Source organism: Croceibacterium salegens, from assembly GCF_009827435.1.
Classification (GTDB): domain Bacteria; phylum Pseudomonadota; class Alphaproteobacteria; order Sphingomonadales; family Sphingomonadaceae; genus Croceibacterium_B; species Croceibacterium_B salegens.
The window spans coordinates 1-99,090 of the sequence record NZ_WTYM01000041.1 but is presented as its reverse complement, the minus strand read 5'-3'; the positions used below and the strand labels follow the sequence as shown (position 1 = coordinate 99,090).

Annotated in this window: 95 protein-coding genes, 1 tRNA gene and 1 pseudogene; 43 read left to right on the top strand and 54 right to left on the bottom strand. The window is 66.6% G+C overall.

Annotation, left to right across the window (positions count from 1 at the left end):
• The 3 genes from GRI89_RS10335 to GRI89_RS10325 form a co-directional block, all read left to right on the top strand.
• Nucleotides 1-1,332 (top strand): aldehyde dehydrogenase (locus GRI89_RS10335; RefSeq protein ID WP_159794834.1); only part of this gene is annotated, 1,332 nt, incomplete at its 5' end.
• Nucleotides 1,333-1,601: 269 nt separating this feature from the next.
• The gene (locus tag GRI89_RS10330; protein ID WP_235913170.1) at nt 1,602-2,624 is read left to right on the top strand and encodes a helix-turn-helix domain-containing protein; all 1,023 of its coding nucleotides are present in this window, start codon (nt 1,602-1,604) and stop codon (nt 2,622-2,624) included.
• Between the two features lie 122 nt (nt 2,625-2,746).
• Nucleotides 2,747-4,171: a DUF1254 domain-containing protein gene (locus tag GRI89_RS10325; protein WP_159794830.1), complete on the top strand. Its 1,425-nt coding sequence runs from the start codon at nt 2,747-2,749 to the stop codon at nt 4,169-4,171.
• 287 nt (nt 4,172-4,458) lie between these two features.
• Here GRI89_RS10325 and GRI89_RS10320 read toward each other — a convergent pair.
• From GRI89_RS10320 to GRI89_RS10295, 6 genes are all read right to left on the bottom strand, one after another.
• Nucleotides 4,459-4,543: transfer RNA gene (locus GRI89_RS10320), tRNA-Leu, on the bottom strand.
• A 53-nt stretch (nt 4,544-4,596) separates the two neighbouring features.
• Complete coding sequence (locus GRI89_RS10315) at nt 4,597-5,217, bottom strand: hypothetical protein (protein WP_159794828.1); 621 nt, start codon at nt 5,215-5,217, stop codon at nt 4,597-4,599.
• A gap of 81 nt (nt 5,218-5,298) precedes the next feature.
• Nucleotides 5,299-6,420, bottom strand: a complete 1,122-nt coding sequence (locus GRI89_RS10310; protein ID WP_328598205.1) for a cobalamin-independent methionine synthase II family protein — start codon at nt 6,418-6,420, stop codon at nt 5,299-5,301.
• A 1-nt stretch (nt 6,421) separates the two neighbouring features.
• Entirely contained in the window at nt 6,422-7,459 is a 1,038-nt protein-coding gene (locus GRI89_RS10305; protein ID WP_159794826.1) for a 5-methyltetrahydropteroyltriglutamate--homocysteine methyltransferase, read from the bottom strand.
• Nucleotides 7,459-8,007 (bottom strand): VOC family protein, encoded by a 549-nt coding sequence (locus GRI89_RS10300; RefSeq protein ID WP_159794824.1) that lies wholly within the window; start codon nt 8,005-8,007, stop codon nt 7,459-7,461. Before GRI89_RS10300 ends, GRI89_RS10305 begins: the two co-directional genes overlap by 1 nt.
• Nucleotides 8,008-8,132: 125 nt before the next feature.
• Nucleotides 8,133-9,251: a CaiB/BaiF CoA transferase family protein gene (locus GRI89_RS10295; protein ID WP_328598204.1), complete on the bottom strand. Its 1,119-nt coding sequence runs from the start codon at nt 9,249-9,251 to the stop codon at nt 8,133-8,135.
• Between the two features lie 137 nt (nt 9,252-9,388).
• Between GRI89_RS10295 and GRI89_RS10290 the strand changes: the two genes are divergently transcribed.
• Nucleotides 9,389-10,171, top strand: coding sequence for a citryl-CoA lyase (locus GRI89_RS10290; protein ID WP_159794822.1), 783 nt, complete (start codon nt 9,389-9,391; stop codon nt 10,169-10,171).
• Between the two features lie 76 nt (nt 10,172-10,247).
• Here the strand turns inward: GRI89_RS10290 and GRI89_RS10285 are convergent, their stop codons facing one another.
• Both GRI89_RS10285 and GRI89_RS18170 read right to left on the bottom strand, forming a co-directional pair.
• Nucleotides 10,248-10,829 carry an OsmC family protein gene (locus GRI89_RS10285; RefSeq protein WP_201290908.1) on the bottom strand — a complete coding sequence of 194 codons (582 nt, stop codon included), beginning with the start codon at nt 10,827-10,829 and terminating at the stop codon, nt 10,248-10,250.
• A 31-nt stretch (nt 10,830-10,860) separates the two neighbouring features.
• Complete coding sequence (locus GRI89_RS18170) at nt 10,861-10,986, bottom strand: hypothetical protein (RefSeq protein ID WP_268891752.1); 126 nt, start codon at nt 10,984-10,986, stop codon at nt 10,861-10,863.
• Nucleotides 10,987-11,115: 129 nt separating this feature from the next.
• Here GRI89_RS18170 and GRI89_RS10280 point away from each other — a divergent pair, with 129 nt between their 5' ends.
• From GRI89_RS10280 to GRI89_RS10235, 10 genes are all read left to right on the top strand, one after another.
• Nucleotides 11,116-12,138: a GlxA family transcriptional regulator gene (locus GRI89_RS10280; protein ID WP_159794820.1), complete on the top strand. Its 1,023-nt coding sequence runs from the start codon at nt 11,116-11,118 to the stop codon at nt 12,136-12,138.
• 138 nt (nt 12,139-12,276) lie between these two features.
• Nucleotides 12,277-12,651, top strand: a complete 375-nt coding sequence (locus GRI89_RS10275) for a hypothetical protein (RefSeq protein ID WP_159794818.1) — start codon at nt 12,277-12,279, stop codon at nt 12,649-12,651.
• A 138-nt stretch (nt 12,652-12,789) separates the two neighbouring features.
• On the top strand, nt 12,790-13,596 hold the full coding sequence (locus GRI89_RS10270) for a hypothetical protein (protein WP_159794816.1): 807 nt from the start codon (nt 12,790-12,792) through the stop codon (nt 13,594-13,596).
• 93 nt (nt 13,597-13,689) lie between these two features.
• Nucleotides 13,690-15,357 carry a GMC family oxidoreductase gene (locus GRI89_RS10265; RefSeq protein ID WP_159794814.1) on the top strand — a complete coding sequence of 556 codons (1,668 nt, stop codon included), beginning with the start codon at nt 13,690-13,692 and terminating at the stop codon, nt 15,355-15,357.
• Nucleotides 15,357-16,250 (top strand): MBL fold metallo-hydrolase, encoded by an 894-nt coding sequence (locus tag GRI89_RS10260; RefSeq protein WP_159794812.1) that lies wholly within the window; start codon nt 15,357-15,359, stop codon nt 16,248-16,250. Before GRI89_RS10265 ends, GRI89_RS10260 begins: the two co-directional genes overlap by 1 nt.
• A complete protein-coding gene (locus tag GRI89_RS10255) occupies nt 16,247-17,422 on the top strand; it encodes a cytochrome P450 (RefSeq protein WP_159794810.1) in 1,176 nt (391 codons plus the stop codon). Before GRI89_RS10260 ends, GRI89_RS10255 begins: the two co-directional genes overlap by 4 nt.
• Before the next feature lie 205 nt (nt 17,423-17,627).
• The gene (locus GRI89_RS10250; RefSeq protein ID WP_159794808.1) at nt 17,628-18,437 is read left to right on the top strand and encodes an N-acyl homoserine lactonase family protein; all 810 of its coding nucleotides are present in this window, start codon (nt 17,628-17,630) and stop codon (nt 18,435-18,437) included.
• The gene (locus GRI89_RS10245) at nt 18,434-19,318 is read left to right on the top strand and encodes an NAD(P)-dependent oxidoreductase (RefSeq protein WP_159794806.1); all 885 of its coding nucleotides are present in this window, start codon (nt 18,434-18,436) and stop codon (nt 19,316-19,318) included. The genes GRI89_RS10250 and GRI89_RS10245 overlap by 4 nt, the downstream gene beginning before the upstream one ends.
• The gene (locus tag GRI89_RS10240) at nt 19,315-20,571 is read left to right on the top strand and encodes an MFS transporter (RefSeq protein WP_328598203.1); all 1,257 of its coding nucleotides are present in this window, start codon (nt 19,315-19,317) and stop codon (nt 20,569-20,571) included. The genes GRI89_RS10245 and GRI89_RS10240 overlap by 4 nt, the downstream gene beginning before the upstream one ends.
• A gap of 13 nt (nt 20,572-20,584) precedes the next feature.
• Nucleotides 20,585-21,040: a nuclear transport factor 2 family protein gene (locus GRI89_RS10235; RefSeq protein ID WP_159794804.1), complete on the top strand. Its 456-nt coding sequence runs from the start codon at nt 20,585-20,587 to the stop codon at nt 21,038-21,040.
• Nucleotides 21,041-21,052: 12 nt separating this feature from the next.
• On the opposite strand, the gene GRI89_RS10230 is transcribed toward GRI89_RS10235, so the two are convergent.
• Nucleotides 21,053-21,301 (bottom strand): hypothetical protein, encoded by a 249-nt coding sequence (locus tag GRI89_RS10230; protein WP_159794802.1) that lies wholly within the window; start codon nt 21,299-21,301, stop codon nt 21,053-21,055.
• Between the two features lie 127 nt (nt 21,302-21,428).
• On the opposite strand from GRI89_RS10230, the gene GRI89_RS10225 reads away from it, so the two are divergent.
• On the top strand, nt 21,429-21,812 hold the full coding sequence (locus tag GRI89_RS10225; RefSeq protein WP_159794800.1) for a hypothetical protein: 384 nt from the start codon (nt 21,429-21,431) through the stop codon (nt 21,810-21,812).
• On the opposite strand, the gene GRI89_RS10220 is transcribed toward GRI89_RS10225, so the two are convergent.
• The 9 genes from GRI89_RS10220 to GRI89_RS10180 form a co-directional block, all read right to left on the bottom strand.
• On the bottom strand, nt 21,809-22,597 hold the full coding sequence (locus GRI89_RS10220) for an SDR family NAD(P)-dependent oxidoreductase (protein WP_159794798.1): 789 nt from the start codon (nt 22,595-22,597) through the stop codon (nt 21,809-21,811). The two genes, GRI89_RS10225 and GRI89_RS10220, sit on opposite strands and share 4 nt — an antisense overlap.
• Nucleotides 22,594-22,809, bottom strand: coding sequence for a hypothetical protein (locus GRI89_RS10215; protein WP_159794796.1), 216 nt, complete (start codon nt 22,807-22,809; stop codon nt 22,594-22,596). Before GRI89_RS10215 ends, GRI89_RS10220 begins: the two co-directional genes overlap by 4 nt.
• On the bottom strand, nt 22,806-24,368 hold the full coding sequence (locus GRI89_RS10210) for a phytoene desaturase family protein (RefSeq protein ID WP_159794794.1): 1,563 nt from the start codon (nt 24,366-24,368) through the stop codon (nt 22,806-22,808). Before GRI89_RS10210 ends, GRI89_RS10215 begins: the two co-directional genes overlap by 4 nt.
• Before the next feature lie 124 nt (nt 24,369-24,492).
• Nucleotides 24,493-25,638 carry a serine hydrolase domain-containing protein gene (locus GRI89_RS10205; RefSeq protein WP_159794792.1) on the bottom strand — a complete coding sequence of 382 codons (1,146 nt, stop codon included), beginning with the start codon at nt 25,636-25,638 and terminating at the stop codon, nt 24,493-24,495.
• Between the two features lie 145 nt (nt 25,639-25,783).
• Complete coding sequence (locus tag GRI89_RS10200) at nt 25,784-26,536, bottom strand: SDR family NAD(P)-dependent oxidoreductase (RefSeq protein ID WP_159794790.1); 753 nt, start codon at nt 26,534-26,536, stop codon at nt 25,784-25,786.
• 5 nt (nt 26,537-26,541) lie between these two features.
• Entirely contained in the window at nt 26,542-26,955 is a 414-nt protein-coding gene (locus tag GRI89_RS10195) for a nuclear transport factor 2 family protein (RefSeq protein WP_159794788.1), read from the bottom strand.
• 10 nt (nt 26,956-26,965) lie between these two features.
• Complete coding sequence (locus GRI89_RS10190; protein WP_159794786.1) at nt 26,966-27,442, bottom strand: nuclear transport factor 2 family protein; 477 nt, start codon at nt 27,440-27,442, stop codon at nt 26,966-26,968.
• Nucleotides 27,442-27,831, bottom strand: coding sequence for a carboxymuconolactone decarboxylase family protein (locus tag GRI89_RS10185; protein WP_159794784.1), 390 nt, complete (start codon nt 27,829-27,831; stop codon nt 27,442-27,444). Before GRI89_RS10185 ends, GRI89_RS10190 begins: the two co-directional genes overlap by 1 nt.
• Before the next feature lie 130 nt (nt 27,832-27,961).
• Complete coding sequence (locus tag GRI89_RS10180) at nt 27,962-29,191, bottom strand: serine hydrolase domain-containing protein (protein ID WP_159794782.1); 1,230 nt, start codon at nt 29,189-29,191, stop codon at nt 27,962-27,964.
• 114 nt (nt 29,192-29,305) lie between these two features.
• Here GRI89_RS10180 and GRI89_RS10175 point away from each other — a divergent pair, with 114 nt between their 5' ends.
• Nucleotides 29,306-30,499: an FAD-dependent oxidoreductase gene (locus GRI89_RS10175; protein WP_159794780.1), complete on the top strand. Its 1,194-nt coding sequence runs from the start codon at nt 29,306-29,308 to the stop codon at nt 30,497-30,499.
• On the opposite strand, the gene GRI89_RS10170 is transcribed toward GRI89_RS10175, so the two are convergent.
• Together GRI89_RS10170 and GRI89_RS10165 are read right to left on the bottom strand one after the other, a co-directional pair.
• Nucleotides 30,496-31,299 carry a CmcJ/NvfI family oxidoreductase gene (locus tag GRI89_RS10170; protein WP_159794778.1) on the bottom strand — a complete coding sequence of 268 codons (804 nt, stop codon included), beginning with the start codon at nt 31,297-31,299 and terminating at the stop codon, nt 30,496-30,498. The genes GRI89_RS10175 and GRI89_RS10170 overlap by 4 nt on opposite strands.
• A gap of 9 nt (nt 31,300-31,308) precedes the next feature.
• The gene (locus GRI89_RS10165; protein ID WP_159794776.1) at nt 31,309-32,571 is read right to left on the bottom strand and encodes an MFS transporter; all 1,263 of its coding nucleotides are present in this window, start codon (nt 32,569-32,571) and stop codon (nt 31,309-31,311) included.
• Between the two features lie 329 nt (nt 32,572-32,900).
• Here GRI89_RS10165 and GRI89_RS10160 point away from each other — a divergent pair, with 329 nt between their 5' ends.
• The gene (locus GRI89_RS10160) at nt 32,901-35,435 is read left to right on the top strand and encodes a TonB-dependent receptor (RefSeq protein WP_159794774.1); all 2,535 of its coding nucleotides are present in this window, start codon (nt 32,901-32,903) and stop codon (nt 35,433-35,435) included.
• A gap of 139 nt (nt 35,436-35,574) precedes the next feature.
• On the opposite strand, the gene GRI89_RS10155 is transcribed toward GRI89_RS10160, so the two are convergent.
• Both GRI89_RS10155 and GRI89_RS10150 read right to left on the bottom strand, forming a co-directional pair.
• Complete coding sequence (locus GRI89_RS10155; protein ID WP_159794772.1) at nt 35,575-35,856, bottom strand: integration host factor subunit beta; 282 nt, start codon at nt 35,854-35,856, stop codon at nt 35,575-35,577.
• A 169-nt stretch (nt 35,857-36,025) separates the two neighbouring features.
• Entirely contained in the window at nt 36,026-36,367 is a 342-nt protein-coding gene (locus GRI89_RS10150; protein WP_159794770.1) for a GntR family transcriptional regulator, read from the bottom strand.
• A gap of 143 nt (nt 36,368-36,510) precedes the next feature.
• Between GRI89_RS10150 and GRI89_RS10145 the strand changes: the two genes are divergently transcribed.
• From GRI89_RS10145 to GRI89_RS10135, 3 genes are all read left to right on the top strand, one after another.
• Entirely contained in the window at nt 36,511-38,148 is a 1,638-nt protein-coding gene (locus tag GRI89_RS10145) for a peptide MFS transporter (protein ID WP_159794768.1), read from the top strand.
• 5 nt (nt 38,149-38,153) lie between these two features.
• The gene (locus GRI89_RS10140; RefSeq protein WP_159794766.1) at nt 38,154-38,636 is read left to right on the top strand and encodes an FKBP-type peptidyl-prolyl cis-trans isomerase; all 483 of its coding nucleotides are present in this window, start codon (nt 38,154-38,156) and stop codon (nt 38,634-38,636) included.
• Between the two features lie 181 nt (nt 38,637-38,817).
• The gene (locus GRI89_RS10135; RefSeq protein WP_159794764.1) at nt 38,818-40,629 is read left to right on the top strand and encodes a DEAD/DEAH box helicase; all 1,812 of its coding nucleotides are present in this window, start codon (nt 38,818-38,820) and stop codon (nt 40,627-40,629) included.
• Nucleotides 40,630-40,654: 25 nt separating this feature from the next.
• On the opposite strand, the gene GRI89_RS10130 is transcribed toward GRI89_RS10135, so the two are convergent.
• From GRI89_RS10130 to rpe, 8 genes are all read right to left on the bottom strand, one after another.
• Entirely contained in the window at nt 40,655-41,080 is a 426-nt protein-coding gene (locus GRI89_RS10130) for a diacylglycerol kinase family protein (protein WP_201290907.1), read from the bottom strand.
• Nucleotides 41,081-41,229: 149 nt separating this feature from the next.
• Nucleotides 41,230-41,832 (bottom strand): hypothetical protein, encoded by a 603-nt coding sequence (locus GRI89_RS10125; protein WP_159794762.1) that lies wholly within the window; start codon nt 41,830-41,832, stop codon nt 41,230-41,232.
• 3 nt (nt 41,833-41,835) lie between these two features.
• A complete protein-coding gene (dxs, locus tag GRI89_RS10120) occupies nt 41,836-43,758 on the bottom strand; it encodes a 1-deoxy-D-xylulose-5-phosphate synthase (RefSeq protein ID WP_159794760.1) in 1,923 nt (640 codons plus the stop codon).
• Nucleotides 43,759-43,846: 88 nt separating this feature from the next.
• The gene (locus tag GRI89_RS10115) at nt 43,847-44,314 is read right to left on the bottom strand and encodes a Fur family transcriptional regulator (protein ID WP_159794758.1); all 468 of its coding nucleotides are present in this window, start codon (nt 44,312-44,314) and stop codon (nt 43,847-43,849) included.
• A gap of 35 nt (nt 44,315-44,349) precedes the next feature.
• Nucleotides 44,350-45,021 (bottom strand): peptide-methionine (S)-S-oxide reductase MsrA, encoded by a 672-nt coding sequence (gene msrA, locus GRI89_RS10110; protein ID WP_159794756.1) that lies wholly within the window; start codon nt 45,019-45,021, stop codon nt 44,350-44,352.
• 251 nt (nt 45,022-45,272) lie between these two features.
• The gene (gene purH / locus GRI89_RS10105; RefSeq protein ID WP_159794754.1) at nt 45,273-46,862 is read right to left on the bottom strand and encodes a bifunctional phosphoribosylaminoimidazolecarboxamide formyltransferase/IMP cyclohydrolase; all 1,590 of its coding nucleotides are present in this window, start codon (nt 46,860-46,862) and stop codon (nt 45,273-45,275) included.
• A 4-nt stretch (nt 46,863-46,866) separates the two neighbouring features.
• Nucleotides 46,867-48,666 (bottom strand): heparinase II/III family protein, encoded by a 1,800-nt coding sequence (locus GRI89_RS10100; protein ID WP_407924976.1) that lies wholly within the window; start codon nt 48,664-48,666, stop codon nt 46,867-46,869.
• Between the two features lie 77 nt (nt 48,667-48,743).
• On the bottom strand, nt 48,744-49,409 hold the full coding sequence (rpe, locus tag GRI89_RS10095) for a ribulose-phosphate 3-epimerase (protein ID WP_159794752.1): 666 nt from the start codon (nt 49,407-49,409) through the stop codon (nt 48,744-48,746).
• A gap of 215 nt (nt 49,410-49,624) precedes the next feature.
• Between rpe and GRI89_RS10090 the strand changes: the two genes are divergently transcribed.
• The gene (locus GRI89_RS10090; protein ID WP_159794750.1) at nt 49,625-50,128 is read left to right on the top strand and encodes a DUF2141 domain-containing protein; all 504 of its coding nucleotides are present in this window, start codon (nt 49,625-49,627) and stop codon (nt 50,126-50,128) included.
• On the opposite strand, the gene GRI89_RS10085 is transcribed toward GRI89_RS10090, so the two are convergent.
• The 3 genes from GRI89_RS10085 to GRI89_RS10075 are packed head-to-tail and all read right to left on the bottom strand — an operon-like array spanning nt 50,122 to nt 52,798.
• Nucleotides 50,122-50,874: a nucleotidyltransferase family protein gene (locus tag GRI89_RS10085; protein ID WP_328598202.1), complete on the bottom strand. Its 753-nt coding sequence runs from the start codon at nt 50,872-50,874 to the stop codon at nt 50,122-50,124. The genes GRI89_RS10090 and GRI89_RS10085 overlap by 7 nt on opposite strands.
• A complete protein-coding gene (locus GRI89_RS10080; RefSeq protein WP_328598201.1) occupies nt 50,871-51,773 on the bottom strand; it encodes a hypothetical protein in 903 nt (300 codons plus the stop codon). The genes GRI89_RS10085 and GRI89_RS10080 overlap by 4 nt, the downstream gene beginning before the upstream one ends.
• Entirely contained in the window at nt 51,770-52,798 is a 1,029-nt protein-coding gene (locus GRI89_RS10075; RefSeq protein WP_159794748.1) for a diacylglycerol/lipid kinase family protein, read from the bottom strand. Before GRI89_RS10075 ends, GRI89_RS10080 begins: the two co-directional genes overlap by 4 nt.
• Nucleotides 52,799-52,861: 63 nt before the next feature.
• Here GRI89_RS10075 and GRI89_RS10070 point away from each other — a divergent pair, with 63 nt between their 5' ends.
• The gene (locus GRI89_RS10070; protein WP_159794746.1) at nt 52,862-53,980 is read left to right on the top strand and encodes a CDP-alcohol phosphatidyltransferase family protein; all 1,119 of its coding nucleotides are present in this window, start codon (nt 52,862-52,864) and stop codon (nt 53,978-53,980) included.
• Between the two features lie 4 nt (nt 53,981-53,984).
• Nucleotides 53,985-54,410 carry an HIT family protein gene (locus tag GRI89_RS10065; RefSeq protein ID WP_159794745.1) on the top strand — a complete coding sequence of 142 codons (426 nt, stop codon included), beginning with the start codon at nt 53,985-53,987 and terminating at the stop codon, nt 54,408-54,410.
• On the opposite strand, the gene GRI89_RS10060 is transcribed toward GRI89_RS10065, so the two are convergent.
• The gene (locus GRI89_RS10060) at nt 54,407-55,147 is read right to left on the bottom strand and encodes a phosphocholine cytidylyltransferase family protein (RefSeq protein WP_159794743.1); all 741 of its coding nucleotides are present in this window, start codon (nt 55,145-55,147) and stop codon (nt 54,407-54,409) included. The two genes, GRI89_RS10065 and GRI89_RS10060, sit on opposite strands and share 4 nt — an antisense overlap.
• A 93-nt stretch (nt 55,148-55,240) precedes the next feature.
• Here GRI89_RS10060 and GRI89_RS10055 point away from each other — a divergent pair, with 93 nt between their 5' ends.
• The 6 genes from GRI89_RS10055 (at nt 55,241) to GRI89_RS10030 (ending at nt 62,414) form a co-directional block, all read left to right on the top strand.
• Entirely contained in the window at nt 55,241-56,578 is a 1,338-nt protein-coding gene (locus GRI89_RS10055; RefSeq protein ID WP_159794741.1) for a lipopolysaccharide biosynthesis protein, read from the top strand.
• Nucleotides 56,579-56,597: 19 nt separating this feature from the next.
• Nucleotides 56,598-57,821: a M20 metallopeptidase family protein gene (locus GRI89_RS10050; RefSeq protein ID WP_159794740.1), complete on the top strand. Its 1,224-nt coding sequence runs from the start codon at nt 56,598-56,600 to the stop codon at nt 57,819-57,821.
• Between the two features lie 130 nt (nt 57,822-57,951).
• Complete coding sequence (locus GRI89_RS10045; RefSeq protein ID WP_159794738.1) at nt 57,952-58,593, top strand: PilZ domain-containing protein; 642 nt, start codon at nt 57,952-57,954, stop codon at nt 58,591-58,593.
• 85 nt (nt 58,594-58,678) lie between these two features.
• The gene (locus GRI89_RS10040; RefSeq protein WP_159794736.1) at nt 58,679-60,247 is read left to right on the top strand and encodes an NAD(P)/FAD-dependent oxidoreductase; all 1,569 of its coding nucleotides are present in this window, start codon (nt 58,679-58,681) and stop codon (nt 60,245-60,247) included.
• Nucleotides 60,247-60,657, top strand: coding sequence for a GtrA family protein (locus GRI89_RS10035; protein WP_159794734.1), 411 nt, complete (start codon nt 60,247-60,249; stop codon nt 60,655-60,657). Before GRI89_RS10040 ends, GRI89_RS10035 begins: the two co-directional genes overlap by 1 nt.
• Nucleotides 60,645-62,414, top strand: coding sequence for a hypothetical protein (locus tag GRI89_RS10030; protein ID WP_235913154.1), 1,770 nt, complete (start codon nt 60,645-60,647; stop codon nt 62,412-62,414). Before GRI89_RS10035 ends, GRI89_RS10030 begins: the two co-directional genes overlap by 13 nt.
• Nucleotides 62,415-62,540: 126 nt before the next feature.
• On the opposite strand, the gene msrB is transcribed toward GRI89_RS10030, so the two are convergent.
• From msrB to GRI89_RS10015, 3 genes are read right to left on the bottom strand one after another with little or no spacing between them, the layout of a single operon-like run.
• The gene (gene msrB, locus GRI89_RS10025; protein ID WP_159794730.1) at nt 62,541-63,035 is read right to left on the bottom strand and encodes a peptide-methionine (R)-S-oxide reductase MsrB; all 495 of its coding nucleotides are present in this window, start codon (nt 63,033-63,035) and stop codon (nt 62,541-62,543) included.
• Nucleotides 63,036-63,046: 11 nt separating this feature from the next.
• Nucleotides 63,047-64,315 carry an ABC transporter permease gene (locus GRI89_RS10020; RefSeq protein WP_328598200.1) on the bottom strand — a complete coding sequence of 423 codons (1,269 nt, stop codon included), beginning with the start codon at nt 64,313-64,315 and terminating at the stop codon, nt 63,047-63,049.
• Nucleotides 64,312-65,289, bottom strand: a complete 978-nt coding sequence (locus GRI89_RS10015) for an ABC transporter ATP-binding protein (RefSeq protein ID WP_159794728.1) — start codon at nt 65,287-65,289, stop codon at nt 64,312-64,314. The genes GRI89_RS10020 and GRI89_RS10015 overlap by 4 nt, the downstream gene beginning before the upstream one ends.
• 47 nt (nt 65,290-65,336) lie before the next feature.
• Here GRI89_RS10015 and queG point away from each other — a divergent pair, with 47 nt between their 5' ends.
• Nucleotides 65,337-66,386: a tRNA epoxyqueuosine(34) reductase QueG gene (gene queG / locus GRI89_RS10010; protein ID WP_159794726.1), complete on the top strand. Its 1,050-nt coding sequence runs from the start codon at nt 65,337-65,339 to the stop codon at nt 66,384-66,386.
• Here queG and GRI89_RS10005 read toward each other — a convergent pair.
• From GRI89_RS10005 to GRI89_RS09955, 11 genes and pseudogenes are all read right to left on the bottom strand, one after another.
• Entirely contained in the window at nt 66,370-67,596 is a 1,227-nt protein-coding gene (locus tag GRI89_RS10005; RefSeq protein WP_159794724.1) for an NAD(P)/FAD-dependent oxidoreductase, read from the bottom strand. The genes queG and GRI89_RS10005 overlap by 17 nt on opposite strands.
• Before the next feature lie 64 nt (nt 67,597-67,660).
• Nucleotides 67,661-68,080: a sulfotransferase family protein gene (locus GRI89_RS10000; RefSeq protein ID WP_159794722.1), complete on the bottom strand. Its 420-nt coding sequence runs from the start codon at nt 68,078-68,080 to the stop codon at nt 67,661-67,663.
• 78 nt (nt 68,081-68,158) lie between these two features.
• A complete protein-coding gene (locus tag GRI89_RS09995) occupies nt 68,159-72,907 on the bottom strand; it encodes an NAD-glutamate dehydrogenase (protein WP_159794720.1) in 4,749 nt (1,582 codons plus the stop codon).
• A gap of 143 nt (nt 72,908-73,050) precedes the next feature.
• On the bottom strand, nt 73,051-74,034 hold the full coding sequence (locus GRI89_RS09990) for an LLM class flavin-dependent oxidoreductase (protein WP_159794718.1): 984 nt from the start codon (nt 74,032-74,034) through the stop codon (nt 73,051-73,053).
• Nucleotides 74,031-74,801 carry a tetratricopeptide repeat protein gene (locus GRI89_RS09985; RefSeq protein WP_159794716.1) on the bottom strand — a complete coding sequence of 257 codons (771 nt, stop codon included), beginning with the start codon at nt 74,799-74,801 and terminating at the stop codon, nt 74,031-74,033. Before GRI89_RS09985 ends, GRI89_RS09990 begins: the two co-directional genes overlap by 4 nt.
• Nucleotides 74,802-74,814: 13 nt before the next feature.
• The gene (locus GRI89_RS09980; RefSeq protein WP_328598199.1) at nt 74,815-75,543 is read right to left on the bottom strand and encodes an alpha/beta fold hydrolase; all 729 of its coding nucleotides are present in this window, start codon (nt 75,541-75,543) and stop codon (nt 74,815-74,817) included.
• Nucleotides 75,544-75,590: 47 nt separating this feature from the next.
• Nucleotides 75,591-75,797: pseudogene (locus GRI89_RS09975) on the bottom strand (sugar transferase); the annotation flags it as partial.
• A gap of 81 nt (nt 75,798-75,878) precedes the next feature.
• Nucleotides 75,879-76,955 carry a DNA polymerase III subunit delta gene (gene holA / locus GRI89_RS09970; protein WP_159794714.1) on the bottom strand — a complete coding sequence of 359 codons (1,077 nt, stop codon included), beginning with the start codon at nt 76,953-76,955 and terminating at the stop codon, nt 75,879-75,881.
• The gene (lptE, locus tag GRI89_RS09965; RefSeq protein ID WP_328598198.1) at nt 76,952-77,449 is read right to left on the bottom strand and encodes an LPS assembly lipoprotein LptE; all 498 of its coding nucleotides are present in this window, start codon (nt 77,447-77,449) and stop codon (nt 76,952-76,954) included. Before lptE ends, holA begins: the two co-directional genes overlap by 4 nt.
• On the bottom strand, nt 77,446-79,962 hold the full coding sequence (leuS, locus tag GRI89_RS09960; RefSeq protein ID WP_159794712.1) for a leucine--tRNA ligase: 2,517 nt from the start codon (nt 79,960-79,962) through the stop codon (nt 77,446-77,448). Before leuS ends, lptE begins: the two co-directional genes overlap by 4 nt.
• A gap of 19 nt (nt 79,963-79,981) precedes the next feature.
• Nucleotides 79,982-80,446, bottom strand: coding sequence for a DUF3576 domain-containing protein (locus GRI89_RS09955; RefSeq protein ID WP_159794710.1), 465 nt, complete (start codon nt 80,444-80,446; stop codon nt 79,982-79,984).
• 346 nt (nt 80,447-80,792) lie between these two features.
• On the opposite strand from GRI89_RS09955, the gene GRI89_RS09950 reads away from it, so the two are divergent.
• The 4 genes from GRI89_RS09950 (at nt 80,793) to GRI89_RS09935 (ending at nt 84,101) form a co-directional block, all read left to right on the top strand.
• Nucleotides 80,793-81,551 (top strand): hypothetical protein, encoded by a 759-nt coding sequence (locus GRI89_RS09950; RefSeq protein ID WP_328598197.1) that lies wholly within the window; start codon nt 80,793-80,795, stop codon nt 81,549-81,551.
• Nucleotides 81,552-81,663: 112 nt separating this feature from the next.
• Entirely contained in the window at nt 81,664-82,386 is a 723-nt protein-coding gene (gene phbB / locus GRI89_RS09945; protein WP_159794706.1) for an acetoacetyl-CoA reductase, read from the top strand.
• Between the two features lie 87 nt (nt 82,387-82,473).
• Complete coding sequence (gene fumC / locus GRI89_RS09940; RefSeq protein ID WP_159794704.1) at nt 82,474-83,868, top strand: class II fumarate hydratase; 1,395 nt, start codon at nt 82,474-82,476, stop codon at nt 83,866-83,868.
• Nucleotides 83,865-84,101, top strand: coding sequence for a ribbon-helix-helix domain-containing protein (locus GRI89_RS09935; protein ID WP_328598196.1), 237 nt, complete (start codon nt 83,865-83,867; stop codon nt 84,099-84,101). The genes fumC and GRI89_RS09935 overlap by 4 nt, the downstream gene beginning before the upstream one ends.
• A gap of 1 nt (nt 84,102) precedes the next feature.
• On the opposite strand, the gene GRI89_RS09930 is transcribed toward GRI89_RS09935, so the two are convergent.
• Nucleotides 84,103-84,345, bottom strand: a complete 243-nt coding sequence (locus GRI89_RS09930; RefSeq protein WP_159794702.1) for a hypothetical protein — start codon at nt 84,343-84,345, stop codon at nt 84,103-84,105.
• Nucleotides 84,346-84,459: 114 nt separating this feature from the next.
• Between GRI89_RS09930 and galU the strand changes: the two genes are divergently transcribed.
• Nucleotides 84,460-85,329 (top strand): UTP--glucose-1-phosphate uridylyltransferase GalU, encoded by an 870-nt coding sequence (gene galU / locus GRI89_RS09925; protein WP_159794700.1) that lies wholly within the window; start codon nt 84,460-84,462, stop codon nt 85,327-85,329.
• Between the two features lie 66 nt (nt 85,330-85,395).
• On the opposite strand, the gene GRI89_RS09920 is transcribed toward galU, so the two are convergent.
• The 4 genes from GRI89_RS09920 to GRI89_RS09905 all read right to left on the bottom strand — a co-directional run bounded on the left by GRI89_RS09920 (nt 85,396) and on the right by GRI89_RS09905 (nt 90,177).
• Nucleotides 85,396-86,040 carry a M23 family metallopeptidase gene (locus tag GRI89_RS09920; protein WP_328598195.1) on the bottom strand — a complete coding sequence of 215 codons (645 nt, stop codon included), beginning with the start codon at nt 86,038-86,040 and terminating at the stop codon, nt 85,396-85,398.
• A gap of 197 nt (nt 86,041-86,237) precedes the next feature.
• Nucleotides 86,238-87,029, bottom strand: coding sequence for a ferritin-like domain-containing protein (locus GRI89_RS09915; protein ID WP_328598194.1), 792 nt, complete (start codon nt 87,027-87,029; stop codon nt 86,238-86,240).
• Nucleotides 87,030-87,040: 11 nt separating this feature from the next.
• Nucleotides 87,041-87,514, bottom strand: a complete 474-nt coding sequence (locus GRI89_RS09910) for a peroxiredoxin (protein ID WP_159794696.1) — start codon at nt 87,512-87,514, stop codon at nt 87,041-87,043.
• Complete coding sequence (locus GRI89_RS09905; protein ID WP_159794694.1) at nt 87,511-90,177, bottom strand: [protein-PII] uridylyltransferase family protein; 2,667 nt, start codon at nt 90,175-90,177, stop codon at nt 87,511-87,513. The genes GRI89_RS09910 and GRI89_RS09905 overlap by 4 nt, the downstream gene beginning before the upstream one ends.
• A gap of 88 nt (nt 90,178-90,265) precedes the next feature.
• Between GRI89_RS09905 and GRI89_RS09900 the strand changes: the two genes are divergently transcribed.
• The 4 genes from GRI89_RS09900 to GRI89_RS18165 are packed head-to-tail and all read left to right on the top strand — an operon-like array spanning nt 90,266 to nt 94,184.
• Nucleotides 90,266-91,948: a M28 family metallopeptidase gene (locus GRI89_RS09900; RefSeq protein ID WP_159794692.1), complete on the top strand. Its 1,683-nt coding sequence runs from the start codon at nt 90,266-90,268 to the stop codon at nt 91,946-91,948.
• A gap of 4 nt (nt 91,949-91,952) precedes the next feature.
• Nucleotides 91,953-92,951, top strand: coding sequence for an agmatine deiminase family protein (locus GRI89_RS09895; protein ID WP_235913122.1), 999 nt, complete (start codon nt 91,953-91,955; stop codon nt 92,949-92,951).
• Between the two features lie 48 nt (nt 92,952-92,999).
• Nucleotides 93,000-94,004: a UDP-glucose 4-epimerase GalE gene (gene galE / locus GRI89_RS09890; RefSeq protein ID WP_159794690.1), complete on the top strand. Its 1,005-nt coding sequence runs from the start codon at nt 93,000-93,002 to the stop codon at nt 94,002-94,004.
• A gap of 57 nt (nt 94,005-94,061) precedes the next feature.
• Nucleotides 94,062-94,184: a hypothetical protein gene (locus tag GRI89_RS18165; protein ID WP_268891748.1), complete on the top strand. Its 123-nt coding sequence runs from the start codon at nt 94,062-94,064 to the stop codon at nt 94,182-94,184.
• 7 nt (nt 94,185-94,191) lie between these two features.
• Here GRI89_RS18165 and thrS read toward each other — a convergent pair whose 3' ends face one another.
• On the bottom strand, nt 94,192-96,192 hold the full coding sequence (gene thrS, locus GRI89_RS09885; protein ID WP_159794688.1) for a threonine--tRNA ligase: 2,001 nt from the start codon (nt 96,190-96,192) through the stop codon (nt 94,192-94,194).
• Between the two features lie 550 nt (nt 96,193-96,742).
• Here thrS and GRI89_RS09880 point away from each other — a divergent pair.
• The 4 genes from GRI89_RS09880 to GRI89_RS09865 all read left to right on the top strand — a co-directional run.
• Nucleotides 96,743-96,907 carry a hypothetical protein gene (locus GRI89_RS09880; protein WP_159794686.1) on the top strand — a complete coding sequence of 55 codons (165 nt, stop codon included), beginning with the start codon at nt 96,743-96,745 and terminating at the stop codon, nt 96,905-96,907.
• A 200-nt stretch (nt 96,908-97,107) separates the two neighbouring features.
• On the top strand, nt 97,108-97,497 hold the full coding sequence (locus tag GRI89_RS09875) for a hypothetical protein (RefSeq protein WP_159794685.1): 390 nt from the start codon (nt 97,108-97,110) through the stop codon (nt 97,495-97,497).
• Nucleotides 97,494-97,685 (top strand): helix-turn-helix transcriptional regulator, encoded by a 192-nt coding sequence (locus tag GRI89_RS09870; protein WP_159794683.1) that lies wholly within the window; start codon nt 97,494-97,496, stop codon nt 97,683-97,685. Before GRI89_RS09875 ends, GRI89_RS09870 begins: the two co-directional genes overlap by 4 nt.
• Before the next feature lie 440 nt (nt 97,686-98,125).
• On the top strand, nt 98,126-99,090 hold a 965-nt coding region (locus GRI89_RS09865), incomplete at its 3' end, for a hypothetical protein (RefSeq protein WP_159794681.1).

Here is a 99,090-nt window from a genome sequence, read left to right as displayed (position 1 = left end):
GACATCCCGGCGATCGCCGCGAAGGCGCAGGCCGGGTTCGCCCAGTGGTCGAAGATGGGCCCCAACGCGCGGCGCGCGGTGCTCAGCAAGGCGGCCGATGCGCTGATGGCCAAGAAGGACGAATTCGTCGCCGCGATGATGGGCGAGATCGGGGCCACGGCAGGCTGGGCGATGTTCAACCTCGCGCTCGCCGCCGGAATGGTGCGCGAGGCGGCTGCGCTGACCACGCAGATTGCCGGCGAGGTCATCCCTTCGGACCATGAAGGCACCATCGCCATGGCGCTGCGCGAGCCGGTCGGCGTGATGCTCGGCATCGCCCCGTGGAACGCCCCGATCATCCTCGGCGTGCGCGCCATCGCCGTGCCGCTCGCCTGCGGCAACGCCGTGATCCTCAAGGCCAGCGAGACCTGCCCGCGCACCCACGAGCTGATCATCGAGGCCTTCGCCGAGGCCGGCTTCCCCGAAGGCGTGGTCAACTCCGTCACCAACGCCCCCGAGGATGCCGCCGAAGTCGTCGGCGCGCTGATCGACGCGCCCGAGGTTCGGCGCATCAACTTCACCGGCTCGACCGCGGTCGGCAAGATCATCGCCAAACGGGCCGCCGAGCACCTCAAGCCGGTGCTGCTCGAACTCGGCGGCAAGGCGCCGATGGTGGTGCTCGAGGACGCCGATCTCGACGAGGCGGTCAAGGCCGCCGCGTTCGGCGCCTACATGAACCAGGGCCAGATCTGCATGTCGACCGAGCGCATCATCGTGGTCGAGAGCGTGGCCGACGCCTTCGCGGAAAAGTTCGCCGCCAAGGTGAAATCGATGCCGGTCGGCAACCCGGTGGCGGGCAACACCCCGCTCGGCGCGGTGGTCGACACTAAGACGGTCGACAAGTGCTACGCGCTGATCGACGACGCGCTGGCCAAGGGCGCGGTGCTGCTGACCGGCGGCGAGACGACCGAGAACGTGCTCATGCCCGCGCACCTCGTCGACAAGGTCACGCCCGATATGAAGCTGTTCCGCGACGAGAGCTTCGGCCCGGTCGTCGGCATCGCCCGCGCCCGCGACGAGGCGCACGCGATCGAGCTCGCCAACGACACCGAATACGGCCTCTCCGCCGCGGTCTTCACCACCGACACCGCGCGCGGCATCAAGGTCGCCCGCCAGATCCAGTCGGGCATCTGCCACGTCAACGCCAGCACGGTGTCGGACGAACCGCAGATGCCGTTCGGCGGCATGAAAGCCTCGGGCTACGGCCGCTTCGGCGGCAAGGCCGGCATCGACGCCTTCACCGAACTGCGCTGGATCACCTTCGAAACCGAGCCGGGGCACTATCCGATCTGAGGGTGGCGCCGGGTCGCAGGCCTAGGTGCGTACCATTCCGTCACGATCGTAGACTCTTTAGCGAAACGTCCGGTCGCAAACCGGACTTTCCGCTAACGACCCATTTGCTGAAGTAGGAAATTTCAACCCCGTGTTTTCCGAACCAGCGTACGAAGCATTGGGCGGCCCGAACTCGTAAATTCCCGCCCAACCGTACGGTGCTCAATCGAGTCCGCACCTCGACCCCTCGGGAATTCCCCCGATATTCCTCAGATGTCTCCCAGCTAGGCTTGGCCAAAGGGAAGAAGATGGCGACTGCGGCGCTGTCTGCTACAAGTCCCACCTGGGGCCGGATAGAAATCGGCAACATCGAAGACCTCCATGATGCGGTCCTCGGTGCGGGTCTCGACGTCGTGCAGCTTTCACGTGCGCCGATTACGGGTTCTCTGGCTTTCGCGCAGCTCGACGGCATCACCTACAGTTCGGGGTCGATCGACGGCCATGTCGGATTGTCCGGCCCGTTATCCGAAACGATGATCACGATTGGCGTGTTGCTGAGCGCAGCACCTGGCACGCGCCACTGGCTGAACGAGGTCGGCAGCTTCGCTGTCGGCGTGTTCGGGGCGGGAGACACTCACGAAGCCTTCTACCGGCCCGGAACGCTTTACGGCACCGCGACGCTGTCCGGGGAACATCTCGAAGCGATCGCGGGCGAGATGGGCCTGGTGCTGGATACCCGGCAGCTCGGCGGCACAGGCATCAGCGGCAACCGAATGGCGAGCAGGAGGGCCGAGACGCTCCGCGGCGGGTTCGCGGCGATCCATCATCAGGGAGCGCTGGGAGGCGGACGGGGCAAGGCGCTGGCGAACAAACTGCTCGAAAGCCTGATCGTCCACCTCGCTCGCGAGCCGCGCCTGCCGATCGGCATTTCGACAGCGCGCAGGCATGGCCAGATCGTGCGGCGTGCGCGCGATTTCATCGACGGCAATCTTGAAGAACCGCTGACAGTCAGTGCCATGGCGCGAGCCGCCTTCACCTCGCACCGCACACTCCAGCGCGCCTTTGTCGACGTGCTCGACGAGAGTCCCCAGTCCTACGTCCGCAAATTGCGGCTCAACCGCATCCGGCACGATCTCGCGACCGAAGCTGAAGCCCGCTGCACGATCACGCTGATTTCCAATCGCTGGGGCATGAGCGAGCTGGGCAGGATGTCGGGATGGTACAAGGAATTGTTCGGCGAATTGCCTTCACAGACTCTGGCGCGATCGCGTTCGATTACGCGGGATCCCGAGGGTTTGACGCATTTCGCATAAGAAATTGACGCAGGCCGCACAGTACCCGCGCTGTCCGGTGCGCATCATCCAACCGCCAACCGAAAGCGCGTGAAGCAGCATCGGGTCGCTCGGCGCAGTCAATACTGACAAGGAGAGCACCCATGGCCAAGCAACTGGAAAACGCAGCCCTCATAGGGGACGAGGTCGTCGAGACGCCCTATGGCCCGGTCACGATCGAGCACAACTTCACCACCGACGACAGCATCGACATGCTGTACGACATCCTGGATTTCCAACGCGCCTGCCAGGCCTACATCTGGGCCACGCCCGCGGTCTCGTTCAAGCAGTGGGGCGTGGCGCAGGCCGAAGCCTTCGATGCGCGCAATCTCGGCGATTTCGTGGTCTACACCTCGCTCAACGAGAAGCGTGGCATCCTGACCGCCAACCTCACCACGCCTTACGTGATCAACTTCTGCAGCCTGCAGGACGGGCCGGTCATCGTGCAGACGCCGAAGGCCGAAATGGCGGGCATGCTGATGGATTTGTGGCAGCGTCCGTTGGCCGACATCGGCCAGACGGGGCCCGACCAGGGCCAGGGCGGCACCTACATCGTCATCGGTCCCGACCATGACGAAGCCGACTACCAGGGCATGGCGGATTTCACGCTCAAGTCGGAAACCAACAACTTCTTCACCGGCATCCGCATCCTCAACCCCTCGCCCGAGGTGGTGGACACCATCAAGAGGGACTTCAAGGTCGGGCATGCCGGCGGAGAACTGCAGCCGATCCGCGTGATCCAGGGCGTCGACCCCGAGTGGGCAGCTACCGCTCCGCGCGGCCTCGGCTTCTGGAAGCTGCTCAGCGACCTCTACCAGGAGGAACCGACGCGCGAGCAGGACAAGGGCCTGGCTGCGATGGTCGAGCCGCTCGGCATCGCCAAGGGCAAGCCGTTCGATCCCGACGCACGCCAGCAGAGGATCCTCAAGCAGGGTGCCGCGCTGGGCGAGCTGATGCTGCGCAACATGCAGATCAACCCGCGCTTCGCCGAGCCTTATTGGCCGGGCACGAGCTGGTACAAGAGCTTCGACTTCACGGTGCCGCAGATCACCGCCGAGAAGATCGAGCTAGATGAGCGCGGCATCTGGTTCTACGAAGCCGTCACCTCGTCGCAGGGCATGGTCAATCCCGTGGTCGGTAAGGGCCAGGTCTACATGACCACCAAGCGCGACAGCGACGGCGCGTTATTGCGGGCGGACAAGAGCTACAAGCTCCACGTCCCGGCAGGCGTCCCGGTCGGGCAGTTCTGGTCGCTGACGCTGTACAGCGAGGCCACGCGCCTGCCGTACAACAACGGCGGTACGGATATCCCTTCGGCCAGCCTCGACAGCCGGATGGACCAGCTCAAGTACAACGACGACGGTAGTGTCGACCTCTACATCGGTGCGAGTGCGCCCGAGGGGTTCGAGAGCAACCATATGAAGACCGTCGGGACCGACGGGTGGTTCGTATACTTCCGCCTGTATGCGCCGCTCGAAGCCTTCTTCGACAAGAGCTTCACCATCGGAGATTTCGAAAAGATCGATTGACCCCGCTGACGTCGGCCTCCGCAGGGCAGACGAAAGGATCGGCCGCCATCTTGGATTTCCAATGGCGGCCGATTTACCAAGCATTCAGGAATCGTTGCGGAACTCCCGCCGCCCTGTGGCGCCGAGCAGGTTGGTTGCTCAAATGCCTACGCGGAAGTTCCGCTTTCCACCCATTAGCTGGCGCTGGGTGAGGGTCAGATTCCCGTCGCGATTGCACCAAGATTACACGCGGTCACCGGCGCATCCAGCGACCGCCCGGATCCCGCCGGCCAAACCATTGAAATACGTGGTGCGGGCGGTGGGACTCGAACCCACACGAGCAAGGCTCAGGGGATTTTAAGTCCCCGGCGTCTACCATTCCGCCACACCCGCCACGCGGGCAGGCCTAGCCGCTTCGGCGGCGGCTTGCCAGCGGTGCGCGCGGGTTACTTGCCGCGATAGAAGCAGGCGAGGAACACCGGGTCGGCATCGCTCAGGTTGTAGTCGGCGTTGACCATGGCGAGCTTGGGGCCCTTGGCGCTGCGGCCGACGTCGATTTCCCCCGAGCCGATTTCGGCCCCGGTGAAGGGCTGGTCGGCCTTGTAGATCACCCCGCAGGTGCTTTGCGTCGCCTTGGCGCAATCGGCCCCCTTGAACTCCTTGTCGAAGGCCTTGAGCAGCTCGGAATCGTGCGGCGTGCCGACCTTGCGCTGCATTCCCTGCAGCCGGTAGTCGAGTTCGTCGATCTTGCCGCCATCGCCGCCGTGCTTGACCAGTACATAGGCGACAGGGTGGCCGAGAATCTCCACACCGCTCGGCGTGTACATTTCGACGCCGTCGTCGGGCCAGGCGGTGACTTCGCCGAACGAGTAGATGAGCTCGTCGGACACCTTCTCCATGCAGGGCTTGTCCTGCTTGAAGGCCGTCGTTGCCTCGGGCGGTGGCGGGGCTTCGGCCGGGACGGCGCCGTCAGCCGCCGGTTCGGGCGGCGGTGGTGCGTCCTGCGCCGTTGCCGCGAGCGGCAGCAGCAGCGAAACGCTTGCAGCGACTAAATGCGAGAACCGCATGGTTTCCTCTCCCTCGGAAATTGCGCTCAGGACTCGGTATTGGTCGCAGAATACACGCAATTCGTCGCGGACGGAAAGGGGTTAGGTGTAGCGCTTGCCCGCAATTTCTGCGCCTTGCACCAAAGCGGCGAGCTTGGCCCAGACGACTTCGGCATCGACGGTGTTGCTGCCGGCGTGGACCGAGAAGCCGCAGTCGACCCCGGCCATGACCCGCTCGCGCCCGAGCAGGTCGGCGTAGCGGCCGATGCGCTGGGCTATGAGGTCGGGATGCTCGATGTACGGGCTCTGCGGCTCGATCATGCCGGGGCAGAGGATCTTGCCCTCGGGCAGCGGGTGCTCCTCGAAGAATGCGAACTCGTGCGCGTGGCGCGGGTTGGCGCCTTCGAGCAGCACGGTCTGCGGGCGGGCCGACCAGACGATGTCGGCGATCTCGGCGAGGTCCACGTCGCAGTGGTGCGGGCCGGGGTAGTTGCCCCAGCACAGGTGCATGCGCAGCTGCTCGGGCGCAATGTTGCGCAGCGCGTGGTTGAGCGCGGCGATGTTCATGCCGATCCGCTTGCGGAAATCCTCGAGGCTGAGGTGAGTGAACTGCACGTGGCGGCCCATGGCGAGGTCCGGGCAGTCGACCTGCAGCGTGATGCCCGCCGCGGCGATGGTCTCGTATTCGTGGCGCAGCCCTTCGGCGAGGGCGAAGACGTATTCCTCGTCGCTGGCGTAGTACTGGTTGGGGAAGAACAGCGCGGTCACCCCCGGGCTGGCGGCGGACATGAAGGTTTCGTGGTCCCCGGCGATGCGATTGAGCCGCTCGGCATCCTCGCGCGGGGCGTCCATGTCGATGACCTCGATCGGCGCGGTGCAGGCCGGGGCCGAGCGCTTGGCGCGGCCCCTGTTGCCGAAGACCTGGGCCTTGGCGCCGGGAAATTCCTCGAGGTCCTGGAACTCGTACTGCCCGGCCTCCCCGCCGAAGCCCGACAGGCGATGCTTGATGTAGGTGGCATAGCTCGGCTTCGACATCTCGCCGTCGCCCACGACGGTGATCCCGGCCTGCTTCTGCCGCGCCACGACGTGTTCGGCGGCGCGTTCGATAGCCTCATCAAGCGCTTCATCCGCAACCGTTTCGCCGGCCTCGCGGGCGAACATGAGGTCGAGCAGGTAGTCCGGCCGCGGCAGGCTGCCGGTGTGGGTGGTCCGGAAACTGCCCACCTTACGCCAGCTCGGCGCGGACGATCGCGGCCCCGTCGGCCATTGCCTTCATCTTGCCGAAGGCGACCTCGCGCGGGAGGTACTTGAGGCCGCAGTCGGGCGCGACGATGATCTTCTCCGCCGGCACGTGCGCCAGCCCCTTGCGGATCCGCGCGGCGACGGTCTCGGGCTCCTCGACCGCGTGGGTCGAGAGGTCGAGCACGCCGAGGATGATCGTTTTGCCGGGCAGCGTTTCGAGCACTGCAGTGTCGAGGTTCGACTGCGCGGTCTCGATCGAGATCTGCTGGACGTCGCTGGCCGAAAGCTCGGGCAGGAAGCTGTACCCTTCGGGCCGCTCGTGGATCAGGTGGGCATAGCCGAAGCAGATGTGCAGCGCGGTCGTGCCGGTCACGCCTTCGAGCGCGCGTTCGAGCGCCTGCAGGCCATAGGCCCGCGCCTTGTCGGGCCGCGCCTGCATGTAGGGTTCGTCAAGCTGGACCACGTCGGCGCCGGCGGCGAACAGGTCCTTGATCTCCTCGTTGACCGCGCCGGCATAGGCCAGCGCGAGCGCCGCCGGATCGTCATAGTAGTCGTCCTGCGCCTGCTGGCTCATGGTGAAGGGGCCGGGCACGGTAATCTTGATCGCCTTGCCGGGGCTGGTGTGCTCGCGCATGAACTGCACGTCGCGCACCTGCACGGCGTGGCGGCGGCTGATCGGCCCGACCACGCGAGGCACCGGAACCGGCTCGCCCGAACGGTCGAGCGCGGTGCCGTTGTTGTCCATGTCCACGCCGTCGAGCGCGGTGGCGAAGCGGTTCGAATAGCTCTCGCGGCGCATCTCGCCGTCGGTGATGATGTCGAGCCCGGCGCGCTCCTGTTCGGCGATGGCGTAGATCGTCGCATCGTCCCACGCTTCCTCGAGGAACTCCTCGGGGATGCGCCACAACTCCTTCATCCGCGTGCGCGGCGGGAAGCGGCCGGCGAGCTTGGCGCGGTCGATCAGCCACTCGGGCTGGGCGTACGAGCCGACCAGCGAGGTCGGCAGCAGGGGCAGCGACATCAGTTCGCGGCTTCGAGAACCGAGGGACGCACGTCGTTGTTGGGGGTGTGATCGCCCGCCAGCCAACGCTTGAGTTCGCTATGCGCATCCTTGGCCCGGATCGCGTTGATCTGATCGGCGTGCTCGGCGTCGCAGGTGAACTCGACGATCATGCCGTCGGGATCCACGACGTAGACCGAGCGGCAATAGCCGTGCTCGAGCACGTAGGTCGCCTTGAGGTCCGCGTCCTTGATGCGCTTTTCCAGCTCGTCCTGCGTCGCCTTGTCGACGTTGAGCGCGATGTGGATGAACGGCGAGGACGGGATTTCCGGGCCAAACTGGGCCTGGTCGTCGGCATGGGCGAACTGGAAGAAGGCCAGCGCGCTGCCATCCTTAAGTCCGAAGAAGCAGTGGCAATACGTCCGCTCCTTTCCGAACAGCTCTTCCTGCTCGCACCAGGTGGCGACCAGTGGGAAACCGAGAATATCCTCGTAGAAATGGCGCGTCGCCTCGAGGTCCTTCGCCACGTAGGCGGTGTGGTGCAGGCGGCTTGGAACGCTGTTGGTCATTTCGGTTCTCCCAATGCGGGCGAATCTCGCGCTCCGCAGTTTCGGACATAGTCTAGCAAACGCGCGGCGCGGCGCAATTCGTTAGCCTGCGAGGTATTCGTTTCGCCGCGGGCGGATTTTCGGACTCAGCCGAGGAATTCCGCGTTGTCCGCGCCGAGTTCGGGCGGCGCCACGACCTCGCTCTCGCGCTCGCCGTCGAAGCGCAGGGGATTGCGGATCGTGCGCCATTTGCCGCGCGGACTGTCGGTTTCGGCGACGATGCCGTGGTGCTGCCCCAGCGGCCCTTCGACCACTTCCTTCGAATTGAACACCGGCGAATGCGGCACTTCGAGCGTGGCGAGCCGCTCTTCCCAGTAAGCGCGCGGCTGCGACTTGAAGATCGGCGCGAGGAAGGCGAGCACTTTCTCGTAGTTGGCGATGCGCGCCGGGCGGCTCTCGAACTCGGGCCGCTGCAGCATGTCGGGCTGGCCGACCGCCTCGGCGAGGTTCTCCCAGAACTTGGGCGGCGACGACATGTGCAGCGCAATCCATCCGCCGTCGGCGCATTCGAAGACGTAGGACTGGCTGACGTGCGGCCGCGAATAGGGCCCCATCACCTCGCCTTCGGAGAGGTAGTGGGTGAAATCGTCGAGGTTGAAATGGCACATCGCCTCGAACATCGAGGTCTCGACGCGCCGCCCCTTGCCGGTCTTTTCGCGCTCGTAGAGCGCGGCGAGCACGCCGTAGCTGGCGTAGAAACCGGTCACTGCATCGCCGATCGCCGGGCCGACCACGCGCGGGTTCTCGGGGTTGACCAGCAGGCGCAAAAAGCCGGTGCTGGCCTGTGAAACCGTGTCGAATGCCGGGCGGTCGCGCCACGGCCCGTCGTTGCCGAAGCCGGAGATGTCGGCATAGACCAACCGCGGGTTGATGCCCTGCAGCCGTTCGGCATCGACGTTTAGCCGCTTGGCCACGCCGGGGCGGAAGTTCTGGATGAAGACGTCGGCGGTCTTCACCAGCGCGTCGAATTTCGCGAGGTCGCCCTCGTCCTTGGTGTTGACCTCGATCGACTTCTTGTTGCGGTTGTAGGTCTGGAAGTGCGGCGAATAGAGGTCGCCCTTGAAGGCGCGGAAAGGGTCGCCGGTGCCGGGCTGCTCGACCTTGATGACCTCGGCCCCCATGTCGGCCAGCAGCATCCCGCAAGCCGGACCGGTAATGAAGGTGCCCATGTCGAGCACGCGAATGCCTGCGAGGGGTTTGGCCACTGAAGTCTCCCGATCTGCTTTGGCGTTCCCCTAGCCGTTCGTGTCGAGCGAAGTCGAGACACGTTGCGCTCGCGTGTCTCGACTTCGCTCGACACGAACGGGGTTGGGTGCTTCAAGGCACGCGAAAAGGAGAGCCCATGCGCATCGGCAAACAGGACCAGCCCTACACCGCGATCTGCACCTCGGACGCGGAATCGATCACCGTGCGCGGGCACGACCTGGTGAACGGGCTAATCGGGCAGATCGACTTCACCAGCTACTTCTGGCTGCTGGTCACCGGGCAGATGCCGAACGAGGACCAGGTGTTCTTCGCAAATGCCGTTCTGGTGGCGCTGGCCGAGCATGGCCTCGTGCCGAGCGTGGTCGCCGCGCGCATGACGCTCGCCGCCGCGCCCGAGGCGGTGCAGGGCGCGGTTGCCGCCGGGCTGCTCGGCTGCGGTTCGGTGGTGCTCGGCAGCGCCGAGATCGCCGGCAAGTTCTACGCCTCCTGCGTCGAGGACCTGCGCGCCAGCGGCGATCCGATCGAGGAGGTCGCCAAGCGCAACATCCTCAAGTGGCGCGAGCACACCAAGGCCGTCCCCGGCTTCGGCCACCCGCAACACTCGGGCGGCGACCCGCGTGCGGGCAAGCTGCTAGCATTGGCCGACGAGCGCGGCGTTTCGGGCGAGTACGTTGCGATGATGCGCGCGCTCAAGGCCGCGCTGCCCGAGACGATCGGCCGCGACCTGCCGATGAACGTCAACGCCGCAATCCCTTCGATCATGCTCGATGTCGGCTTCCCGCTGGCTGCGCTGAAAGGCATCGGCCTGCTCTGCCGCACGGCGGGCCTGATCGGCCACCTGACCGAAGAGGCCGAACGGCCGATCGGCTTCATCATGAGCGGAGCGGCGGCAAAGGCGATCGAGTACGACGGCGAATAGCCCGCAAACGCCGATGCGGCCCCCGGCAAAGACAGTGCCGGAGGCCGCTCGCGCGGGGGGCATTGCGCGCGGTGGGTTAGCGAACGCGTTCGACCTTGACGGGGACAGGGCGGCACACGGTGGTGCAGACCGGCGAGTGCGCCGGGGTGAAGGCGAGCAGCTCGTCGAGATCCTCGTCGCTGCAATCGGCCTCGATATGCATCTTGATGCGGATCTCGCGGTAACCGGGCGAGACGGAATCATCGAGGCCGAGCAGGCCCTGAACGTCGATCTCGCCTTCGAGCTCGGTCGAGAGCTCGAAGATCGTAATCCCGCGCGCCGCGGCATGCAGCACGGTGGTGGTGGTGACGCATCCGGCCAGCGCGTGGAGCAGGAACTCGACAGGGTTGGCTCCTTCGTTGTTGCCCAGCAGCACAGGCGGTTCGCCGTTGGTAAAGGTGAAATCGGTCGCGCGGCTGTCGTCTTCGCGGCCGGCGCCGTAGAAATCGCGGATGGTCGAGATGTTCACGCCGCCGTCGATCCACTTGTTGCGGGCGCGGAACTGGAACTGCGCCAGCTCCGGGTTGGCCTTGAGCGCAGCGATCGTTGCCGTCGCCGCCTGCATGTCGAGGCCGTTCACCGTCGGGGCGGCGCGCATCGTCTTGTCGTGCATGGTCATGGTCTGGTTTCCTTTCTGGATCCGGCTCCGCTCAGGCGAGCGCGCCGGTGATGACGAACAGCTCGAGTGTCGAGCCGAGCGTCAGGGTGCTGCAAAGCAGCGCTAGGCCGAACGCGGTCAGCGCGTCGCGGCGGGTCAGGGTGGTCTTGCAGGTCATCGTTTCAGTCCTTGTCGAAGTGGCGGGCCTTTTCCGCCGATGACCCCGGACTAGGCCCCGATTTGCCGCTTGCTCAGGTCGATTTTGGACGATAACAGTCCATTTGTGCCACAAAATGCAGGAGCAGCTATGGAAAATGCGTCCACCAGGCCGCTCGTCGCCGGGCTTGTCGCGTTGCCCGAAACCGCCGGATCGGCGCTCTACGGGATGGTCGACGTGCTGGGCTCGGCCGGGAGTCTTTGGAACGAGCTGGTCGGCGAGGAGGCCGGCCGCCAACTGATCGAACCTCACGTGGTTTCGCCCACGACCGAGCCGTTCCGATGCGGCAACGGCATTCCCGTCAGCCCCGACCTTTCGGTTGCCGACGATCCGCACTGCGATATCGTCATCGTTCCGGAGATCTGGCTCGCGCCGAGCGATGCGTTGGATGGCCGGCACGACGACGTCAAACGCTGGGTGCGGTCGCGCTACGAGGCGGGCGCGGCAGTCTACTCGGCGTGTTCAGGCGCCATCCTGCTGGCTTCGACCGGCCTGCTCGACGGGCGCGAGGCAACTTCGCACTGGGGCTATATCGACCTGTTCCGCGAGCGGTTCCCGGCGGTGCGGTTTCGCCCCGAACCCAACCTGGTGATTGCTGACGGCGAAGGGCGACTGGTCACTGCGGGAGGGACCACCTCGTGGCACGACCTCGCCCTCCACATTGTCGCACGCCACTGCGGTCCCGGTGAGGCGATGCGGATCGCCAAGGTGTACCTGCTCAAGTGGCACGGCGAGGGCCAGCTCCCGTTCGCCGCGCTCGTCCGCCGCCAGCCGCATGCCGATGCCGCCATTCGCCGGGTCGAGGAATGGCTGACGAATCACTTCGCACAATCGGCAGCGGTCGGAGGTGCGGTCGAGGCCTCGGGGCTGGCCGAACGTACGCTGAAGCGGCGCTTCAAGGCGGCGACGGGCGTAGCGCTGATCGACTACGTCCAGAACCTGCGGATAGAGGAGGCGAAGCGCCTGCTGGAGGAGGATGCGGCGGCAGTCGACGAGATCGCCGCCGAGGTCGGATACGACAACGCCGCCTTCTTCCGCCGCCTCTTCAAACGCCTGACCGGGCTCAACCCGGGCGAATATCGCCGCATGTTCCGGCCGATCGCCAGCGCCTGAAATGACGCTAGCGTGCTCGCTCCAAATACAGTCATTGCCGAGACGAGGTGGATTTGCGCTCAGTCAATGACGTAAGTAGTCTCGGTGTCCCAAGAGGCCCTCATGATCTGAAAAAGTTTCGAGGTGGGGAATACGACCATGAAAACGTCGAGATTCGGATACCTGCCCGCTTGGGCAGCACCGAGCGGCCTCCTCCTCGCCCTCGCCGCCTGCTCCACGGTCGGCGAGCCCCCCGAGGCGAGTGCCTCGATGGGGCTGATCATTGCGCGCGACAAGTGCGGCGGATGCCACCAGACCGGCGGGGGAGGTGAGTCCACCAACGAGCGGGCGCCGACCTTTGCCGAGATCGTCGACCGGCCCGGCATGACGCCCGAAGCTTTGGGCGCCTTCCTCAGGGACAGCCACAATTACCCGATCGAGATGGGCTTCCGGCTCGAACCGCACGAGGTCGATTCGCTGGTCGCCTACATGATCCGCTGGCGCTCGGAACATTCCCCGCTGCCCAATTCCTGAGCGTCCTTCCAGGAGTGGTTCGGAGGCCGTCCTCTTTCCGCGCCGCATAGGGGTTAGTTCCGATGGAACCCCGCCCTCTCCGCACTAGGCTCATGCGGCTGGCTACCGCCAAGGGCGTTGCCGTGATCGGAGAACCTCGTGAAAAGCTACCTTGCCAGCCGTTTGCCAAGGCTCTCGGCGATTATGGCGGTCGGCCTGGCGCTCGCGCCTTGCGCGGTCCTTGCCCAGTCCGACGACGCCGGCGGCGAAGCGCAACCGGCAGCCGAAAACAACGGCACCGACCCCACCAAGCCCGTTTCACTGGCGCAGGTCTATTGGGAGCATTTCGACCTGCGTGGCGATCTGAACCAGGACACGTTGATGCTCCGCTACGAGCAGCCGCTGGGCGATCGTTCGGCGCTCCGCGCCTCCGTTCCTTTCGTCAGCAACAACGGGGCGGGACGCGACGGCATGGTGCTGGGCGATGTCGCCGTGCGCTTCCTCCACATCCCGGTGGTGACGAAGACCCACGGTATCGTCCTGCAGGGCGAAGTCGCCTTCGATACCGCCTCGCGGGCCGAGGCAGGTACCGGCCAGACCGTGCTCAACGGCACTTTCATCTACGCCATGTTCCTCAAGAACGGGTCGATATTCGCGCCTGCCTGGAAGCAGAGTCACGGCGTGGGAGTGGATGCCGGACGTTCGCGGGTGAGCGCCACGACACTCGATTTCTACTACGTCCCCAAGCTCAAGGACAAAGCGAACTTCGTCACCGTCGATCCCTATTTCGTCTACAACTGGAAAGGCGACACGGCCTACGCCGGCCTTGCGGTGACGGGCGGGCGGACGGTCGGCAAGGTGTTCGGCGGGGCACTGCAGATCTACGTCAAACCCTCGCTCGTCTTCGGCAAGAACCGGCCGGGGAACTGGGCGATCGAAACGGGCGTGAAGCTGCTCAATTTCTGATCGCGGCCTTGTCACACGCCATCCTAACGGCCGTGACGATTGAGTCCTTGCCAAGCTAACGACCCCCGCGCAAACTGCGTGCGGGAGAGATTCATGGACGCTGCGGAATTCGATTTTGTCGTCGTCGGGGCCGGCTCGTCGGGGGCCTGCGTGGCGGCGCGGCTGGGCGAGAATCCCGGCACCACGACCTGCGTGATCGAGGCCGGCGGGCCGGACAGCCACCCGTTCATCCACATCCCGAGCTTCGTAGCCGCGGCGATCGGCCGCAAGGAGACCAACTGGCGGTTCGCCACCGTTCCGCAGCCGGGCATGGCCGGGCGCAGCATCCCGGTGCCGCGCGGGCGCGTGGTCGGCGGTTCGGGCTCGATCAACGGCATGGTCTATTTCCGCGGTCACCCGACCGATTACGACGACTGGGCCGACGCAGGTTGCAGAGGCTGGTCCTATGCCGAGGTGCTGCCCTACTTCACCCGCACCGAGAACAACGAGGAATTCCCCGCCAGCGTGTTCCACGGTCGCGGCGGACCGGTGAACGTCAAGATCGTCGCCAACCCCAACCGCCTGAACTACGCCTTCATGGACGCGCTGGGCGAGCTGCAATTTCCCGCGTGCGAAGACTTCAACGGCGCCAACTCCGAAGGCTACGGGCGCCGTCAGGGCCTGCTGCGCGACGGGCAGCGCGAAAGCACCGCCAAGGCCATGCTCTGGCCGATGGTCCGGGCGGGTAAGGTCCACCTGCAGACCGGCGCGATGGTCGCGCGGGTGCTGGTCGAAAACGGCCGGGCGGTCGGTGTCGAGCTCGCCGACGGACGCGTGATCCGGGCGAGGCGCGAGGTGATCCTGTCGGGCGGCGCGGTGCAGACGCCGCAGCTGCTCATGCTCTCCGGCATCGGTCCGGCGGCGCACCTCAGGGAGATGGGCATCGAGGTCGTGAAGGACGTGCCCGGCGTGGGCGCCAACTATCACGACCACCCGGCCAGCCCGATCCACATGGAGACGCAGGATCCGACCAGCTACGGCATCTCGTGGCGGGTCATGCCGCGCGACATCTGGCACTTCCTGCAATACCTCGCCACGCGCACCGGGCCGCTCGCCGGCAACGTGTTCGAATCTGTCGCCTTCCTGCGCACCGCGCCCGGGCTCGACAAGCCCGACGTGCAGTTTGTGTTCCAGCCGGCAAGGCGGCTGACCAACCTCAAGATTCCGTTCCCGCTCGGCCACGGCTATGCCATCAGTCCGGTCTGCCTCTATCCCAAGAGCCGCGGCACGGTGCGGCTCGGCTCGCCCGATCCCGCCGCCGCGCCGGTGATCGACCCGCACCTGCTCGAACATCCCGACGACATCCTGCCCCTGATCCGCGCGCTGAAAATCGCGCGCCGCGCCTTCGCCACCGAACCGTTCGCGCAGTACGAAGGCGTCGAGGTTGCGCCCGGGCCGGACTGCCAGAGCGACGAGCAGTGGGACGCCTATATCCGCGAGACCGGCTATACCGTGCATCACCCGGTCGGCACCTGCCGCATGGGCTCTGACGCGGGCGCGGTGGTCGATATCGAGCTACGTTTCAACGGGATCGAGGGACTGCGCGTGGCCGACGCCTCGGTCATGCCCTCGATCATCGGCGGAAACACCAACGCGCCCTGCGTGATGATCGGCGAACGCTGCGCCGACTTCGTGCTCGGCAAGCCCGCGCTGCCCGCCGCCGAACTGCCGCCGGAGAGCGTGGCGCGCTACAAACCCAAGTCGAAGAGGAAGGCTGCCTGATGGCCCGAGAACACATGAAAAGCTGGCAGATCGGCGACGTCACCGTGACGCGCATCGTCGAGCTGTGGGACTTCCAGGACGACATCCGCATGACCATGCCCGAGGCGACCGAGGAGGAAGTCCTCGCGCTCGAATGGCTGCATCCGCACTACGCCACGCCCGACGGGCGGCAGCGGATGAACTTCCAGGGTTTCGTGGTGCAGGCGCCGGGGCGTGTAATTGTCGTCGACTCGTGCATCGGCGCCGGCCGGCAGCGCGATTTCGACGTGTTCTGCGACCTGCCCGAAGGGTTTCTCGAGGACCTCGAAAGCCTCGGCGTGACGCGGCATGACGTCGACACGGTTATGTGCACCCACCTGCACTTCGACCACGTCGGCTGGAACACCTACAAGGACCCGGAAACCGGCGAATACAAGCCGACCTTCCCCAACGCCCGCTACCTGTTCGGGCGCAAGGAATACGAGGCCTGGCAGGAGACGATCCGCCACGACGGGCATCACACCGACACCCACCTCGTCGAGTGCGTCGACCCGATCGTCGCCGCCGGGATGGCCGACTTTATCGAAGCAAATCATGTAATTGCCGACGGCATCTACTGCGAGCCGAGCCACGGCCACACACCCGGCCACGTACACGTCCGCATCAGCTCTATGGGCAAAGATGCTATAATTACCGGCGACCTGATGCACCACCCGATGCAGTGCGCCATGCCGCACCGCGCGGCGACCTTCGACATGGACAAGGAAGCCGGCCGCCAGACCCGCATGGGCTTCGTCGAGAAATACCGCGACAGCGGCGTGATAGTGATCGGCGCGCACTTCTTCGAACCGACCGCCGGCCACCTCGAAACCGGCGCCGACGGTGAAACCTGGTTCCACGGGCTGGGGCTATGAGTCGCGAGGTCCCTGCCTACGATCTCGACATCTTCACCCCCGAAGCGGTGCGCAATGCCCGCGAGGTCGACGATGCGCTGCGCGAATTCGCCCCGGCGGTGCGGCTACACGACGGGACGGTGATGATTGCCAGGCACGAACACGTCACCAAGGGCCTGCTCGACTGGAAGACCTTTTCATCTGCCAGCCGCCCCTGGCACGATCCGACCAGCCCGCGCCCCGAGATCCTCCTCACCGACGATCCGCCGCGCCATACCCAGACCCGCAAGGTCATCGCCGATGCGCTCAGCCCGCGTGCGCTAGAGCGCGTGAAGGGCATCTTCGAGGAGCGCGCCAAGGCGCTGCTCGGGCGGCTGCGCGAGCGCGGCACCGTCGATGCCGTCGGCGACGTGACGCAGGCCTATGTCTTCCAGGTCCTGCCCGACATTCTCGGCCTGCCCGAGGAAGGGCGCGAGCACATGCATGGCTTTTCCGAGATGGTCTGGGCGACGATGGGGCCGCCGGGCGAGCTGTTCGACCAGGCCATGCAGCACGACTATTCGGCGGTCATCACCTGGCTCGAAACGCAATGCGAGCGCTCGGCGCTCGACCCCGCCGGCATCGGCGAGACGATCTATGCCGCTTCCGACACCGGACAGGTCACGCCCGACGAGGCCAAGCTGCTGCTGCAGACCGTGCTCAGCGCCGGGGCCGACACGACCTTCATTACCATGGCCAACGCCCTGCGCGCCTGGGCCATGTTCCCGGGCGAGTACGAGAAGCTGCGCGCCGATCCGAAAAAGGTGCGCGCGGCGTTCGACGAATCGCTGCGCTGGGACAGCCCGAGTCGAATGGCGGGGCGCATCGCCACCACCGATGTCGAAATCGACGACATTCTGGTGCCCGCGGGCACTCGTTGCGGGCTGATGTTCGCCGCCGCCAATCGCGATCCGCGCTACTGGGACGCGCCCGACGAGTACCGGCTAGACCGCGACAACAAGCACTCGCTCGGCTGGGGCTACGGCGTGCACGGCTGCGTCGGCAGGGTGCTGGCGCAGATGGAAGCGAGCGCGCTGCTCGGCGAAATCGTTGGGCAGGTGGAGTCGATCGAGCTTGCCGGACCCTACGAGCCGTGGATGACGACCGTCGGGCACGGGCCGATCCGGCAACCCGTCAAGCTCAAGTTTGCTTGAGTTAACCATGGCAAAAGGCGCGGAAATGCAGGGTTCCGAGGCTTCAGGAGCGGCGAAGTTAACGATTGCAGCGCAGCCCTACCCATCGTCATTGCGAGGCCCTGAAAGGGCTGCGGCAATCCAGGGCGGCGCGCAGGATCGCCATGGAATGCCGCGTCGCCTGCGGCTCCTCGCAATGACGATGGCGGTGGGATAAACTCTTCACATGACCGCCCCCGTCACCCGCATCGATGCCATCCGCTACGCCCGGCACGAGCGCAATGCAGCAGCAAACTTCACCACGCCGGTCGACGATCACGACTTGCCGATGCCGCTCGACTATTTCGTCTGGGCGATCCACCGCGAGGGGTTTCCGCCGGTAATCGTCGACACCGGTTTCGGCGAAGCTGCTGCGGCGGCGAGGGGGCGAACGCTCATCCGGCCGGTGAACGAGGGGCTGCGCGCGGCTGGCATCGACCATCTCTCGGTGCAGGACGTGATCCTGACTCACCTGCATTACGACCATGCCGGCTCGCTCGGCCTGTTCCCCAACGCCAGGTTCCACGTGCAGGATGCCGAACTTGCCTTTGCTACCAGCCGCCATGTCTGCGACCAGCCGACCCGTGCTCCGTTCGACGGCGAGCCGGTCGCGCAGCTGGTGCGCAAGCTCTACGCCGACCACGTGGTGTTCCACGACGGCGACGAGGACTTCGCTCCCGGCATCCGCCTGCACCTCGCGCCGGGCCACACCGCAGGGCTGATGCTCGTGGCGTGCCAGACCGAGCGGGGGACCGTCGTTCTGGCGAGCGACGCCGCGCATCTTTACGCCAACCTGACCCGCAAGCTGCCCTTCCCGATCTTCGTCGACGAGGAGGAATACCGGGCGGCGCAAGAGCGCGCGCTCGAACTGGCCGGCGGCTCGCTCGACCACCTGATTCCGGGGCACGACCCGCTGGTGCTTGCTTGCTTTCACAGCGAAAACGACATCGCCCGGGTCGACCTCGCCCCGCACACCCCGATTTCGGAGACACAATGACGACTGTGGGATTCTTGGGCTTAGGCCGCATGGGCGCGCCGATGGCTGCCAACCTTCTCGGCCACGTCGATCGGCTCTTGGTGCACGACATCTCGCCCGATGCCGTGGCAGCGCTGGTCGCCAAGGGGGCTGAAGCCGCCGGCTCCGCCGCCGCCCTCGGCGCGCAGTGCGATATCGTGCTGATGAGCCTGCCGACGCCGCCGATCGTCCGCGCGGCAGCAGCGGAAATCCTCTCAGGCGGGCATCTTCGCATTCTATGCGACCTTTCGACTTCGGGACCGAAGCTGGCGCAGGAACTCCACGACATGGCATCGGCCCAGGGCGTGGCGAGTTTCGATGCCCCGGTCTCGGGCGGCATCCGCGGCGCGGAGTTGGGGACGCTGGCGATCATGTGCGGCGGGCCCGAGGTCTTGTGGGGCGAGATTGAACCAATTGTGCAGCGGCTTGGAAAGCCGTTCTACATGGGCGAGACGCCCGGCGCGGGGCAGGTGACCAAGCTCGCCAACAACCTCCTCAGCCTTGCCGCCATTGCCACCACCGCCGAGGCGATGACGCTCGGCATCAAGGCGGGGCTCGACCCCGCGCGGATGATCGAGGTGCTCAACGCCGGGACCGGGGCCAACTCGGCGACGCGCGACAAGTGGCCGCGCAGCGTCCTGCCGCGGACCTTCGACTTCGGTTTTTCCGCCCAGCTCAGCCTCAAGGACACCCGCCTCGCGCTCGATGAAGCCGCGGCGATGGGCGTACCGCTGCCGACCGGCGAACGGCTTGCCGCCCTGCTCGACCGCACTCTTGCGACTTACGGCGACGACGCCGACTTCACCGCCATGGCCAAGGTGGTGGAGGGAGACGCCGGCCTCGATCCCGAGCGCGCCGCGTGAGCGAAGATGTGCATCTGCCCGGCAGCGCTCCGGCGCGCTACCAGGTGCTCTTGGTCGTGCTGCTGTGCGTGAACTTCGGCATCCTGTTCTTCGACCGCAACGCGTTGAATTTCCTCATGCCCTACGTCCAGCCGGACCTCGGGTTGAACTACACGCAGGTCGGCATGCTCGGCTCGGCGCTGTCGCTGACCTGGGCACTTGCGGCGATCTTCGTAAGCTGGCTGAGCGACAAGGCGGGCAAGCGTAAGATACTGATCGTCGCCTGCACTGTACTGTTTGCGCTGTGCTCGGTGCTCTCTGGCCTCGCCACCAGCTTCCTGATGTTGCTCGCCGCACGGTTGGTCATGGGACTGAGCGAGGGCGGTGTCATGCCGCTCAGCCACGCAATGGTCGCCAATGAGGTGACGCCGAAGAACCGCGGCGTCGCCATGGGCATTACCCAGAACCTCGGTTCGAGCCTGATGGGTTCGACGCTCGCGCCGCTTATGCTCGTCCCGATCGCGCTGGCCTGGGGCTGGCGCAACGCCTTTTTCCTCGCCGCCTTGCCGGGCATCGTCTCGGCGCTGCTGATCTGGCTGCTGGTGATCGAGCGCAAGCTGCCGCCGCCTGCGCCGCGCGCTGCCGGATCGCGCGCGCCGGTGATGGAGGTGCTGGGCAATCGCAACGTGCTGGTGTGCAGCTTCATGGCCGTCGTGCTGGTTGCCTACCTCGTCGTCACCTGGGCCTTCATGCCGCTGGTGCTGGTGCAAATGCGCGGGATCGAGGACACGACCGCCGCGGGCTTGATGGCGGTGCTCGGAGTGTCGAGCGCGCTGTGCAGCTTCCTCATCCCGTGGCTGTCAGACCTATTCGGGCGTCGGCCCGTGATGTCGCTGTTCACGTTCGGCGGCGTGATCCTGCCGCTCGCCGCGCTTTGGTACGACGGGCCGGCGATAACGCTCGGTCTGCTGTTCTTCGTCGGCTGGATGTTCAACGGCATCTTCCCGATGTTCATGGCTACCGTGCCGCACGAGAGCGTCGCACCGCAGCAGGCGGCGACCGCGATGGGCATCGTCATGGGCCTCGGCGAAGTGCTCGGCGGTGTGCTTGCCCCTTCGCTCGCGGGAGGCCTGTCGGACAGTTACGGACTGCAGGCCGTGTGCTGGCTGCTCGTCGCGCTGGCGCTGCTTGGCGGCACGGCGGCGCTGTTCCTGCGCGAGACGGCGCCGCGCATCCTTGCCCGCAAGGGCGCAACTGCCCCACTCGCCGTCTGAAGGAGAATCCACGATGCCCCGTCCCACGGTCGAAGACGAACTGGCGATCCAGGAGCTGATGGCGCGCTACTATCGCGCCCTCGATACCGGCGACACAGAAGGATATCTCGACTGCTACACCGCCGACGGCGAGGCGACCGAAGAGACATCAGAGGGAACGCTTGAAATCCGCAAGGGGCGCGAGGACATCCGCAAGCTCATCCGCAAGTTCCACGAACGGCCCGACTTTCCCGGCCACCAGCACCTGTTCTCCAACGTGATCTTCGAGCCCGATCCTGAAGGGCGGGCCGATCACTGGCAGGTTCTGAGCTATGCCTGGGCGACGATCAACCGGCCGCCGGCCAAGCCCTATCTCCACTGGTGCGGGCACATCCGCGACATCGTCGCCAGGGAAGGCGGCGAGTGGAAGATCGCCCGCAAGGACATCATGGGCTGGGCAGGCGAAGTTCTGTCGCGCTTCGAGCAATAGGGTGGCTGTGCTTCAAGCCGCCGACGGTTGCACCGGCGGGGTTTCGAAGCTCTTGCGCTTGGCGGTCTCGCGGTCGCGTCGGTCCTTGTACTTCTTGAGCGCATAGCCGCCTGCGGCGAGCCCGATCAGGGCCGGAAGGCTGGCGCGCCGCAAGACGGTGCCGGACACGGCGCCGAGGATTGCGCCAGTCGGCCCGCTGATCGATGCCGAATGGTCCGCCACCTGCTTGCCGAGTATTGCACCGATAATCTTGCCAATCATTTCAGGTCTCCTTTGCCTTTGCTGGGAGAACCATCGGTGGCCCCCACCGGTTCCGACATGGTAAACCACTGTAGAATCATGGTTAATCCGCTGGCGGAGGGTGAGCGGGCTGCGGTAGACAGGCGAAATGAGCCTGCTTGCGATCCTTGCGCTGGCCGAGGCCGCCGTCTCCGGCGCGCCCGCCACCTATGACGGGCGGTGCATGTATCCAGCGGTACTGGGCGACCCCCGACCCGGCGAGGTCCGGCTCAGTTGCAGCCAGGTCGACACCGATGACGAGGGGATCGATTTCGTCGACCGCGAATGGAACAGCAGGATGATGCGCTTCGCCGGTATCTGGGACGGCGACTTGCTCAAGGTCCGCTCGGTCACCCCGCGCACCGGCGCGACGCTCGAGGCCAGGGGCGTGTGCCGGGTCGATCACACCAACGGCGCGGTCTCGGTGATCGCCTGCACCGCGGTTGCCGGCGGGCTGTCGTGGATAGGCAACTTCCGGGTGTCGAAGATCTAGATATCGTTGCGGATTGTCGCCAGCGCGCCGCCGTCGATCTCCCACTTCGCGCCGTTGACGTAGCTCGCCTCGTCGCTGAGCAGGAAGCTGACCACCTCGCCGACTTCGCTCGGTTGCCCGACGCGGTTGAGCGTGGCGACTTCGCCGAGCTTCTGCATGCCCGCCTCGACGCTGTCGAACATCTGTTCGAGCATTCCGACGAGCAGCGGGGTCTCGATTACCCCGGGCATGACGCAGTTCACGCGGACGCCCTTCTGCGCAACTTCGCTGGCGGCGGTGCGGGTCAGCCCGACAGCGCCGTGCTTGGCTGCGTTGTAGGCGCAGGCCCCGGCGAGCCCGCGCTCCGAGCCGATCGAGGCGGTGTTGACCACTGCGCCCGAGCCGCGCCGCACCATGTCGGGAAGGACGTGGCGCAGGCCAAGGAACATGCCGCGCAGGTTGACTGTCAGGACGCGGTCGAATTCATCGACCGGGTACTCGTGTGTCGGGGCCAGCGTCCCCTCGATTCCGGCGTTGTTGAAGAACCCGTCGACATGGCCGAATGCATCAATCGCCGCCTTGGCGTAAGCCTTCACTTGCTCCTCGTCGGCGCAGTCGGCGAGGTAGGCGTGGACGTCGTAGCCCTTGTCGTGGAGTTCGGCGGTGCGTGCTTGCAGTCGGTCCTCGGCGATATCGACCAGCATGACGCGCGCGCCTTCCCGGGCGAGGATTTCGCATGTGGCGAAGCCGATCGCCCCGGCGGCGCCGGTCACCAGCATCGACTTGCCTTCATGGCGCGGCTTCATTTCGTATCTCCCTTGCGGAACGGCAGCGTTACGAGGAACCACATCAGTTTCGGCGTCAGCAGCTTGCGGAAAGCACGCGCCTCGGCCGGGGTCAGCGTGGCGGCCATCGGCATGGTGCCGAAGACCTTGCCCTTGAGCACGAGGTTGTCGCCCTGGCGCTCGACCTTGGTGACCTGCATCAGCTCGCTCTTGTCGGCGGCGTAGATCTTCATGGCACTGAAATCCGGTCGAATTCGATGCCGACGTCCTCGGCCATGACCATCGCGGTCGCGCGGCCTGCGCCGAAGACGCCGCCGCCGGGATGCTGGAAGGGGCCGACGAGGTAGAGCCGCTCGATTCCCGGCACGCGGTACTGGCCGAGCTCCGGCGTCGGGCGGTGACTGCCCGACTGGTAGGTGGTGGTGGCGATGCCGTGGAGGTCGCCGCGGAAGAAGCTTGGGGAGGTGCGCTCCATGTCGACCGGGCTATCGCAATGATATTCCAGTACAATATCCGGCACGTTCTCGATGTAGTTGGACATCTGCGCGATCATCTTGTCGGCGAATTCGCCCTTGGCCTCGTCCCAGCTGCGCCCGTCGGGGCGCTCGTAGGGGACGTAGTCCCAGGCGTGGAAGATCGCCTTGCCCTCGGGGCAGCGGCTCGGATCGTGCTGGGTGAGCTGGCCGACGCCGATCAGCGGGGTGGGGCTCATCCCGCCATAGCGCAGCTCGTCGAAGGCGCGGCGCATGTCTTCGTAGCTGGCGGGCATGAGCTCGTACATGACCGCCGAAAGGTCGCCGGCCTTGAATTTCAGCGGTGAATGAAGCGCTGCATGGACCGTGAAACAGGCTGCGAGCGTGATGTGTGTTCGGCGGGCGTTTTTCGCCACGCTGGCCGAGACGGAGGGCACCATGTCGGGCAGCACATGCGGGTGGATCGCGCCGATCACGCCATCGGCGCAGGACAGGCGCTCGCCGCTGTCGAGCACGACGCCAGTGGCGCGGCTGCCGTCGGTCACGACCTCGCGCACCGTGCAGTTCGCCCGCACTGCGCCGCCGTGGTCCTCGATGCAGGCGATCAACGCGTTGGTCAGGCTGCCCGAGCCGCCGACCGGCACGCCGAAGCCGAACTTCTCGAGGAAACCGAGGAACACGTAGGCGCCTATCCCGGTCGCCTTCTCGTCCGGGCTGACGAGGTTCTCGCCCGCCACCCGGCCGAAGTGCGCCTTGACCTTCTCGTGTTCGAACAGCTCTTCCATCAGGTCGAAGGTGCTGACCTGCGTGGTGCGCCAGATCTCGCGGCCCTCGGCGCTCTGGTCCATCATCGCCGTTTGCGCGCCAAGCGGCATCGGCGGCGAATAGAGTCCGGCCTGGATCATCGGCAGCCATTCGGCCGCCTGCCTGCTCATGGCGAGGAAGGTCTCGGCATCCCTGGTGCTGAACTTTGCGATCGCCTCGGCCGATTTCGCCGGATCGCGGTGCAGCGGAAGCGTCGTGCCGTCCTCCCACACGCTCATCATCGGCACGTCGGGGAAGACGTACCGCAGGCCGTACTTGCGCTTGAGTCCGAGCTCGTCGTTCAGGAGCAGCGGATTGCCCTGGATGAAGATGTGGCTCATCGAGTGCTGGTCGTGCGTGAAGCCGGGCCGGGTCAGCTCGCGGCTGACCACGCCGCCGCCGAACCACTCGTTGCGCTCCAGCACCAGCACGCGCCTGCCCGCCACCGCGAGGTAGGCCGCGGCGACGAGCCCGTTGTGGCCCGATCCGATGACGATGATGTCGGCGTCACTCACCTGGTCTCTCCTGCTCTCGTCATTGCGAGGAGGCGAAGCCGACGAAGCAATCCAGGGCAGTGCAGAGCCCCCCCGGATTGCTTCGCTTCGCTCGCAATGACGAGATCTCCTGTCATTTTCGGTTTCAAATCATCGCACTCAGCGCAATGTCGGACAGCTTCCCGCAGCGCTCGATATTGGCCGCCTGCGTCATCACGCCCGCACTGCACAGCGCGAAGCTGACATCGGCTTCGGGATCGACCCAGAACATCGTGCTGCCCGCGCCGTAGTTGCCGAAGGTCTCCGGGCTGGCGAGGCTGCCGAACAGGTGGTGGAACACCCCCGTACCGCGCACCTGGAAGCCGATGCCCTGGTTGGCGGGCGGAACTTGCCACCCGGCATTCTCGGCCACCCGCTTGTAGAGCTGGTTGGGCATGTCGCCGGTGTGGACTTTGCGGGCGAGGCGGATCATCGCCGGCGAGAGGATGCGCACCTCGTCGAGCTCGCCGCCCCGGCGGAGCATTTCGGAGAAGCGGTAGAGGTCCTCGCTGGTCGAGGCGCAGCCGACGTGCGGGGCCTCGACTGCGGGGTCTTCGAACAGCGCGTGGTCGCCCTCGATGTTGCGCGAAAGGTGCTGGATCGGGACCGTCCCGCGCATGTCGGGCTTCACGTGCCGGTCCCTGAGGTCAGGACGCAGTCCCATGCTGGTGCTGTTCATCCCGAGCGGGGCGAACAGGTCCTGATGCAGCAAGGTCTGGTAATCGCGGCCCTGCGGGTCGGTGCGTACCAGCGCGGTGCCCATCAGCACGTGGTTGACCAGCGGCGAGTAGTCGCAGCGCGTACCCGGCGGCACTTCGCCCGCAACGTTTTCGATCGAGGCTTCGTACAGTTCCTGCAGCCGGTCGAGGAACATCCCCGGCTTGGGCGTCCACACGCCGGGCATGCCCGCGGTGTGGGTCAGCAGGTGGTAGAAGGTCGCGTCCTCTCGCGGCGCACCGGTGAACTCGGGCAGGACGTCCTTCACCTTGGTGGTCAGCGCGAAGCGGCCTTCCTCGATCGCCTTCATGATGAGGACGTTGGTGAAGGCCTTGGTGACCGAGAAGATCGAAAAGACGCTTTGGTACCTGAGCGGTCGCTCGCCTTCGCCGTCCTCGGCCCCGAAGGCACCGGCAAAGACGACTTCTCCGCCGCGTCCGACAGTCAGCACCGCACCGAAATAATCTCCGCGCGCGATATCGGCGAGGATGACCTCGTGAAGGGTTTCGAGCCGTTCGTGCCAGACGTTTGCCATCAAACCCCCTTGTTCGTCATTGCGAGCCCGGCCTTGCGCCGGGAGAAGCAATCCAGGGCGGCTGTGCGCGACGCTCTGGATTGCCGCGTCGCCCCGGAACAAGTCCGGGCCTCCTCGCAATGACGAAAGAAATGCAGCATTGCCGTCACCCCGCGGCGATGATGCCGCCGTCGATGGCGAGCATGGCCCCGTTGATGAATTCGGCTTCATCCGAGAGCAGAAACGCCACCGCCGCCGCGACGTCTTGCGGCGTGCCATTGCGCCTGAGCGGAATGTTCTTCGCCCGCTGTTCGTATTGCTCCGGCGTCACGAAGCCTTCGGTCGCCGGGGTCGGTACACTGCCCGGGGCGATGGCGTTGACGCGGATGCCGCGCGGGCCGAGTTCGCCGGCGAGCACCTTGGTCAGCCCGGCGATGCCGGCCTTGATCGTGGTGTAGGCGCCGGTGTTGGGCCGGCCGCGGTAGGCCACGGGCGAGGAGTAGTTGAGGATGTTGCCCCCGACGCTCTCGTCGCGGTGGGCGAGGAACGCCTGCACCCCCCAGAACACGCTCTTGAGCCCCGCCGAAAGCATCCGATCGAGCGTCTCCTCGGTCACCGCCTCGATCGGCTCGTAGACCAGCACGCTGGCGTTGTTGATCACCGCTCGAAGCGGTCCGGCGTCGCGCGCGAATGCCTCCGCGACGTCGAAAAACGCCTGGCGTCGCCCGAGATCGGCTTCGTAGGCGAAGGCCTTGCCGCCGGATGCCGCGATGGCTGCCGTGACGTCACGCGCGGTATTGCCGTTGACGTCGGCGACGCCGACGATCGCGCCCTCGCTGGCGAGGTGCTTGGCGATCCCTTCGCCCAGCCCGCGCCCGGCGCCGGAAATCAGGATCGGCCGTCCGTCGAACTTCGCCATTGGCGTCATTCCATCCCGAACAGCTTGGCGGTGTAATGGCTGTCCATGTACTCGCGCATGGCGTCGATCTTGCCGTTCGAGACTTCGAACACCCAGCAATAGTCGTTCTCGTAGATGAGGCCGTCGAGCGTCTTGCCGGTCGAATAGCTCTCGACGCAAACCCACGGCCCGGCACTGAACATGTTCTGGACGTGGACCTTGGGGTCGCCCGGCTCGAACATCCCGCGCACCGGGGCGAGGAACTTGTCGATGATGTCCATGCCGATGTGCTTGCCGGCCCCGGCGATGTCCTTGACCTTGGGCTCCCACACCGAGTGCTCGTGATAGAATGCGCGCAGCTTCTCGAGGTCGCCCGAGGACAGGACCTCGAAGAAGTCGAGCACGAGCTGCTCGTTGGCGTTCTGGGCAGTGACCGTCATTGCTTGGTCCTCATTTCAGGCCTCTCGCTTCATCGCTCGGAGGCGGGATATTGGGCATGTCGCCGCCCTGGTGCAGGGCGACGTGGCCGTAGCGGCTCTTGAACTGCCAGCGGCCCTCGACCTTGACGTAGTGGTCCTCGAACCCGCCGACATAGAGCCCGCCCGCGGGCTGCGGCGGCTCGGTGGCAGAGTGGCATGAAAGCATGGCGAGGTAGTTGGTCCCGCGCGCCTCGGTCTCGCTGATCGCATCGACCAGCACGTTGCTGACGATGTGGCGGACGAGGATCGGCGGACGGTCGCGGAAGATCGCCTGCACCCGGGCGCGGCCGAAGAACGGGAAATCCGGCTGGAACGGCCGGGCGAACTCGCAGTCCTCGGTGAACAACGCGGCGAGCGCGGCATGGTCGCCGTTGTCGGCATACTTGGCGAAGAGCAGCGGCAGCCGCCCGCAGGCGGCCTCGATCTGCAGGCGGGTGAGGGCGTCCATCACTCGGTCTCCGCGTCGATTTCGGCGAAGGCCTCGTTGACGATGCGGAAGCTGTCGACCGCCGCCGGGATGCCGGCATATATGCCGACCTGCAGCAGAACTTCGCGGATTTCCTCGCGCGTCAGGCCGTTGTTGAGCGCGCCGCGGGTGTGAATCTTGAGCTCGTGGCTGCGTCCCAGGACCGCGATCATGGCCAGGTTGATCAGGCTGCGGTCGCGCCGCGGCAGTTGGTCCTCGCGCCCCCAGTTCCATCCCCAGCAATAGGTTGCGACCAGCTCCTGCAGCGGCGCGTTGAACGGGTTCGGGTTGGCCGTCGCGCGGTCGACATAGGCGTCGCCCAGCACCTCGCGGCGGATCTTCATGCCCTTGTCGTAGAGTTCCTTGTCCATTTTCTCTTTCCTGAAACTTACCTCGTCACCCCCGCGAAGGCGGGGGTCCAGCTGACCTTGCGGCAAGCGGAGGGGATGGATGGATTCCCGCCTGCGCGGGAATGACGAAGGCGGGCGTACAAGGCGGCCATCAGAGCGCGCCGTAAACCGCGTCGATCAGCCGCCGCGCACGCGGGCCGTTGTCGCCGACGGCGTGCATCTGGTTGCAGCAATAGGAGAAGCCGAGCTTCGCATCCGGATCGCCGAAGCCGATCGAGCCGCCGAGGCCGTGGTGGCCGAAGCTGCGCATGTTGGGGCCCATGTAGACCGCCTCGGGCGTGTTGAGCAGCACTCCGTTGGCCTGGTGGTAGGGCCGGTCCTGCAGCAGCTCGACCTGGTTGTGCTGCTCGGTGATCATGCGTTCGAGCTGGTCCTTCGACATCAGCGAGACACCGTCGACCTCGCCCACCGTCGCGCCGTAGATGCGCGCCACGCTGCGGGCATTGCCGTGGCCCGATCCGCTGGCGATTTCGCAGGTGCGCCAGATCGGCGAGTTCATCGTCGTGTGCCACGGCTCGGCCGGGTTCTGCAGAAAAGCGAAGCTGCGCAGCACCGCGCCGTCCTGCCATCCTTCGGGCGTGGACGGCTTGGGCGGGATCTCGACGTCCTTGGCGGCAAATAGCCGCGCCTTGGTGTTGGGCAGCACTTCGGCGACGTGCGCCTGCTGCTGCTCGTCCATGCCGCCGATGTAGTATTCGGCGCGCAGGTGCTCGGTGACGTTCTCCTTGAGGAACGGACCGACCGTCATGCCGGTAACCCGGCGCATGATCTCGCCGAGCAGGAAGCCCTGGTTGTGCACGTGGTAGGCGGCGCGGGTGCCCGGCTGCCACAGCGGATGCTGCGCCTCCAGCGCCTTGATGTAGGCTGGGTAGTCGAAGAACCCGCCGGGATACATAACGTCGTCGGTCAAGACCGGGATCGCCGCGGTGTGGTCGAGGACCATCCGGACGGTGATATCCTGCTTCCCGTTCTGCGCGAACTCGGGCCAGTAGTGCGCGATCCGAAGGTCGGGATCGATCAGGCCCCGATCGACGCACATGTTGAAACATACGCCGGTCACGCCCTTGGCGACGCTCATCATGCAGACCGTCGAGTGCTCGTCCCATTCTTCGGAAAGGTCCGCACGGGCCCAGCCGCCCCACAGGTCGACAACCGTTTCGCCGTCGATCACCACCGAACAGGCGGCGCCGAGTTCCTCTTCCTGCCGGAAGTTCTCGTAGAACGCCTCCACGGCCGGGGCGAATTTCTCGTCGTAGCGTCCACGCAACGGGTATTCCCCGCCGCGCGCAGATATGGTTTCGTGGAATTCGGCGAGTGCCAAGTCTCTCTCCCAAATGCCGAGCCGTTGCGACTCTAACGCGCGTTAGCGTAGGCCAGCGCACTGGCCAGCGAAAGGCCCTTTGCACGCTAACGATCATTGCGCCATGAGTGGCGCATGGGAGATTGCGATGTGCTGGTCGTCGGCGGCGGGCCGACCGGGTTCGTAACCGCGCTGGGGCTGGCGCAGGCGGGCGTTTCGGTCTGCCTGATCGAAGCCGGCCCGGCGATCATCAGCAGCCCGCGTGCCTGCGTCTATCACTGGTCGATGCTCGACGGGCTCGAGCGGCTCGGCATTCGCGAAGAGGCCGAGCGGATCGGCTACACAAAGGACGACTACCTCTGGCTGCGCAAGGCGACCGGCGAGGAGATGCCCTACGACCTCAAGGTCCTCGATCGGGTCACGCGCTTCAACTACAACATTCAGCTCGGGCAGGACATGCTGGCCGATATCTGCCTGCGCCGGCTGCAGGCGATGCGCAAGGCCGAGATTCGCTGGAACACCGCCTTCACCGGACTGGTGCAGGATGCCGATGGCGTGACCGTTGGTGCCGACGGTCCGGATGGCCCGGTCGAACTGCGCGCGAAGTGGGTCGTCGGGGCGGACGGGGCGAGCAGCTCGGTCAGGCAGGCGTCAGGCCTCTCCTTCGACGGCATGACCTGGCCCGAACGCTTCGTCGCTACCAACGTCCGCCACGACTTCGAGAGCGGCGGCTACTGGCAATCGACCATGGTTATCGACGAGAAGTGGGGCGCGGTGATCGTCAAGATTACCCGAGACGGGCTGTGGCGTTGCACCTTCATGGAAGACATGGCCCTGCCCGAGGAAAGCTATCTCGACCGCATACCCGACGCCTATGCCAACCTGCTGCCGGGTGAGGGCGGCTACGAACTGGTCCAGTCCTCGCCCTACAAGATGCACCAGCGTTGCGCCTCGACTTTCCGGCTGGGCCGAACGGTGCTGGCGGGCGATGCCGCCCATGTCACCAACCCGACAGGCGGCTTCGGCCTGACGACCGGGCTGTTCGACGCCTATTCGCTGTGGCCGACGCTGGCGGCGATCGTGCTCGACGGCGCCGATCCGGCATTGCTCGATACCTGGGCTGAGGAGCGCCGGGCGATCTTCCTCGACAAGACCAGCCCGCAGGCCTGCGCCTACAAGGACTTCGTCTTCCACGCCTGCGGCGGCAGCGGTGAGCGACTCGACGCGGCGCTGGACGGCATGCGCCGCATGGTACGCGATCCCGACTACCGGCTCGAACGGCTGATGTTCACCAAGGGGCTTGAGACGACGAGCCCGGCCGAACGCTAGAAGTAGGCGATTGTCCTGACTTCGATCGACTGGCGCGGCGCAGCGTCGGGCGGGGTGTTGGGATCATCGAACGCGCTGTGGGCGGTGAACTGGATGGCTTCGGGGTCGCTGTCGAACAGCTTGAAGACCAGTGCCTCCCACGGCTGCATGTGCGGCACCCAGTACCAGCGGTGGCCCGGGTGGTAGGCGAGGTTGAATCCCCATAGCGAGCGGCGATTGAAGTCGCCGAGCCCGCCGACGACTTCGCTGTCGAACAGGTCCTCGCACCATACCGTGCGGGCGTCGCAGACGGCGAGCGGTGCACTTTCGACCATGACTATGGGACGCCAGACATTGATCAGCATGTGCCGCCGCTCAAGCCGTCGCTCGGCCTCGTCCGGGGGGAGCAGCTCGCGAGTGAAATCGGCCACAGATTCTTCGCCGTAATCGACGTGGGCGCCGAAAGCTGGCTGGTTGTGATCGGTGGCGTCCGTCGCGTTTGACCGCAGCATCGGCCCGAAACTGACAACCTTGTCTGCGCCCGTCAGACGACGGACTACGCCTTCGGCCTGGCGGCAGTAACGCTTCAGTTCGGCCGCGTCAGTGAAATCGGTTACGCAGGTCGGTTCGTCGACGACTACGAAGCCGTTGCGTTCGATCGAGAGTTCGCGGATTTTCGGTCGTACATCGCGAATTTTCACGCGGTGCTCGTCGACCGGCCAGTAGCTCTTGGAGCGGTCCCCGGGATGGAACGTGGCCTTCTCGCCGCGCACCACATATTTCATTACCGACTCGACGTCGCAGATTATTGCCTCACCCATGGCGCCTCCCTACCCCGTTTCAGTTAACGACGCGAGAGATTCGCTCCTGGCAAGAATCCGGGGGTTGGTTTCGGCAACAAGAAATGCCGTCAAACCGGCAAGTATCGCCAGCCCCATCTGGACATAGAGTGGCACCGCCAGGCCGTACTGGTCGCCGAGCCAGCCGGCGATCGGCGGTCCGAACACGCCGCCAGAAAGCTCGCCGATCGCGACCACCAGCCCCATCGCCGTGGCGGCGCGGGCCCGCCCTAGCGTCTCCGCCGGGATCACTCCCATGAACAGCGGGAAGGTGCCGAGGCCCATCCAGCTGACGAACAGCATCGCCGTGAGCAGCTGCACCGGCCCGTCGAACCACAGCAGGGCGGCCGGCGCCAGCGCCATGAGGAACGCAAACAGGATCAGCAGCGGGCGGCGTCCGAAACGGTCGGACAGCCAGGTCACGACCACTCCTCCCACGGCCGGGCAAATGCCGACCACCGCCATCACGTTCGACCAGGTCTTCGGCTCCATGCCCTTGGGTCCGTCCATGTAGAGCGGCATGAAGATCGATCCGACGACCACGGTCCCGACAGCGAAACAGCTCACGACCGAACAGACCCAGATGTTCCGTTCGGCCAGCATGGCCCAGGGCGACAGTGCGGGGGCAGCCACCCTTGTTGCGGCCGGCGCCGGTCTGGGCTCGCGAATCAGCCACCAGATGAGCACCGCCAGCAGCAGGCCCGGAACGCCCGAGATGTAGAACGCCCAGCGCCAGTCGAGCGCCTCGGCGACACGCACGAGGATGATCGGCGCGATGGCGGTGCCGAGGATCGAGCCGAACGCGTTCTGCACAATCCCGGCGTTGAGCCCGCGGCGGCTCTCCGCCGAGGCGGCGACCATGATGGCGAGGCAGATCGGCAAGAAGGGCCCTTCCGCCGCGCCCATCACGACGCGGGCAGCGAACAGCGTCCCGAAACTCCACGACAGCCCCGAGAACACCGAGCACAGCGAGAACAGCACAAGAGCGCCGAGCAGGAACGGTTTGCGCCGCCCGATCGAATCCGACCAGCGGCCGACGAAATAGGCGCCCAGCGCCCAGGTGGCCGAGAGCGCCGAGCCGAGCCAGCCGATTTGCGCGTTGGTGAGATCGAGGTCCTTCTGCACGAACGGCGCGAGGAACGTCATCGCCATCCGGTCGAAGTAGGCGAAGCCGTAGGCCAGGCCGAGCAGCACGAGGACTCGGAGCTCGTATCCCCGCGGGGAGGATTCGCCCGCAATTCCAGCAGTTTGCATGAACAATCCCTCTCCACCCGAAGGGCAGATAAGTGCCGCGTGGGTTTGACCTTGGCAAGATCGCCAGCGCAACAATCGTATTGCCGGGCCGCTCGCCGGTGTTGCTTGTTTGCGACAACTTGCGACAATGTGGCTAATTCGTGCCCGAATGTTTGCCTTGGCTGTTTTCCCCCGCCGTAACACTTGTTAATGTTGTTAACGGAGAGGAGTGCCGGCGGGACGTCCCGCCCAATCACCTTTTATCAATGGATATGGTGCCGGTGTGACTGGCGCTGGCCGTTGATCGTCAGGGAGCGCGGGTGAAGCCACTCGCTTTGGGAGGATTTTTGATGAACTTGAAGAGTTTCGCACTCGTTTCGTCGATTGCGGTCATGGCGGCCCTTGCCAGTCCGGCCTATGCGCAGGATGATGGTCAGAGCACGGCTGCCGGCCAGGAGGATTCCGATAGTCGTCCGAACGAAATCATCGTCACCGCAGAATTCCGCGAAGCCAACCTGCAAGACACCCCGATCGCGATCACCGCGGTCAACTCGGAAATGCTGGAGGCTCGCGGGCAAACCGACATTTCCCAGGTCGCCGCGCAGGCGCCGAACGTCTCGCTCCGTCCACAGCCTCAGAACGGCGGTTCGGGCCTGATCGCGTTCATCCGCGGCGTCGGCCAGGTTGACTTCAACTACGCGCTCGATCCGGGCGTCGGCGTCTACGTAGACGACGTCTACATCCCGACGCTGTCAAGCTCGCTGCTCGAACTGATCGACCTTGACCGCGTCGAAATCCTCCGCGGTCCTCAGGGCACTCTGGCGGGCAAGAACTCGATCGGCGGCGCCATAAAGCTTTTCTCGCAGAAGCCGAAGGGCGACAACTCCGGCTCGCTCAGGGTCGAGTACGGTTCGTACAACATGATCCAGGTCCGCGGCATGGCCGATTTCGCGATCAGCGAAGACCTGGCGATGCGCATCTCGGGAGTCAGCCGCAGCAAGGATGGCTACGTCGCCATGCTCGACTATGGCACGACCCACCCGAACTCGAACGTACCGGGCAACAATGCTCGTGGCCGTGGTAACGGGGACTACTCGACAATGGGCGGTGAAAGCCTGGTCGCGGCCCGCGCTGCGTTGCGATATCAGCATGACGCGCTCGAGATCAACATTTCCGGCGACTACACCCGCCAGCATGACGAGGCGATCCCGACCGTGCTGATCGCGGCAGGCGCGCCTTCGCCGGCAGGCGTTCCGTCGGACATCGGTTTCGATCCGACCGTCCCGAATCCTTCGACCTCGCTCACCAATACCTTCACTCCGATCCCCTGGCTGGTTGGCAAGAACGGTAATGCAGTTCGGCTCAGCTGCGCATTCGTTCCGGCCGGTCCGTACAGCTGCGATACCGGTGGTGACCTGCTGGGTTGGGATCCGCGTTTCGTCAGCTATTCCAGCTTCATGGATGCGATGCAGCCCAATCCGCAGGCGCCGTACAAGCCGTACTTCGCGTTGCCGATCACCCAGTTCACAGGCTGGGGTATTCACGGCAATCTGACCTACGACATCAACGACGACATGCAGCTGGTCTACATCGGTTCGTACCGCACCTACGAATCGAAGTGGGGCCAGGACCAGGACGCCACCCCGATCCCCGTCGCCCAGCTCGACAACCAGCTCAACCACAAGGCATGGAGTTCGGAAGTCCGCTTCAACTTCGGCACGTCCGACGGGCTGCTCGAAGGCACCGTCGGCGGGTTCTACCTGCACCAGAACGGGCGCTACACCGCGCGCGTCGACCTCAACTACGTCAACCCGACCATCGACTTCATCCATGGCCCGGACACCACGCCGAGCACCACGAAGGCGCTGTTCGGCACCGTGACGCTACACCCGATCGAAGCGATGAGCATCACCGGCGGTGTGCGCTACACGAAGGACAAGAAGGTCTACACCTACTACCGCTCCAACCCGGACACCACGATCCCGAATGGCTTCAATTGCTTTGTCGCCAACGGCGTGTTCTCCGAACCGAACTGCATCCTTTCCGGCCTGTTCGGAATTCCGGGCAAGTTCAAGGGCGACCGTTGGGACTGGCGTATCGTCGGCGATTTCCGCTGGTCCGACAACTTCCTGACGTATGCGTCGGTATCGACCGGGTTCAAGGGCGGTGGCGTGAACCCGCGTCCGTTCGTGGCCGACCAGGCCCTGCCGTTCCGGCCGGAAACCCTGACGACCTACGAAGTCGGCTTCAAGTCGGACTTCCTCGATCGACGGGTCCGACTGAATGGTGCGGCGTTCCTGAACAAGTACAACGACATCATCCTGGGCAAGCTGATCTGTCCGGAATCGAGCCTGCCTTCGCCGTGTTTGCGTCCGGAGAACATCGGTTCGGCCGACGTAAAGGGCTTCGAACTCGAAACCCAGATCTACCCGGTCGACGGCCTGTCGCTGGACGGCTCAATCGCCGTGCTCGACTTCAAGTACACCAGCCCGTCGACCGGCGGCCTGCTGGACGGAACCGTCATCCCTGCCGGCGGCATCACGCCGTACACGCCGGAGCTGACCTATTCGTTTGGTGTCCAGTACGACTACGAGATGGACGCCGGTACGGTTAGCGCACGTTTCGACGGTTCCTACCAGGACAGCGTGTACGTCAACTCGGAGAACACCAACTGGGGCAAGGTTCCCAGCCGCTTCCTGGGTAACGCTCGCCTGACCTACGCGACCGCCGAGAGTGACTGGAAGTTCTCGGTCGAGGTCCAAAACGTGTTCGACAAGTACTACTTCATGTCGAAGAGCGATGCGACGGCCAACTCGCTTGGCGTCGTGACCGGTGTGCCCGGCCTGCCGCGCACCTGGTCTGTCTCGGTCGAGAAGAAGTTCTGATCGGACCTTGCCCCGGCTTCGGCCGGGGCGGCGCCTGAATTGCTGGGGCGCGGATCTTCGGATCCGCGCCCTTTCCTTTTGGACAAAGAAAAGGCCCGCGCACGGCGGGCCTTCCATGTCGGCAATGACGCGGCCGCAATCAGTCGGTGTTGAGCCGTTCGCGCATTTCCTTGCCAGGCTTGAAGTACGGCACCCGCTTGGGAGGGACATCGACCGGCTCGCCCGTACGCGGGTTGCGCCCGGTGCGGGCGTCGCGTCCGCGAGTGGAGAATGCGCCAAAGCCGCGCAGTTCGACCCGGCCGCGGTCGGCCAAGCGCTTGCCGATCTCGTCGAAGAATATCGACACGACCTGCTCGACCTCGTCGGGACGCAGTTCGGGGTTCTCTGCTGAAATGGCTTGGAGAAGCTCAGAACGGATCATGCGGTACCTCCTCCGGCGACCGTGCTAACACAACGTGTCTGGCTGTCCTTGAGCGCAAGCCATGTCACAGTACCAGTGAGCGACCCGATATGTGCTAAATTGGCAGACAAACGCAGCAAGCGCAATCGCTTGGCGACATTCCTGATACATTTTGTCGAGAAGGCGAGAGTCAGGCGCGCTCGATGAGATTTTCGAGCACGATGCCGAGGCGATCCATGCGCTCACGCACGGCAGGCCATTCCTCGTCGAGGAAGCGGCGGCGCTCGCGCTCACGCAGTTGCTCGGCAGCGCCCTTGGCTACGAACATTCCGACCCCACGCTGGACCCTAATCAGCCCATCGGCCTGGAACTGTTGGTAGGCCTTGGCAACCGTCAGCGGGTTGGCGCCCTGCTCGGTGGCGAAAGCCCGCACCGAGGGGAGCATTTCGCCTTCCTCGTAGCGGCCCTCGATAATTGCCGCGGCAATCAGGTCGCGTAGCTTGAGGTAGACCGGGCGCGTATCGTCACTCATCAGTGCATCAGTGCCATAATACAGCGTAGCGGGTCAAGCCGCGATGCCGGTTTCGCGTGAAACGAAACACGCTTCACATGGGCGAATAGGACGCTAGGGTGCGCGCCTTCCCCACATGTGGCGGCAACAAGGACGAGGGTCGGATGAAAGATATTGCGGCGTGGAATGAAGGTGACTGGATCGCGGCGATCGCCGCCGTATCGCTGTTCGCCATCCTGGCGATCGGCGGAATCATCGCCACCCGCAAGAGCGAAGAGGTGGTCGGCCACCCGCGCGGCCTGTTCGTGCTGTTCTACGCCGAGATGTGGGAGCGCTTCTCCTACTACGGCATGCGCGCACTGCTGATCCTCTACCTGACCAAGTTCTGGCTGTTCAACGACGGCAAGGCCAACCTGATCTACGGCGCCTATACCAGCCTCGTCTACATCACCCCGGTACTCGGCGGCTATCTCGCTGACCGCTGGCTCGGCCAGCGCAAGGCGGTGCTGTTCGGCGGCATCGTGCTCGCCTTCGGCCACCTGTTCATGGCCTACGAAGGTATGCAAGGCGTAACCGACCCGGCCGCCAAGCAGGCGGATTTCGCTATCAACGTGTTCTGGCTGGCGCTGTCGCTGATCATCGTCGGCTCGGGTTTCCTCAAGGCCAACATCTCGGTCATCGTCGGCCAGCTCTACCGCATGACCGACGGCCGCCGCGATTCGGCCTACACGATCTTCTACATGGGCGTGAATGTCGGCGCGGCGTTCGGCACGATCCTCGTCGGCTATCTCGGCGAGACGGTCGGCTGGTCCTACGGCTTCGGGCTTGCCGGCATCGGCATGGTGCTCGGCCTGATCATCTTCGCACTCGGCCGTCCGGCCCTGAAGGGCAATGGCGAACCGCCTGCGCCGCTGGCGAAGAGCAACGAGATGAAGCTCTACGCCACCGGCATCGCCGCGGTCGGGGTGATCTGGTTCCTCATCCAGTACCAGAACGTGATCGGCGGCATCCTCGCCTTCTTCGGTTTCGCAATGCTTGCCTACACGCTCTACGAAGCGTTCAAGCTGCCCAGGGAACCGCGCCAGCGGATGTTCGCGATCCTGTTCCTGATCGCGCTCAACCCGGTGTTCTGGGGACTTTTCGAACAGGCTGGCGGATCGCTGTCTCTCTACACTGACAAGTTCGTCGACCGCGGCGGCGTGCCGACCTCGCTGTTCCAGTCGATCAACGCCATCTACATCGTCCTGCTCGGGCCGGTGTTCGCTGCGCTGTGGCAATACCTCGGCAAGCGTGGCATCGAGCCTTCAGCGCCGGCCAAGTTCGGCCTGGCCCTATTCCAGGTCGGGCTCGGCTTCCTCGTCTTCGTATGGGGCGCCGGAACAGGGGATCCGGCGGTCATGACCGGCGTCGTCTTCGTGTTCCTGATCTACCTGCTGCACACCACCGGCGAGCTGTGCCTTTCGCCCGTGGGTCTCTCGGCCATGACGAGGCTAGCCCCGTTGCACCTCGGCAGCTTCATCATGGGTGCCTGGTTCTACATGACCGCGGTCGGCAACTTCGTCGCCGGCAAGATCGGTGAGGCGACCGGCGGCGAAAGCGGAACGATGTCGAAGAGCCTGACGCTCGACATCTATTCCAAGATCGGCTGGATCACCATCGGCGTCTCCGTGGTCGTGCTGGCGGTCAGCCCCTGGGTGAAGCGCCTGATGCACCTCGACACGCTCAAGGACCGCGCCGAGCTTGCCGGCAGCGACGAACTGGCCGAGCCAGAAGCGGCCGGCGCCCACCCGGCACAGGGCTGACCCGGATGCGCCACCTCCGCTTAGCCGCGCTCGCCGCGCTCGCCCTCCCTGCCGCTGCACTGGCGCAGGACGAGGCCGCTCCCGACCGCTCGCAGGACATGGCCTGGCACATGGCCCAGCAGCAGGCGCTGGCCAGCCGGACCATGGCCGAAGGCTGGTCGTGGTTGCCCGGCGGCGTCCTGTGGCGCCGGACCAAGGGCAACGGCGGCGGCGCGCATCCCACAGTCGATGACACGGTCACCGTCCACTACGTCGGCACCTTCGTCGACGGCGAGACCTTCGACAGCTCGCGCCAGCGCGGGCAGCCGGCGACCTTCCCGCTAGGCGGCCTGATCAAGGCCTGGCAGGAAGCGATCCCGATGGCCGGGGTGGGCGACACGATCGAGCTCGCGATACCGGCGGCCATGGCCTACGGCCCGGTCGGCAGGGGCCCGATCCCGGGCGACGCAACGCTGCTGTTCGAGATCGAGCTGCTCGGCATCGAATAAACCCGCCGTCGAGGTGGGGTGAAATCAGGGGAAGCCAAGCGCGGCAAAAGCGGCTAGGGGCGCGTCAAACGCCGCTGCCCTTGGGGCGATTCACGCCCGGCCAGCCGCACTCGACCGTTTCAGCGATGGAACCGATTTCCCCCAAAGGCCGCGTCTGTGCGGCCGCTTGCGATTGACCCTCATGCCCTTCTCCTCCCTCCCCCCATTCCTTGCCGACGCCCTGACCGAGCGCGGCTATTCCGCCCCGACGCCCGTGCAGGCTGCCGTGCTCGAAGCCGAAGCCGCGGGGCGCGACCTGATCGTCTCGGCGCAAACCGGCTCGGGCAAGACCGTGGCCTTCGGCCTTGCCATGGCCGCCGACCTGCTCGGCGAAGCCGGCACGCTCGAACCCGCCGAAGTCCCGCTTGCGCTCGTCATCGCGCCGACGCGCGAGCTGGCGCTGCAGGTCAGCCGCGAACTGGCCTGGCTCTACGCCAAGGCCGGTGTGCGCATCGCCAGCTGCGTCGGCGGGATGGACCCGTCGAAGGAACGCCGCGCCCTGTCGCGCGGCGCGCACATCGTGGTCGGCACGCCGGGCCGCCTGCGCGACCACCTCGAGCGCGGCGCGCTTGTGCTCTCCGAGCTCAAGGTCGCCGTGCTCGACGAGGCCGACGAGATGCTCGACATGGGGTTTCGCGAGGACCTCGAGGAACTGCTCGACGCCACCGGCGAAACGCGCCGCACCCTGCTGTTCTCGGCCACCATGCCCAAGCCGATTGTCGCGCTGGCGAAGCGTTACCAGCAGGATGCCCTGCGCATCTCGACCATCGGCGAGGAGCGTGGCCACGGCGATATCGCCTACCAGGCGGTGACCGTCTCGCCCTCCGATACCGAGAACGCGGTGGTCAACCTGCTGCGCTTCCACGAGGCGGAAACCGCGATCCTGTTCTGCGCCACCCGCGACAATGTCCGGCACCTCCACGCCACCTTGCAGGAGCGCGGGTTCGGCGTCGTCGCCCTATCGGGCGAGCACTCGCAGTCGGAACGCAACCAGGCGCTGCAGGCGCTGCGCGACCGCCGCGCCCGGGTCTGCGTGGCGACCGACGTTGCCGCCCGCGGGCTCGACCTGCCGAGCGTCAGCCTCGTCATCCACGTCGAGATTCCGCGCGACGCCGAGGCGCTGCAGCACCGCTCGGGCCGCACCGGGCGCGCGGGCAAGAAGGGCACCGCCGTCCTCGTCGTCCCCTATCCGCGTCGCCGCCGGGTCGAAGGCATGCTTCACGGAGCGGGGATCAAGGCCGAATGGATTTCGGCGCCAACGCCCGAGGCGATCCGCAAGCAGGACCGCGAGCGGCTGCTCGCCGACCTGCTCGCTCCGGTCGAACTCGAGGATGAGGACCGCGAGCTGGCCAAGGAACTCATGGTGCAGCGCAGCCCCGAGGATATCGCCGCGGCGCTGGTCCACGCCCAGCGCGCCAAGCTGCCGCAGCCCGAAGAGATGATCCCCAACACACCCGAGGCGCGCGAGGCCGACCGCGAAAAGCGCAAGCGACCCGGTTTCGAGGACACGGTGTGGTATCACCTCTCCGTCGGACGCCGGCAGAACGCCGACCCGCGCTGGATCCTGCCGCTGCTGTGCCGCCGCGGCCACATCACCCGCAACGAGATCGGTGCGATCCGCATCACCGCCGACGAGACTTTCGTCGAGATTCCGCGCACGCTGCAGGCCAAGTTCGACGCCGCGCTGGCCCGCACTGCCGAATCCGAGGACCCGGACGACACCGTCCACATCGTCCCCACCGAGGCCCCGCGCCACCAGGCCCGCGACAACCGCCGTGCCGACGGCAAGCCCCCGCGCAACTACGGCCCCAAGCCGGGCGGGAAGGGCGGCAAGTTCCACCGCAAGGGCGGCAAGCCCAACGATTGGTCGAGGCCGGCAGGCGAGGATGGCGGCAAGCCGTTCAAGGGCAAGCCGTTCAAGAAGAAGTTCAAGGGCGAGCCGAAGCGGGATTGAGCGCGTCGGGTCTGCGCAGACAATCCTATTGGGTTCCGAGAGGCAGCAGATGCGGCACGAAAACCAGGCATCCGATTAGCGCCGCGCCGATGGAACTCGAAAGCACGGCGCCGGCTGCAACATCCTTGATCACTTTGATCTGTTCGTCCTCGTCCCGGGTAATTCTGTCAGCGAGGCGTTCCAGCGCGGTGTTGATCGCTTCGGCCGTCCAGACCCATCCGATGGCCACAACGATTAAGAGCCAATCGTTCCTGCCAATCTGAAGAAGGAGTCCGCTGGCGATTGTTGCAACGGTTGCAGCGCCATGGACCCGCGCATTCGCTTCGGTCGCCAACATGTACCGCAGACCCGCGCTTGCGTAGCAAAAGCTATCCCACCGCTCGCGAGCCCCTGACTGCCAGTTTCGTTCCATTGCAGCTCCGGTCATCGGGTTGCCCTTGTCTTCGCTCATCTTCGATCCCCTGCCGCCTCGGTCACAAGGCGCCATTGGCGTAGAGTTCAGGCAAGGTCATGAGACCGGGATGAGGAATGCCTGATGAACTGTGTCAAATCGGACTACGACACCGGTTGACGGATAGGCCCAAGCGGAAACTGCCACGGCTATTCGGCCACCTTCTCGTTGCCGATAATGTAGATTTCGAAGTCCTCGACCGCACCCGAAGCCAACAGGCATAAGCCCGCTTCTGCGGTGCGAGAAAAATCCTCGAAGTTTGCACCTGCTGTTGATGGAGCAATCGAATGAGGCCCGAATTCGGATGAAAGGAGGCCCTTCGCATCAGGACCACAATGGGCTTCAAGCACTTTGGCAAATTGCTGGTCGGTCATCGAGGGATCGCGAACGGGCAAACCTTCGAGTTTCCCTTGCTCCTCAAGCCATTCGCGCGCCAGATCGACCGTCCACGGTCGAGAAATCTCCTGACTTGATCGGTAGTATGCGGCGAGGTTCGATTCAGGCAATTCTACCTCGTACCCGGTATCGAATGCGACCTGCGCAATGCAGGTGAGTTGTACGCCATTCAGGGCTTCGTCCGAAGGAAACGCTAGCACATCTTCCTGAAGCAGGTCGTTGAACCTTGCGTTCGGACGGGTGACGTCGCAGCGTGCCATGCGGGACGCGGCATCTTCAGCCGATGGCTGCTTTCCGTCTTTTATCCACTGCGGCGCATTCGCCGAAACTGCAGCCGCGACGAGCAGCGCCAGCATTTCCTAAGCCCGTGCTTCCTCCACGCCCGCGCTGTTGTGGCGCAGGGCGCTGAGCACCATTTCGACGATGTGCGGGGCGTTGAGGCCAGCCTCGTCGTACTGCTTCGTCGGGTCCTCGTGATCCTGGAACAAGTCGGGCAGGCGCATGGTGCGGATCTTGAGGCCGGCATCGAGCAGGCCTTCGTCGCTGGCGAGCGTGAGGACGTGCGCGCCGAGGCCGCCGATGGCGGCTTCCTCGACCGTGACGACGACCTCGTGGGTGGTCATCAGCTTGCGGATCAACGCAGTGTCGAGCGGCTTGGCGAAGCGCAGGTCGGCGACAGTGGTCGACAGGCCCTTTGCCTCGAGCTGGTCGGCGGCTTTGAGCGCCTCCGCTAGACGCGTGCCAAGCGACAGTATGGCGACCTTGCTGCCTTCGCGGACCACGCGGCCCTTGCCGATCTCCAGCTTCTGCGGCGTCTCCGGCAATTCGACACCGATGCCGCCGCCGCGCGGGTAGCGGAAGGCGATCGGGCCGTTGTCGTACTCGGCGGCGGTGTAGGTCATGTGGACCAGCTCGGCTTCATCCGACGGGGCCATGACCACCATGTTCGGCAGCGTAGCGAGGTAGGTCACGTCGAAGCTGCCCGCATGGGTCGCGCCGTCGGCCCCCACCAGCCCGGCGCGGTCGATCGCGAAGCGCACGGGCAGGTTCTGGATCGCCACGTCGTGCACCACCTGGTCGAAGGCGCGTTGCAGGAATGTCGAATAGATCGCGCAGAACGGCCGCATCCCCTGCGCCGCAAGCCCCGCCGCAAAGGTCACTGCGTGCTGTTCGGCAATGCCGACATCGAAGGCGCGCTCGGGATGCGCCTTGGCGAACTTGTCGACGCCGGTGCCGCTCGGCATGGCGGCGGTGATGGCGCAGATGCGGCTGTCGGTCTCGGCCAGCTTGGCCAGTGTTTCGCCGAACACGTTCTGGTAGGCCGGCGGACCGCCCGCGCTTTTCTTCTGTTCGCCTGTGATGACGTCGAACTTCTGCACCCCGTGGTACTTGTCGGCGCTGTTTTCGGCCGGGGCGTAGCCCTTGCCCTTCTGCGTCACGACGTGGACCAGGATCGGCCCGAGCTCGCTGTCGCGCACGTTCTCCAGCACCGGCAGCAGGTGGTCGAGGTTGTGGCCGTCGATCGGGCCGACGTAATAGAAGCCCAGCTCCTCGAACAGCGTGCCGCCTGTGGCCATGCCGCGGGCGTATTCCTCTGCCTTTTCGAGGCCGTGATAGACCCGGCGCGATATCTTCCGGGCGACCTTCGAGGCGAGGCTGCGCAGCCCGAGGTACTCGCTTGAGGAGACCATCCGCGCGAGGTAGGCGCTGAGGCCGCCGACCGGCGGGGCGATCGACATGTCGTTGTCGTTGAGGATGACGATCAGCCGGTTGCCCGCCTGCTCGGCGTTGTTCATCGCCTCGTAGGCCATGCCCGCGCTGAGCGCGCCGTCGCCGATAACAGCGATACCTCGGCCCGGCTTGTCGTTGAGCTTGTTGGCCACCGCGAAGCCGAGCGCGGCGGAGATCGAGGTGCTCGAGTGCGCCGCGCCGAACGGGTCGTATTCGCTTTCGCTCCGCTTGGTGAAGCCGCTGAGGCCCCCGCCCTGGCGCAAGGTGCGAATGCGGTCGCGCCGTCCCGTGATGATCTTGTGCGGATAGGCCTGGTGGCCGACGTCCCACACCAGCCGGTCTTCGGGCGTGTTGAAGACGTAGTGGATGGCGACGGTCAGTTCGACCACCCCGAGGCCAGAGCCGAGGTGCCCGCCGGTCGAACCGACGGCATCGATCATTTCGGCGCGCAGTTCGTCGGACAACTGGCGGAGCTGGCCCGCATCGAGCTTGCGCAGGTCTTCGGGGGTGTCGACCGTGTCGAGCAACGGCGTTTCGGGACGCGATGTCATTCGATGGGCTTAGCCGAGCAAATCCGCCCTGTCGATGAAGCGTGCATGAGCAATACCTGAGCAATTGCCTCGGCTGGCAGCATGCCGCTCAGCTGGCGCACTCGTCGCACAGGCCGCGCAGTTCGACCACAGGACGCACGTTGGCGAAGCCGTGGCGGTTGCCCGACTGGCGCAGTGCGTCGGTCAGCTTGTCGTCGTCGATGTGCGTGGCCTTCCCGCAGTCGTCGCAGATCAGGAAGATGCAGTCGTGCCGGCAGCCGGGGTGGCTGTTCGCGAGGTAGGCGTTGGCGCTCTCTATGCGGTTGGCGAGGTTGGTGCGCACGAACAGGTCGAGGATGCGGTAGACGCTGTTGGCGGCGACGCGCTTGCCGCGGCGCCGGCCCAGTTCCTCGGCGATGTCGTAGGCCGAGACCGGCTTGTCCTGGTCGGCAAGCGCTTCGAACACATCGGCGCGCAGGCCGGTCCACTGTTCGCCCGCGGCGGTCAGGACCTCTTCGGCCTCGGTTACGAGTTTCGCCCCCGAGTGCTCGTGGTGATGGTGTGCATGGCTGGCCATGGCCCGGATATAGGCCCTGCGGCCCGCAGGGGCAATCAGCCGGTCTGGAACTTCGCGCTGTAGAGCGAAGGGTACATTTCCTTGAACGCCGCGACCTTGGGCAGGTCCCATGCGCGGATGTAGCCCTGGTTGGGGTTCTTGAGCGCGAAGTCCTGATGGTAGTCCTCGGCCGGGTAGAAAGTCCCCGCGGAGGCGATCCCGGTCACGATCGGGCGCTTCCACTTGCCGCTGGCCTGCATCTGCTTGAGGTAGGCGGCGGCGACTTCGCGCTGCTCCTTGCTCAGCGGGACGAGCGCGGCGTTGTACTGCGGGCCGCGGTCGGGGCCCTGCTGGTCCTTCAGCGTGGGATCCGCGACGACCGAGAAGAACACCTGCAGCAACTGGTCATAGCGCACGACCTTGGGATCGTAGACGACCTTGACCGATTCACGATGCCCGGTGCGGCCGGAGGAGACGGTTTCGTAGTCGGCGTCGGCCTTGGTGCCGCCCTCGTAGCCCGAAACGGCGCTCTTCACCCCCTTCACGTGGCTGAACACTGCCTCGACGCCCCAGAAGCAGCCGCCCGCGAAGATCGCGGTCTTCAGGCCGGGGATTTCCTTGGCGACGCGCGTCGCTGCGGGAGCGGCGACGACGTTCTCTGCGGCGATGGCGGGGGAGCAGGCGCTGGCGACGAGCGCGGCGGATGCGAGCAGTATCTTGAGCTTCATCCGACCCTTATACCAGTTGCGGAACGATTTGTGCAGCCAGCACCAGAGCCGTGATCCCGAAGCCCAGGAAGAAGGAGCGATAGAGGTCGGGGGTGAACAGGCCCATGGGGTAACTTTCGTGTCTCGTTGCGTCTGGTGAGGTCGGGATAGGGGCCGATGGGTTACCCAAGATTGAACGCAAAGTCGGCTGGCGTTCATAATCGCCCAGTTCAAGATGAACCGTTTTGAACGTGCGACGAGTTGCGCGAAAATCAGTGCCGGAAATGGCGCATCCCGGTGAAGACCATCGCCAGGCCGGCCGCGTCGGCCGCCGCGATGACCTCGTCGTCACGCATCGAGCCGCCGGGCTGGATGACCGCGGTGGCCCCGGCCTCGGCCGCGGCGAGCAGGCCGTCGGCGAAGGGGAAGAAGGCGTCGGAGGCGACGGCGCTGCCCACCGTCCTGGCTGCGCTCCAGCCATAGGTCTCGGCCGCCTCGCTCGCCTTGATCGCGGCGATGCGCGCCGAATCGCGTCGGTTCATCTGCCCCGCCCCGATTCCTGCCGTGGCGCCGTCCTTCGCATAGACGATGGCGTTCGACTTCACGTGCCGGGCGACGGTCCAGGCGAACAGGCAGTCCCTGAGCTCCTGTTCGGTCGGCTCGCGCTTGGTCACCACCTTGAGGTCGACAGCGGAGATCGCCCCGTTGTCGCGGCCCTGCACCAGCAGCCCGCCGGCGATCGGCTTGAGCAGGAGCCCGCCGCGGCGCGGATCGGGCAGTTCGTCGATCAGCAACAGGCGCAGGTTCTTCTTCTTGGCGAAGGCGGCCTTCGCGGCATCGTCCGCGCCGGGCGCGACGACGACTTCTGTGAAGATTTCACAAATTGCCTCGGCAGTCGGCCCGTCGAGCGGGCGGTTGACCGCGACGATGCCGCCGAACGCGGAGACGGAATCGCACTGCAGCGCGTCGGTCCACGCCTGCAGCAGGCTCGGCCCCTGCGCCACGCCGCACGGGTTGGCGTGCTTGACGATCACCACCGCCGGTTCGCCGCCCTTGAATTCGGCACAGAGTTCGAGCGCGGCATCGGCGTCGTTGTAGTTGTTGTAGCTGAGCTCCTTGCCCTGCACCTGCTCGGCTTGCGGCAGGCCCGATACGTGCGGACCGACGGGCTCATAGACCGCCGCCTGCTGGTGCGGGTTCTCGCCATAGCGCAGCTCGGCGAGCTTGCGCCCGTTGACCGCGATCATGTCGGGGAACATCTGCCGCTGGTCGGCGAAGGCGAACCACTGGCTGATCATCGCGTCGTAGGCGGCGGTGGCGGCGAAGGCCTTGGCCGCCATGTGCTTGCGGAACCCCAGCGTGGTTGCGCCGTCGTTGTCGGCCAGCTCGGCGTAGAGCAGGTCGTAGTCGGCCGGATCGGTGACGATGGTCACGTAATGGTGGTTCTTCGCCGCCGAGCGGACCATGCTCGGCCCACCGATGTCGATGTTCTCGATGATCGTGTCGCGGTCCGCGCCGCGCATCACGGTTTCCTCGAACGGGTAGAGGTTGACCACCACGAGGTCGATCGCGCCGATATCGTGGGCGTCCATCGCAGCGGCGTGCTCGGGATCGTCGCGCACCGCCAGCAGACCGCCGTGGATCAGTGGGTGGAGCGTCTTTACCCGTCCGTCCATCATCTCCGGAAAGCCAGTCACGTCCGAGACGTCGCGCACTTCGAGCCCGGCCTCGCGCAGCGCCCGGGCCGTACCGCCGGTCGAAACCAGTTCGACTCCTGCCTTGGCGAGCCTGCTGCCGAGATCGGCCAATCCGCTCTTGTCGGACACCGAGAGAAGTGCCCGCTTGATGCTCACATTGCTCATTGAACTAACCTATTTTCTTGAACAGCCAGGCGAAACTCGCCCCGCTGCGCGATTCCATGCCTTCGATGACTAGCTGCTGCACCGGGTGCGGGCGGCCATCGCCGTCGATCCACAGGCTCTCGTCTATCGTCACCTCGCTACGCGGGGCAAGGAATTGCCAGTATGTCCCGTCACGCATGGCCAGGTGGGCGCCGCGCTTGTTGTCGGTCAGGCTCGCCTCGACCGCCGGGCCGAGGTGGAAGCGGATGGCGTAGCCGATCTTGCCGCGCTTGCCCTTCTTGCCGGCCGGAACGAGCAGGTCCTCGCCGCGAAGTTCGGTACCGTCGTCGCGCAGGATCAGGATGCGGCGATGCACCAGGCCGTGGCGCGAGACGTAGCCGTCATGGCTCGCCTCGATTCGCGTCGCCTGCGACTTGCCCGCTTCGGCCAGCCGCCGGTCGACCTCGACCTCGCTGACCCCGCTGCCGAGCTTGCCGTTGATCAGCACCGCGGTGGAATTGGAATCGCCGAGCACCAGCGTCGAATGCGCGGCGGTGGCGCGCAGGCCCTGCTCGATGCGCACCGGGACGAGCCCGCCGGCGGTGCCCGCACCGCCGCAGTTGACGACGATGCGGCTCGGCCCGTGCGAGAATTCGAAGGCCAGCGTCGAGGCGCAGCCATGGCGGCTGTGCCGGGCGAGCGGCGGCGGAGCGGCGTCGAGCACCAGAGTCGAGCGCCCGGCGGAGACGCGCTGGTAGCCCCATTGCCGGGCATCCTTGAGCGGGCGGGTACGGACCCCGCTCGCTTCGATGAGCGTGCGCAGCTTGTTCTCGCTCACCGCACTAGAGCCCTGCCACGAGGCGAGAGCGTTGTCCGAATGGATCATCGCCAGCAGCGGCGGCACCAGCATGCGCTGCATGGCGTCGACCGCCTGCGGCGGGTCGCGCCGGGTCGCGCGGTAGCAGGCGCCGAGCCGGGTGAGCAGGGCGATCGCCTCGATCTGGTCGAACGGACTGCGCGACAGCACGCCGCCATCGTCGCCGACGAGTTCGCCGAGGGCGCGGACCAGACCGGCCTCGCCGAACAGCCGCCGCGGCTTGCCTTCCGGCAGCAAAAGGCCGGCAGCGACGATGCCGCACCATCCGGCGACCTCGGCCAGCCGGTCCTCGGCCTTGCCGACGTTGCGGTCGAGCCAACGCGCGGTTTCCGACGCCACGGTGAGCGTACGGGCGCACAGCCGCTTGTCGTTGCCGCCGAGCAGCAGAGGGGCGTGGACCAGCCAGCCGAGCAGCCGCTGCCCGGTATGACCGACGCGCCAGGCTGCGCCCCGGCCGATTTTCTGGTTGGCGTCGAGCCAGGCCGTGAGGACCCGCTCGGCGATCTGCGTGCACTGCTGGCGCGGGGCGCAGGCTTCGAGGTCGGCGAGCCAGGTGAAGCCGTGCACCGTGCGCTCGACCGGCGGGGTCAGGCGGGCGACTGGCGAACAGTCGAGCTGGGCGATCGGGATCTTGACCCCGTGGATCAGGAAATGCCCGGCGCGCAACGCGGTCCCGGCAACCGGGTCGCCGGGCAGGGGGTTCTCGACCGTCGCCAGCAGGCGCGGTGCCGGGTGCTTGCGGAATGGGGCGGCGAGCGTCGGGCCGGGGACGCCGAGGCGATAGGCGAGGCGGATTAGGCGCTCGCCGGCGGAAACGTCGGGCGGCACGAAATCGGAGATGGCCAGTGCGCGGCCCGGTTCGATCAGTTCGCCGGGCTCGGGTTTGTCCTCGTCTTCGGCCTTGCCCGCCAGGGGTTCCTCCTTGGCTGCGGAGAGCGGGATGGCCATGGCTTCGGCGTCATCGACCGGGTCGACATCCAGTTCCTCGACCCCCAGCGGGAGCATGGCCTGGACTGCCCGGTCGCTCATGCCGTGTCCCCTCGCAGTGCGGTTATGTTGGCGGCGTAGCAATCCGGCCCGCCCTTGAAGGTGGCCGATCCGGCAACCAGCACGTCGGCACCGGCGGCTACGCATTGCGGCGCAGTCTCGGCAGTCACCCCGCCATCGACCTCGATCAGCACGTCGAGCCCGCGCTTGTCGATCATCGTCCGGATAGCTTCGATCTTCTTGAGCTGGCTGGCGATGAAGCTCTGCCCGCCGAACCCCGGATTGACGCTCATAACCAGCACCAGGTCGATTTCCTCGATCAGGTAATCGAGCATTTTCGCCGGTGTTCCGGGATTGAGGGAAACCCCGGCCTTCTTTCCCAGCGTCTTGATCGCCTGCACCGTGCGATGGACGTGCGGCCCGGCTTCGGGATGGACGGTGATGATGTCGGCCCCGGCTTCGGCGAAGGGTTCGAGCCAGAAATCGACCGGGCTGACCATCAGGTGGACGTCGAAGGTCTTGGCGCTGTGCGGGCGCAGCGCCTTCACCACGGCCGGGCCGATCGTCAGGTTGGGGACGTAGTGCCCGTCCATCACGTCGACGTGGATCCAGTCGGCGCCGGCAGCGTCGATCGCGCGCACTTCTTCACCGAGCCGCGCGAAGTCGGCCGAAAGGATGGAGGGCGAGATAAGCGGTCTTGCCATGGCGCTGCCTTCGCCGCCTTAGCGGTATGGGACTCGGGCATAAAACGTGCCCGGTGCGTTATCCACCGCCGCAAGGCGGCTAATCGGTGCTTTAGCGCTCCTGACAGCCAAGTTCACAGGCTATTCAGCGCGCTCGGCTAGAAATCGCCTGCGAACGGGGCCATTTCATTTCCGCACAGATAACAAGCGCCCGACGACCGATGGAGTTCGACTTGATGAGCCGTCCAGTGACCATTCGCCTTGCCGCTACCGGGCTTGCGCTTGCTGCGCTTGCCGGGGCGAGCTTCGCCGGCGCGCAGGGGGTGACCTATCGCAACACGATCTCCAACAACCCGGCCGCCTGCCGTGGGGAGAAGCCGTCCGTCCTGATTACCGTCAGCGGCATCAAGGCCTCGACGGGGACGATGCGCGTCCAGCTCTATCGCAGCGCGTCGTCCGACTGGCTCGAAAAGGGCAAGTGGATCAACCGCATCGAGACCCCGGCCAAGGCCGGGCAGATGACCTTCTGCATGCCGGTGCCCGCTGCCGGCACCTACGGCATCGCCATTCGTCACGATATCAACGGTAACGGCGAGACCGACATGACGCTGGACGGTGGCGGCATGTCGAACAACCCCTCGCTCAATCTCTTCAACATGGGCCGGCCGAGCTACAAGAAGACCGCCTTCGAGGTCGGCAACGCGGTCAAGCCGATTTCCATCACGATGCGCTACTACTGAGCTTCGGCCAGCGCGCGCACGAGCGCGAGGTCGGCGGGCTTGTCGACATCGATCGCCGCGCGCCCGTCGGTCGCTGCGACCAGCGCCGCGGTGATACCGATGCGCTGCCCTATGCGCGCGACGGCCTCGGCCATCGTCAGCTTGCCGCGCAGGAAATTCCACAAGGTGCCCCAGCCTAGCCGGGCGGCGATGCGCCATGGGCGCTTGCGGTCGGCCTCGACCCGGCGCCAGGTGGCAAGCGCCGTCGGAGCGGCTGCGGACGCGAGATAAAACAGGTTGCACCCCGACCAGTCGCCGTCGGCCAGCGACAGCCATGTCCGCTGGCTGCCCGGCGCAGCGGCCTCGACCGCCTCGCGCCGCGCCAGCATCAGCGACACGTCGGCGTCGGCCGGAGTTCCGGCGACCAGCGCGGCGAGCCAGCCGGGTTCGAGCAGGGCGTGGTCGGCGGTGGTGACCAGCAGCGGCGCGCCGGTGCGTTCGAAAGCCAGCGCGACGCTGCCGCTCGGGCCGCTCGCAGTCGGCAGCAGGGTCGCGCCGAGCCGCCGGACTTCGTCCTCCACCGCCGGGTTGTTCGCCGCGACGAGCACTTCGCTCGCGCCCCAGGCCCGGGCTGCGGCGACTGCCCGCTCGAGGAGCGTCAGCCCGCCGACCCGGGCGAGCGCCTTGTGCGGCACGTCCTCGGCCGTGGCGATCGGGTCGAGACCGTCGGGGCGGCTCCCGGCGAGGATCAGGACCGGCGCGCTCACCCGGGTTTGCGGCGCGAGCGCCACACCTTCCACAGCACTCCCGGCGCGGCGAGGAGCGGGTGCTTCTCGCGCCACGGGGTGACCTCGACCGCGACGCCGGTATGGCGCTCGATCTTCCAGGCGATGTACTGCGGGGCCCCGGCAAAGGTCGAATTGGCCCGCACCAGCCGCGCGGCGTTGAGCGCCTTGCCGAGCCGGCGGCGCTTGTTCCACCAGTTCAGGATGGCGCGCCGTTCGCCCGGCTCGATCTGCGGGGCGATGTGTCCGCCGTCGTCGCGGAACGGCACCCCGGCGGAAACCAGTGCGGCGCGCAGCAGGCCGTCGAAGTGCGCCGGGTTGGCGGCAAGGATCGAATTCTCGCGCCCCGGCGCCTCGACCCGCAATTCGGCCCGATAGGTGGCGCGGAACAGCGCCTTCCAATAGTCGTCCGGCTGCCCCTTCGCCGGGCCGAGCGCGGCGGCGAGGCGGGCGGCGGTGCGGGCGGCTTCGGCAATCGCCTCGCGGACAGCCGCCGCCGCCGCTTCGTCCTTCGCCCAGACCATCGCGCTGGGCTGGACGAACCTCGCCCAGATCGTCGTGTCGAGGCTTCGGCCGCTTGCTGCCTCGGCGAACTTGGCGAGCGACATTTCGGCGAACTTGGCGCGCAGCCGCTCGCCGGTTCCGGCGTCGTCCCACTCGCGGTAGGAAACGCGCGGCCACAGCCCGGTCTCGGCCGGACCCGGGAGCAGCGCGTAGTAGTCGAGCACCCCTTCGAGCGAGCCGGTCCTCAGGTTCGAACCGTAGAACAGCACCGCCAGCGCTCCGGCCTCTTCACCGAGTACTTGCGCCTGCCGAACGACTTCGGGACGAACTTCGCGCGCGAGCATCGCCGAAACGCGCGTTTCAAGCGCTTCATTCACGACGCGACGAACGTCAGCGAGGGGCCGGTCGAGATGCGGTAGTTGCCCGGCGGGAAGGCCTCGCCGTCGAGGATGAAGGGCTCGGTAATGTCGAGCCCGAAGCTCTCGGCAGCAAAACAATGGTAGCCGCGCCCGTCCTTGCGCCGGCCCAGCGCGACCATCGGCAGGTGCATCAGGCTGCGCCGCGCCGGCGTGTCGAGGACGATGGCCTTGAGCCCTTCGCGCAGGTTCCCGAACGGTTTGACCCCGAGCGGAAGATTCTCGAGCGTCGAGGCGATCATCACATAGCGCTCGTCTCCGCCGGACAGCTGTTCGGTTCCCGGCAGGGTAATCCGCATGAGCGAGCGCTGGCGCCACGGGTTTTCGCTTCCGGCGAGCAGCGCTTGGCCGAGCGCCCATGCCGTCGTCAGGCCGACCGCGGCGGCGTTGAACGCGCCCCAGCGATGGGCGCCTTGCCCAAGCTTGATGGTGCGGTGGAACACCCCCCCGCCGAACAGGAAGCCGTAGACCCGCGCCTGCGGATCGGCGGCTACGGACACGACCAGCGGCCGGCGCGTCACGAAGTGGCCGGCGCGGGCGGATTCCATCGCCGCGGCAAGCGACCAGTTCTCCGGCGCGCCGAGATCGGCGGCGAGCGCATTGGTCTTGCCCTTGGGCAGGACGATGAGTGTCGGCCAGTCGGTTCCAAAGATTTCCGCGCCGCAGGTCAGCACGTCGCGCACGGTGCCGTCGCCGCCGGAAATGGCGAGGTAGTCTATGCCCTTGGCCGCGAAGCCGTCGAGCACGCCGACCAGCTCGCGGCGCTTGGTGGTGGTTTCGACGATGACGTCGACGCCGGGCGCAACGCCTTGCTCGCGGCCCTTGTTGCGATAGCTGCGCGAGTTGCGGATGACCCCGACCAGCGGGGCGCTTCGTTCGGTACGTCGCGCGACCCCCGGGTCGACACCAGATCCCGGGGCGGGCCGCGGGAGCTCGTCGAAGGTCTTGATGCCGTCGCTCATTGCAGGGGTGCGCTTACTCGCCATGTCCCGCAGGTGGCTAGGGCTTTCTTGCGCTCGGCAGGCACCGGCCTTAAGCGCTGGCCGCGCATGAGCGAAACCGAGCCCGCCATTTCCGTCGAAACCGTCGGCGCCAACCCGGTCCGGATGTGGGGTCTCGACACCGGCGAGCGGGTGCGGCGCATGGCCGCCAAGGCCGGACTCGGCGGAACCGGCACGCCGGTCGTGCTGGTCAACGCCGACCATGCCTTCGACCCGGCCTGGCTAGGCCACGTCGCCGCGCACCCCGGCATGGTCGTGACCCTGGGCGGCGTCCCGGTGTTGGCCCATGCTCGCAACGAACACGAGGCGGCCGCCCTGCGCGCGGCGATCCGCGATGGCGCGCCGCTGCCCGAGGGCATTACCGCCACCGCCTACGAGGACGGCGCGGCCATCGAGAACAAGGTGCTGCGCAAGCGCGAACGCCCGTTCCTGACCGAACTTACCGCCGACAATCGCCGGGCGGTCGAGCGGGCGAGCTATTTCGGCGCCTACAAAGGCGTCACCGACCTGCTGACAAAGTACCTGTGGCCCGAACTGGCGCTGTGGCTGACACGCTTCGCCGCCTGGGCCGGGCTCAGCCCCAACGCGGTGAGCGCGGTCGGCGCGGTGCTCTGCGTCGCCGCGACGGTCGCCTTCGCGCACGGGCACTACTGGCTCGGCATGGCAATGGGCTTCGTCTTCATGGTGCTCGACACCGTGGACGGCAAGCTGGCGCGCTGCACCATCACCTCGAGCAAGTTCGGCGACGTGCTCGACCACGGGATAGACCTCGTCCACCCGCCGTTCTGGTGGTGGTTCTGGGCGACCGGCCTCGCCACTTGGGGCCTCGCTCTGTCCGACAGCACGTTCTGGTGGGTGCAGGGCGCGATCGTCGGCGGCTACGTTTTGCAGCGGCTGATCGAGGGGGCCTTCATCGCCTGGTTCGGCGGCATCCACATCCACGTCTGGGAGCGCTTCGACAGCCGCTTCCGCCTGATTACCGCGCGGCGCAATCCCAACATGGTGGTCCTCTTCGTCGCCCTGCTGTTCGGCCGTCCAGACATCGGCATCGTCGCGGTGGCGGTGTGGACCGTGCTAAGCTGCGCGGTGCATCTCGTGCGGCTGGTGCAGGCCGTGGCGCAGCAACGCAGCGGCCGGCCGGTGACGTCATGGCTGGCGCAAGGGTGAGGCGATGAACGCGACGATCGAGAAATTCGGCTGGCCGGCGACGCTGGTCCGGGAGTTCGAACACTGGGTCGTGCTGCTGCGCCCGGCGCAGCCGACGCTCGGCTGCCTCGTGCTGGCAGCGAAGAGCGATGCCACCGCGTTCGGCGACCTGCCGGGCGAGGCGCATGCCGAACTGAAGTCGGTGACCTCGGCTATCGAGGCGGCGCTGGCCGATTTCTGCGGGTACGCGAAGCTCAACTACCTGATGCTGATGATGGTCGACCCGCACGTCCATTTCCACGTCATCCCGCGCTACGAGGGCGCGCGCGAATTCGGCGGCGTGAGCTTTGCCGATGCCGGCTGGCCGGCGGTGCCGCAGCTTGGACAGGCGGTAGCGCTCGATGACGCGCAATGCGATGCGCTGGTGGCGGAACTGAAGGCCCGCTTCTAGGCCCAGCTGTCGGTCAGCGCGGTTGCATCCTCGATGTCGTTGAGGTAGTCGACTTCGGCCCAGCCCAGACCTTCGATCGAACAGGTGCCGACCTTGCCGCTCGCGGCGAGGGTGTCGACGACCTTGAGGTACCAGTGATTGACCCCGTCGGGCGTGCGCATCGCCTGCCGTATCGCTTCGCGGAACGCTTCCGCCCCATCGCCGCGGAAGGCGAGGAAGCCGATCGATTCCGCGTTCGACTGCTCGGCGGTCAGGGTCTTGCCGATGTGCACAAGGCGACCGTCGGCGGCGCGTTCGACCTTCATGTCGTCGCTGTCGTATTCGGCCTTCACGTCGACCGTGACGGACACCGGCCAGCCGGAGGCCTGCTGGACGCTGGCGACGATATCCTCGCCGACGAGCGTGTCGCCGTTGAGGATCAGGAAGTCGCCCGCGGCCATGCGGTCGCGCACGATCCAGCACGAACCGAGGTTGTCGGCGACCTTGTAGAACGGGTTGAAGTGGACGTGCAGCTCGATGCGCGGGTCGGCGATGGCGGTGAGGTGTGCCTCGACCATGTCGGTCATGAACCCGGTGACGACGTCGATCCGCTTCACGCCGCCTCGCGCCAGCATCTCGACCTGCCAGCCGATCAGCGAGCGGCCCGAGAAGTCGATCAGGCATTTCGGGCGTTCGGCGGTCAGTGGCAGCAAGCGGCTGCCCTGGCCGGCGCTGAGCAGGATGGCGTTCTCGATCATTGCGCGCCTCTAGCGGGCAGCGGGAGGGTAGGGAAGCATTACGGGGTTCGTCGCTTGCGCCCTCCGCCGCTCTCGTCCAAAGGCGCAGGCGCCATGCCAGCTCCCTCCCAGCCCCGCTCGCTGCTTGGACGCATGCTGGCGAACACCGCCTGGCTGCTTGGCGGCAAGGGGTTCGGCGGGCTGTGCAGCCTCGTCTATCTCGCGATCCTTGCCCGCTCGCTCGGGCTCAAGGATTTCGGCCACTTCTCGCTAATTTTCGGATCGGCGCAGGCACTGATCGCCTTCTCGGGCCTGCAGACCTGGCGCGTGGTGGTGCGCTACGGGGCCGAGCACGTCCATACAGGCAACTGGGCCGCGTTCGGGCGGCTGTCGATGCTCTCGGCACTGCTCGACCTCGCCGGAGCGCTGATCGGCGTGATCATAGCGTTCGTGATCTATTTCGAGTTCAACGAGGCGCTCGGCCTCAACCCCAAATATCTCCACGCGGCGTTCTGGTTCACCGTGGCCAGCCTGTTCGCGCTGGTTTCGACGCCGACCGGGATCGTCCGCGCGCTCGATCGCTTCGACCTCGGGGTCTATGTGGAAGCGCTGGTCCCCAGCCTGCGGCTCGTCGCCGCGGTGGCCATCTGGCTGACCGATCCGAAGGTGGTCTGGTTCCTCGCCGCCTGGGCGGCGATCGACCTGATCGAGGCGGGCGGATACTGGATCCTGGCGCGGCGCCTGTGCCCGGAGGCGGTCAACCTGCGCCACCTGCACGACTGGCGCCAGGCGGGCGAGGACAACCCGGGGATCGTGCGCTTCTCGCTCGTCGCTTTCGCCAGTGCGACGCTTGATGCCGCGGTCAAGCAAGGCCCCCTGCTCGCGGTCGGCTATCTCGTCGGCACCCGCGCCGCCGGTCTCTACCGGCTCGCCAACCAGCTCAGCCAAGGGCTGGGCAAGCTTTCGGTGCTTCTGACTCGCGCCGCCTACGCCGAGATCAACCGCGCCCGCGTCGCCGCCGAGCACGCCGAGTTCCGCCGTCTTGTGCGGCAGACTTCGCTGATTGCCGCGGCCGCAGGAGCGGTGGTGGTCATCCTTGCCGTACTGTTCGGCAAGCCGCTGCTCGACCTGATCGGCGGCAGCGACTTCGAGGCTGGATACGCAGTCCTCGTGCCGCTGACCTTCGCCGCCAGCCTCGAACTCGCCAGCGTGGCGTTCGAGCCGGTGCTGCATTCGACCGGGCACGCGCGCTATGCGCTGTACGGCCGCCTTGCCGGTTTCATCGTCCTCGCCGGAGTGATCCTCTGGGTCTGGGATTCGGCTACGGCGGTCACAGTGGGGCTGGCGGTCGCGGTTGGCGGGATCGCCACCTACATCGCGCTCGGCGCGCTCGCCTGGTACGTCATGTCGCGGCTGACTCCGCATCCGCCCACGGCTGGCGAGGCGCCGTGACCGGTGCTACGAACGGGGCATGCTGACAGAAGCCCTGCTCGAAGACTCGCGCGCGATCGCAGACCGCATCACTGCCCTGCGACGTGCCATCCACGCCGAACCCGAGCTCGGGCTCGAAACGCCCAGGACGCTGGCCAAGGTCCGGGCCGAACTCGCCGACCTGCCGCTCGAGTGGCGTGAGGGGCCTTCGTGCACCGGCGCGGTAGCGGTGCTCAACAAGGGCAAGGCCGGCAAGTGCGTGCTGCTCCGCGGCGACATGGACGCGCTGCCGATGGACGAACTGACCGGACTCGACTTCGCCTCGACCATTCCCGGGCGGATGCACGCCTGCGGGCACGATACCCACACCGCGATGCTGGCCGGCGCGGCGCGCGTGCTGGCCGCGCGCGTCGACGAGCTGGCGGGCGAGGTCCGCTTCATGTTCCAGCCGGGCGAGGAGGGCTTCCACGGCGCCCGCTTCATGCTCGACGACGGATTGCTCGGTGGCGGTGACGACGGCGTGGTGTTGCCCGACGCCGCCTTCGCGCTGCACATCATGCCCAACGCGCCGCATGGCTCGATCGCCGGGCGGGTCGGCACACTGCTGGCGGCGGCGGACATGATCGACATCAAGGTCAAGGGGCGCGGCGGCCATGCCTCGATGCCGCATGACACCCGCGACCCGGTTCCGGTTGCCTGCGAGATCGTCATGGCGCTGCAAGGCATGGTCACCCGGCGTTTCAACGCCGCCGAGGCGGTGGTCGTCACCATTACGCAGCTCGATTCCGGCAGCGCGCACAACATCGTGCCCGACTACGCCACGCTCAAGGGCACCATGCGCACACTGACCCCCGGTACCCGCAAGGCCGTGCGCGAGGACATCCGCCGCGTCGCCGAGAACATCGCTCTGGCGCACGACTGCGAGGCCGAAGTGGTCATCACCGAAGGCTTCCCGCCGACGATTTGCGACGCACGCGCGGTCGACCTTGCCGAAACGGTCGCCACCGGGCTCGGCGGCGAGTTCCTGCGCCTCGATGCGCCGCTGATGGGGGCGGAGGATTTCTCCTACGTGCTCGAGAAGGTGCCGGGTACGATGTGCTTCCTCGGCGTGGCCGAAGCGGGGTCCGACTGGCGCAACTGCTGCTCGATTCATTCGAGCCGAATGATGGTCGACGAGAGCGTCCTGCCGCGCGGCGCCGCCTTCCTCGCAGGATGCGCCACGACGTTCCTCGCCGCCGGAGACTGGCCAAAAACAACAGGTTAAATTTCCCGCCCGCGACCTAGCCGGCAGTGCTGAGTTAGCGTTAGCGATTCGGCAACCGTGCTCATGGCAATCCTGCACTGGGACCGCACCCCGATTTCGAAGCCGGGGCGAGACAGGAAGTGCAGTTTTGATGACGCAGGCCGCATTCAACCATCGGCCGCTGACCGCCGAATTGGGATCCACCGCGGGGTCCGACCAGCGCGAGGCCGCCCGCTATACGCCGCTGATCCGTACGGCGAAGCTCGTCGGGGCTTCGGGCGAATTCCTTTGCGTGGTGAGCGACGTTTCCGCGAGCGGGGTCAGCGTCCGCCTGTTCCACCCGCTGCCGACCGATCGTGCGATCTCGCTCGAGATGCCCAACGGGGAGCGCCTGCCGCTCGAAACGGTGTGGGAGAAGGATGGCCGCGCAGGCTTCCGCTTCGCGGTCGACGTCGATCTCGACCGGGTGCTCGAGGGTCGCGGCAAATGGCCAAAGCGGCCGATCCGCCTCAATCTCGAAATGCCCATCACGCTGTCCGGCCTGACCGGCAAGTTCGAGGCCGAGCTGCGCAACATCTCGCTACAGGGTGCGCAGATCGAATGCGACGCGCGGCTGGCGATCGAGCAGCGCCTGCGCATGAAGGGCGCCTGCCTGCCCGAAGTCGAGACCAAGGTGCGCTGGCGCCACGGGACCTCCTACGGCCTGATCTTCGACAGCCTGCTGCAGTTCGCCGACCTCGCGCGCATCGCCGCCTTCCTGCAGGGCCTCAAGATGGGCCAGCCCAACGCCTGAATTTGCGGTGCAAAGTGCGCGCGCCATTAACCAACACCTAACCATTTTCCTTCACTCCCCGCCATGACAGTCGACGGGGGCGTGAATGACCTTTTCCGGTAGCGGCAAGCGCGGCGAAATCGCGGTCGACGTGGCGATCGTGGGTGCCGGACCGGCAGGACTGACCGCGGGTTACCTGCTGACCAAGGCGGGCAAGTCGGTCGCCATCATCGAAAGGGACGCCACCTACGTCGGCGGCATCAGCCGCACCGTCGAGCACGACGGATATCGCTTCGACATCGGCGGGCACCGCTTCTTTTCCAAGAGCCAGCAGGTCGTCGACCTGTGGAACGAGATCCTGCCCGACGACTTCATCCAGCGCCCGCGGATGAGCCGCATCTACTACGAGGGCAAGTTCTACAGTTATCCGCTGCGTGCGTTTGAAGCGCTTCATAACCTCGGGGTCATGCGTTCGACGGCCTGCATACTGAGCTACTTGCGCTACAAGCTGTTCCCGATCGGCGAAGTCAGGAGCTTCGAAGACTGGACCACCAACCAGTTCGGCAAGCGGCTCTATTCGATCTTCTTCAAGACCTACACCGAGAAGGTCTGGGGCATGCCGTGCAACGAGATGAGCGCCGACTGGGCCGCGCAGCGGATCAAGGGCCTCAACCTGTGGGGCGCGGTGGTCGACGGGCTCAAGCGCAGCCTCGGTCTCAACAAGCGCCCCAACGACGGGCAGACGGTCAAGACGCTGCTCGAGACATTCCGCTACCCGCGGCTCGGCCCCGGCATGATGTGGGACGCGGCGCGCGACAGGATCGTGGCGACCGGCAAGGGCCGGGTGCTGATGGGCCATGCGCTCGAACAGCTCGCCAACGACGGTGACTGGCGCATGACCGCGACCGGGCCCGGAGGCAAGGTCGTGATCCGCGCCAGGGACGCAATCAGTTCGGCGCCGATGCGCGAGCTCGCGGCGCGGCTCGACCCGCTGCCCGAGACCGCGATGGAGGCCAAGCAGCTCAAGTACCGTGACTTCCTCACCATCGCGCTGATGGTCGAGGGTGAGGACCTGTTCCCCGACAACTGGATCTACATCCACGACAGCAAGGTGCAGGTCGGCCGGGTGCAGAACTTCCGCTCGTGGTCGCCCGAAATGGTGCCCGACGCGGCGCTGGCCTGCGTGGGTCTCGAATACTTCTGCTTCGAGGGCGACGGGCTCTGGGCCATGGCGGACGACGACCTCGTTGCACTGGCGACCCGCGAGATGGAAATTCTTGGCCTGCTCAACCCGGCCAAGGTCAAGGGCGGCGCGGTCGTTCGGCAGGAGAAGGCCTACCCGGTCTACGACGAGGACTACGCCGCCAACGTTGCCGCGATGCGCACCGAGCTGGAGGCGAGATTCCCCTCGCTGCACCTCGTCGGACGCAACGGGATGCATCGCTACAACAACCAGGACCACGCGATGATGACCGCCATGCTGACGGTCGAGAACATCCTCGCCGGCGAGCGCGTCTACGACACCTGGTGCGTCAACGAGGACGCCGAGTACCACGAAGCCGGCAACGAGGGTGCCGAAACCAGGCTCCCGTCGCGCGAACCGACTCCCGACCAGGCCGCCGCGCTCGCCTCGGTGCGCGACGTGCCGAAGCGGATCGACCGCGAGGCCGCCTGATGCTCGAACTCGCTGCCCGCCTGCGCGACGTGCGCTTCCTGCGCTACCTGTTGGCCAGTGCCGGGGCGCTGGCGGTCGACATGGGCTGCTTCCTCGCGCTGCTGGCGGTCGGGACATGGCCTGCCGCCGCGTCGGCCGCCGGCTACACGCTCGGCATCGCCGCGCACTGGCTCCTGTCGAGCCGCGCGGTCTTCGCCGACGGCGTTGCCGAGCGCGGCGCCGGCCGCGTGCGGCAGAAGGCGCTGTTCGTCGGCTCGGCGCTGGCCGGGCTGGCGCTGACCACCGCGATCGTCGGGCTCGGCGACACCGCCGGGATCGACCCGCGCCTGGCCAAGCTCGCCGCCATCGGCGCGAGCTTCGTGCTGACCTGGTGGCTGCGCTCGCGCGTGGTCTTCCGATGCTCGCGCTGAGCGAGAACCGCGCCTCCGCCACGCTCGGCACGCGGCGCCGGCAGCCTGCACCGTGGCAGCTCTGGCTCGTATCCGCGCTGTTCCTGCTCGTGATCGCCTGGCCGAACCTGCGGGCCTTCGCGCCCGGCGACCCCGACGATTTCATGCGCCTCGACCAGGTGCGCGACTGGCTCGCCGGGCAATCGTGGTGGGACGTGCGGCAACACCGCATGGACCCGCCCGCCGGGGCCGACATGCACTGGTCGCGGCTGGTCGACCTGCCCATCGCCGCCTGCCTGTTTCTCGCGCGGCTGTTCGTGCCCGAACCCGCGGCATCGATCGTCGCCATGACGATGGTCCCGCTGTTCCAGCTCCTGCTCGCCATGCTCCTGCTGCGCGCCGTCATGCGCGCGCTCGGTGCCGGTGAGGGCGCGGTCCTTGCCGCAAGCGCGCTGCCGCTCGCCTTTCCGCTTCTGCTCGACGCCTTCATGCCGCTCAGGATCGACCATCACGGCTGGCAGGCGCTCGCCGCGCTTGGCGCGACGCTGTTCGCCCTGCGCGGCGGCTGGCGCAACGCGCTCGCCGCCGGAGCGGTTGCCGCCACCGGGTTGACCGTTTCGCTCGAGAGCCTGCCCTTCGCCGCCTTGCTCGGCGGCGTCTTCGCCATCCGCTTCGTGCGCGCGGGCGACCGCAGCTTCGAGGGCTATCTTGCGGGACTGGCGCTCACCGCGCCGCTGCTGTTCCTCGCCACCCGCCCCGTCGCAGGGCTGGCGCTGGCGCAATGCGACCGGATGAGCTGGCCGCACTTCATCGGCTTTGCCGGGGCCGCCGCGGCCGCCTTCGCCGGACGCATGGCCCCGGGCCAGAACGCGACCATCGGGCGCGCCGCTGCGCTCGTGCCGGTCACGACCGTCGCTGGACTGGCGATCGTCCTGCCGCTCGGCGCCTGCGCCGTCGATCCGTTTGCCGGCATGGACCCGGTGCTCAAGGCCGAGTGGCTCGACCGCGTCGCCGAAGGGTTGCCGGTCTGGACCCAGACGCCGTCTGCCGCGGCGATGCTGGTCTGGACCATCGTCATCATGCTCGCCGGCGCGCGCCTTGCGCTGCAACGCCCGGCCTCGGTCGCCGTGCACAGCCGTTGGACCGAGCTCGGACTGCTCGCGTTCGGCATGGCGGCGATGTCGCTGCTGGTGATGCGCGCCGGGCTGCTGGCGCAACTGCTCGCGGTGCCCTTCGCCGCGCTGCTGGTGGCGAACTACTGGCCGTGCGCGCGGGCGATCAGGAACGCCGTGCCGCGCGTCGTAGCGACGCTCGGCTGCGTGCTGCTGGCGACTCCGCTTATGGCCAGCGCCGTGGCCAAGCCCTTCGACGGCCTGTCCGCCGCTCCCACCGCTGCTCCCACTATTGCCGGAGACTGCGACCTGTCGCGCCTCGCGTCGCTGCCCAATGCCCACGTCTTCGCGCCGTTCGACATGGGCCCCGAAATCCTCGCCCGCACCGGCCACACGGTCGTCGCCGGACCCTATCACCGCAACCAGGCGGCGATGCGCCGGGTCTTCGACGCCTTCGCCGGGCCCGAGGGCAATGCCCGCGCCATCGTGGAGGGCGACCACGCCCGCTACCTCGTCGCCTGCCTCTCGGGCGACCGGCTCGGCACCTTCGCCCGCTACCGCCCGGGCAACCTTGCCGATGAACTGCAAGTCGGGCGCGCGCCGGAATGGCTCGAACCCGTGCCGGGTTTCGAGCAGGGCGCGCTCAGGGTGTGGCGGGTAATATAGAGGCCCAGGTACCTATTTCCCGTTCGCCTCGAGCGAAGTCGGGAGGCCTCGTGCACCGTGTCTCGAAGCCGCTCGACACGAACGGAACTGAGTTTGCTTCCGCCTATATGAAACCGGGTCTCCGCGTCAGGCCGCGCGGAACAGCATCGCGTCGCCGTTCATGCAATACCTCAGGCCGGTCGGCTTGGGGCCGTCCTTGAACACGTGGCCGAGGTGGCCGCCGCAGTCGGCGCAGTGCACTTCGGTGCGCGGATAGCCGAGCTTGAAGTCGGTCGAGGTGCCGATCGCTCCGGCCAGCGGTTGCCAGAAGCTCGGCCAGCCGGTGCCGCTGTCGAACTTGGTCGCGCTCGAATAGAGCTCGTTCTTGCACCCGGCGCACAGGAAGGTGCCCTTGCGGTGCTCGTCGTTGAGCGGCGAGGTGAAGGGGCGCTCGGTCGCCTCGTGGCGCAGCACCTCGTACTGCGACGGGGTCAGGCGCTTCTTCCACTCGGCATCGGAGTAGTTGACCTTGTAGGTCTTGGCCGAGGCCGGCGAGGAGCCGCAGGCGGCGAGGAAGGTGGCGGCGGACCCGGCGCCGAGCCAGGTCAGGGCGGTGCGGCGAGTGGTTTCGTATCGGGTCATGACGCCTCTCCTTATGCCGGGCGGGCCGAACCCTTCCTGAACAGTCCGCGCTTCGCCTTAACAGGCTGCGGCCCGGACTTCATCACCCGCTTGCGGAACAGCCGCGCGCCGAGGCGGACGGCGATGAACACCCACAGCGCCTGCCACGCCACCGCCACGACATGCGGGAACACCGACTCGCTGAGCGCGGCACGGGCGAGCATGGCGAAGGGCGAGGACAGCGGGAAGGCGATGGCCAGCAGCTCGACCGGCTCGCCCGGCTTGGCCATGGCGTAGCTGGCAAAGAAGAACAGCAGCACCTGGCTCATCGTCACCGGCATCGACATCGTCTGCACCTCGCGCACCGTCGTCGCGAGCGAACCGATGGCGAGGAAGATCGAGCCGAGCAGCAGGTAGCCCATCGAGAAATAGACCACCCCGAGGACGAAGAACAACGGCCAGCCGACCCCCGGTTCGGGCAGCTTGCTGAAGTCGACGAACCCCGCGACCGGCCCCTGCATGTCGGACAGGGTGACGAGGCCGCCAATCACCGTGCCCCACAGCGCGAGGCCGACCAGCGAAACGCCGAGCATGGCGAAGAGCTTGCCCATGAACACCGCGTCCATCGGGATCGCCGCGGCGAGGATCTCGATGATCTTGTTGGCCTTCTCCTCGACGAGGTTCGACAGCACCATGCCGGCGAGCAGCATGATGAGCAGGAACAGCAGCGTCTGCCCGGCCTGCGCGGTGGCGAGCCGTCCGCGCTTGTCCGAAGCGCCGCTGGTCGCGACAACCTGCGTGGCGACCGGCGGGAAGGCCTCGGGGGACTTGCCGAGCGCGGTCGCCGTGAGCAGCGCAACGCTGCCGCGGAACATGCCGAGACGGCTTTCGGGCGCGGTCAGCACCGGGCGTTCGAGCGTGCCCGACAGGACCGCGGCGATATTGCCCTCGCGCCGGTCGAGCAGGGCGGGGGCGTCGAATTCCTCGCCCTCCTGCAGTTCGGCGACCTGCCGGATCAGCGGCATGCCCGGGCCGAGTTCGGCGCGCAGCGCCTTGTGCGCCTCGAACAGCCTGGCCTCGTCGGAGGCGGTCATGGCCACGGCGATCTCGGGCTCCCCGGCGCTCGAATCGAGCGAGCTGCCGATGCCCCCGGCCAGCGCGCCGACGATGATCGGGAACAGCGGGCCGAGCAGGAAGAAGAAGAACACCCTGCTGAACAGGATAGCGGCGAAATCGCGCCGGGCGATAACCAGCGCGGCGCGCAGCAGCGACAGCCGCGACTTGGGGGTCTGTTCGTTCACCTGCGCGCCTCCAGCGGTTTTTCCTCTGCGAGCGCGCGGGCCGCTGCTTCGCCGGCGATGGCGACGAAGGCGTCGTGCAGCCCGGCGCGCTCGATCGACAGCGAGAGGATGCCCGCCTCGCCCTCGATCAGCGCGCGCAGCAACGGCTCGATGCCGCTTTCAGGCAGCGCGAAGTTCCAGAAATTGCCCTCGGCCTTCGAGCCCGGCGGCAGCGCGGCGCGCCACGGGCCGTCCTTGCTTGCGGTTTCGAGCCGGACCTGCGCCGGGATGCGGTCGCGCGCGGCGTCGACCGAGCCGGCGTAGGGCACCTTGCCCCCGGCGATGATCGCCACCTCGTCGCAGAGCCGTTCGGCATGGGCGATGACGTGGGTCGAAAAGATTACCGTCGTGCCCTTGTCGGCGAGGCCGCGGATCAGCCGTTCGAGCTTGCCTTGGTTGATCGCGTCGAGGCCGGAGAAGGGCTCGTCGAGGACCACCAGCTGCGGATCGTGGACCAGCGTGCCGAGCAGCTGGACCTGCTGCGCCATGCCCTTCGACATCTGGCGGATCTGCCGTTCGACCGGCAACCCGTATTCCTCGAGCAGCTTTCGGCCGCGCTCGCGCCCTTCCTTGAGCGGCATCCCGCGCAGCGCGCCCATGAAGGCGATCGCCTCGTAGGCCTTCATCGAAGGGTAGAGGCCGCGTTCTTCGGGCAGGTAGCCGATCAGCCGGGCGATTTCGCTCGGCCGGTCGTGACCGAGCACGCGGCGCACGCCTTCGTCGGGATCGATGATGCCGAGCATCATGCGCAATGTCGTGGTCTTGCCCGCGCCGTTGGGGCCGAGGATGCCGTAGATCGCGCCGACCTGGACGGTGAGGTCGACCCCGTCGACCGCGAGGGTGCCGTCGAACCGCTTGACCAGCCCGCGGGCCTCGATAGCCAGCCGTCCGGATGCATTGCGGGAGGGGGAGGTCTGGCCTAGCGCTACGTCCATCGTGCATGCGGCATACGCGGCGCGGGTAAACGGGAGCAAGGCTCAACTTGGTTAATGCGGCGGTTACCGGCGATATAAAGCAAGACCTTGCGGCCAAGGCGCGCGAGCTCGGCTTCGTCGCGTTCGGGATCGCCCCGGCGGCCGACGACCCGCTGCGCGCCAGGCGGCTCGATGAATGGCTCGGCGCGGGCATGCATGGCGCGATGGAGTGGATGGCGGCGCGCGCCGACGTGCGGCGCGCGCCGCAGGCGATGTGGCCCGAGGCGAGGAGTGTCATCGCGCTGGGCATGAGCTATGCGCCGGACGTCGATCCGCTGGCGCCGGGCGAAGCGAAGATCTCGGTCTATGCCCAAGGGCGCGACTACCACGATACGGTGAAGAAGGCGCTCAAGGCGCTGGCCCGCTGGCTGGTGGAGCGCGCGCCGGGCACCGAGCTCAAGGTCTTCGTCGATACCGCGCCGGTGATGGAAAAGCCGCTCGGCGAGGCGGCGGGGATCGGCTGGCAGGGCAAGCACACCAACCTCGTCAGCCGGCAGCACGGTTCGTGGTTGTTCCTGGGCGCGATCTACACGACGCTGGAGCTGGAACCCGACCAGCCGCACGCCGACCGCTGTGGCTCGTGCACCGCGTGCCAGCAGGCGTGCCCGACCGACGCCTTTCCCGCGCCCTACACGCTCGATGCGCGGCGCTGCATCTCCTACCTGACGATCGAGCACGCCGGGCCGATCCCGGAGGAATTCCGCAAAGCCATCGGCACCCGCATCTACGGCTGCGACGATTGCCTCGCGGTGTGCCCGTGGAACCGCTTCGCCGACAACGCCGCGCGCAACGCCGCCTTCGTCCCGCGCGAGGACCTTATCGCTCCGAAACTGGGCGAATTGCTCGGGCTGGACGATGCCGGGTTCCGGCAGAAGTTCTCCGGATCGCCGATCAAGCGGATCGGACGGAACAGATTCGTCAGAAACTGCCTCATCGCAGCCGGAAACAGCGGAGATCGAGCGCTTCATTCGCAAATTTCCGCGCTGGCCGGGGACCCCGATCCGGTGGTGGCGGAGGCGGCGCGCTGGGCGCTCGGGCGGCTTACAGCATCTCCTTGAGCGGCACATCCACGTCGGCCAGCAAACCCGGATCGATCACCGCCCGCGCCTCGACCAGCTTGCGGCCCTGCGCGTAATCCCTTGTTTTGTTGACGCAATCGAGCGCGATGACCCGGCCTTCCTTGAGGTAGACCACCGAGAAACTCCGCTCCGCCGGATCCCCGCGCAGCACCGTCGCATCGTGCCCGGCCGAAAGACCCACCGTCTGCAGCTTGAGATCGTACTGGTTCGACCAGAACCACGGCAAGGCATTGTAAGGTACTGATTCACCACAGATTGCCTTTGCCACCGTAGCCGCCATGTCGTGCGCGTTCTGCACGCTTTCGAGGCGGATCACCGCGCCGTTGGCATAGGGATTTGCGTGCGCCGCGCAGTCGCCGATTGCGCAGATGTCGGGCAGGCTGGTGCGACACAGTTCGTCGACTTCGACGCCGTTAGCGCCGGCCGCGCCGGCCGTGATCAACGGGCCAATGGCGGGGACGATGCCGATCCCGACGACGACCATGTCGCAGGGCAGTGTCGTGCCGCCTTCGAGCGTGACGCCGGTGACGCGGCCGCCGTCGCCTTGGACGGCCTCGACCATGGCCTCGAGCCGCACGTCGACGCCCTGGCGGCGGTGCTCCGTCTCGTAGAAGCGCGACAGGTCCTCGCCCGCCACGCGGCTGAGCACGCGATCCTGGGATTCGAGCAGCACGACATCGCAGCCGAGCATGCGCAGGACCGCCGCAGCCTCGAGCCCGATGTACCCGCCGCCGATCACCACCACATGCTTCGCGCCGCCCTCCAGCTCCGCGATCATGCGGTCGACATCGCCCCTGTCGCGCACGGTGTGGATGCCGGCGAGGTCCGCGCCCGGGCACGACAGGCGCCGCGGATCGCCGCCCGCGGACCAGATCAGTGTGCCATAGGAAACGGTATCGCCGCCGGTGAGCGTCAGCTCCTTCGCCTGCGGATCGACCTTGGTCACTGCAATGCCGGGCCGCAGCACAACGCCTTTCTCTGCCCAGAAGGCCTCGGGGCGGATCAAGATCCGCTCGAACGGCTTCTCCCCGGCAAGGTATTCCTTCGACAGCGGCGGGCGTTCGTACGGGGGAGAGGGATCGCGCCCGATCATCATGATCGAACCTTCGAAACCCTGCTGGCGCAAGGCGATGGCCGCCTGGGCGCCACCGTGGCCCGAACCCACGATCACGATATCCGCGCTGTCCATTCGCATCCGCTCGGCGAAAGCGCGGTGGCCGTCAAGCACCGATCGGTGGGCCGCGTGCGGTTTGCTAGGCGGTCGCGCGCTGCAATTCGGGAGGGCCGATCCAGTCGAACCTGCGGCCGAGCAGCTCGAAAAGCTCCTCGTTGTGCGGGGCGTAGAACTCCGCGAGGAATTGCCGCGTCTGGGGCGCCATCCGTTCTCGATAGTTGCTGACAAAGACCGGCTGCCAGTCGAGCCCTGGCGCGAAGTCGGGCACGCCAAGAAATGCGCAGATCTTACCCAGCGTGCGCTCTGTGGCTTCCTTCAGTTCACGGTCTTCGAGGACCAGTACCTGCTCGCGTGGGAACAGATCGAAATAGCGCTTCAACTGCCGGGCATAGAGGCCGCGCCGGACGTAGTTGCTGCCCACGGTTTCTTTGCTGTCGAGGTGGTTTTCGATCTCCAGCCCGACGACTTCCTCGAACCCCTGCTCACGGCCACCTGCCAAGTCTTGATGTCATATGTGCCCGGATCCGGTATGCATGGACACCGGGCCTTGGGCAATATCGTTGTCACAAAGATTTCGTCAGCGTTGCAACAGGTTCCGTGCCTGGCTGGCGATCTGGGCCAGCATTGCCGGGGCAACCGGAGCGGCGGTCTGCGCGCGGGCGATAACGGCGCGGAACTGGCTTACTTCCCGTGCATTGCGCGTCGCCCAGTCGGCGATCAGGCCGGACAGGTCTTCCTTGGCTTGCTTGCGGCGAGCCAGCGCGCGCAGGAAGTCGAAGCGCATTTGCTGGAAATCGCGCGCCAGCCCCGCCACAAGCAGCCGTTCCCACGGGTCGGACGGGCTCATCACGGCGGCGACCGACTGCGCCCAGTCGAGCCCGAGCCGCGCGCCGAGATCGACGAAGGCGCGCGCCAGCTGTGTCGGCGCAAGTCCGCTGTCGCGCGCCAGACAGGCGAGGCCGATCGCCCCGTCCATCGCGAAGAGCCTTGCGACGATCCTGGCGCAGTGTTCGGGCGCCCCGGCCGCAATGAGGTCCCTCTCGATCTTCAGGGCATGGTCGCGAGTGTCTTCGGCAAGCAGCTCGTCGACGTGCTCTCCGAGCTCGGCGACGCCCTTGCTCAGTTCGGCCATGGTCAGTGCCGGGGCCAGTTCGGAGCCACGCGCGCGGAGCAGGTCGGCCATGTGGCTGCGCAGCGCGTGCGCGGTGTGGACGAACAGCAGCAGCCGCGCCGTCTCGGGCATCTTGGCGCTGTCGAGTGTGGCCCAGACCTCGTCGAGCCCGAGCAATGCGCTGGCCGAAACGAACGAGGCACCGACGCGGTCGAGCCCGGCGCCTTCTTCCTCCGCCAGTTCGAAGGGATGGACCATGCCCATGCGGTTGACGATGCGGTTGGCGACAACCGTCGCGACCAGTTCGGGCCGCAGGCGGTGCGCGAGGATCTGCGGACGGAACGGCTTGCGCATCTTTGCTGGGAAATCGCCGAGCAGCAGCGGTTCGACCGCGCTGTCGGAGGTCAGCGAACAGGTTTCGAGCGCGTCCTGCAGCACCAGCTTGGTGTTCGACAGCAGAACGGCGAGTTCGGGTCGGGTCAGTCCCTTGCCGTCTGCGGCGCGGCGCACGAGTGCCTCGCTGTCGGCGAGTCCTTCGGTCTTGCGGTCGAGTTCGCCGATGTCCTCGAGCGTCTCGATCAGGCGCGTCTGGCTGGCGACGGCGCGCGGCCCGCCGGTTTCGGCGATCGACAGAGCCAGCGCCTGGAGGCGGTTGTCCTCCAGCACCAGGTCGGAGACTTCGTCTGTCATTTCGGCGAGCAGCGCGACACGCTTCGGCTCGGTCAGTTTGCCTGAAGCCTTCGCGGCGGCGAGCGCGATCTTGATGTTGACCTCGTTGTCCGAGCAGTCGACCCCGGCCGAATTGTCGATGAAATCGGTGTTGATGCGCCCGCCGCCAAGCGCGAACTCGATGCGCCCGGCCTGGGTGATGCCGAGGTTGGCGCCCTCTCCGATAACCTTGGCGCGCACCTCGCTCGCCGTCACGCGCAGCGCATCGTTGGTCGGATCGCCGACCTGCGCATCGCTTTCAGCCGTGGCGCGGACGTAAGTGCCGATGCCGCCGAACCAGATCAGGTCGACCGGGCTCTTGAGAATTGCGTTGATCAGGCTCTCAGGATCAAACTCACGCTGCGAAGTGCCAAGCGCCGCAGCGACTTCCTTGCTGATCGTGACGGTCTTGGCGGTGCGCGGGTAGACACCGCCGCCCTTACTGATGAGTTCTTCGTCGTAGTCGGACCAGCTCGAACGCGGCAGGCCGAAAAGTCGCTTGCGCTCCTTCCAGCTCGCTGCCGCATCGGGATCGGGGTCGATGAAGATATGCCTGTGGTCGAAGGCGGCAACGAGTTCGATCGACTTCGACAGCAGCATGCCGTTGCCGAACACGTCGCCCGACATGTCGCCGCAACCGGCGACGCGCACGGGGGCCTTCTGGACGTCGATGCCCATCTCGAGAAAATGCCGCTGGACGCTGAGCCATGCCCCGCGCGCGGTGATCCCCATGGCCTTGTGGTCGTAGCCTTTCGAGCCGCCGCTGGCGAAGGCGTCACCAAGCCAGAAGCCCTTGGCTTCGGCGATGGCATTGGCGACGTCGGAGAAGGTCGCGGTGCCTTTGTCGGCGGCGACCACGAAGTAGGGGTCCTCGCCGTCGCGCGTGACGACGCACTCGGGGTGAACGACCTTCTTGCCTTCGATGTTGTCGGTCACCGACAGCAACGTGCGGATGAACACCTCGTAGCTGGCGCGGCCTTCGGCAAACCAGGCGTCGCGGTCCTCGGCCGGGTCAGGCAGCTGCTTGGGGTAGAACCCGCCCTTGGCCCCGGTCGGGACGATGACCGCGTTCTTGACCCGCTGCGCCTTCATCAGGCCGAGGATCTCGGTGCGGAAGTCGTCGCGCCGGTCGGACCAGCGCAGGCCGCCGCGGGCGACCGGTCCGGCGCGAAGGTGGATGCCCTCGACGCGCCGCGAATAGACCCAGATTTCGCGCCACGGCACCGGCTTGGGCAGGTCCGGGACGAGCGCCGAATCGAACTTGAAAGCCAGCGCCTCGCATGCAGCCGGGGCGAAGGCGTTGGTCCGCAGGATAGCCGCAATGGTGCGCCAGACGAGCCGTAGCAGGCGGTCGTGGTTGATCGAATCGACCCCAGCGAGTCCGCTGCGGATCTCGGCCTCGGCATCTTCGACGGCATTCGCGCGGTCGCCCTTGAACGCCGGGTCGTGGTGCGCGCGAAGCAGTGCAACGAGTGCGCGGGTCACCCCCGGGGCGCCGCGCATCGCATCGACCACGGTGTAGATCGTGTAGGCGATCGCCGACTGGCGCAGGTAGCGATAGAGCGCGCGCATCCATCCGGCCTCGCGCTCGTCGAGTCTGGTGGCGATGACGAGTCGGTTGAACACGTCGTCTTCGGCGAGCCCGTTGAGCACCGTACCGATCGCCGCCTCGATCGCCTCGGCGCGTTCGAACACCGCGGCGACCTCGTCGGCGCGCGGCAGGACGAGCTTGAAGTCGTGAATCGTCGCGCGGTCGCCGTTGCACAGCTCGGTCGGAACTTCGGACAGCACGCGGAAGCCGAAGTTCTCCAGTGCCGGGACCGCGTCGCTGAGCGGCATCGAGTTGCCGAGCTGGTAGACCTTGAGGCCGAGCTTGCAGGGGTTGTCGCTGTCGAGGCGGTAGAGCCGCGCGTCGCGGCCCTGCGGTCGATCGGGATCGTCGGGGGACAGGCGGTGGATGCGGGCGATGTCGCGGGCCGCTTCGGCCGGGCCGTAGGTCGCCCGGTAGCTCGGCGGGAAGCTCTCGCCGAAGCGTGCCGCGAGCGCGGCTGCGCGTCCGGCCTCGTAGCCTTGCAGTTCGGCCTCGACCGCTTCGCTCCAGCCACGCAGCACGTGCTGCAGCCGGTCGTCGATCGCCGCGCCGTCGGGCGTATGCTCGTGCCCGCGGAAGTCGAGCACGTAGCGCAGCATGGCAAGGTTGCCGCCCTCGACCACCAGGCTCCAGTCGAGCGTGTCGGCCTCGGTTTCTTCCTCGAGCATGTGCTGGATCTGCAGGCGCACTTCGGTCGACAGCATGTCGCGCGGCAGCCAGACAAAGGCGAAAAGGTGGCGTGCGAGCGGTGCCATGACCAGCGCGGCACGAGGACGCGGGCGCTCGCCGAGCGCCATCATCGCCGTCGCCACTCGGGCGATGTCGCGGTCGGAGAAGCCGATCACGAGGTCGTGCGGCAGCGTGGTCAGGGCGTGGAGCAGCGCCTTGCCGTCGTGGCTGGCCGGCGGGAAGTCGAACAGCTCCATCATCGCCGTGAGCTGACGGCGCAGGACCGGCACCTCGTCGGGCGGCGTGAGCAGCGCGGCGCTGGTCCAGACCCCGGCATGGATCGACAGCGCGACCACCTTGCCGTCTTCGACCAGCGGCACGATGAAAAGGTCGAGCGGGACGCGGCGGTGGACCTTCGACAGGCGGTTGGCCTTGATGATCAGCGGGGCGCGCGCGGCGGGTTCGCCTTCCTGCCGGTCGAACCAGGCGAAGGCGCGGTCGTAGGAATCGTCGGCGAGCAGGTCGCGGGCGCTCTTGCGGCAGATTCCGAGCAGTTGCGAACGGCTGCCGTCGCGGAGGCGGGTGACATGGCCGAGCTGGGTCAGCATGCCGCTTTCGAGCCAGCGCAGCAGGGTCGCGCCTTCCTTGTCCTCGATGCGGTCGGCGTCGGCGGCCATGAGTTCGCGCATCTTCGGCCAGTCCTGCACCGCAGCGCGCACGTCGGCGAGCGCGGTGGCGAGCGCGCGCTCGAGTTCGCGGCGCTCCTTGGCGTCGACCCGCGCGGTCTCGAGGTAGATCATCGATTCGCGCGGCGCGCCGGCGTAATCTTCGGGGAGCGCGGTCAGCTTGCCCTTGGCATCGCGCACCGCGCCGACGATCGGGTGGACCAGCAGGTCGATGGCGAGGCCCTGCGCGGCGATCGCCATGGCAATCGAATCGACCAGGAACGGCATGTCGTCGTTGACCACGGCGACCCGCATGAAGCGGCGGTCGCCGTGGGCGGTGCGAATCAGGATAGAGGGTTCGTCGGCATCGCGCTGCGCGGCGGCTTCGAACAGGAAAGCGGCCGCTTCCGCCATGTGGGCCGTGGAAAGGCCCTTTTCGCCGGGCAGGAGCGAATTCGCCATTCGCTCGCCGAGCTCGGTGACCAACGGCTCCGGCGCCTTGCCGCGCGATTTTCCCGGTGACGCGGCCGGTGACTTGCGAGCCGTCTTTGCGACCGCTTTGCCGGTGCCCTTCGCCGCCATCCTCGCCAGACTCCCAATCGTTACAGTTGAAACGATATCGTTGCGCGCGCCCCTGCACCTGCTTGCGGCGCAGGGCAAGGGCAATTTGCGGGGCGCATCGTCTCTCCGCCTACCATACGCCTGCCGGGCGCCGGGGTTTCCTGTCAGGCGACCAAAGCTCCCGCGGTCAGTTCGAGCGAACGGCGACGCGCCGCCGGATCGAAGGTCGCGCCCGAGACGATGATCTCGTCGGCCCGGGTACGGCGAACGAAGGCGTCGATCCTCGCGGCGACGGTCTCGGGCGAGCCGACCGCACGCGCCACCGAGAGCCGCTCAAGCATCGCCTGGGCGCTTTCCGGCAGGGTCGCGCGATAGCCCGGGATCGGAGGCGGCAGCTTGCCCGGCTCGCCGGTCCGCAAGCGCACGAAGGCCTGGTCCTGCGAACTGGACAGGATTTCGGCCTCTTCTTCGGTCTCGCCGCAGATTACCGTCATGGCCGCCATGACGTGCGGCGTCTCGAGCGCCTCCGACGGGCGAAACTGTTCGCGATAGGCCGCCAGCGCAGCGTCGAGATGGTCGGGTGCGAAGTGGCTGGCGAAGGCATAGGGCAGGCCGAGCCGCGCGGCGAGCTGGGCGCCGAACAGGCTCGAACCGAGCATCCACATCTCGATCTGTGCACCGAAGCCCGGGGTGGCCTTGATCGGCAGGTCGATGTCGCCGGTGAACAGCGCGCGCAGTTCGACGACGTCCTGCGGGAAATACTCGGCTGCGCGCGACAGGTCCTTGCGCAGGGCCTGCCCCAGGATCGGTGCGGCACCGGGCGCGCGGCCGAGTCCGAGGTCGACGCGGCCGGGGAACAGGGCATCGAGCGCGCCGAACTGCTCGGCGATGACGAAGGGATTGTGGTTTGGCAGCATGATGCCGCCCGCGCCGATGCGGATCGTCCGGGTAACATGCCCGATGTGCGACAGGGCGACGGAGACCGCGCCGCCGGCGATGCCTTCGCTGCCGTGGTGCTCGGCCACCCAGAAGCGGCGATAGCCGGCCGCTTCGGCGGCGCGCGCCAGTTCGCCAGCCTCGTGCAAGGCCGTCGCAACGTCGCCGCCTTCGCGGACCGGGACGAGGTCGAGGACGGACAGCGGGATCATCGTCCGCTTACTGGGCCTTGCCCGTCGAGCTGGTCAAGGTAGCCCGCGGCGGTGGCCGCCTCCGGGTTGTCGGGCGCGAAGGTCATCACGTTCCGCCAGTATCCGCGGGCGGTGTCTTCCTCGCCGCTCAGCACGGCGATGACCCCGGCTTCGAGCAGGATCTGCGGATCCTGCGGAGCGAGCGCCAGCGCCGTGGCGATGAAGCCAGCGGCACCGGCGAGGTCGTCCTGCCTCCGGTCGAGCGTGGCCGAGAGCAGCCAGACATAGGCGACCTGCGGGGCATCCTTGCGGGCCCGTTCGAGGGCCTGGCTGGCGGATTGCGGCTGGCCGAGCGCGACGAGCGCGCGTGCGCGGTCGGAGGCGATCGTCCCGGCGAGTTCGCTCTTGCCCGCTGCCGAGGCGTCGACCTCCGCGGCAGCGAGCGCCGCCAGCGCACCTTGCGTATCGCCCGCTTCGAGCGCGGCATTTCCGGCCATGGCCCCGAGCCGGGCGCGCAATTCGTCATCCACCGTCGCGTCGCGTCCGGCAAGGAAGGCCTGTTCAGCGGCATCCCAGCGCAGGAGGCTGACGTAGGCCTGGCCGAGGCATTGCTGTGGCAAGGCCTTGCCCGGTCCGGTGGCTTCGGCGAGCCAGGTGCCGGCGGTGGTGATTGCCGTCGCCGGGTCGCTGCGCGCCTGGTCGAGGCATTGCGACAGCCGCCCGGTTTCGGCGGTGGAGAGCGCCGCTGAAGCCTGCGCAGCGAGGAGAGATAGGGCGGAAAGGATCATCGGGCGTTTCGAGTCACAGTGCTGCCACCGATTGCAACAGCAGGGTGATGTCCTGCTCGCGTGAAAGACGGTGGTCCCCGCCCTTTACGAGAGTCACCTGCACGTCGCTTGAACGCAGCGCCCCGGCGAGACGTAGCGAGATTTCGGGCGGCACGACGGTGTCGTCCTGTCCGTGGAGCAGCCGCACCGGGCCGTCGAACGGAACCGCACCGTCCAGCTGGAGCTGCGCTTCGCCGTCGGTCCAGAAGGCCGGATGGGTCGGAGTCGCTTCGGGACCGTAAGGATTGTGCTCGAATATGGTTTCGCCCGCGGCGAGTGCGGTCTTCTGCTTCGGGTCAAAGCCCCAGTCGGTGAAGTCGGGAGCGGCGGCGATGCCGACAAGCCCTGCCACTTTTGCCCCAAGCGCGCGCGCGGCCAGCAACATGAGCCAGCCGCCCATCGAAGAGCCGACGAGGTTGACCGGGCCGGCAATTCGCGCCTCGATCAGCGCGACCACCTCGTCGCACCACCGGCTCAGTGTGCCGTCGGCGAAATCGCCGGGAGATTCGCCGCAGCCCGAATAGTCGAGCAGCAGCCACTCGCGGCCCTCGAGAGCGGCCCAATCGGCCAGCGCAGTCGCCTTGGAACCGGCCATGTCGGACATGTAGCCGGGCAGGAACACCAGCGCCGGACCGCGTCCTTCGCCGTGGCGGAAGGCGATCTTGCGGCCATCGGGCATTTCGTGGAGTTGCAGTGCGCTCACACCGCATCACATGGCGCCGTGCGGCGCCCGGGGCAAGCGAAGTGCGCCTAGAAGGCGCGGTCGTGGACCACCACGCGGATGGTCGCGAGCATGATCCCGAGGTCGCGCCAAATGGTCCAGCCGGAAAGGTACTCGAGATCGGCCTGCAGGCGGCCGGTCAGGCTGGGGCGCAGCGAATGGCGGTGCCAGTAGAGCTTGTCGACTTCCCAAAACAGCTTGTCGCCGGCGAGCGAGCCGATGGCGTGCGGGCGGGGCTCGGCATGCTAATAACATCTCAGCGGTTGCAGAAGATCGTCCTCTGTGCGCGGATGGCGGTTGTGCGCAGAGCATTAATTCTAATGCTTGAATTTAGGAAGTTGCTTCAATCGCTTCGCGTCAAGCGCGTGGCGGGCTATTTGAGTGAGTTCCTGAGCCAACAGCACGTCGGCAGCTTGGCTGTTGCTGAGGAGCTGGCGATGTGTTTCGGCCAACCGCCGCAAGAGCCGATCGAGTTTTTGCCCGCGCCAGAGCGAGAGCTGGACCTTGAGGTCCTGGGCATCGCCGAAAAACACCCGGCGCGCGGCACGTTCGCTTTCGATGAAGTTGTTGACGTTGCCACGCGGGCCGAGCCGGGCGGCGAGCTGGGCGAGTTGCGCCGCGCGCCGTTCGAAGGCGAGCAGCAGGCCGACCGGGTTGAGCGAAACCTCGCGCAGGCGGCGGAACTCGCCCGCCAGCTCCGGCCCGGTGCCGGAAAGCACGGCGTTGACCAGCGGCATGAAGCCGTCTTCCTCGGTGCTCGCGCCGACCGCATCGAGGTCGGCGGCGGTAAGGGTATGCGGGCTCTGCGGCGAGGCGTCGCAGTAGAGCGCGAGCTTCTCGATTTCCGAGCGGGCGAGACGCTGGTCGAGGCCGGCCGCGGCGGCGATCCGTTCGCTCAGGTCGTCGGCCATCTTGAGGCCGAGCGCGCCCGCCATGCGCCGGACCTCGTGTGCCACCGAGCGCAGGTCGGGCGGGTAGAACATGCCGACGAACCCATCGCCGCGCTTTTCGAGCAGTTTGGCGGTGCGCGCCTTGTCGCTCGCCGAGGTTGCGACGACGACCACCGGACAGGCGCCGTCGCCTTCGCCGGCATCGTAAGTGTCGAGCAGGTTCTTGACCGCATCGTGCGCCTCGTCCCCGCTGGCGCGCACCCAGATGTGCCGGGCGCCGCCGAACAGCGAGGTCGAGCGCGCCTCGTCGGCCAGCAGGACCGGGTCGGAGCGCAGGTCACCTCCCGAGAGCTCGACCCGCTCGCCCGGTTCGGCGAACAGCTCGACGAGAGCTTCGGCGGCGGCGCTGGCGCCGGATTCGTCAGGACCGCAGAAGAAGAACACGCGGGCGTCGCGAGCAGCGCGCGGGGCGTGCTGGCGGAAGTCGCGCTGCGTCGCCTTCATGAGCTGTTGCGGAGCGTCAGCGCGAGGCGCGCGACGATCCGGTCGGCGACTTCCTTCGACAGGTTCTCGAGCGCGGTTTCCTCGGCGGCGATCGTGGCATATTCGCTCGACACGACGTCGATACCGGCGTCGGACCCGGCGGTCGCATCGAGCAGGACCTCGTCGCTGGCGATGTCGACCAGCTGGTAGCGGGCGCGCAACGTCCGCCGCTCACGGCCGACCGAATCGTCGGTCAGCAGGCCGAGCCCTTCGAGCTTGTCGTCGAGCAATACGTCGAGGCGGTAGCGCGGGTTTTGCGATGTCGAACCGGTCTGCCCGAGCCGGTCGTTGAGTGCGTTGCGCACCAGCCAGCCGGCCTTGCCTTCGATCGGGGCGACCTCGACGCTCGACAGCCCGCTCGCCACGGGGCCCGCTCCGCCCCCGGCATACATCGGCGAAAGGCCGCAGCCGGAGAGCGCGAGCGAACCCGCGACGAGGAAGGCCAGCGCCCTCACGCGACGATATTCACCAGCCTGTCGGGCACCACGATCACCTTGCGCACTTCGGCTCCATCGAGCGAACGCTGGACCTTCTCGCTGGCCAACGCAAGGGCTTCGAGATCGGCGTTGGGCAAGCCCTTGGCGACCGTAAGAGTATCGCGCAGCTTGCCCTTTACCTGCACCGCGATGGTCACTTCTTCGTCGACCAGCAGGGCCGGGTCGGCCTTGGGCCAGGCGGCATCGGCGATGAGCCCGTCCTGCCCCATCGCAGCCCAGGCCTCCTCGGCGAGGTGCGGCATCATCGGTGAGACGAGCAGGAGGATGGTACGGATCGCTTCGCTGCGGGTGGCCGACGGCGCGGCCTTTTCCGCCGCGCTGGTCAGTCCGTAAATCCGCGCCACGGCCTTGTTGAAAGAGAGCGCCTCGATATCCTCGCCCACGGCGGCGATGGTCTTGTGGACCTGTCGATCAAGCGCTTGATCGGTGCCCTGAACACTCGCGTCGTATTGTCCGAACAGCCGCCACAGCCGCTGGACGAAGCGCCAGCAGCCTTCGATGCCCGCGGCGGACCACGGCAGGTCGCGTTCCGGCGGGCTGTCGCTCAGCATGAACCAGCGCACCGAATCGGCGCCGTAGCGTTCGATGATCGAGTCCGGATCGACAGTGTTCTTCTTGGACTTCGACATCTTGATGACCGGGCCGATGTCGACCTTGGCGCCGTCCGCCACCAGCACCGCGCCCCCGCCCGAGCGGTCGACCTCGTCGGGGCTGAAGAACACCTCGCGGTCCCCCTCACGGCGCGAATAAGTCTCGTGCGTCACCATCCCTTGCGTGAACAGGCTGGCGAAGGGCTCCTTGACGTCGAGCTGGTGGATACGGGCCAGCGCGCGAGTCCAGAAGCGGGCGTAGAGCAGGTGCAGGATCGCGTGCTCGATGCCGCCGATGTACTGGTCGACCGGCATCCATTTCTTCACCACCTCCGGATCGAACGGGCGGTCCGTGGGCTGGCTGGCGAAGCGCAGGAAATACCACGAGGAATCGACGAAGGTATCGAGCGTGTCGGTTTCGCGCACCGCCGCCGCACCGCACTTCGGGCAGTCGACGTGCTTCCACGTCGGGTGGCGCACCAGCGGGTTGCCGGGAATCGAGATGTCGACGTCCTCGGGCAGCACCACCGGCAGCTGGTCCTTGGGTACCGGCACGACGCCGCAGGCGTCGCAGTGGATGAACGGGATCGGCGCACCCCAGTAACGCTGGCGGCTGACGCCCCAGTCGCGCAGGCGCCACACGGTCCTGCCTTCGCCCCAGCCTTCGCCGACCGCGCGGTCGATAACCGCCTGCTTGGCGCTGGCGACATCCATTCCGTCGAGGAAACCCGAGTTGACCAGCACACCGTCGCCGGCCTCTGCCTCGCTCAGCGGGGCATCGGCGGCGGCTGCGTCGGGGGCGACGACGCGGACGATCGGCAGGCCGTACTTGGTGGCGAAATCGAAGTCGCGCTGGTCGTGCCCCGGCACCGCCATGATCGCCCCGGTGCCGTATTCCATCAGCACGAAGTTGGCGATGTAGACCGGCAGGTATTCGCCGGTGAAAGGGTGCTTCGCGCCGATGCCGGTGTCGAAACCGAGCTTTTCGGCCGTCTCCAGCTCGGCCGCGGTGGTCCCGCCCTTCTTGCACTGCTCGATGAACTTGGCGGCATCGCAGTTGCTCGCCGCGACGGCCTGCGCGACCGGATGGTCGGGCGCGACGGCGACGAAGCTCGAGCCGAAGATCGTGTCGGGCCGGGTGGTGTAGACTTCCAGGCTTTCGCCGTTCGACAGGGCGAACGAGAACTGAAGGCCGGTGCTCTTGCCGATCCAGTTCTCCTGCATCACGCGGACCTTCTCGGGCCACTTGTCGAGCGTCCCGAGCCCGTCGAGCAGCTCCTGCGCGAAGTCGGTGATCTTGAGGAACCACTGGCTCAGCTTGCGCTTCTCGACCGGCGCACCGCTGCGCCAGCCCTTGCCGTCGATGACCTGTTCGTTGGCCAGCACGGTCTGGTCGACCGGGTCCCAGTTGACCGCCGATTCCTTGCGGTAGACCAGGCCCGCTTCGTAGAAGTCGATGAACATCGCCTGCTCGTGCCCGTAGTATTCGGGATCGCAGGTCGCCAGCTCGCGGCTCCAGTCGAAGGCCATGCCGAGGCGCTTGAGCTGCGCTTTCATGTTGGCGATGTTGCTGCGGGTCCATTCGCCGGGATGGACGCCCTTTTCGATCGCGGCGTTTTCCGCCGGCATGCCGAAGGCGTCCCAGCCCATCGGGTGCAGCACCTCGTGCCCGGTCAGCCGCTTGTAGCGGGCCAGCACGTCGCCCATGGTGTAGTTGCGCACGTGGCCGATGTGGATCCGCCCCGAGGGGTAGGGAAACATCTCCAGCACGTAGCAACGCGGGCGTTCGCTCGCGTCGTCGGCGACGAAGACTTGCCGGTCTTCCCAGGCGTGCTGCCAGTGTCCGTCGGCCCGCGACGGATCGAAACGTTGGTCGGTCATGAAAACCCCCTAGGCGGTTTTAGCCGACGTCGGAACGCCTGAGATCGCGCGCCTTGGTGAGGATGATGTCCTCGAGCTTCTGCACCGTCGCGGCCTGGACCGGGGCGGCGACCCACTGCCCGCCGCGGTTGACCTCGCGGCTGGCGGCGACGCGCAGGGCATCGGCGCGCAGGTCCTGGTCGAGGATCGAGACCGAGACCTTGACCCGCTCGCCCGGGTTCTGCGGGTTCGAATACCAGTCGGTGACGATCACGCCGCCGGCGCTGTCGGCCTGGGTCAGCGGCATGAAGCTGAGCGTTTCGAGGCTGGCGCGCCACAGGTAGGAGTTGACGCCGATCGAGGTGATCGAAGCCGATGCGACGTCGGTCGCTACATCGTCCTGCCGGTGTCCGCACGCGGCCAGCGCAAGGCCGAGCCCGGCGACCAGCACGAGGCGGGCGGGCTGCAAGCGGCGGGCAACGGGGCGGATATTCGGAAGTGCCATGAACGGTCCTGTCTGTCTTTGCGGGCGGTTCGCCCGTGAGCGCCTCTATAGCCGCACCGCGGTGGGCGGCAAGCCGCTGCATCCCCGCGATGTGGAAGCGCCAATGCATCCCCGGGCGCTGAACCCGTGCTTAACCCGGCGCTCCCGGTATCCATATGCACCTGTGGACGTGTTGCAACAGTTTGAGAAAACTGGAAGCACCCGACCTGAAAGGCATGGAAATTGGGGCGCTTGCGCCTATCGTCCGGTGAAAGAGGGCGGAGTCGCACGATTTCATACCCGGTCAGGAACCGTTAAGGGCCGGGTGTGTGATAGGCGCAAAGACCATATGTCGAGGAGGTACAGGGTGAAGGTGGGCAACAAGCGTTCAAGCGGCAGGACGGGCGGCATTGCCGCGACCGTTGCGCTTGCCTCGCTCGTGCTTGCCGGCATTCCGACCGCGGGCTGGGCGCTCGATTCTCTCGGCGGCAAGTCGGGCCGGTCGGCTTCTGCGAATCTCCCCTTCACGCCAGCCTCGGTCGATCCGCGCGTTGCCAGGCTGGTCGGCGCAAACGGCTCCGCCGCGCGCCTGCTGCGCTTCACTCCCGCCGGCCTTGCCGAACGGCCGAATCGCTCGGTGACCGTGGCGGTGCGGATCGACGAGGATGCGGCCCACGCCATCCAGGTTCGCTCGGCAATCGATTCGGCGAAGGACCAGTTGGCCAGCGCGCCCGCCGTCCGTATCGCCCCGACACGTTACAACCTCGGCATTTCGCGCGGCTACCAGAGCTTCGCGCAGCCCTCGGTGATCGACAAGAAGCTTTCCGCCGAATCGATCCCCGATCTCGCCACCTTCCGGCCGAGCCCGGGCGCAAGGCCGGATGAGAGCCGCTTCGAGCCGCGTATCGCGCTCGAGGCGGAAGAAAAGACCGGCAGCCTCCCACTGACCCGCGATTCGATCGGCGCGCAGTCGGTCGCTGTCGGCGGCAGCTATCGCCTGACGCGCAACCTCGATGTTACCGCCGGCGTGCGCTACGAACAGGACCGCAACAGCCTCGCTCCGCTGGCCGACGCCAAGCAGACCGACAGCCAGGCGGTATACGTCGGCACCCAGTTCAAATTCTGATCCGCATTTCGTGGCCGCCGGACCCCGCTTCGGCGGGGTTTTTCTTTGCCTGCAAGGCCGTGCCCGCTAAGCCTGCGGTCGGGAGCGGGAAAGCCTGAGGAAGGGAGACTGCATGTCACGCGTTGCGATCGTTACCGGGGGCACCCGAGGTATCGGCAGGGCCATTTGCGAAGCGTTGCAGGCGCAGGGACGCACCGTCGTCGCCAACTATGCCGGCAACGAGGAGAAGGCCCGCGCCTTCAGCGACGCGACCGGCATCAAGTCCTACAAGTGGAACGTCGGCGACCATGAGGCCTGCATCGAAGGTTGCGCCCGTGTCGAGGCCGAAGTCGGCCCGATCGACATCGTGGTCAACAATGCCGGCATCACCCGCGACGGCACGCTGCTGAAGATGAGCTACGAGGATTGGACCGACGTGCTGAGGATCAATCTCGGCGGGTGCTTCAACATGGCCAAGGCGACCTTCGCCGGGATGAAGAACAGCGGCTGGGGCCGGTTCGTCAACATCGGTTCGATCAACGGCCAGGCCGGGCAATACGGCCAGGTCAACTACGCCGCGGCCAAGAGCGGCATCCACGGCTTCACCAAGGCGCTGGCCCAGGAAGGCGCGCGCTACGGGATCACCGTCAACGCCATCGCCCCGGGCTACATCGATACCGACATGGTCGCGGCGGTGCCTGAGAACGTGCTCGAAAAGATCGTCGCGCGCATCCCGGTCGGCCGCCTCGGCCATGCCGACGAAATCGCGCGCGGGGTGGCCTTCCTGACCTCCGACGAAGGCGGCTTCGTCACCGGCTCGACGATGAGCATCAACGGCGGCCAGCACATGTATTGACCGGCATCCGGCCGAGGCCGGGCTGCCGGTTGCACACGGTCGGCAGTGACGCGTGGCATCGCAACGAGTTTCCGCTAGGTTGCGGCCATGAGCGAGACCCGGATCGAGAGCGATACAATGGGCGAGGTCACCGTCCCGGCCGACCGGTTGTGGGGCGCACAGACCCAGCGTTCGAAGGACAATTTCCGTATCGGCGGGGAGCGCATGCCGCTCGCGGTGATCCACGCGCTCGGCGTGATCAAGGGCGCGGCGGCGCGGACCAACCTCGCGCTCGGGCTGCTCGACGCGCGGCTCGCCGATGCGATCGGGCAGGCGGCGGGCGAGGTCGCTTCGGGCGCGCTCGACGAGGAATTCCCGCTGGTCGTGTGGCAGACCGGCTCGGGCACGCAGTCGAACATGAACGCCAACGAGGTCATCGCCAATCGCGCCAACCTCTTGCTCGGCGGCGAACTCGGGGCGAAGAGCCCGGTTCACCCCAACGACCACGTCAACATGAGCCAGTCGTCGAACGACACGTTCCCGACCGCGATGCACATCGCCGCGGTGCGTGCGCTGCACGAGCGGCTGGTCCCGGCGCTCCGGGCGATGCACTCCGACCTCGCCGCCAAGGCGGCGGCGTGGGACGGGCTGGTCAAGATCGGCCGCACGCACACGCAGGACGCCGTGCCGCTGACGCTGGGACAGGAATTCTCCGGATACGCCCGGCAGGTCGAGGCGGGGATCGGCCGAATCGAGGCGGCGCTGCCCGGGCTCTACGAACTGGCGCAGGGCGGCACAGCGGTCGGGACCGGGCTCAACGCCCCGCCGGGCTTCGCCGAGGGCGTGGCGCGCGAGATCGCCGAGGCGACCGGGCTGCCGTTCGTATCGGCGCCGAACAAGTTCGAGGCGCTGGCGGCTTCCGACGCCCTGCTCTTCGTCCATGGCGCGCTGGCGACCGTCGCTGCTTCGCTCAACAAGATCGGCAGCGACATCCGCCTGCTCGGTTCGGGGCCGCGCGCCGGTCTCGGGGAGCTGGCGCTCCCGGCCAACGAGCCGGGCTCGTCGATCATGCCCGGCAAGGTCAACCCGACCCAGGTAGAGGCGCTGACGCAGGTCTGCGCCCGGGTGTTCGGCAACCAGGGGACGATGCAGTTCGCCGCCAGCCAGGGCCAGTTCGAGCTCAACACCTACCGCCCGGTGCTGGCCTATACCTTCCTGCAGTCGGCCGGGCTGCTGGCCGATGCGGTCGACAGCTTCACCGAACACCTGCTGGCCGGACTCGAGCCGCGCGAGGACGAGCTGCAACGCGGGGTCGAACGCTCGCTCATGCTGGTGACCGCGCTAGCCCCGACGATCGGCTACGACAAGGCCGCGGCCATCGCCAAGGACGCCCATGCTCGCGGCGTCACGCTGCGCGAGGCGGCGATCGCCAGCGGCGCGGTGAGCGGCGAGGACTACGACCGGATCGTCGATCCGGCGGCGATGCTCGGCCCCGACCGGTGAGCGGCGAGTTCTACCACCCGCCGGTCAAACGCTCGGTCGAGATCGCGGGACACAAGACCTCGATCAGCCTCGAACCGCTGTTCTGGGACCTGCTGCGCGATGCGGCCGAGGCAGAAGGCGTGCCGCTCAACGCGCTCGTCGCGCGGATCGACGCCGAGCGGATCGAGGCCGCAACCGCCCCGGGGCTGGCCGGGGCGGTGCGGCTTTGGCTGGCGGCGCGCGCCTGCCGTTGAATCAATAGGTCGCCGGCGGGTCGGAAGCCGGGAAGCTTTCGTCGCTCGCCTGATCCTGCTTGTCCCACGAGCGCAGGGGCGGATCGGCCATCGCCGCCGGTCCCGCATCGCGGACCTTGGCGAAGTTGGAATCGCCGCCCTGCCCTGTGGCGAACGCGGCGTGATCTTCCTCGCGACGCTTCTCCAAGAACCTGTATCCGATGTATCCGAGCGCCCCGAGGGTCGCGAGCTTGAGTAGTGCCATGTGCGGTCTCCTTTCCGCCTTGCAACGCTCTTGTCGCCCCATGGGTCCGGACTATCGCGCCGGCGCTCGCTTCCCCGGTTGACGGGTTGTGTGCAGCGCAGCAGAAGGTGGGCCATGGATCGAATGCCCATCAAGAAAGCCGTCTTTCCCGTCGCCGGTCTCGGCACGCGATTTCTCCCCGCCACCAAGGCCATTCCCAAGGAACTGCTGCCGATCGTCGACCGGCCGCTGATCCAGTACGCAGTGGACGAGGCGCGCGAGGCGGGGATCGAGCAGATGATCTTCGTCACCGGGCGCGGCAAGACCGCCATCGTCGAGCATTTCGACATGGCCTACGAGCTCGAGACGACGATGAGCGGGCGCGGCAAGGACCTCTCGGTGCTCGATCCGACCCGCTTCACGCCGGGCGAAATCATCACCGTGCGCCAGCAGGTGCCGATGGGCCTTGGCCACGCGATCTGGTGCGCCCGCGCGATCGTCGGCGACGAGCCCTTCGCGGTCATGCTGCCCGACGAACTGATGATCGGCTCGCCAGGTTGCATGAAGCAGATGGTCGAAGCCTACAACGACGTCGGCGGCAACCTCATCAGCGTGCTCGAGGTGCCGATGGAGGAAGTTTCCAGCTACGGCGTGATCGACCCGGGCGAAAGCAGCGGGGCGCTGACCGAGGTCAAGGGGCTGGTCGAAAAGCCGCCGTTCGCCGAGGCGCCGTCGAACAAGATCATTTCCGGGCGCTACATCCTCCAGCCCGAGGTCATGCGGACGCTCGAAGGCCAGGAAAAGGGCGCCGGGGGTGAAATCCAGCTGACCGACGCGATGGCCAGGATGATCGGCAACCAGCCGTTCCACGCCGTCACGTTCGCTGGGCGGCGCTTCGACTGCGGCAGCAAGATCGGCTTCGTCGAGGCGACACTGACGCTGGCGCTGGAGCGCGAGGACATGGCCGACGAAGTGCGCGCCATGGCGACGCGCCTGCTCGGCTAGGCACAAACGAAAAGGGCGGCAGGATCGACCTGCCGCCCCTTCGCGTGCCCTCCAGGCAACAGGAACTTATTCGTCGCCCGCGTCGTCGCCGCCGCCCTGGCCGCCTTCGACCTGCGACAGCGCCATGTCGGCGGTGATCATGTAGGGGCGCGGATCGACCGCTTCGCCGCCGACGCGCACTTCGTAGTGCAGGTGCGGGCCGGTAGAACGGCCGGTGGAGCCGACGAAGCCGATCAGGTCGCCCTTGTGGACCGTCTGGCCGGCCGTCACGTTGAAGGCCGAGAGATGGCCGAAGCGGGTTTCCATTTCGCCGCCGTGCTCGATCTGGATGTAATTGCCGTAGGTGCCGAAGCGATCGGCACGGGCGACGTAGCCGTCGGCCGTGGCGTAAACCGGAGTGCCGGTCGGCGCAGCGAGGTCGATGCCCTTGTGCTGGCGGCGACCGCCGAGGACCGGGTGCGTGCGCATCCCGAAACCGCTCGACATGCGGGCGGTATCGACCGGCATGCGCGAGGGCACGGCGACGGCCTGGCGCGGGGCTGCGAGCGAGCCCGAACCACGTTCGGTCTCTTTCCAGCCTGCGAAGAGTTGGGTGAATTCCTTGTCGCCGTTGCCGAGAGCCTCGGTCGAGGCGCTGCCCTTGAGGGCGCCGGTCATCTGGGTGGCGGCGGCCGTTTCGTTGGCTGCCGCCGGGCTTGCAGCGATCGCCACCGCGGAAGCGGCGATTGCGGCAATAGAGCGGATTGCTCGGTTAAAATGCATGCGACCTGTATTCCCGTCCAATTTGCGTTTCCCGCCTGGGGCTCGTGCCCCAGACCACCCCGACCGGACTTTGCCCGGTAATATTTTCGAGATGCACGGAACCCCCCGCCGTCTCGTTGGTTCGAAGTTGACCGGGAAAAGGTTAACTAGGCAATGCCGCCGTACCAATCGCGCGGTAAACCGCCTGCGAGACGCGCCGAGTCGTTGAATGGCGGCTTCAGGACGCCCCGGAAATGCAATTTCACGAGATTTTGCCACAATTCCCGCGGCAATTCGTCGCGCCTGCGGCTCGCCTCGCGGAAGTGCTTTGCGCCGATGCCGACGTGGCGAATCTCGTCGTCAAGGATTCGTTCGAGGATTCGCGCGCCGGATTCGTCGCCCGCCTGCCGGACCTTCCCGAGCATCGCAGGAGTCACGTCGAGCCCCCGCGCCTCGAGTACCATGGGCACCACGGCCAGTCGCGCGGCGACATCGTCGCGGGTGTCGTGCGCGGCCTGCCACAGTCCGGAATGCGCCGGCAAAGCGCCGTAACAGGAGCCTAACGAGTGCAGCTTGCGCTCGATCAGGGCGAAATGAAGCGCTTCATCCGCAGCAACCTTGAGAAAATCGCCGGTGAACTCGGGGCCCATCTCGGCCCCGAAGCGCCCCGCCATGTCGAGCGCGAGGTCGATGGCGACGAACTCGATATGCGCTATCGAATGCCACAGGGCAACGCGGTTCCTCTCCGATCCCCCCTTGCCGCGCTTGGGCATCTGCGAAGGCGGCAACAGTTCGAGCCCGGCGGGCCAGGCCGGCTGGTCGGGCATCGCCACGTCGAACTCGAACGCCAGCCGCCCGAGCCTCCAGTCGCGCGCCACGCGCCGCGCGGCCATGACCTTCTCGCGCGCCTCGCCGGTCAGCAGCGCGCCGCGGATCGCGCCGGCAAGGGAAGTACTCACAACGCGAGTGCTCACAACGCCCGGGCCGCCTCCAGCACTTCCTCGGCGTGGCCCTTGACCTTCACCTTGCGCCAGACCTGCGCGATCCTGCCGTCGGCGCCGACGAGGTAGGTGGTGCGCTCCATGCCCATGTATGTGCGCCCGTACATGCTCTTCTCGACCCAGATGCCGAGCGCATCGGACAGGCCACCGCTTTCCGCATCGGAGGCGAGCGGGGCGACGAGGCCGTACTTCCCGGCGAACTTCACGTGTCTCTTCGGCGGGTCCTTGCTGACCCCGAGCAGCGCGGTCCCGGCCTTTTCGAACTCGCCGGCCAGCGCGCCGAAGTCCTTGTTCTCGGTCGTGCAGCCGGGGGTGTCGTCCTTGGGGTAAAAGAACAGCACCAGCTTGCGACCCGCGAAGTCGGACGCCTTCACGCTGCCTCCGTCGGGCGTTTCGAGGGCGATGTCGGGAACGGTGTCGCCAACGTCGGGGCGATCGCTCATGTCAGATCCTCCAGGGTTTCGCTGAATGTCTCGGCCCAGGTTTCGGCAACGCCTTGGCGCGCTTCGCGCAGGCGATGCAAGAGCGATTGGTAGTCGTCGACCCGGCAGGCGGTGGCCAGCGCTCGCGCCGCGGCCTTGGGCGGCTGCTGCGCATCGGGCGCGAGCAGTCGGGCGGCGACCAGCAATCGGCTCATCAGGTCGAAGTCGGCGCGGAACCCGTCAGGCAGGTAGCCCGCCCCAGCCAACGCATCGATCGCGGTGCCGAGGTCGGGCGAGAAGCCGGTTCGCTCGCGCAATTGAAGGAAGTGCACGATGAATTCGCAGTCGACCAGCCCGCCGCGCAGCAGCTTGGCGTCGAGCGGCCCGGCGGGCGGCTTCGCGGCCGCCATCTCGCCGCGCATCTTGAGCACGTCGGTTCGCAGCTGCACCAGGTCGCGTTCCTGCCGCAATGTCTTGTCGACGATCCTCTGCAGTTCGGCGCGCGCTTCGGGCGGGCCGTAGACCGGACGGGCGCGGGTCAGCGCCATGTGCTCCCATGTCCAGGCATCGTTGCGCTGGTAAAGTTCGAAGCTCTCCAAGCTCACCGCAATGGGCCCCTGCGCGCCCTGCGGCCGCAGCCGCGTGTCGATCTCGTAGAGCGCCCCGGCCGCCGTCGGTACGCTGAGCGCCGCGGTCACCCGCTGGCACAGGCGATTGTAGTAGTGCGACGACGACAGCGGCCGCCGGCCATCGGACTCGGCCCCGTACTCGCCGCTGAACAGGTAGACGAGGTCGAGGTCCGAGGCATGCGTCAGCGCCCCGCCGCCGAGCCGGCCGAGGCCGAGGACGACGAGGTCGCTGCCCTCGATCCGGCCGTGCACGCGGGCGAATTCCTCTTCCGCCGCGCTCGCCCCGACTTCGAGCGCCGCTTCGGCGAGCCGGGCCAGCCCGGCGGCGATTTCGAGCGGATCGTGGCGCGCTTCGACCAGCTGCACGCCGAGCGCGAAGCGCTGCTCTCCGACGACCCGGCGGATTGCGTCGAGACGCGTCTCGTAGTCCTCGCCCCCGCGTTCGCGCATGTCGGCGGCGAGACTTTCGACCGGCCCCGGCAGGTCGAGTGCCGTCGCGTCGATCAGCGCGTCGAGCAGGTCGGGGTGACGGCCGAGCTCGTCGGCCAGCCCCTGGGCCAGCGTCACCACGCCGAGCACCTGATCGAGCAGCCCGGGGCGGGCTTCGAACAGGCGGAACAGGTTGATCGCCGTCGGGACGCGCTCGATGATCGTTTCGAGCCGGGCCAGCGCGCGCTCGGGCTCGGGCGCGGCCGACAGCGCTTCGGCCAGCGTCGGGCGCAAGGCGGCGAAGGCGGCGCGCGCCTCGGGCCCGCGCAGCGTGCGCATCGTATCGCGCCAGCGGTCGAAGCGCTCCTCGATCGTCGTCAGCACGCCTTGGTCCGGCGGTGCGACCGGACGCGCGCGCTCCTCGACCCCGCCGAGCAGCGCGTCGTAGCGCAGCGCCACCTCCTGCGCGATCGATCGGACCTCGGCGACCAGCGCCGCGCCGTCTTCGAGCCCTTCGAGGCGGGCGACGTTGTCGAGCGCCTCGGGGTTCTCGGGCAGCACGTGCGTCTGGCGGTCGTGGACCATCTGCAGGCGGTGTTCGAGCGTGCGGAGCCGGTCGTAGCTGTCGCCGAGCAGCATCGCGTCGCCAGAAGCGATGATCCCCTCCTCCGCCAGCGCATCGAGTGCGGCGCGCGTGCCGCGGACCTGCAGCGCGGGATGGCGGCCGCCGTGGATCAGCTGGTGGGTCTGGGCGAAGAACTCGATCTCGCGAATCCCGCTGCGACCTAGCTTGAGGTTGAAGCCCGGGCCCGCCTCGGCCGGTCCCGAATGGCTGTCGCGGATGCGCGCGGTCAGGCGGCGCACTTCTTCCAGCGCGGTGAAATCGAGGCTGCGGCGCCAGACGAACGGGCGGATCGCGCGCAGGAAGGCCTCGCCGGCGGCAACGTCGCCGGCTGCGGACCGGGCGCGGATGAAGGCGGCGCGCTCCCACGCCAGCGCCGAGCTTTCGTAATGTGTCAGGGCGGCATCGAAGCTGACCGCGAGCGGGCTGACTTCGGAGGCCGGGCGCAGCCGCAGGTCGACGCGAAAGACATAGCCCTCGGCGGTCTGCTCGGTCATCAGTTCCATCAGCCGCCGCGCGACCCGCTGCGCCGCTTCGCCCGGATCGTCGCGCTCGCGGCGCGGCAGTTTTGCCGGGTCGTAGAGCAGGATCGGGTCGATGTCCGAGCTGTAGTTGAGTTCCCGTGCGCCGTGCTTGCCGAGCGCTAGCGCGGTGAACCCGGCAGGCTCGGCACCGGGTACGCGGTGGCGGATCGCCGCGGCAATCGCGACATCGAGCGCGCGGTCGGCGAAGGCGGAAAGCTCGCCCGTCACGCGGGTCAGCGGGAAAGCCCCGGCAAGGTCGCCGATGGCCAGCGCCAGCGCCAGCCCGATCCGTTCGCGGCGCAGCGCGACGGCCACATCCTCGTGCTCTTGCGGTGCGGCGGCCAGCGCCTCCTCGCCGCGTCCTTCGGCCAGCAGCGCGGCAATATCGGCCCGCCGGTCGAGCGCGGCAGCGAGGAACGGCGCGTGGCTGCGCGCCCGCTGCAGCGCTCCGGTCCAGTCGGCTTCGCTCGTTTCGGTCATCGCCTTCCAAGTGCATGGCCGGGGAGGCGAGGGCAAGCCTTGCTTCGCGGCGCTTGTTCCCCGCGCGCGGCTTTGCCAAGGGAGCGCGATGGAGCTTCCCTTCAGGATCATCGCCGCGCCCTGCGCCGCGCTGCTGCTCGCGCTGGCGGGATGCGCGGGCCTGCCGTTCGGGCAGCGTGCCGATACCGGCCCGCACCTCTCGCTCGACACCCTCAAGGACGTGACGCGGACCTTGTCGGCCGACGAATTCGAAGGCCGCGGGACGGGCACGCCGGGCGAGGGCAAGACGCTCGCCTACATGGTCGAGCGCTTCGCCGCCGCGGGCCTTCAGCCGGGCAACAACGGCTCATGGTACCAGGACGTGCCGCTGGTCAAGATCACTGCCGAGGACCTTGGTGCGCTCAACGTTTACGGCCCGGCGGCGGACATGCTTTTTGCAGCGGGCAGCGACTGGATCGGCATGAGCTACCGTGAACAGGAGAACATCTCGCTGCACGACAGCGAACTGGTCTTCGTCGGCTATGGTGTGGTCGCGCCCGAGAGGGGCTGGAACGATTACGCCGGGATCGACATGCGCGGGAAGACCGCGGTGATCCTCGTCAACGACCCCGATTGGCGGAGCGAAACCAATGCCGGGCCGTTCAACGGCAGGGCCATGACCTATTACGGCCGCTGGACCTACAAGTTCGAGGAAGCCGCGAGGCAAGGCGCGCAGGCTGCGCTCATCGTCCACGAAGATTACCCGGCGGGCTATGGCTGGAACGTCGTCGAACGCTCGTGGAGCGGCCCGCAGTCGCGCAACCGCAGCGAAGATCGAGGCGCGAGCCAGACGCTGGTCAACGGCTGGATCTCCAATGACACGGCACAGGCTATCGCCAGCGCCGCCGGGACCACCTTGGCGAGCCTTGCCGCACAGGCCGAACAGGCCGGCTTCCGCCCGGTCCCGCTCGGTCTCAAGGTTTCGACGGCCTTCGACAACAGCCTGCGTTACATCGATTCGAAAAACGTCATTGGCATCCTGCCGGGGCGCGAGCGGCCCGACGAATACGTCGTCCACACCGCGCACTGGGATCACCTCGGCCAATGCCCGCCGAACGAGGCCGGCGACGACATCTGCAACGGGGCGATCGACAACGCGCTCGGCAGCGCCGCGCTCGTCGCGCTGGCCGAGGCGCAGGCAAAAACCGGTGCTGCGGCGCGCAGCATGGTGTTCCTCTCGGTCACCGCCGAGGAGCAGGGCCTGCTCGGGTCGGAATATTATGCCGCGCACCCGATATACCCGCTCGACCACACGGTCGGCGGGCTCAACATCGACGGCGGTTCGATGGCCGGCCCGACGCGGGACGTCGACGTGATCGGCCTCGGCAAGAGCGAGCTCGATACGGTGCTGGCGCGCAACCTGCCCAAGGTCGGTCTCAGTGCTTCGCCCGATTCCGCGCCGCAGGCCGGATACTATTACCGCTCGGACCATTTCAGTTTCGCCAAGCGCGGGGTGCCGATGTTCAACATCAAGTCGGGTCAGGACCTCGTCGAGGGAGGGCGCGAGGCGGGTGCGGCATGGAACGCGGAGTACCGTGCGCACCGCTATCACGCCCCCGACGACGAGTACGACCCGGCGTGGGACTGGCGCGGGGTGGAGCGGCAGTTCGAGCTGTTCTACTGGCTCGGTCGCGACCTTGCATCGAGCCGCCAGTGGCCCAACTGGGAGCCGGGCGACGAATTCCGCACTGCCCGCGATCAATCATGCGCTGCCGCGCCCGGAGGATGCTGAGACCATGACCACGACCTTGCCCATGCCCGCCGAGTTCGCCCGGCAGGACTGGCTGTGGATCGGATTCCCGCATCGCGCCGACCTGTGGGAGGAATTCACCGACCCGGCGCAGGAGCAGATCGCCGCCTATGCCAATACCGTCGCCGCGACCGGGCAGGACGTGAGGCTGGTGGTGCACGACGAAGCCAACGAGGCGCGTGCCCGGCAGCTCGTCAGCGCCGCGGTGACGCTGGAGCGGCATCCCTATGGCGACATCTGGCTACGCGACACCGGGCCGATCGTGCTGTTCGACGAGAGCGGCCGGCGCTTCGCCCGGCGCTTCGGCTTCAACGGCTGGGGTGGCAAGTACGACGACATGGAAGGCGACCAGGAGGTCGGCGAATCGCTCGCCCGTTCGGCAGGGCTCGATGTCGATTTCTGCGACTGGATCCTCGAAGGCGGCGCGATCGACAGCGACGGCACGGGCCTCGTGGTCACAACTGAACAATGCCTGCTCAACCCAAATCGCAACCCCGGCCTGTCGCGCGCGGATATCGAGGCGCGGTTGCGCCGCGATCTCGGCTTCGACCGCGTGCTGTGGCTCGGCGACGGGTTGCTGGGCGATCACACCGACGGCCATGTCGACAACCTCGCGCGGTTCGTGGCGCCCAACACGCTGGCGATCCCGCTGGCGAGCGGTGCAGACGATCCCAATGCCGCCGTCTATGCCGATGCCCGCGCCCGCGCCCGCGCCCGCGAGGCGGGGGTCGAAGTCGTCGATGTCCCTTCGCCCGGCCTCGTCGGCGACGACGAGGATGCCGAGCCGGCGAGCTTCATGAATTTCACCATCTGCAATGAAATCGTCGTCGTCCCGACCTACGGAACCGCGCATGACGAGGATGGCGTTGCTGCGATCGCTGCACTGTTTCCCGGCCGGGAGACGATCGGCCTGCGCGCCGATGCGGTGCTGTCCGGCGGCGGCAGCTTCCACTGCGCCAGCCAGCATGTCCCGGAGCAGGCCTGACAATATTTGTTACGTGACAGGGCCGAGCGAGAAGCTAACGACCACTTCATGAGCGAAAAACCTCCCGTCCTCGTTACCGGCGGCGCCGGCTACATTGGCAGCCACGCCGTTCTCGCCCTCGCCGACCGCGGCTGGCCTGTTGCGGTGATCGACAACCTGACCACCGGCTTCCGCTTCGCCGTGCCCGAGGGCGTGCCGTTCTACGAAGGCGACATCGCCGACGCCGAGCTGCTGGCAAGGATCTTCGCCGAGCAGGGCACGCAGGCAATCATGCACTTTGCAGGGTCGATCATCGTGCCCGAATCGGTCGAGAACCCGCTCAAGTACTACGGCAACAACACCGTGAAGAGCCGGGCGCTGATCGAAGCCGCGGTGACACACGGCCTCGAGCATTTCATCTTCTCCAGCACCGCCGCGACTTACGGCATCCCCGAGAAAAGCCCGGTTCGCGAAGACCTGCCCAAGGCGCCGATCAATCCCTACGGCTGGTCGAAGCTGATGACTGAGCAGATGCTGTCGGACACCGCCGCGGCGCACCCGATCAACTACTGCGCGCTGCGCTACTTCAACGTCGCCGGCGCCGATCCGAAAGCGCGCACCGGGCAGTCGACCGCCGGGGCGACGCACCTGATCAAGGTCGCGGTCGAAGCGGCGCTGGGCAAGCGCGATCACGTTGCAGTCTTCGGCACCGACTACGACACGCCCGACGGCACCGGGGTGCGCGACTATATTCACGTTTCGGACCTCGCAGCCGCGCACGTTCTGGCGCTCGAACACCTCGTCGCCAATCCGGACACCTCGCTGACGATGAACTGCGGCTACGGCCGCGGGTTCTCGGTGCTCGAAGTGCTCGACGCGGTCGACCGGGTGACCAGCCAGTCGATCGAGCGCCGTATGGGCCCGCGCCGCGCGGGCGATCCGGATTCGCTCGTTTCCGACCCCTCGCGCATCAAGGCGACGCTGCCGTGGCGGCCGCAGCACGACAACCTCGACGAGATCGTCAACCACGCGCTGGCCTGGGAACGGCGCCTGCGCGAAATTCGCGGCGACTGACGGCGGCGCTGCCGGGTTCCTAACGCTTCGTTAGGGATTGCGGAGCACAATCCGCCCATGGCCAAAGCTGTCGCACTGACCCGCAGCCTCGTTCACCGCTCGGCGGACGCGATGCGCGTCGTGATCGTGACCGGCTGTGCCCTGGCGCTGATTGCCGCCGGGCAGGCCTTCCCCTTCTAGCCCAGGTTCAACGCAGGTCCGGCGGTGTCGCTTCCGCTGTGAGCATGGCGACCGCCTCGCCGAGCGACATCACCTTCTGGTGCTGTTCGCCGAGCGTGCGCACAGCCACGGTGCCCTCGTCCGCTTCGCGTTTGCCGACGACGAAAAGATGCGGGACCTTGGCCAGCGAGTGCTCGCGCACCTTGTAGTTGATTTTCTCGTTGCGAAGGTCGTTCTCGACGCGGATGCCCGCGGCCTTGAGCTTCTCCGCGACCTGTGTGGCGTAGTCGTCAGCGTCGGAGACGATGGTCGCCACGACTGCCTGCACCGGGGCGAGCCAGACTGGCAGGCGGCCGGCATGGTGCTCGATCAGGATGCCGATGAAGCGCTCGAACGTGCCCAGAATCGCCCTGTGCAGCATGATCGGGACGTGTTTCTCACCGTCTTCGCCGACATAGCTCGCTTCGAGACGCGCCGGGATGACCCGGTCCGACTGAACCGTGCCGACCTGCCAGGTGCGGCCGATCGCGTCGGTCAGATGGAATTCAAGCTTGGGCGCGTAGAATGCGCCTTCACCCGGCAGTTCTTCCCAGCAGAATGCCTCGGTGGCCCGGCCCGAGGCCTTGACCGCGTCGCGCAGCTCCTGCTCGGCCTGGTCCCACATCTCGTCGCTGCCGAAGCGCTTGTCGGGGCGGAGCGCGAGCTTGATCGCGTATTCCTCGAAGCCAAGATCCTTGTAGACGCTGTCGAGCAGGTCGCAGAACTTCCGCACCTCGTCGACGAGTTGGTCCTCGGTGCAGAAGATGTGCGCGTCGTCCTGCGTGAACTGGCGAACGCGCATGATGCCGTGCAGTGCGCCGTGCGGTTCGTTGCGGTGGCAGCAGCCGAATTCGGCCATCCGCAGCGGCAGGTCGCGATAGCTCGTGATACCTTGCTTGAAGATCAGCACGTGGGCCGGGCAGTTCATCGGCTTGAGCGCCATCCATTCGGCGTCGTCCGAGACCAGCGGGCCTTCGTCCTCGGTGTTGGGCACTTCGTCGGGAATGACGAACATGTTTTCGCGGTACTTGCCCCAGTGGCCGGACTTCTCCCACTGGCGAGCGTCCATCACCTGCGGCGTCTTGACCTCGACATAGCCACCCGCATCGAGCCGGCGGCGCATGTAGGCTTCGAGCTCGCGCCAGATGATGTAACCGTTGGGGTGCCAGAAGACCGATCCGTGCGCCTCTTCCTGCAAGTGGAACAGGTCCATCTCGCGTCCGATCTTGCGATGGTCGCGCTTGGCTGCCTCCTCGAGCCGGTGGAGGTGTTCGTCGAGCTGCTTCTTGTTGAGCCAGCCGGTACCGTAGATGCGCGTCAGCTGCGCGTTCTTCTGGTCGCCGCGCCAGTAGGCCCCGGCGACGCGCATCAGCTTGAAGGCCTGCAGGTCGAGCTTGCCGGTGCTGGCGAGGTGCGGCCCGCGGCACATGTCGAGCCAGTCGTCACCCGACCAGTAGACCGTCAGTTCCTCGTCCTCGGGCAGTTCGCGGGCCCATTCGGCCTTGAACACCTCGCCCTCGGCTTCCCACTTGTCGATCAGCTGCTGGCGGCTCCAGACCTCGCGGCGCAGCGGCTTGTCGGCGCGGATGATCTCGCGCATCCGCTCCTCGATCATCGGCAGGTCGTCGAGCGAGAAGGGCGCACGGGAATCGGGCGCCTTCACATCGTAATAGAAGCCGTCCTCGGTCGCCGGACCGAAGGTAATCTGCGTGCCCGGCCACAGGGTCTGGACCGCTTCAGCCAGGACGTGGGCGTAATCGTGGCGCACCAGCTCAAGCGCATCGGCCTCGTCGCGCGCGGTGATCAGGGCCAGCTCGGCATCGCCGTCGAATGGTCGATTGAGGTCGCGGATCTCGCCATTGATCCTTGCAGCCAGCGCGGCCTTGGTCAGGCCCGGGCCGATCGCCGCGGCGACGTCCGCAGGCGTCGAGCCGGCCGGCATCTCGCGCACCGTTCCATCCGGCAGGCTGATATTGACATGTTCCGTCATCTCACTCGCTCTTGACTCGTCGGGTGGCACGCCAATGACACAAGGCAGCGCACACCGGAAGTAGGGCGTCTGACAAGTTGAACAGGTTCAGGAAGTGACGCCGTGCCGCCCGAACCGTGATGGCCCGGGGCGGCTATCGACTCCGTGTCAGGCCGTGACCGACCGCCCCCGGATGAGTCCGGTGGCTGTAGTCGTCGTCACGGTCGAGTTCTTTGCCATGCGTGTAGATATAGGCCCAAAGCGTAAACATGTCACTAGCTCGAGCATTGCGCTTCATTTGCGACAAGCTCGCCAATCATGAAGTCAATGACGCTCGACAAAGAACGATTCGATGTCTGGGTCCCTTTACATTGAATCAACGGAGCTCGACCAATGAATCATGACAAACTACCCTCCTAGTCGCCGGCACAGTCCTCGCGCTGGCCCTCTTCAACCGCTTCGGCGTGATCGGCGACGAGTTGGCTTACTCCGGCGTCATTTCTGTGTTGGTCAGCGGGTTCGCAATCGCCCGCCGCCAGGTCTTTCGGCTGGAGCGCCCGTTAGGAGCAATATGACCTGGGCCCTGTGCCGGGTGGGCACCATGTTCTTCATCGCAGCCGGTGCGAAGTTCAGCTTCCTGGGCCGTGGGGCCGCTAAAGCGACGCTGCTGGTCCTGCCGATCCTCGCCGTAACGACGTTGCGGGCATTGCAGTGCCGGCTGAAAAGCACGGTGTGAGCACCTCGCGGGCAAACGCCCTGCCGGTCCTTTGGATCGGCCTCTTCGTTGCCGGCTCTGCGGCAGTCGCCGCGCTCAAGCTCACCGAATCGATCGCTTCGACCGCCGGGTACGTTTCCTTCGCCGGCGTTGCCGGCCTACTTATCCCGTTATCGCGCGGCATCGCCCGGAGCCGACCGAAATGTTCCTGACCGGCGGTGGTGCGTTACGCCAAAGGGAACGCGGCAAACTCGCTACTCTACATCCTCGGGCTGGGCGTAGCGATCACGCTTGACCGACAGATGGAATTCAAAGGGGGCACGGCATTCCTCGTCGCGCTACTGCCGGTCCTGCCGATCCTCTGGATGATCTACCTGATAGGACGCTATTTCGCCGAAGAGCAGGTCGATTACCTGCGCTACCGCGCGATGCTCGCCTCGGTGATCGGGCGTGGCTTCGTCCTGGCGATCGGTTCGTTCTGGGGTTTCTCAAAACCTTTTGGGCTCGTCGTGCACGTCCCCGGCTGGTTGGCCGTGCCGATTTGGGCACTCGGGATGGGACTTGGGCAGGCGTGGATCAACCAGCGCGACAGGGCGGGAGACGGCGAATGAACAACCGCCTCAAGGCGCTCCTTGCCGAGCGCAGCGGGAGTCACCAGGATCTTGCACTGCGCATCGAAGTCTCCCGGCAAAGCGTGAATGCGATTGAAACTGGCAGGTACGCCCCATCGCCTCCTCTCGCCTTCCGCATCACCAAAGTCTTTGGACCGCCTATAGAAATAGCATTTCTGCAAAATTGACTAGCTAGCGGAGAATCTATTGTGGTAAAAAGCATCATTGTGTGTCGAGCTTTTGGGTCCGTATTTTTCCGATTAGTGCCGTTGGATGGGGCATCTTCTTGTGTGGTACACGGCAAGATTCGCGTGTCCAATCGCTAGTAACCGACCAACCCTCGCGCCCTATCTTTGGTGTGCGATCGAGAACGTACTTGGCCCGATGATGTTCGACTTACCGCAATCAGGACGCATGCCGCCGCTTACCGGTTTCTGTTCATGCAGGGGTCAGTTTTGGTCCCTATTCAGGTTATGCGTGCATGCGCTCGTCGCCACTCATCTAAAATCCCCAACTAAGTAAACTGCACGAGTTGACGTGCGAGCTTCGATTTGATTCATAATAGGTCGCCAAAATGGAGGTAATATTGCGCCGTTTTGATCTCCGGGCGGGCATCCATGGGAGATCCTTGGCGGCGATTACCTTAAGCGCGATCTCGGTTGCTGTCGTGACAGGGGGCATTGTTAAGCCGGAATACATTGGCTTCGATGATGGCGGTGATGCGTACGAGCCAACTTTTGGCGCGGCGCTTTCCGGGCGTGAGTCTTCGATTGATTTACGCAATTCGGCGCTGAACGACTTGCCAGGCTCCAGCCCCACAGGGGGTGAAAGTCTCGGCGAGGCGGAGACTTTTCCGCTCAAGAGCGAAGTTGTTTCATCTAAGTCGCCGTTTGAGCGAGGCGAGGTTAAGAGGTCGCATGGTGGGGGTGTTGCAGATGGTGCTTTGTCACATCCCTCCCCGTCAGAGGTAGGCGACCAAATTGTTGCGGAATTCGCGGTGGGAGAAGCATCGCAGCGAATCGCAAGTGCAAGTATCGATCCTGCGCCAATTCTCAAATCTTCTGATGATTCATATTTGGAAGTGGATGCATATTCCGCCTTCAATTTCTCTGCTTCGGAATTGTCGCTAGAGGCTGATTCTGATGTTGGTGGAACAGTCCACTATGATGCCCGCGGATCGAATAAGGCAGCTTCTCGTCAGGCGGGCACTGAGGGGGTGGGCGCCCGATTGATAGCGAGTTTCCTGCCTGCTCTCAAAAATCTTCCGGTCTCAAAGCTGGCCACTAACGACGGCTTCCATTTTTCGGTAGGCGAAGCTCCTCAGTTTCCAGGTTCTTTTGGGGTAACCGGGCTGGAAGTGGAGAGTTCCCGGCAGTCCCAGCAGGAAGTTGTTCCACCTAGTGCGGGGTTTGCGGGCAATTTGGAGATCGACACAACTGGGGTGGCTGCCGGGCCTGTTGCATCTGCTGGAAACGCGGATTTGGTGAAGCACGCCACTGACCGCGGCTTGGGGCCACTATCTGACGAGGGTAGGTTGGAGATTTCTTCCGATGAGGAAGCGCGCGCTCAGCTTGTATCGAATGGGGCAGAAGC

Bases quoted from the DNA above. Each gene is read 5' to 3' on its own strand.
- GRI89_RS09990 (WP_159794718.1), bottom strand. From the start codon at position 74,034: ATGATCCCGCTGTCCGTCCTCGACCTCGTCCCGGTCCGCGAAGGCGGC.
- GRI89_RS10145 (WP_159794768.1), top strand. From the start codon at position 36,511: ATGAAAGATATTGCGGCGTGGAATGAAGGTGACTGGATCGCGGCGATC.
- GRI89_RS10165 (WP_159794776.1), bottom strand. From the start codon at position 32,571: ATGCAAACTGCTGGAATTGCGGGCGAATCCTCCCCGCGGGGATACGAG.
- GRI89_RS09880 (WP_159794686.1), top strand. From the start codon at position 96,743: ATGACCTGGGCCCTGTGCCGGGTGGGCACCATGTTCTTCATCGCAGCC.
- GRI89_RS10325 (WP_159794830.1), top strand. From the start codon at position 2,747: ATGGCCAAGCAACTGGAAAACGCAGCCCTCATAGGGGACGAGGTCGTC.
- GRI89_RS10280 (WP_159794820.1), top strand. From the start codon at position 11,116: ATGGAAAATGCGTCCACCAGGCCGCTCGTCGCCGGGCTTGTCGCGTTG.
- msrA (WP_159794756.1), bottom strand. From the start codon at position 45,021: ATGAAGCTCAAGATACTGCTCGCATCCGCCGCGCTCGTCGCCAGCGCC.
- GRI89_RS10070 (WP_159794746.1), top strand. From the start codon at position 52,862: ATGAGCGAAACCGAGCCCGCCATTTCCGTCGAAACCGTCGGCGCCAAC.
- GRI89_RS10160 (WP_159794774.1), top strand. From the start codon at position 32,901: ATGAACTTGAAGAGTTTCGCACTCGTTTCGTCGATTGCGGTCATGGCG.
- galU (WP_159794700.1), top strand. From the start codon at position 84,460: ATGGATCGAATGCCCATCAAGAAAGCCGTCTTTCCCGTCGCCGGTCTC.
- GRI89_RS10265 (WP_159794814.1), top strand. From the start codon at position 13,690: ATGGACGCTGCGGAATTCGATTTTGTCGTCGTCGGGGCCGGCTCGTCG.
- GRI89_RS10030 (WP_235913154.1), top strand. From the start codon at position 60,645: ATGCTCGCGCTGAGCGAGAACCGCGCCTCCGCCACGCTCGGCACGCGG.
- GRI89_RS18165 (WP_268891748.1), top strand. From the start codon at position 94,062: ATGGCCAAAGCTGTCGCACTGACCCGCAGCCTCGTTCACCGCTCGGCG.
- GRI89_RS10155 (WP_159794772.1), bottom strand. From the start codon at position 35,856: ATGATCCGTTCTGAGCTTCTCCAAGCCATTTCAGCAGAGAACCCCGAA.
- GRI89_RS10060 (WP_159794743.1), bottom strand. From the start codon at position 55,147: ATGATCGAGAACGCCATCCTGCTCAGCGCCGGCCAGGGCAGCCGCTTG.
- GRI89_RS10175 (WP_159794780.1), top strand. From the start codon at position 29,306: ATGGGAGATTGCGATGTGCTGGTCGTCGGCGGCGGGCCGACCGGGTTC.
- galE (WP_159794690.1), top strand. From the start codon at position 93,000: ATGAGCGAAAAACCTCCCGTCCTCGTTACCGGCGGCGCCGGCTACATT.
- GRI89_RS10135 (WP_159794764.1), top strand. From the start codon at position 38,818: ATGCCCTTCTCCTCCCTCCCCCCATTCCTTGCCGACGCCCTGACCGAG.
- GRI89_RS10075 (WP_159794748.1), bottom strand. From the start codon at position 52,798: ATGGCGAGTAAGCGCACCCCTGCAATGAGCGACGGCATCAAGACCTTC.
- GRI89_RS09900 (WP_159794692.1), top strand. From the start codon at position 90,266: ATGGAGCTTCCCTTCAGGATCATCGCCGCGCCCTGCGCCGCGCTGCTG.
- GRI89_RS10230 (WP_159794802.1), bottom strand. From the start codon at position 21,301: ATGATTGGCAAGATTATCGGTGCAATACTCGGCAAGCAGGTGGCGGAC.
- leuS (WP_159794712.1), bottom strand. From the start codon at position 79,962: ATGACCGACCAACGTTTCGATCCGTCGCGGGCCGACGGACACTGGCAG.
- GRI89_RS10130 (WP_201290907.1), bottom strand. From the start codon at position 41,080: ATGAGCGAAGACAAGGGCAACCCGATGACCGGAGCTGCAATGGAACGA.
- GRI89_RS10190 (WP_159794786.1), bottom strand. From the start codon at position 27,442: ATGGACGCCCTCACCCGCCTGCAGATCGAGGCCGCCTGCGGGCGGCTG.
- GRI89_RS10115 (WP_159794758.1), bottom strand. From the start codon at position 44,314: ATGGCCAGCCATGCACACCATCACCACGAGCACTCGGGGGCGAAACTC.
- msrB (WP_159794730.1), bottom strand. From the start codon at position 63,035: ATGACCCGATACGAAACCACTCGCCGCACCGCCCTGACCTGGCTCGGC.
- GRI89_RS09955 (WP_159794710.1), bottom strand. From the start codon at position 80,446: ATGGCACTTCCGAATATCCGCCCCGTTGCCCGCCGCTTGCAGCCCGCC.
- GRI89_RS10050 (WP_159794740.1), top strand. From the start codon at position 56,598: ATGCTGACAGAAGCCCTGCTCGAAGACTCGCGCGCGATCGCAGACCGC.
- thrS (WP_159794688.1), bottom strand. From the start codon at position 96,192: ATGACGGAACATGTCAATATCAGCCTGCCGGATGGAACGGTGCGCGAG.
- GRI89_RS10195 (WP_159794788.1), bottom strand. From the start codon at position 26,955: ATGACGGTCACTGCCCAGAACGCCAACGAGCAGCTCGTGCTCGACTTC.
- GRI89_RS10225 (WP_159794800.1), top strand. From the start codon at position 21,429: ATGAGCCTGCTTGCGATCCTTGCGCTGGCCGAGGCCGCCGTCTCCGGC.
- GRI89_RS09895 (WP_235913122.1), top strand. From the start codon at position 91,953: ATGACCACGACCTTGCCCATGCCCGCCGAGTTCGCCCGGCAGGACTGG.
- GRI89_RS09870 (WP_159794683.1), top strand. From the start codon at position 97,494: ATGAACAACCGCCTCAAGGCGCTCCTTGCCGAGCGCAGCGGGAGTCAC.
- GRI89_RS10150 (WP_159794770.1), bottom strand. From the start codon at position 36,367: ATGAGTGACGATACGCGCCCGGTCTACCTCAAGCTACGCGACCTGATT.
- GRI89_RS10220 (WP_159794798.1), bottom strand. From the start codon at position 22,597: ATGAAGCCGCGCCATGAAGGCAAGTCGATGCTGGTGACCGGCGCCGCC.
- GRI89_RS10285 (WP_201290908.1), bottom strand. From the start codon at position 10,829: ATGACCATGCACGACAAGACGATGCGCGCCGCCCCGACGGTGAACGGC.
- GRI89_RS10015 (WP_159794728.1), bottom strand. From the start codon at position 65,289: ATGGACGTAGCGCTAGGCCAGACCTCCCCCTCCCGCAATGCATCCGGA.
- GRI89_RS10305 (WP_159794826.1), bottom strand. From the start codon at position 7,459: ATGTCGCTGCCCCTGCTGCCGACCTCGCTGGTCGGCTCGTACGCCCAG.
- GRI89_RS10255 (WP_159794810.1), top strand. From the start codon at position 16,247: ATGAGTCGCGAGGTCCCTGCCTACGATCTCGACATCTTCACCCCCGAA.
- GRI89_RS10065 (WP_159794745.1), top strand. From the start codon at position 53,985: ATGAACGCGACGATCGAGAAATTCGGCTGGCCGGCGACGCTGGTCCGG.
- GRI89_RS10200 (WP_159794790.1), bottom strand. From the start codon at position 26,536: ATGGCGAAGTTCGACGGACGGCCGATCCTGATTTCCGGCGCCGGGCGC.
- GRI89_RS10250 (WP_159794808.1), top strand. From the start codon at position 17,628: ATGACCGCCCCCGTCACCCGCATCGATGCCATCCGCTACGCCCGGCAC.
- GRI89_RS10040 (WP_159794736.1), top strand. From the start codon at position 58,679: ATGACCTTTTCCGGTAGCGGCAAGCGCGGCGAAATCGCGGTCGACGTG.
- GRI89_RS10215 (WP_159794796.1), bottom strand. From the start codon at position 22,809: ATGAAGATCTACGCCGCCGACAAGAGCGAGCTGATGCAGGTCACCAAG.
- GRI89_RS10125 (WP_159794762.1), bottom strand. From the start codon at position 41,832: ATGCTGGCGCTGCTCGTCGCGGCTGCAGTTTCGGCGAATGCGCCGCAG.
- GRI89_RS10235 (WP_159794804.1), top strand. From the start codon at position 20,585: ATGCCCCGTCCCACGGTCGAAGACGAACTGGCGATCCAGGAGCTGATG.
- GRI89_RS10055 (WP_159794741.1), top strand. From the start codon at position 55,241: ATGCCAGCTCCCTCCCAGCCCCGCTCGCTGCTTGGACGCATGCTGGCG.
- GRI89_RS09930 (WP_159794702.1), bottom strand. From the start codon at position 84,345: ATGGCACTACTCAAGCTCGCGACCCTCGGGGCGCTCGGATACATCGGA.
- GRI89_RS10140 (WP_159794766.1), top strand. From the start codon at position 38,154: ATGCGCCACCTCCGCTTAGCCGCGCTCGCCGCGCTCGCCCTCCCTGCC.
- GRI89_RS10315 (WP_159794828.1), bottom strand. From the start codon at position 5,217: ATGCGGTTCTCGCATTTAGTCGCTGCAAGCGTTTCGCTGCTGCTGCCG.
- rpe (WP_159794752.1), bottom strand. From the start codon at position 49,409: ATGGCAAGACCGCTTATCTCGCCCTCCATCCTTTCGGCCGACTTCGCG.
- GRI89_RS10205 (WP_159794792.1), bottom strand. From the start codon at position 25,638: ATGGCAAACGTCTGGCACGAACGGCTCGAAACCCTTCACGAGGTCATC.
- GRI89_RS10045 (WP_159794738.1), top strand. From the start codon at position 57,952: ATGACGCAGGCCGCATTCAACCATCGGCCGCTGACCGCCGAATTGGGA.
- phbB (WP_159794706.1), top strand. From the start codon at position 81,664: ATGTCACGCGTTGCGATCGTTACCGGGGGCACCCGAGGTATCGGCAGG.
- GRI89_RS10275 (WP_159794818.1), top strand. From the start codon at position 12,277: ATGAAAACGTCGAGATTCGGATACCTGCCCGCTTGGGCAGCACCGAGC.
- GRI89_RS10090 (WP_159794750.1), top strand. From the start codon at position 49,625: ATGAGCCGTCCAGTGACCATTCGCCTTGCCGCTACCGGGCTTGCGCTT.
- GRI89_RS10245 (WP_159794806.1), top strand. From the start codon at position 18,434: ATGACGACTGTGGGATTCTTGGGCTTAGGCCGCATGGGCGCGCCGATG.
- fumC (WP_159794704.1), top strand. From the start codon at position 82,474: ATGAGCGAGACCCGGATCGAGAGCGATACAATGGGCGAGGTCACCGTC.
- GRI89_RS09985 (WP_159794716.1), bottom strand. From the start codon at position 74,801: ATGATCCTTTCCGCCCTATCTCTCCTCGCTGCGCAGGCTTCAGCGGCG.
- GRI89_RS18170 (WP_268891752.1), bottom strand. From the start codon at position 10,986: ATGACCTGCAAGACCACCCTGACCCGCCGCGACGCGCTGACCGCGTTC.
- purH (WP_159794754.1), bottom strand. From the start codon at position 46,862: ATGAGCAATGTGAGCATCAAGCGGGCACTTCTCTCGGTGTCCGACAAG.
- GRI89_RS10100 (WP_407924976.1), bottom strand. From the start codon at position 48,666: ATGGCCATCCCGCTCTCCGCAGCCAAGGAGGAACCCCTGGCGGGCAAG.
- GRI89_RS10185 (WP_159794784.1), bottom strand. From the start codon at position 27,831: ATGGACAAGGAACTCTACGACAAGGGCATGAAGATCCGCCGCGAGGTG.
- GRI89_RS10005 (WP_159794724.1), bottom strand. From the start codon at position 67,596: ATGGACAGCGCGGATATCGTGATCGTGGGTTCGGGCCACGGTGGCGCC.
- dxs (WP_159794760.1), bottom strand. From the start codon at position 43,758: ATGACATCGCGTCCCGAAACGCCGTTGCTCGACACGGTCGACACCCCC.
- holA (WP_159794714.1), bottom strand. From the start codon at position 76,955: ATGAAGGCGACGCAGCGCGACTTCCGCCAGCACGCCCCGCGCGCTGCT.
- GRI89_RS10290 (WP_159794822.1), top strand. From the start codon at position 9,389: ATGCGCATCGGCAAACAGGACCAGCCCTACACCGCGATCTGCACCTCG.
- GRI89_RS09995 (WP_159794720.1), bottom strand. From the start codon at position 72,907: ATGGCGGCGAAGGGCACCGGCAAAGCGGTCGCAAAGACGGCTCGCAAG.
- GRI89_RS09905 (WP_159794694.1), bottom strand. From the start codon at position 90,177: ATGACCGAAACGAGCGAAGCCGACTGGACCGGAGCGCTGCAGCGGGCG.
- GRI89_RS10300 (WP_159794824.1), bottom strand. From the start codon at position 8,007: ATGACCAACAGCGTTCCAAGCCGCCTGCACCACACCGCCTACGTGGCG.
- GRI89_RS09910 (WP_159794696.1), bottom strand. From the start codon at position 87,514: ATGAGCGATCGCCCCGACGTTGGCGACACCGTTCCCGACATCGCCCTC.
- GRI89_RS10035 (WP_159794734.1), top strand. From the start codon at position 60,247: ATGCTCGAACTCGCTGCCCGCCTGCGCGACGTGCGCTTCCTGCGCTAC.
- GRI89_RS10260 (WP_159794812.1), top strand. From the start codon at position 15,357: ATGGCCCGAGAACACATGAAAAGCTGGCAGATCGGCGACGTCACCGTG.
- GRI89_RS10170 (WP_159794778.1), bottom strand. From the start codon at position 31,299: ATGGGTGAGGCAATAATCTGCGACGTCGAGTCGGTAATGAAATATGTG.